Genomic DNA, 114422 nt, shown 5'->3' with positions numbered 1-114422 from the left:
GCCCGCCGTGGTCGGCACCGCGATGATCGGGGCGATGGCGTCGGAATCGGCTCTGGTCCACCAGTCGCCGATATCCTCGAAATCCCACACCGGACGCGTCTGCCCGGCCTGGAAGGCGATCAGCTTGCCGAGGTCGAGCGCCGAGCCGCCGCCGAAGGCGATGACGCCGTCATGCTTGCCCTTCTTGAACACCGCAATGCCGGCGGTGAGGTTGGAATCGACTGGGTTCGGCTTGACCTCGGAGAACACGCCATAAGGGATCTTGGCATCGTCGAGGATCTTCAGCGTCGAGGCGACGACCGGCAGCTTCGCCAGACCCGGATCGGTGACGAAGAGCGGCCGCTTGATGCCGGTGGCGGCCAGCACGTCCGGCAGTTCCTTGATGCGACCGGCGCCGAAGCGGACCGTGGTGGGGTAATTCCATTTGGAGATGAGCTTGGACATTGCTTGTCTTTCGAAGGTCAGATTGCTTCGCGCAGGTGATAGGATTTCGGCCTGGTCAAATTGTCGTAACCGATGGCCGAAAGGGCAGCGCCCTTGCCGGTGTCCTTGACGCCGGTCCAGACCAGCGCCGGGTCGAGATAGTCGCAGCGGTTCATGAACACCGTGCCGGTCTCGACGCGGTCGCCGATTGCCGCCGCCCGCTCGATGTCGCGCGTCCAGATCGAGGCCGTCAGCCCGTAGGGACTGTCGTTCATCAGCGCGATGGCTTCCTCGTCGTTGCGCACCTTCATGATGCCGACGATCGGCCCAAAACTTTCCTCGCGCATGACGCTCATCTGATGGTCGACATCGGTCAGCACCTCGGGCGCCAGATAGGGCGAGCCCGGCCGGTCGTTCTCGACCTTCATGTTGATGTGCGCCATGGCGCCCTTGCGCAGCGCTTCGGCCTTCTGCTCGCGGATCAGGTCGGCGAACCGCGCCTCCGCCATCGGGCCCATTGTCGTCGCCTGCTCCAGCGGATTGCCGACGACGTAGTTCTTGGTCTCGGCAATGAAGCCTTCGACGAACGCGTCGTAGACCTTCTCATGCACATAGACGCGCTCGATGCCGCAGCAGCACTGGCCTGAATTGAAGAAGGCGCCGTCGACCAGATTGGCGACCGCGTGGTCCATCTTGGCGTCGGGCAGCACATAGGCGGGATCCTTGCCGCCGAGTTCGAGCCCGAGCGTCATGAAGGTGCCCGCCGCCGCCTTCTCGATGGCGCGGCCGCCAGCCACCGACCCGGTGAAGTTGACATGGTCGATCTTGCCCGAACCGAGCAGCCGCTCCGTCTGGCCGTGGTTCATGACCAGATTCTGGAACAGGCCCTTGGGCAGGCCCGCCTTGTCGAAAGCCTGCTGGAAACGCTCCCCCACGAGCAGCGTCTGCGCCGCATGCTTGAGGATGACCGCACTTCCAGCCATCAATGCCGGCACGATCGTGTTGACCGCGGTCAGGTAAGGATAATTCCACGGCGCGATCACCAGCACGACGCCGAGCGGCATCTTCTTCACGTAACGGCGGAAGCCGTCCTTCGGGTTGGAGGCCATCACCGGCTTCAGCGCAGCTTCAGCGATCTCGATCATGTAGTTGGCGCGTTCCCTGACGCCGCCGAACTCGCCGCCATAGCGCACCGGCCGCCCCATCTGCCAGGCGATCTCGGGGATGATCTCATCGCTCATGTCGACCAGTGCTTCGAGCATCGCCAGCATGTACTTGCCGCGTTCGACCACCGGCGTCTCGGCCCATTTTTCCTGAGCCGCCCTGGCGCGCTCGACCGCAGCGTTGATCGCCTGGTCGCTCGCCACCGGCCGCTCGGCATAGATCGAGCCGTCGATGGGAGATTTCAGTTTGACCGTTTCGGTCATTTTCTTCCTCGCAGTTTACGACAATCGAAAATCATATGGCTGGCGCCGCCCCTCGTTCGCCTGCCGGCACCTTCTCCCGTGAAGGACCGGGAGAAGGAAGAAGCTTCGGCGTCGGCGCCCCTCTCCTCGTCATCACGAGGAGAGGGTAAGGGTGAGGGGCAGCGCCGCCGCTGCCAATATCCCTAGTACCGCTCGAACCCCCGGTGCAGTTCCCAATCCGTGATGCGGCGATCGTATTCGAACTGCTCCCAGCGCGCGGTGTGCACATAATGCTCGACCACGTCCTCGCCTAAGGCCTGCTTGAGCATGGTGGACTGCGCCAGCGTCTCGGCGGCGTCGCGCAGCGTCTTGGGGATTTCCGGCAGCTGCGAGGCCTGGTAGGCATCGCCGACGAAGGGCTTCTGCAAGTCCAGCTTCTCGTCGATGCCGGCAAGCCCGGACGCGATCAGCGCCGCGAAGGCGAGATAGGGATTGAGGTCGGCGCCGCCGATCCGGCACTCCATGCGGATGCCCTTGGTGCCTTCGCCGCAGAGGCGGAATCCGGCGGTGCGGTTGTCCTCGCTCCACATGATCTTGGTCGGCGCGAAGGTGCCGGCCTGGAAGCGCTTGTAGGAGTTGATGTAAGGCGCCAGGAACCAGGTGAATTCCTTGGCGTATTTGAGCTGGCCCGCGGCCCATTGCTGGCCGAGCGTCGACAGCGTCCATTCAGCGTTCTTGTCGAAGAACAGTGGCGTTTTGCCGTCGGCGCTCCACAGCGAATTGTGGATGTGGCTGGAATTGCCGGCCAGCCCGTAATTGTACTTGGCCATGAAGGAGATCGCCTTGCCTTCGGAATCGGCGATCTCCTTGGCGCCGTTCTTCAGGATGACATGGCGATCCGCCATCTCCAGCGCCTCGGCATAGCGCACATTGATCTCTTCCTGGCCCGGACCCCACTCGCCCTTGGAGTTCTCGATCGGTATGCCGGCTGCCTCCATCTCGTTGCGCAACCGGCGCATGACGCCTTCTTCCTTGGTGGTGATGCCGATCTGGTAGTCGCCGATGTAAGGCGAGGCCGAGTCGAGGGCCTGCCAATGTTTCTTGCGGGCCGAATCGTAGGTCTCGTTGAACAGGTAGAATTCGAGCTCGGAGGCGAAGTAGCCGATATAGCCGCGCTCCTGCAGACGCTTGACCTGCTTCTTCAGGATGGCGCGGGGCGAATGGCCGAGATCGTCATGGGTGTGATGATCGAGCACGTCGCAGATGACCAGCGCCGTCTTTTCCAGCCAGGGAATGCGCCGCAGTGTCGAAAGATCGGGCTTCATGACGAAATCGCCATAGCCCTTCGACCAGCTTGCGGCCTTGTAGCCGGGCACCGGCTCCATATCGATGTCGCAGGCGAGCAGATAGTTGCAGCCATGGGTCTCCCCATGCGCGGAATCGACGAAATACTGGGCCAGGAAACGCTTTCCCGCTAGCCGGCCCTGCATGTCGACGATGCATGCCAGCACCGTGTCGATCTCGCCGTTGGAGACCGCCTTCTTCAACTCATCGAACGAGAAATTCCCGGCCATTCTTGTGGCACTCCAATACGTGTCGATTGAAAGAGAGAAATGAAACCATGGCCGGCGCAATGCCGGCCATGGAAATCACGCGAAGTATCAGTGGCCGGTCTCGCCCACCGCCCGTTCGGCCGCCTTGATCGCTGCCTGCCGCGCCGCGATGATGTCGCCCAACGGCGGACCCTGGAAGCGGTTGCGCTCGAAGGCGAACCAGACGATCGCCGTCAGGATGAAGAAGCCGACGGTGATGTAGAGCGCCCAGTCGTTCGGCGGCTGGATGCCGATGACGAAGATCAGGATCATCGACACGATCGACAGGAACCCGAACAGCATGAAGATGGCGCGGCCCATGTTCCATGGCCCCATTTTGTCCCACTTCGGGGTTCCCCAGGCCATCATGCCGAGCACGATCGGCACGATGAAGGAAAGGAACAGGAAGATGACAGTGCAGGACACCACGATCGTATAGGCCGAGGTGCCGGCGACCGAGACTACCGACGAGCCCCACACGAACAGCACCGACAGGATCGACGCAGTCCAGATCGCCGCCACCGGGGTGCGATGAGTCGGGCTGACCTTGGCGAGCGCTGCCGAGCCCGGCAGGCCGCCGTCACGCGAGAAGGCGAAGATCATGCGCGAGGCGGAGGTGACGGTGGCAAGGCCGCACAGGAGCTGCGCAACGAACACGATGAGGTAGACGAACTCCTTGAGCCCGGTGCCGACACGCTGATCGAAGGCCCAGAAGAAAACGTTCCAGCCCTGCTTGGCGGCCTCGTCCATGTTCGGGATCATCACGATGAAGGAGGCCAGGAAGAGATAGCCGAACAGCGCCGACCAGATGACCGACATCACCATCGCGCGCGGCACCGAAGACGCCGCCTTGATGGTCTCCTCGGAGGTGTGCGCGGAAGCGTCATAGCCGGTGATCGTGTAGATCGGCAGCAGGAGGCCGAGCGCGAAAACCCAGGCATTCGACACCTGCGGCCACACGCCGCCCCCGGCGTCGCCGGAGTAGTTGTGGAAGGTGAAGAGACGGCTGAAGTCCCACGTCTCGGCCGAGAGCAGGCAGACCACCGCGATCAGGATCGAGCCGAAGAAGATCAGGTAGCCCGAGAAGTCGGTGAGCTTGGCCGTCAGCTTGATGCCGAGGTGGTTGATCAGCGCTTGCGCGCCGGTAATGATGACCAGGAAGATCATCTGGTTGGTCAGATTGCCCTCGATGCCGAGCGCCGGCCCGAAAGCGCCGAGGAAGAAGGTCCAGGTGCCGACATTGATGGCGCCGAGCACGGTGATCAGGCCGAGCAGGTTGAGCCAGGCCGTCACCCATCCGGTGCCGCGATTGCCGAGGATCGAGCCCCAGTGATAGAGGCCGCCGGCCGTCGGATAGGCCGAGCTGATCTGTGACATCGCGACCGCAAAGGTGAGCGACACGAAACAGCCGACGAGCCAGCCGATGCCGATGCCGATGCCGCCGGCGCCGGAGGTCGCCTGCGCCAGCGAATTGATGCCGCCGGACAGGATGCAGATGATGGAGAAGGAAACCGCGAAATTCGAGAAGCGGCTGAGGCGCCGCTCCAGTTCCTGGGCGTAGCCCATGTTGTGGAGGACCTTCATGTCCTCCGCTTTGTCGACTTCGGTGTAACCCGGTTCTGCCATGTTGAAGTCCCCTTATTTTCTCAGCTGGCCGATTGTACTGACTTTCCCACTGCGCGTTGTCGGGAGCCCCTGGCCTCCTCGGGCTCCAGATTCGAAAAGATGCCTGTGAGCAGATCCGCCCATTTCCGCTGCCCGGACTCGCCGGAAATCTCGTCGTTGCGGATTTCGATCATCGCGCAGGCAAGGCCGCGCGAGCGCGCATGCCGTTCCAGTGTGAAATAGACGCGGTCGGCCGGCGAATAGGGCTCGTTGATGCCGACGCAGACGCCGGATAGCCGCTGCAGCGCGGCAATCAGCGGCGACGCCAACCTGCGGTCCTCGTCATGGATGATGCCGATATGCCAGGGCCGGTTCTTGCCCTTGTAGACCGGCGTGAACGAATGAACCGACACCAGCCTGGTCTCCTGACCCTTCGCCAGCCGCTCGTCGATTATGCGTGCGATCGTGTCGTGGAATGGGCGCCACGACAGATCGATGCGCGCGGCGCGCTGCTTGTCGGAGAGACCGGAATTGCCGGGGATGACCGTCGCTTCACTGATCGGCGGCACGAGATCTGGCGCATCGAGCGGCCGGTTGCAGTCGATGACGAGGCGCGAGACGCGTGTTTCGACCAGCGTGGCATCGAGCGCCTCTGCCATGCGGCTGGCGACGGGGAGCGCGCCCGGATCCCAGGCGATATGGCGGGAAAGGTCCTCGACGGGCAAGCCGAGCGTGCCGAATTCGGCTGGCAGGAAATTGGAGGCGTGATCGCAGGTCAAGACGAAAGGACTGGACCCGCCGGGGTTCGTCACCCTTACGGTTTCAGACGGTGCAGGGCTGGCTGGCCGTGCTCTCTCCATATTGTCCCCTGGGGAGCGCTGTATCTTATGTTACGTATTTTGCCTCATTGCGTCCCTATGGATGATTTCATACAGTTCGGCAGGCTTTGTCAAACACGAATTCCGAAAACGGCGTTGGGCATAGACCAAGGGTGGGGAAAACCGATGATCTTCAGCATTGCCGAACTGATTTCGGACCGTATCGGGGCCATGCCGCCGGGCGAACGCCGTGCTGCGCAGACGCTGATTGCCAACTATCCGCTGACCGGGCTGAAGACGGTGGCCGAGTTTTCCACCGCGGCGGGCGTCTCCTCGCCGACGATCCTGCGTTTCGTCGCCAGGCTCGGCTTCCAGAACTATCCCGAGTTCCAGTCGGCGCTGCAGGATGAACTGGCGGCGCAGTTGCAGTCACCGGCATCGCGCACGCTCAACCCGGCCTCGTCCGGCAGCGGCAGCACCACCTCGCCGATGTTGGAGGCCACGCTCGAGAACATGCGCGAGACGTTCCGGCACCTGTCCGACAAGCAACTGGCCGACATTGCCGCGCGGCTTGCCGAGCGGCGCGGCAAGACCTTCCTGATCGGCGGCCGCTTTACCGACCCGCTGGCGCGCTACATGGCCGCCCACCTCGCCATCATCCAGCCGGAAGTCTACCATCTCGCCGGCCAGGAGAGCATCTGGCGCGACCGCCTGATCGATATGGGCAAGCGCGACGTGCTGGTGATCTTCGACATCCGGCGCTACCAGGAAAGTCTCGTCCGCTTTGCCGAGAAGGCGCATGAACGCGGCGTTCAGATCGTGCTCTTCACCGATCAGTGGCTGTCGCCGATCGCGCGCTTCGCCCGCCATGTGATCGCCGGCCGCACAGCCGTGCCCTCGGCCTGGGATTCATCCGCCGCCCTTTTTGTCGTCGCCGAGACACTGATCGGCGCCGTCACCAGGCAGCTGGAGGCCGCCGGCGCCAAGCGCATCCGCGATCTGGAAAGCCTGCGCTAGGTAATTCCAGGAAACTGTCAAGCCAATGGCACGCCGATCGGTCACGCGCAGGAATGCGGTGAAACCAAGCGCCCGGACTCGATCCGACTTCACGTTACCGAGATTTAATGTGCACGTTTGCGTGATAATTGCGATAAACCGGTGATATCGGGGACTGGCGCGGCCGGTTTTCGCGCCAGCTCGTTTCGTCGCCACGTGTGCTCCCGGCCGGAGGCGTAGCGACGTGCAACCGGAGTATTGATGTCCGCCTGGAAACAGATCGTTCTTGCGCTTGTGATCGTGGTCACCGCCGCGGCCGCCTGGGCGCGCTTTTATCCCGGCTCGAACGAAATGCTTTCAAGGTGGGGAATGGACTGGGCCGTGGCCGTGACGCCTCCCGACAAGGAAGGCGCGACAGCCAGTGTCGGGCAGCCGGGGCGTAACCGCGCCGGCCAGGCGGTGACCATCGTCGCGTCGCCGGCAGGCACCGCGACCATCAATGACAGGCTGCAAGCCATCGGCACCGGGCGCGCCAACGCGACCGTGACGGTCAATCCGTACTCCTCTGGCCGCCTCGCCGAACTGCCGGTCCAGTCAGGCGCTCATGTCGAGAAGGGCGACGTCATCGCCAGGCTGGATTCCGAGATGGAAGTGATCGCGCGCGACCGCGCGCGGGTTGGGCTCGACGACGCCCAGGCCAAGCTCGACCGGGTGAGATCGCTGCGGGCTTCCAACGCCGCGACGCCGGTTGCCGTCGCCGATGCCGAAGTGACGCTCGCCAACGCCAAGCTTGCATTGCGCGATGCCGAGCTCGCCCTGGAGCGCCGCTCGATCGTGGCGCCGATCGCCGGCACGGTCGGCATCCTGCCGATATCGGCCGGCAACTACGTGACCAGCCAGTCGGCGATCGCCACCCTCGACGACCGTTCGAGCATACTGGTCGACTTCTGGGTGCCTGAGCGCTTCGCCGCCGCGGTCAAGGTCGGCCAGCAACTGTCGGCGACGCCGCTTGCCAATCCGAACCAGGTCTACACCGGCACGGTGTCGGCCATCGACAATCACATCGACGAGAACAGTCGCACCTTGCTGGTCAAGGCGACCATCGCCAACCCTGCCGACTCCTTGCGCGCCGGCATGTCTTTCCAGATCGGCATGCGGTTCCCCGGCGACACCTATCCGGCCGTCAGTCCTTTAGCGATCCAGTGGGGAACGGACGGCGCCTATATCTGGGCCGTTGAGAGCGGCAAGGCCAAGCGTGTTCCGGTGCGCATTGTCCAGCGCAACACCGAGACGGTCTTGATCGAAGCGCCGGTTGAAAGCGGCGACATGGTGGTCACCGAGGGCGCGCAGAGCGTCAGCGAAGGTGGCGATGTCCGCATCGCCGGCGAGGAGCCGCGCGCCGCCAGGGCCGAAGGCTCATGAACGCCGCCGGCGATCCGGCCGCGGGATCGGGCCTCACCGCGCTTTTCATCCGCAGGCCGGTCATGGCCCTGGTGCTGAACACTCTGATCGCGGTCGCCGGCCTCGCCGCCTTCTGGGGCGTCGAGATCCGCGAGTTGCCGGATGTCGATCGTCCGGTCATCACCGTCAACACCACTTTCGAGGGCGCCGCCGCCGAGACGGTCGATCGCGAACTCACCGACACGATCGAAGGCGCGGTGTCCCGAGTCTCCGGCGTCAAGTCGATCTCGTCGACCTCGTCCTTCGGCCAGAGCCGCGTCACCATCGAGTTCAACGACGGCGTCGATCTCGACGTCGCCGCCTCCGATGTGCGCGACGTCGTCAGCCGGGTCGCCAACCAACTGCCCGACACTGCCGACGCTCCGCGCATCGTCAAGGCCGATGCCAATTCCGATCCGGTGATGCGATTGGCAGTCACGTCCGACACCATGACGGTGCAGGACATGACCGTCATCGTGCAGGATCGCATCGAGGACGAACTCGCCGCCGTGCCCGGCGTCGCCGACGTTCAGGTCTCCGGCGACCGCGACAAGATCTTCCGCATCGACGTCGACCAGAACAAGCTCGCCAGCCAAGGCCTCACCGTCGCGGATTTGCGCAAGGCGCTTGCCTCGATCGCCTTCGATTCGCCGGCCGGCTCGATCACCACCACCAATCAGGACCTCATCGTGCGCACGACGGCCGACGTGACCACGCCGGAGGAGTTCGAGAACATAGTTGTCGGCGGGGCGACGCGCATCCGTGACGTGGCCACGGTGACGCTGGGCCCCGACATCGGCCAGACCTCGCTGCGCTCCGACGGCAAGACAGGCATCGGCCTCGGCATCATCCGCCAGGCCGAATCGAACACGCTCGACATTTCGACCGGCGTCCGGGCCGCCGTCGCGAAGCTTCAGGCAAACCTGCCGCAAGACATGTCGATCAAGGTCACCAGCGACGATGCCGTGTTCGTCAACGGCGCCGTGCACGAGGTCGAGATCGCGCTGGCGCTTTCCGTCTCGATCGTGCTGATCGTCATCTACGCCTTCCTGCTCGACTGGCGCGCGACGCTGATCCCCGGCCTGTCGATGCCTGTCGCCATGATCGGCACCATTGCCGCGATCTATCTCGCCGGCTTTTCCATCAACATCCTGACGCTTTTGGCGCTGGTGCTGGCGACCGGTCTTGTCGTCGACGACGCCATCGTCGTGCTCGAAAACATCGTGCGGCGCCGCAACGAAGGCATGGGACCTCGTGCAGCGGCCGTCCTCGGCACCCAGGAAGTGTTCTTCGCCGTCGTCGCCACGACGCTGACCCTGGTCGCGGTCTTCGTGCCGATCTCCTTTCTCCCTGGACAGACCGGTGGCCTCTTCCGCGAATTCGGCTTCGTGCTGGCGATGTCGGTGCTGCTCTCCTGCGTGGTGGCGCTGACGCTTTGTCCGATGCTGGCCTCGCGCATGCTTTCCAGCGCATCACTCCATCACCAAGGCGGCAGCGGTATCGGCGCCCGAATCGGTGGCGCGCTGCATGCGCTTTATCGCCGCTGCCTGCACGCTTGCCTCGGCGCGCCGTGGATCGTGGTGCTGGTCGCGCTGATCTTTGCCGGTACCGCGTTTGCGCTGTTCGGCACCATCCGCCAGGAACTGACCCCGACCGAGGACCGCGCCGTCGTGCTTCTGCGCATCAACGCGCCGCAGGGCGTCAGCCTCGATTACACGAGCGAGCAGATGCGCAAGATCGAACGGCTGATCCAGCCGCTGCGCGATTCCGGCGAGATCCGCAGCACCTTCGCTAATGCCGGCAATAACGGCGCCTACAACAGCGGCTTCATGGTCATGACGCTGGCGCCGTGGGCCGAGCGGACGCGCAGCCAGCAGGAGATCATGGCCGAGATCAGCCGCCTGACGAAGCAGGTGCCGAGCGTCCGCGTCTTCCCGGTTCAGCCCAACAGCCTTCGCATCCGTGGCGCCGGCAGCGGCCTGCAGTTCGCGCTGGTCGGCAACGACCGCAAGGCGCTGAGCGCGGCGGCGGTGAAGATCGTCGAGGAGATGCGGCAGGATCCGCGCTTCCAGGCACCGCGGCTTTCCGTCGACCTGACGCAGCCGCAGCTTGCCGTTGCCATCGACCGCGAGCGCGCCTCCGACCTCGGCATCGACATCACCGGGCTCGCCGATACGCTGCAGGCCATGCTCGACGGCAACGATGTCGTCGACGTCTACATCGCCGACCGCAGCTATGGCGTGAAGCTGGTCTCGACCACCAATCCGATCAACGATCCGACCGATCTGGAAAACATCTTCCTGAAAACCTCGGACGGCCGCTTCGTGCCGATGTCGACCATCGCCACGCTGACCGAGCGCGCCGTGCCGCCGTCCCTGACCCGCGAGCAGCAGCAGCCTTCGGTGGCGATCACCGCCAACCTCGGCGGCAGCTTCGCGCTCGGCGATGCGCTGGCCCGCGCCGAGGAGATCGCAACGCCGCTGCTGCCGTCGGACGCGCGCATCGTGCCGCTGGCCGAGGCGGCGACGCTCGGCGAGACAAACAGCGCCATGGCGACCATCTTCGGCTTCGCGCTGGTCATCATCCTTCTGGTGCTGGCCGCCCAGTTCGAGAGCTTCGTCAGCGCCGTCATCATCATGGCAACAGTGCCACTGGGCCTTGCTTGCGCCATCTTCGCGCTGCTGCTCTCCGGTACGAGCCTCAACGCCTATAGCCAGATCGGCCTGGTGCTGCTGGTCGGCGTCATGGCCAAGAACGGCATCCTGATCGTCGAGTTCGCCAACCAGCTGCGCGACCGCGGGCTTGGCGTACGCGAGGCGATCGAAGAGGCCTCCAGCATCCGGCTCCGTCCGGTGATGATGACCATGATCTGCACCGTGCTCGGCGGCGTGCCGCTGGTGCTCGCCGCCGGCGCCGGTGCGGAAGCGCGCATCGCGCTCGGCTGGGTGATCGTCGGCGGCCTCGGCCTCGCCACGGTCTCGACGCTGTTCCTCACCCCTGTCGCCTATCTGCTGCTCGGCCGCTTCGTCACGCCCAAGACGCATGAGGAAGCGCGCCTGAAGCGCGAGCTGGAGGAAGCCGCCTACACCAATATCGACCCGGCGGAGTGATCAGCTATCCTCGCCCCGCTTGCGGGGAGAGAGTGCCGGCAGGCGGGTGAGGGGAAGCGCCAACCTCGCGATAAGGCGCCGCCCTACGTTCTTCGGGCACCTTCTCGCCGTGAACGGGGCGAAGGAAGAGTCGAGCTACGGCTTGATGAACACCTTGCCGTTCGGCTTTGCCAACGCTGCCGGCAGCCGCGCCATCGCCTCGTCCAGCGGCACCACCGCCGTCACATCTGTCGACCAGCGCCCATCGGAAAAGCGCTTCTGCGCTTCCAGCACCGCCGGTCCCATCCTGTCGCGGAACTGCCGCATCCATTCGGCCAGCCAGAAGCCTTCGATCCGCTTGTGCTGGAAGATCAGTTGGCCAGGCTCGCGGATCACCGTCGGCTCGGCGTCGAGCCTTCCATAGACGATCCAGCGCGAGCGCTTCGGCATGGCGTTGAAAATGGCCGAAGCCAGCGGTCCGGTCACCGCGTCCAGGAAGATGCGCGGCTGCTCGGCCTTCATCACCTGGCGCAGCATTGCCTCGAAATCGGATGCCTTCTCGTTCAGAACATGCGCGGCGCCCAGTTGCTTCAACAAGGGGATCTGCTCGTCGCGGCGCACGGTGACGATCGGCCGGAACCCTTCCTCTTTCGCCAGCCCAATGATCAGCTTGCAGAGCTGGCTCGCGCCGGCGGTCATGATGAAGGCCTTCTCGCCCTCCTGCCTGACGATATCGAACATGGCGAGCGCAGTCAGCGGATTGACGATCATCGCCGCGCCGTCCTCGTCGCGCACCGTATCGAGCAGCGGAATGCAGGACGCCGCCTCGGCGATCGCATATTCCGCCCAGGAGCCCCAGTTTGTCACGCCAGTCGCGAAGGCGACGCGCTTGCCTTGCAGGCTCTTGGCATATGGATCGTCGCCGGTCGCGACGATGGCGCCGACACCTTCGAAGCCGGCCGGCTGGCCCTTCATCCGTGGCTGCCCATACTGGCCCTCGATGAAGGCGATGTCGGAGGGATTTATCGAGCCGAGGCTGACCTTGATCAGCGCCTGCGTCGGCCCGGGCTTCGGCACGCCGATGGTTCCCGGTTGCAAATAAGGCTCCATCGCCTCCAGCGCGCTGGCGGCCGGCGTTCTGGTGTAGCCATCGCCGACAAGCAGCAGAGCCTTCATTTCCGAAGGTAGCGTCATCGCGGTCAGACCTTTTCCTGCGTGCATTTCCTGAGTTCGGTGCGAGCCACCTGCCGCCGGTGCACGGCGTCCGGGCCGTCGGCCAGCCGCAGCGTTCTCAGATTCGTCCACGAGCGTGCCAGCGGCGTGTCCTGGCTGATGCCTTGTGCGCCGAACATCTGCACCGCCTCGTCGGTGACTTTGAGCGCGACACGCGGCGCCACAACCTTGATCTGGCTGATCCAAGGCGCTGCCGCTCGAGCATCGCCCTGGTCGATCATCCAGGCCGCCTTGAGGCACAAGAGCCTCGCCATCTCGATCTCCATGCGGCATTCGGCGATGATGTCGAAATTGGCGCCGAGTTTCGCCAGCGACTGGCCAAAGGCTTCGCGCCGCACCGAGCGCTGGCACAGCATCTCCAGCGCCATCTCGGCCTGGCCGATGGCGCGCATGCAGTGGTGGATGCGTCCCGGTCCCAGCCGCCCCTGTGCGATCTCGAAGCCCCTGCCCTCGCCCTGGATGATGTTGGCCGCCGGGACCCGCACATCGTCGAACCTCAGATGCATATGGCCGTGCGGCGCGTCGTCGTCGCCATAGACCTGCATGGCGCGGACCTTGGTGATGCCCTTGGTGTCCGTAGGGACCAGGATCATCGAATGCCGGCGATGCCGCGGTTCGGCGTCCGATCCGGTCCGGACCATGACGATGTAGATGGCGCAGCGCGGATCCCCGGCCCCCGAAGCCCACCATTTCTCGCCATTCAGCACATAGCGGTCGCCCTGCCGCTCGCATCGCATCGAAATATTGGTGGCGTCGGAGGATGCCACATCCGGCTCGGTCATCAGATAGGCGGAGCGAATCCTGCCCTCGAGCAGCGGCTCGAGCCATTCTCGCTTATGCTCTCCCGAGCCGTAGCGCTCCAGCACCTCCATATTGCCGGTGTCTGGCGCCGAGCAGTTGAAGGTTTCGGCGCCCAGATGCGCCTTGCCCATCTCCTCCGCCAGATAGGCGTATTCGACCGTCGACAGGCCATAGCCGCGCTTGGAGTCGGTGAGCCAGAAATTCCATAACCCGCGCTCGCGCGCCGTCGCCTTCAAGCCTTCCAGGATCTCGGTCTGTCTTGCAGTGTAGGTCCAGCGATCGCCGTTCCTGCCGACCTCGGCCAGAAATTCCTCGCCGAGCGGCGCGATCTCGTCACGCACCATTGCCGTCACGCGCTGGTGGATCGGCTTCAGCCGTTCGGTCATGCCGAGATTCATGTCCGCCATCGGTGTCGGCCCTTTTGAAGTTGCATCTGTGGCAAGGATGACCGTACTTCGGCTAGCCTTGTCAACGCGAGTCCATGGTCCGGCTCGGAGATCAGCGCACGGGAGGAAATGCCATGAGCTATCTTGACGAGCTGTTCTCGGTCGCCGGCAAGACCGCGCTGGTGACGGGCGCAGCGACCGGCATCGGCCGCATGGTGGCGACAGGGCTGGTCCGGGCCGGCGCTACCGTGATGATCGCCTCGCGCAAGGGCGAGGACTGTATCCGGGTCGCCGGCGAATTGAACGCCCTCGGCGGCTCAGGCCGGGCCGAAGGGTTTGCCGGCGATGTTTCCAGCGAAGCCGGCATCGCCGCGCTGGTCGCCGAGGTGAAGGCGCGCACCGAGCGCCTGCACATCCTGGTCAACAATGCAGGCATTTCCTGGGGCGCGCCGCTAGAGGAGTTTCCTTACCACGCCTGGGCCAAGGTGTTCGGCGTCAATGTCACCGCCGTCTTCCATCTGACGCGCGAGTTGCTGCCTCTCCTCGACGCTGCGGCGAGCGACGAAGATCCGGCCCGCGTGATCAATCTAGGCTCTGTGATGGGCACCCAGCCGCTCGCCGACGATGCCTATTCCTACACCGCCTCGAAGGCTGCGGTGCATCACCTGACGCGCACACTGGCGATAGAGTTCGCTGCCCGCCGCATCACCGTCAATGCCTTTGCCCCGGGTCCTTTCCAGAGCCGCATGACGGCCTTTGCGACCGCCACCGAGGAGCAGGCGAGACATGTCGGCAGCCACGTTCCGATCGGCCGCATCGGCACACCGGATGACATTGCCGGCGCAACGCTCTATTTGTGCAGCCGTGCCGGAAGCTATGTCACCGGCGCCATACTGCCGATCGACGGCGGCCAGTCGGTGCAGCATGGATTGACGTTGTTTAAGGAATAATAGCGCTCGTTATCCGGGCGGGGGTGCGGAGGACATCGCGTGGAACCGATCAGTCTTGATACGCTTCTGGCCAATGTCGGCAAGGAGGTCGGCGTGTCGCCATGGCGCACGGTGACGCAGCGCATGATCGACCAGTTCGCCGACGCCACCGACGACCATCAGTTCATCCATTGCGATCCCGAACGCGCCGAGCGTGAGACGCCGTTCGGCGGCACGATCGCGCATGGGTTCCTGTCGCTGTCGCTCCTGTCGGCCATGACCTTCGAGACCATGCCGCCGCTTGAAAACACCAAGATGGGCGTCAATCACGGCTTCGACACACTGCGCTTCCTGGCGCCGGTGAAGACCGGCTCGCGCATCCGCACTCGCTTCGTGCTGGCCGATGTCAAGGTGCGGCCCTCCGGCTGGGTGCAGACGGCGCATGACGTGACCATCGAGATCGAGGGATCGAAGAAGCCGGCACTCACCGCGCGCTGGCTCACCCTGACGCTGATCGAGCGCCAGCCAGAGACCGCATGAGCGGCGACGCCGGCGCGCTCGACAAGTCGGCGCTTGCGCTCGACAAGTCGGTGCTTGCGCCCTACCTGGAAGCGCGCATCCCCGGATTTGCCGGACTTTCCACGATCGAGAAGTTCAAGTCCGGACAGTCGAACCCGACCTATCTCCTCACCGCCGCCAGCGGCCGCTATGTGCTGCGCGCCAAGCCGCCGGGGCAATTGCTGAAATCGGCGCATCAGGTCGACCGCGAATTCCGGGTCATGCAGGCGCTCGCCGGCACTGCCGTGCCGGTGCCGCGCATGCTGCATCTGTCCGGCGAGGTGACGCCGATCGGCCGTATGTTCTATGTCATGGAATTCCTCGACGGCCGCATCTTCTGGGACCCGTCGTTGCCGGACGCATCAGGCAATGGCGAGCGCGCCACAATCTATGACGCCATGAACGCGACGCTCGCCGCCCTCCACGACGTCGACGTCGATGCCGTCGGTCTCGGCGATTTCGGCAAGCCGGGCAGCTATTTCGAGCGTCAGCTCGCCCGTTGGACCAGCCAGTACCGGGCCTCGGAAACCGAAACCATCGCCGACATGGACCGGCTGGTTGCCTGGCTGGAAACGCACATGCCGGCCGATGACGGCCGCGTCTCGCTGGTGCATGGCGACTACCGGCTGGACAACATGATCTTCGCCCAGGACGAGCCGCGCGTGATCGCGGTGCTCGACTGGGAGCTGTCGACGCTTGGCCATCCCTTCGCCGACCTCGCCTACCAATGCATGCAGTGGCGGCTGCCGCATGCGTCCGGCTTTCGCGGCCTCGGCGGCGTAGACCGCGCAGCCATCGGCCTGCCTTCCGAGGAAGCCTATGTCGCCGCCTACTGCCGCCGGCGCGGCCTCGATCATATCGGTGGCTGGACCTTCTTCCTCGCCTTTTCCTTTTTCCGGCTGGCGGCGATCTGCCAGGGTGTCTACCGCCGAGCGCTCGACGGCAACGCTTCCAATCCGGAAAAAGCCAAGACCTATGGTGAGGCGGTCAAGCTGCTCGCTTCGCTCGCGGTCGAACTGATCGATCCGAAGACTTGACGAGGAGAGCTGAGACATGAGCCGTTTCGAAGGGGCGACGGTGCTGATCACCGGGGCGACCGGCGGTCTCGGCAGTGCCGCGGCAAAAGCATTCGCGGCGCAAGGCGCAAGGCTGGTTCTTTCCGATCTCGACGAGGCGGCGCTCGGCGATTTCGCGGCGACGCTCGACGCCGACACCGCGATACTTGCCGGCAATATCGCCGACGAGAAGCTCTCCGAGGATCTCGTGAAGCTCGCCGTGCAGAGATTCGGCCGGCTGGACGTTGCCGTCAACAATGCCGGCATCGTGCACTCCTTCGTGCGCCTGCCGCAGGTAACGTCGGAGGAAGCGCGCCGCGTGCTCGAGGTCGACCTGCTTGGCGTCTTCTACGCCATGAAGCAGCAGATCCCGCAGATGGAACGCCAGTTCAAGCAGCGCGGCAAGGGCGGCGTCATCGTCAACGTCGCCTCTGTTGCCGGCCTCTCCGGCGCGCCGAAGCTCTCGGTCTATGCCGCCGCCAAGCATGGCGTGGTCGGGCTGACGCGTTCGGCGGCAGTCGAATATGCCACCAAGGGCGTGCGCATCAACGCTATCTGCCCGGCACATACGAGGACGGCGATGGTCGACGGTTTCATCCGCTCGACCGGCGCGCCGGAGGACGAAGCGCTGGCCGAACTCACGCGCGGCGTGCCGATGAGGCGGGTCGGAGAAGTCGACGAGATTACTGCCGGCATCCTGTTTCTCGCCGACCCTGCCAATTCCTTCATGACCGGCCATGCGCTGGCGCTCGACGGCGGCATCGGCGCCATCTGACGCATGGCCTGAGGCTGCGGCTACGCTGGGGAACCAGCCTCGTGTCTTGTTCGTTTCCGTACAGCGTATATTATTGCAGGCAACCAACGATACAGGCAGGCCGATATTGCCGCTGAGCGTTCAAAAGCGCCGGGAGAAACAGAAAGCCGAACTTCGTTCCGAACTGGTCGAGGCCGCCCACAAGCTCGTCCAGGAAGAGGGCTACGAAGGCTTGACCATCCGCAAGCTTGCCAAGCGGGTCGGCTACGCGCCGATGTCGGTCTATTCCTACTTCGCCGACAAGCAGGACATCCTGTTCGCGCTCGCTGAAGACGCCTTCGAGACTCTGGCGCGCCGCATCGAGGAGCATACCGCCGACGACCCCATGGAAGCGCTGCGGGCTGTGATGACCGAATATGCCGCCTTCGGCCTCGGCAATCCCAATGAATACCGCACCGTCTTCATGACCGAAAAGACGCGGCTGCCGGAGGGCCGCGGCTACGAAGACATGGAAGAGGGCAACCCCGCCATGAAGGTGCTGATCAGCAGGGTCGAGGCCTGCGTCGCCGCCGGCAAGCTCAGGGGTGACGCGCGTGCCATCGCCACCATGCTATGGACGGTGGGTCACGGCACCATCTCGCTCCTGATCACATTCCCCTTCTATCCCTTCGGCGATCCCGAGGCCTATGTGAAGCGGATGTGCGACTTCACGCTGGCCTCCTTGGCGGCGCAGGACGTCGCGCCGCTCACCGACGCATCCGTCAACTGCTGAGCGGGCTGTTTCAGCCCCTTTCCGCCGCGTCGATCCTCGCGACGGGGCAGCCAATTGCTACGTTCAATAAAATTTGTCGTACATGTACATGATTGCCCTTGAACTTCGCCTTGGCGCGCCGTATTTGTACATTGCATCGTACATGTACGAACCCAACCATCGGAGATGGACAATGAAGAAGGCGATCCTTGCGCTTGCTGCCGTGCTGGCTTTCTCGGGCGCCGCTTTCGCTGGCGCGAACCAGCCGGCAAAGCACGCGCCCGCTTCCTGTGCTCAGACCAGCGTCAAGCTCGATTGCACGGCTACCGGTTCGGTCGAGAAGGCTGACGCCGCCAAGACCCAGCCAACCAGTGGCCCGCGGCTCGGCATCGACGTTGACCCCTGGTTCGTGCCCGGCCTCTAATCTGAGAATCTGAGTGTCGGAAATTGGCAAAGCAACGGGCGGCTCCAGGCCGCCCGTTTTCGTTTGCCTTAGCCAAATCGCCTGCAGCGATGGCGCTATTTCTTCCGCGGTTTCCTGCCTTGCACCGTATTGGCGCTGCCGGGCTTGGCGGGAGCGCCGGGAATGGCCGTGCTGGTGATCGACACCGGATCACTGGCCGGGAACGTATCCTCAAGGCCTTCCTCGAGCTCCTCTTCCTCGAGCTCATGCTGCCGATCTTGCTCTAGCGAACGCACCGCCTGCGTCTTCTTGGGTGACCTCGGCGCGGGTTTGGACGGCATCGGCTTCTCCCTAGAGCGATTCCAGGAACTTGGAGCGGGTCAGCGATTCTGTAAGCTGAACCGCTCTTGCGAGTCGCAGCAACGGGCCGCGCCGCCGATGGTTCCGGCAACGCCCGCAATCTCTTGCGGGCCGCGGCGGCCGAGAAGATCAGTTCGCCGCGTCGCTTGCCGCTTCGGCCAGCAAAGTAAAGACATAGTCCGAGAAGGAACGCCAGCATTCCACCCGGAAGGCATCCGCGGCGGTGCGCAGGAGAACGATCTCGGATTTGCCGAGGATGGTGCGTGAGGCAGCTCCGACCGGAAACGCGTCGAGCGACAGGTCCTGCGGGCAACCGGAGCTGACCGTCACGGCCGCCGCCGGCCCGGTGACCGAGATCGCGACATTGCGATGCGAGATGCCGACGGCTGAATGCAGGGCCGAGACCTTGGCGCAGTCGGCCAGCGGATCGTTGCCGGCCTCGTCGATGATCAGCCATTCGTCCGGCCCGAGCCACAGCGCGGTGCGCCCTTGCTTCGCAGCCGAAGCCTTCGGGCTGGTCGGCAGCGTCAGGCCGAGCGCCTTGGACAGCGCGGCGACCGACAGCTCCGGAGCGCGCAGCGAAATACGCTCGGCCGGCGGCAGCATCTCGACCTTGACGCCGGTTGCCGAGACGGCGCTCCCGGCAAGCGCGGGACGCCGGTCGGCAGAGGCCGCGGCCACGGCCTTGTTCGCGACAGCCTTAGCCATTGAGGCGCTCTCCCTTCTCGTCGATGAACACCATGCCGGTGACCTCCACCTCGATCACGCCGTTCGGCATCGGCACGTAGAGTGTCTGGCCCATGCGGTCGCGGCCGCCGGCGACCAGCGCCAGTGCGATCGAGCGCCCGCAATTTTCCGACCAGTAACTGGAGGTGACGTGGCCGATCATCTTCATCGGGATCGCCTGCTTCGGATCCTCGACGATCTGCGCGCCCTCTTCCAGGACGACCTTCGGGTCCTTGGTCTTGAGCCCGACCAGCTGCTTGCGGCCCTTGGCGACCAGGTCAGACCGGGTCAATCCGCGGATGCCGACGAAGTCGGTCTTCTTCTTGCCGACCGCCCAGTCGAGCCCGGCATCGTTCGGCGTCACCGTGCCGTCCGTGTCCTGTCCGACAATGATGTAGCCCTTTTCGGCACGCAGCACGTGCATCGTCTCGGTGCCGTAGGCGCAAGCGCCATGCTTCTGGCCTTCGGCCCACAGCGCTTCCCAGACCGCCTGGCCATAATCGGCCGGCACGTTGACTTCGAAGCCGCGCTCGCCGGTGAAGGACATGCGGAACAGCCTGGTCGGCACGCCGCAGATCTTGCCCTCGCGCACCGACATATGCGGCAACGCCTCGTCCGACATGTCGATGCCTTCGACCAAGGGTTCGATAATCTTCCGCGCGCTCGGCCCCTGCACCGCAATCACCGCCCATTGTTCGGTGGTCGAGGTCAGCCAGACATTGAGATGCGGGAATTCCGTCTGGAGGTAGTCTTCCATGTGGTGCATGACGCGCGGCGCGCCGCCGGTGGTCGTCGTCACATGGAAGCGGTCCGGCGCCAGCCTGCCGACGACGCCGTCGTCATAGATGAAGCCGTCCTCGCGCAGCATGATGCCGTACCGGCAGCGGCCCGGCTCCAGCTTCTCCCATGGATTGGTGTAGAGCAGTTCCATGAACTTGGCCGCATCGGGCCCGACCACCTCGATCTTGCCGAGCGTCGAGGCATCGAACAGCCCGGCTGCCTTGCGCACCGTGACGCATTCGCGATCCACGGCAGCGTGCATGTCTTCGCCTGCCCTCGGAAAATACCAGGCGCGCTTCCACTGGCCGACATCCTCGAACACCGCGCCCTGTGCAGCCGCCCAGGGATGGATGGCGGTCTTGCGCGTCGGGTCGAACAATGCCCCGCGCGCATGGCCGACGATCGAACCGAAGGTCACCGGCGTGTAAGGCGCGCGGAAGGTGGTCAGGCCGACCTGCGGGATCGGCTTGCCAAGCGTCTCGGCCGCGATCGCCAGACCATGCAGGTTCGAAGTCTTGCCCTGGTCGGTCGCCATGCCGTTGGTGGTGAAGCGTTTGACATGCTCGATCGAGTGCATGCCCTCATGCACCGCCTGACGGATGTCCTTGGCGGTGACGTCGTTCTGGAAATCGACGAAGGCCTTGACCGTCGTGCCCGGCCCGGCGCCGGGCGCTGCACCGACAATGCCGCGCGACCAGCTTTCGCCGGCATCGACCTTCGGCTTGGTGCCCTTGCCCGTCTTGACACTGGAATCCTTGCCGCCGGCGTCCTTCGCAGCCTTGGCGCCGGCCGCATAGGCTTCATCGACCGTAGCCGACAGGCCGTCCGTGCCGTTGCAGGCGCCGACCGAAACGCAATCCTGCGCATAGGTTCCCGGCACGAAGCGCTGCGTCTCCTCGTTGAAGGCCACCTTGCCGCGCGACTGCGAGAACAGATGCACCGACGGCGTCCAGCCGGACGACATCAGGATAGCGTCGACCGCGATGGTTCGCTCGCCGCCGCCGTTCTTCGGCTGCACGGTCATCGAGGACACGCGCAGCTTGCCGCCGGCACTGACCACCGCGCGGCCGAAATTGATCTCGATGCCGAGGTTCCGCGCCTCGTCGATCACCGGTCCACTCGGATTGTCGCGCAGGTCGACGATTGCCGCGATATTGATCCCGGCCTTCTTCAGGTCGATCGCCGCGGCATAGGCGGAGTCGTTGGCCGTATAGACGCCGATATTCTTGCCGACAGCGACGCCGTAATGGTTGAGATAGGTGCGCGCCGCCGAGGCGAGCATGACGCCCGGCCGATCGTTGTTGGCGAACACCATGTGGCGCTCGATAGCGCCCGTCGCCAGTACGACGCGCCTGGCGCGGACCTGCCACAAGCGCTCGCGTGCAAGCTCGCGTCCAGGGTTCTTCATGTGATCGCTGACGCGCTCGACCAGGCCGACGAAGTTCTGCGCGTAGTAGCCGAACGCCGTCGTGCGCGGCAGAACGCGGACATTGTCCATCGCCTTCAGCTTCGCGATCGCGGCCTGCGCCCAGGCAAAGCCGTTCTCGCCGTCGATCTTCGCGCCGCTCTCGAAACGCAGGCTGCCGCCGAATTCGGCCTGCTCGTCGGCAAGGATCACCCGCACGCCGGTTTCGGCCGCGGCAAGCGCTGCGGCAATGCCCGCCGCGCCGCCGCCCAGCACCAGCACCTCGCAATGCGCGTAACGCGCGGCATAGTGGTCGGGGTCCGGCCGGTCCGGCGATATGCCAAGGCCTGCCGCCGCGCGGATCTTTGGTTCGTAGAAGTTCAGCCAGGCCGACTTCGGCCACATGAAGGTCTTGTAGTAGAAGCCGGCCGAGAACATCGGCGAGGCGATGTCGTTGACCGCCCCGATGTCGAAAGCCAGCGACGGCCAGCGGTTCTGCGAATTGGCAACGAGGCCGTCATAAAGCTCCTGCACGGTCGCCCGCACGTTCGGCGTCTTGCGCGCGTCGTCGCGCACGATCTGCACCAGCGCGTTGGGCTCCTCCGCGCCGGCCGACAGGAAGCCGCGCGGCCTGTGGTACTTGAAGGAACGGCCGACCAGGTGCACGCCATTGGCAAGCAGCGCCGACGCCAGCGTGTCGCCCTCGATGCCGACATAGGACTGGCCGTCGAAGCTGAAGGAAGCGGTCCTGGCCTGGCTCAGGCGCCCGCTGCCGGAGATGCGGAACGAGGCTTTCATTTCGTGGCTCCAGGCAGCTTCGCGGGCTTCGGCTCGCCGGCCTTGTAGGTCATGACGAACTTGTCGGTGACGGTGTCGCGCACGGCGTTGAAGAAGCGCGCGCAGCCGTGGATGTGCCGCCAGCGCTCATAGATGACGCCTTTCGGATTCGAGCGGATGAAGAAGAATTTCTCGAAATCGTCGTCGCTCTCGCCGGCGATGTTGGTCGAGCGCACGACATGCGCTTCGCCGGCATTGCGGAACTCGAGTTCCGGACGCTCTTCCTCGCAATAGGGGCAGCGGATGAGAAGCATTTTCGGTCGGTCCTACACTTCGCCATGACCGACGCGAGCGCCGGTGCTTCGGATTTCCTGTTCGTCGGCTGTTTGCGGCATCGCCATGGCCGTCATCAGTGCGCCACCGCCGCCGCCGCCGCCTCGTCGATGAGGCGGCCGGTGCGGAAGCGCTCGAGCGTGAACGGCGCATTGATCCGATGCGGTTCATCCCGGGCGATGGTGTGGGCAAACACATTGCCCGACCCAGGCGTGGCCTTGAAGCCGCCTGTGCCCCAGCCGCAATTGACATAAAGGCCTTGTACCGGGGTCTTCGCCAGGATCGGCGAGCGGTCCGGCGTCACATCGACGATGCCGCCCCAGGAGCGCAGCATCTTCATGCGGGTGAAGATCGGGAACATCTCGCAGATGGCGTCGAGCGTGTGCTGCAATATGTGCAGGCCGCCTGTCTGCGAATAGGAGACATACTGGTCGGTGCCGGCGCCGATCACCAGTTCGCCCTTGTCCGATTGCGAGATATAGGCGTGCACCGTGTTCGACATGATCACGCACGGCACCACTGGCTTGACCGGCTCCGAGACCAGCGCCTGCAGCGGATAGCTTTCGAGCGGCATCCGCACGCCGGCCATGTTCATGATCACCGAGGAGTGGCCGGCTGCGACCACGCCCACCTTCTTGGCGCCGATGAAGCCGCGCGTCGTCTCGACGCCGGCGACCGCGCCATTGGGCGCGCGCTTGATGCCGGTGACCTCGCAGTTCTGGATGATGTGCACGCCGCGCGCCGAGGCGCCGCGCGCATAGCCCCAGGCGACCGCGTCATGGCGCGCCGTGCCGCCGCGCCGCTGCAGGGCGGCTCCCATCACCGGATAGCGCGCCTCCTTGGCGATGTTGAGCGGCGGACAGAATTCCTTCGCCTGCTCCGGCGTCAGCCATTCATTGTCGATGCCGTTGAGCCGGTTTGCATGGATGTGGCGCTTGAACACCTGGACGTCATGCACATTGTGCGCCAGCATCATGACGCCGCGCGCCGAATACATAACGTTGTAGTTGAGTTCCTGGCTCAGCCCGTCCCACAGCTTCAGCGCATGGTCATAGATGCCGGCGCTCTCGTCGTAGAGATAGTTCGAGCGGATGATGGTGGTGTTGCGGCCGGTGTTGCCGCCGCCGAGCCAGCCCTTCTCCAGCACCGCGACATTGGTGATGCCGTGCTCGGTCGCCAGGTAGTAGGCGGTCGCCAGGCCGTGGCCGCCGGCGCCGACGATGACGACGTCATATTCCTTCTTCGGCTCTGGCGACGACCATTGCTGTTCCCAGCCCTTGTGGCCGCGCATCGCCTCTCGGGCAATGGCGAATACCGAATATTTCTTCACGTTCCAGCCTCGCGGATTTGCGGCCGGGCATCCCCCGGCACACGAGCTACATTACTAGCGAAAGCGCGCCGCCGGCCTTGCACTGTTTGCGACGGCGCTTGCCGTTTTGCGCCGCAGCCCTGCGACGCGCCGAACCGAGATCGATGAATGTCTCCGCCGGAAAGGCATCGATCAATCGGACGTGATCCGTGTCGAACGTCAGCTAAAATGTCATGGGCCGGCCTTGCATTCCGATCCGTTTTTGACGATTTCGTTTCCCGTCGAGAACGGACAGGAACGATGCTGCTGATCAGAACCTATGTCGCGTCCAGCCCGATCGAGGGCGTCGGCGTTTTCGCCGCCGAGCCAATCAAGAGGGGCGCCTCGATCTGGCGGCTCGATCCCGATTTCGACCGGCTGATCCCGATCGACAAATACCAAGCGGCACCCCCACATCTCCAGGAACTGCTCGACCGCTACGCCTACCCCAGCCCCGACCGCCCGGGCTTCATGGTCTATGAAGTCGACAACGGCCGTTTCATGAACCATTCCGAGCGGCCGAACACGGATTTTTCGCAATATGGCGGCGCCACCGCCATTCGCGACATTGCAGCCGGCGAGGAGATCACCTGCGACTACGGCGAGTTCTTCGAGGATTTCGCCCGCCTCCATCTCGCGACGGCCTGATGCCTGTCGCAAAAACTGTGCGGCGGCCTTGAGAACGACATGGATCAAGACAACGATCCAAAGCGCGGCGCCTGAATCCGCCCCATCGCGGCGCGCTTGCGGGCGGGCAGACCTCAACGCTTCGGCCTTTGATCGCGGTTTCCTGCAATCAACGGTGGACAGGACGCCCTGATTCTGCTATCAGCCGCCACAATTCGCGGTGCATGCCACTGCGGAGGCATAGCGGCTATGGCCGTTTGCCTGTTGATTTCAAACCCGAAAGACAGGATTGCACGTGCAGGTACTCGTCCGCGACAACAATGTTGATCAGGCGCTTCGCGCGCTGAAGAAGAAGATGCAGCGCGAAGGCATCTTCCGCGAAATGAAGATGCGCGGTCACTACGAGAAGCCGTCCGAGAAGCGCGCCCGCGAGAAGGCTGAAGCCGTTCGCCGCGCCCGCAAGCTGGCCCGCAAGCGCGCGCAGCGCGAAGGCCTGCTGCCGATGACTCCGCGTCCGGCTCCGGCTGGTGCTGCCGGCGCATCGCGTTCGCCGCGCTGATAACGCCAATTTTTCGTCCTTTTCGAAGGATACCGAGGGTGGCGCGATGCGGAATCGCCGCCACCTTTTTGTTTTGATGATTCGACCTCGGTTCGGAGGGGAACGGACCTGACGGCGCCGCGGCAGTGAGGACTGAGATGAACGCAATTTCCGTGGAGCGCAGAACCGCCTTTCGCGGCCTCGCCCTGACGGCGGCCCTGTTTTCGGGCCTGGCGCTTGCAGCATGCCAGACAGCCCCGACCGGCGAGTTCAACAACATCGACAAGGCGCAGGGGTCGACCGAAAACATCTCGTCGCTGACGGCGGTGATCCAGCGCAATCCGCAGGATCCGGAAGGCTACAATGTGCGCGGTTCCGCCTATGGCCGCGGCGGCCAGTACCAGGCGGCGCTCAAGGACTTCGACAGCGCCATCCAGCTCAATCCGAATTTCTATCAGGCCTACTCCAACCGCGCGCTCATCCAGCGCTTCCTCGGCAACCAGGAAGCGGCGCTCGCCGACTACAACCGCGCGATCCAGATCAATGCCAACTACGACGCTGCCTATATCGGCCGCGGTAATCTCTACCGCAAGGCGGGCCGCGTCCAGGACGCCTTCAACGACTTCCAGAAGGCGATCCAGCTCGATACCACCGACGCGCGCGCCTATCACAATCGCGGCCTGATCTATCAAAGCCAGGGCCAGCACAAATTCGCCATCGAGGACTTTTCGACCGCGATTTCGCTGGCGCCGGACGCCGCAGAGCCCTACAACGGCCGCGGTCTTTCCTATCTGGCAACGGGTGACGAGGACAACGCCTTCTCCGACTTCAACATGGCCATCAAGCTCGACCCCAAGAACGCCGAGGCCTGGGCCAACCAGGCGCTGATCTATGAGCGGCGCGGCGACAAGTCGAGGGCGGCGAAGTCCTATCGCGAGGCGGTCCATCTCAATCCGAACTACCAGCCGGCCAAGGACGGTCTTTCCCGCACCTCCGGCGACGCCAGCTGACCATAGGCTGACGCCGCACGGCAAATTCCAGCACCGATGCCAGGCCGATTGCGGCGCCGTTGGGCTGGTCCTGAGTTAGCCCCGGCCGGAAATGGCTTCATCCTTGCCTTGCTGGCGCCAAGTTTCGGCGGAACGCTCCTCGCACCTCGATCGTTTGATCCGGGGCCAATCTGCGAAAGGACCATTCCGATGATCAAGACAATTGTCTGTGCCGCTGCGCTTGCCACCACGGTCCTCGCCTCTCCAGTCAGCGCCGGCACGCTCCGGCTTGGCACGCTGGACTGCACCATCGACGGCGGCATCGGCTATGTCATCACCTCCAACAAGGGTGTGTCCTGCGTCTTCCGCCCCTACCACCACGGGCCGGCCGAGCTTTACACGGGAATGATTTCCAAGCTTGGCGTCGATGTCGGCCAGACTCATCAGGGCCAGCTGGTCTGGGCAGTGCTTGCCGCGACCCGCCACCATGAAGCCGGCGATCTGGCCGGCAGCTATTACGGCGTCAACGCCGAGGCGAGCGTCATCACCGGCGGCGGCGCCAATGTCCTGGTCGGCGGACTGGACGGCGCCTTCATGTTGGAACCGCTGAGCGTCCAGGCGCAGACCGGCGTCAATCTGGCCGTGGCGGTGGCCTCGCTCGACCTCGTCCATTCCTACAAGTGAGGCATTCCGGCCGGTAACGTCTTTCGCCCTATACGAGCGGCCCGGAACAGGACAATGTAGCTGTTCTGGGCCGCATCTTGTTGAGGGGGAATGATGCCGAGGACCATTGCCGCAACCGTGCTTGCACTGGTCGCATTGGCGGGAGAGGCGTGGACACAGAACGGCGGCGTCGAACTCGGCGTCCTCGACTGCGCCATTGGCGGCGGCACCGGCTTCATCTTCGGCTCGAGCAAGGACCTGAGCTGCACCTTCACGCCCGCCGACACGACTTTCGCGCCCGAGGCCTATTTCGGCGCCGTCAACAAATACGGGCTCGACATCGGCACCACCAGCCAGAGCATCATGAGGTGGCTGGTATTGGCGCCGCTGAAGAACGTCTATGCGCCGGGCGCGCTCGCCGGCGACTATGTCGGCGCCAGCGCCGAATTGACGGCAGCGGTGGGAGCCGGTGCCAACCTGCTGGCCGGCGGTTCCGGACAGGCCTTCACGCTGCAGCCGCTGAGCGTGCAGACGCAAACCGGCGTCAACATCGCCATCGGTGTCAGTCAGTTCCAATTGCGCAGCACGGCGAACTGACTCCCGACCGGGATCGATCAGGCCTGTTTGCTCTTTCGGCCTCTGCTGGGCGCATTCGTGAAAAAAGCCTCTTGAGCTCAACTGCGCTTGAGGTTCTACAAACCCTGCCGAACTGGATCTGGCGGCCTTTCCGAAGAGGGACGAGGTTGCGATTGGCAGGCAGGAGATCGACGTGACGGCAACCAACGGCAAGGCGGGCAGCAACAAGGTTGACTGGCGGGCGCTATGGGCAAGCGGCGACCTGGCGCGTTTCTGTTTCATCAGCCTGGGCATCCTGCTGCATGCCACCAATGAGACGATGGTGGCGACCGTGATGCCGGCCATGGTCGGCGAGTTGGCGGGCGTGCAGCTGGTTGGCTGGTCGCTGGCGATCTATGAGCTCGGGGCCATTGTCGCGGGTGCCGCGGCCGGCCGGCTGGTGAGCTATGTCGCGCTGCGCTCCAACATGATGGTCGCTGCCTTGCTCTATGCCGCGGGTGCGCTGATCTGCGCCACAGCCCCTTCCATGCCCCTGTTCCTCGCCGGGCGCCTGGTCGAGGGCCTTGGCGGCGGCGCGCTTGTCTCGCTCGCCTTCGTCTCGGTCGAACGCCTCTTCCCGCGCAACATCTGGCCGCAGCTCTTCGGCATCATGTCGGCGATCTGGGGTGTCGCCGCCTTCAGCGGCCCGAGCTCGGCGCGATCATGACCGAGTTCCTGTCCTGGCGCTGGGCCTTCGGCGTCTTCACTTTCGGCGGCGCGGCAATGGCTCTGGCGAGCTTCATGGTGCTCGACACCCCTGTCGCAACGAAACCACAGGCGGACAGCGGCATGGCGCCGCCCTTCCCCTATGCGACGCTCGCCTGCCTCGCCCTCAGCGTGGTTTTGATTGCGGCGGCCGGCATCGACATCGCCCTGCTTCGTTCCTCGCTGTTGCTGGCGCTGGGCCTTTTCGGCCTGGCGCTGTTCTTCCGCATCGATGCTCTCCGGCCACGTTCGCGCCTCTTCCCGTCACCGCTGTTTTCGTGGCGCTCGCCGCTCGGCTCCGGCATGACCATGGTTGCGGCCTTCTCCGTGGCAACCTGCACCTTCGCGATCTACGGGCCGCTGCTGCTGACCACGCTTCACGCCATTCCGATTCTGACCACCGGCTATATCATCGCTGCGGAGTCGATCGCCTGGTCGATCCTGGCGATCCTGGTCGCCAATGCGCCGCTGGAACGTGAACGGACAATCATCGTCGTCGGCGCGCTGATGATCGCTTCCGGCCTCGCCGGTTTCGCCTACACCATCCGGCGGGCTCGATCCCGCTCATCCTGCTCTGCGCCCTGCTGCAAGGCGGCGGTTTCGGCGTTTGCTGGCCATTCCTCACGCGCGTCATCGTCGCGTCGGCCCGCGACGGCGAGCAGGCAATAGCATCGGCCGCCGTGCCGACCATGCAGCGCATCGGCTACGCGGTGGGCGCTGCCCTTGCCGGCATTGTTGCCAACGCCAGCGGCTTTTCAGAGGGCCTCAACCACGAGGCGGCAGCGAGCGTTGCCGGCTGGCTCTTCCTGGCCTTCGTGCCAGTTGGAATCTTGGGCTGTATTGCTGCCGTGAGGATCGCGCTGCCGGCCATGCGGCCCCAGGAGGCAGCTGGTTAGACAGCGGTTGTCTGCAGCCGATCGGCGATCAGCGCAGCAAGCCGTGCCGCGACTTCGTCCTTGCCCATTTCCGGCCATTCCTCGACGCCGGTCCTGGAGACGATGCGGACCTTGTTGCGGTCACCGCCCATTACGCCGGACGGGCCGATGCCGCTCGCATGCGAGACGTCGTTGGCGACGATGAAATCGGCGCCTTTCTTCTTCAGCTTGGCCTGGGCGTTGCTGATGAGATCCTGCGTCTCGGCGGCAAAGCCGACGACCAGACCGGGCCGCTGGCAGTGATGCCCGATCCCGGCCAGGATGTCCGGATTCTCGACCATCTTGAGCGAAGGCGGGCCCTCGCCCGCCATCTTCTTGATCTTGTCGCCGGCAGCGTTTGCCGTGCGCCAGTCGGCGACCGCAGCGACGAAGACCGCCGCGTCCACCGGCAACAGCTTCTCGACCGCTTCCTTCATTTCGCAGGCGGTTTCGACATGCGTGGTCTTGACCCCGGCCGGATCGGCGATGTTGACCGGACCCGAGACCAGCCGGACATCGGCGCCGAGCCTGGCGAGCGCCGCCGCGATGGCATGGCCCTGCTTGCCGGACGAGCGGTTGGCGATGTAGCGCACCGGGTCGATCGGCTCATGCGTCGGCCCCGAGGTGACGATGATCCTGCGGCCCGCAAGCGGCTTCGACTTCTCATCGAGCATGGCCTCGATCGCGGCGACAATCTCCAACGGCTCGGCCATGCGGCCTTCGCCGGCCTCGTTGCTCTCCGCCATCTCCCCCTTGGCGGGGCCGACGAAAATTATGCCGTCCTTCTGCAGCGTCGCGCGGTTGCGGCGCGTCGCCGGATGCGACCACATTTTCGGGTTCATCGCCGGCGCCATCAGCACCTTCTTGTCGGTGGCCAGGAGCACGGTCGAGGCGAGGTCGTTGGCATGGCCGTTGGCGAGCTTGGCCATCAGGTCGGCGGTGGCCGGCGCCACCACCAGCAGGTCGGCTTCGCGGGACAGCCGGATATGGCCGACATCGTGTTCGTCATTGCGGTCGAACAACTCGGTGAAGACATGGTCGGCCGAAAGCGCGCCGGCAGACAGCGTGGTGATGAACTCCTGAGCGGCCGATGTCATCACCACCCGGACCGACGCGCCACGCTCTCGCAAACGACGGATCAGATCGAGTGCCTTGTAGGCGGCGATGCCGCCGCCGATGATGAGCAGGATGCGCTTGCCGGAAAGAGTCATCATGCCTGATACCAGTCGAGTTTTACGCAAGCTTCAACGCCGGTTGGATGTCGGTATGGTTGAAATCATCGCCCTTGAAAAGCAGAGGCAGATTTCGTGTCTTTGCCAAGGCATAGGCAAAACAATCGCCCATATTCAGAGCAGCGCGATGATGAGATCCCCTGCCGTATCGAGAATAAGCGAGCCGTGCGACTTCAAGCTGTCCCAAGTCGAACGGGATCACCGTCAGTTCGAGGCTGTTCACGAGAACCTGGAGTTCGTCAGCGTTGACCGCACCACCGGATCGACACGCAACGCAATGTGCTTCGAAGAGTGTGGCAGCACTTATCAGCGCAGCGGGCGAAGTGCCGAAAATGTCGACAAGCTCTCCCGCGTCCGGCTCCGCTCCCATAATGGCGATCAGCGCTGACGTATCGACAGCAATTGTCATAGAAGCCCCTCGTCCCACATTTGGTCGGTGAGTGTCTTGAGGTCGAATGGACGTTCAGGTTTTCGGCCAAGCGCCAGGATTTCGTCACGAGACGCCTTCAACCGCCACCCCGCAGTCTGCAGTTTCGCTTGAGGGATTGTCGCCTCGCGCAAAACGTCTCGGGCCTCCTGTTCCATGGAGACGCCGCGCGCCGCCGCCCGCTGGCGCAGGATCTTTTTCACACCGTCATCCAAATTACGGATTGTAAGAGTGCTCATGCCTTTGCTCCCCTGCCCCTTCAATTTAGGGGCGTAGACGGATGATTGCAATGCTAGCACCGCTAGCATTGCAATCAGAGCAATTTCCATGCGATGTAGAGCAGCGTCAGCGCGATCAGCCACAGCGCCACCCGGCCGGAGCGGGTATGGCGCGCCTCCGCCTTGCCGATGGCGTGCGCGGTCGCCTCATCGAAGCGCAGGCCGTTGGCGGCCATCAGGTCGATCTCACGCGACAGCCGCTCGGTGCGCGCGGCGATGTCCGGCGCCTGCCTCGCCAGCGCCACCAGCGCCTTGCCGGCGTCGCGCGCGTCGGACAGCATCCCGCGCGGCCCGAGATTGCTGGCGATCCAGTCGCTGACCACGGGCTCCGACGTCTTCCACATGTTGAAGGCAGGATCGAGCGTGCGGGCCACGCCTTCGACCACCACCATGGTCTTTTGCAGCAGCACCAGTTCGGTCCGCGTCGCCATGTCGAACAGGTCGGTGACCTCGAACAGCAGCGTCAGCAGCTTCGCCATCGAGATCGTCTCGGCCGACTGGCCGTGGATCGGCTCGCCGATGGCCCGGATCGCCTGCGCGAAGGCCGAGACATTGTGCTGGCGCGGCACGTAGCCGGCTTCGAAATGCACCTCGGCGACGCGCTGGTAGTCGCGCACGATGAAGCCGTAGAGGATCTCGGCGAGGAAATGCCGCTCTTTCTTGCCGAGCCGACCGGCGATGCCGAGATCGACGGCGACGATCGTGCCGTCCGCCTCGACGAACAGGTTCCCCGGATGCATGTCGGCATGGAAGAAGCCGTCGCGCAGCGTATGCCTGAGGAACGACTGGATGAGATTGGCGGCGATCGCCTTGAGGTCGTGGCCGGCGGCGGCAAGGCCGGCCAGATCGTTCATCTTGGTGCCCTCGATCCACTCCATGGTGAGCACATCGCGGCCGGTCCGTTCCCAGTCGACGGCGGGCACGCGGAAGCCCGGATCGTCCTTGGTGTTTTCGCCGAGTTCCGACAGGGCGGCGGCCTCGAGCCGCAGGTCCATCTCGATCTTGGTGGTCTGCGCCAGCGTTTGGGTGACCTCGACTGGGCGCAGTCGGCGCGAGGAAGGAACGTATTTCTCCTGCAGACGGGCAGCGAGGAAATAGCTCTCGAGATCATGGAAGAAGCGGCGGCGCACACCCGGCCGGATGACTTTCACGGCCACCCGCGCCCGTCCCCTGTCACGAACGACTTCGGCGCTGTGCACCTGGGCGATCGAGGCGGCCGCTACCGGCTCGCCGAAGCGCGAATAGAGATCGCCGATCCCGCGTCCGAGCGAGGCTTCGACGGCCATGATCGCCGCAGCCGTCGGGAAGGTGTGCATCTTGTCTTGCAGCAGCGCCAGGTCGACCGCCATGTCGTTGCCGACCACATCCGGTCTCGTCGCCAGGAACTGGCCGAGCTTGACGTAGGACGGCCCGAGCCGGACCACCGCCTTCGCCAGCCGGTCGCCACGCTGGTGGGCTCGCGCGCGGCGACGGGTCAGCAGCCGCGCCAGCCGCCAGCCGAGCTTCGGCATGCCGGAGAGCTCTTCGCCCGGCAGCGCCGCGACGACGCCCTCGCGGACCAGCACCCAGCCGGCCCTGGCGAGCCGAAAGGCGGCGCCGACGCTGGTCATCGAACGCTGCTCATGGCCAAAGCTGCCCGCCTCAAAGCTTCCAGCCCGAATGAAGTGCTGCGATGCCGCCCGAATAGTTGCGGAAAGTCACGCGGTCGAAGCCAGCGCGGGTGATCATGGAAGCAAAATTCACCTGGTTGGGGAATTTGCGGATCGATTCGACCAGGTAGGAATAAGGTTCGCCGTCGCCGGTCACCGCCTTGCCGATCACGGGGATCGCATTGAACGACCAGGCTTCGTAGACCTTGTCGAGCAGCGGCATCTCGACCTCTGAGAATTCGAGGCACAGCAGTCGCCCGCCGCGCTTCAGCACGCGAAACGCCTCGCCGAGCGCCACATCGATGCGCGGCACGTTGCGGATGCCGAACGCGATGGTGTAGGCGTCGAACGTGTTGTCCCCGAAGGGCAGCGCCTCGGCATTGGCCTCGACAAAATCGGTGTTGTCGGACAGACCCTTCTTTGCCGCCCGATCGCGGCCGACTTCGAGCATCGAGCCGTTGATGTCGAGCACGGTCGCATGCGCCAGGCGGTCGCTCGCCTCGACGATGCGGAAGGCGATGTCGCCCGTGCCGCCTGCGACATCGAGCACTTTCCAGCCCGACCGTTTCGGCGGATGGAGCCACGCGACCATCGCGTCCTTCCAAAGCCGATGCAACCCGCCGGACATCAGATCGTTCATCAGGTCATATCGATTGGCCACCTTGTGGAACACGTCGTTGACGAGCGACTGCTTGTCGCCCGCGCCCACCTTTCTGAAACCATAGGAGGTTTCCATGCCGCCCGCGGCCGTGGTTCTCTCAACTGACATTGTTGTGATCCGTCATAAAACCGGCGGGACCATAGCCGATCGATGGTTGCAACGCTATTGTCGGAAGCGCGGTTTTCGGCCGCGCCTTCCAGACAGTTTCGGGAAGAGTCTCGCATGATTTTCCAACCAGAATCCGAGCGGGAACGGCATACCGGACGGAACGGTCGCATGGTCTTGAAAGCGGAATTGCACTGCCACATCGAAGGGGCGGCGGCGCCCGAGCTCGTCGTCGCCCAAGCCCGCAAATACGGCAAGGATCCTTCAGCCTACATCCAGAACGGCTCCTTCGTCTGGCACGATTTCACCTCTTTTCTCGAGGCCTACGACTTTGCCTCAGACCTGTTCCGCAGCGAGGAGGACTACGCCCGTCTGACCGACCACTATCTGACCAGCCTCGCCCGCGACGGCGCCATTTATTCCGAGGTCTTCACCTCGCCGGATCATGCCGTCAAGGCCGGCCTGTCGCCCAAGGCCTATACCGACGCGCTTGGCGAAGGCATGGTCCGGGCCAAGGCCAGGACCGGTATAGAAGGCCGCATGATCGTCACCGGCGTGCGCCATGTCGGCGTCGAGGCAATCGAGCAGGCGGCGCGCTTCGCGGCGCGCTGCGGCCATCCGCTGGTCACAGGCTTCGGCGTTGCCGGCGACGAGCGGATCGGCGATTTCGAGGACTATGTCCGCGCCTTCGAGATTGCGCGCGAGGCAGGGCTGGGCATTACCATCCATGCCGGCGAGCTGATGGGCTGGGAAAGTGTGGCCGCCGCGCTCGACCATATCCGCCCCTCCCGTATCGGCCATGGCGTGCGCGCCATCGAAAACCCCGACCTCGTCCGCCGCATCGCCGATCAGGGCGTGGTGCTGGAATGCTGCCCCGGCTCCAACATCGCGCTCAAGGTGTTCGGAAGCTTCGCCGAGCACCCCTTCCCGGCATTGCGCGCGGCCGGCTGCAAGGTGACCCTCAATTCCGACGACCCGCCCTATTTCTGGACCTCGCTGAAACGCGAATACGATCTCGCCGCCGAGCATTTCGCGATGGATGACAAGGCGCTTGCCGCTGTAACCAGAACGGCGATCGAGGCGGCCTTCGTCGACCGCAAGACCAAGGCGGCGCTGCTGAGCCGGCTCGACGCGAAGGGCCGGTGAATGGTGAATGGTGAATGGTGAATGGTGAATGGTGAATGGTGAATGGATGGTTCGCCGGCTTTTCGCCTGTCAACCACGATCGTCGATCCCTCAGGACTCGCAAACCCCCTCACTATTCACTATTCACTATTCACTATTCACCATTCACCATTCACCATTCTGGAGCAGACCATGCAGGGCGTCACCGTCGTCGACCATCCCCTTGTCCAGCACAAGCTCAGCATCATGCGCAAGAAGGAGACGTCGACGGCCGGCTTCCGGCGGCTGTTGCGCGAGATCTCGTTGCTCCTGGGTTATGAGGTGACCCGCAAACTCGAGCTGACCACCACCACGATCGAGACGCCGATCGAGGAGATGGAAGCGCCGGTGCTGGAGGGCAAGAAGCTGGTCTTCGCCTCCGTGCTTCGCGCCGGCAATGGCCTGCTCGAAGGCCTGCTCGACCTGGTTCCCGCGGCGCGCGTCGCCCATATCGGCCTCTACCGCGACCACGAGACGCTCGAAGCGGTCGAATACTTCTTCAAGGCGCCGAGCGACCTGGCCGACCGGCTCGTGATCGTCGTCGACCCGATGCTGGCCACCGCCAATTCTGCGATCGCGGCGATCGACAAGCTGAAGGGCCGCGGCGCGACCAATATCCGTTTCCTCTGCCTGCTTGCAGCACCTGAAGGAATCGAGCGCTTCACCAAGGCGCATCCGGATGTCCCGATCTTCACGGCTTCGATCGACCGCCAATTGAACGAAAAGGGCTACATCATGCCCGGCCTCGGCGACGCTGGCGACCGCATGTACGGGACCAAGTGAGCGCAAGGCGTTAACCAGCCGTTTACGCAAGGGCGCGGTTCCGCCGCGCGTTAAAGCGGCAATCACCATGCCGGCGCTACGAATGGACCTTCACGAGGCCCAGTCATGCTACGCAAGCTTCTCATCCTTGGCGTGTTTACCGGGACTTCGGCATCGATCCCGATCATCTATCAATCGAATCCGCAACTGGTCGACAGCCTGCTCAAGTCGGCGGTCGCTTCCAGGCCGGCGGCGCCGGACGCCCAGCCGGACCTCAGTCTCGCCTCGGCCCCCGACAAGCCGGCAACGCTGTTGCCGCTTGGCCGCAAGGTCGTGGTCAGCGCCGACGCGCGCGGCCATTTCACCTCGCAGTTCAGGTTCAACGGCCGTCAGATCGACGGCATGATCGACACCGGCGCCACACTGGTCGCCATCAACACCTCGACCGCGCGCCGGATCGGCATCTCGCTCAACCAGTCGGATTTTACCCAGCAGGTGAATACGGCGAACGGCCCCATCAAGGCCGCGGTGGTCACCCTCGAACGCCTGCAGATCGGCAAGATATCCGTCGACAACGTCCAGGCTGTGGTGCTCGACGACCGCGCGCTGCAAACCAATCTGATCGGCATGAGCTTCCTGCAGAGGCTGCAGAAATATCAGGTCGAAAACGGCGAACTGCTGCTCGTGCAGTAGGGCGCTCAGCGCAGCAGGATTCGCCTGAGCACGGTCTTTTCAGCCGACGGCTTCGACGTTCCGACCGTGTAGGCTGAACGCACCGCGATCGCCGCATTCTCCGCTTCCGCCTCGGTTCGCGCATGGATCAGCGCCAGCGCCTCGCCCGCCCGCACCTCCGCGCCGACCGGCAAGAGCCTGGTCAGGCCGACGGCGTGATCGATCTTGTCGTCCGGACGCGTGCGTCCGCCGCCCAGCGCCACGACAACAAGCCCAATGTCGCGCGTCGCGATGCCGGTGACGAAGCCGTTCTCGCCCGCCTTTGCCGCCCGTTCGATCGGCGCTTTGGGCAGGTATTTCTCCGAACGCTCGACGAAATCGGCCGGTCCGCCCAGCGCCGCAACCATGCGCGAGAACACGGCCGCCGCGCGGCCGCCCGCAAGCGTCTCGGCGGCCCGCCTGAGCCCGTCCTGGTTGGACGAAACGATACCCGCCGACTGCAGCATCTCGGCGGCCAGGGCCAGCGTGACGTCCTCCAGCCGCCGGTCGCGGAACCGCCCGGTGAGAAAGTCGACCGCGTTCCGGACTTCGACCGCATTACCGGCAGCCGAGGCCAGCGGCTCGTTCATGCCGGTGACCAATGCCGAGGCTTTCAACCCGGCGCCATTGGCGACCTCGACCAGGCTGTTTGCCAATGCCGCCGCATCACGCGACTTCTCCATGAAGGCGCCGTTGCCGACCTTGACGTCGAGCACCAGCGAACCGAGCCCCGCGGCGAGTTTCTTCGACAGGATCGAAGCCGTGATCAGCGGCACCGACTCCACCGTGCCCGTCACATCGCGGATCGCATAGAGCCGGCGGTCGGCCGGCGCCAGATCGGCGGTCTGGCCGATGATGGCGCAGCCGGCCTCCAGCACGGTTTTGTGCAAGCGCGCCAAATCCGGCTGAGTGATGTAACCGGGAATGGCATCCATCTTGTCGAGCGTGCCGCCGGTGTGGCCGAGCCCGCGGCCCGAGATCATCGGCACATAGGCGCCGCAGGCAGCGACGATCGGCGCCAGCATCAGCGAGACATTGTCTCCGACCCCGCCGGTCGAATGCTTGTCGGTGACCGGCCCCGGCAAATCCGACCAGTCGAGCACGTCGCCGGAATCGCGCATGGCGATCGTCAGCGCTATCGCTTCCTCACGGCTCATGCCTTGCAGGAACACGGCCATCGCAAAGGCGCCGATCTGGCCCTCCGAGAGCGTGCCCGCCGCAACTCCCTCGATGAAGGTCGCGATCTCCGTCGCCGAGAGTTTGTGGCCGTCGCGCTTGCGGCGGATGATTTCCTGCGGGAGCATCAGCTTTCGGCCAGGCCGTTTTCGAAGACGCGCCGCAGGATCGTCGCCAGCCGCGCGCCGCCGACCGGCGCCATGTCCTTGGTTTCCTGATGCGAGAGTTCCGCCCCGGTCATGCCTGCCGCCAGGTTGGTGATGACCGAACAGGCGGCGACCTTGAGGCCGAGAAAGCGCGCGAGGATCACTTCCGGCACGGTCGACATGCCGACGGCGTTGGCGCCCATGATGCGCGCCATGCGGATCTCGGCCGGCGTCTCGAAGCAGGGTCCCGAGAACCACATGTAGACGCCTTGATGCAGCGCCGTGCCGGTCGCTTCGGCCGCCGTCTCGACCGCCTTGCGCAGCCCGGCATCGTAAGCCCCGGTGAGGCCGACGAAACGGCGGTCGCTCGGCTCCCCGATCAAGGGGTTGGAGCCGGAGAAATTGATGTGATCGGTGATCAGCATCACCGATCCCGGACCCATCCCCGGATCAAGCGAGCCGGCGGCGTTGGTGAGGATGAGATGCGAGATGCCGAGACCGGCAAGCACCTCCAGCGCCGGGCGCATCGCCGCGGCATTGCCGTGCTCGTAATAATGCGCGCGGCCGGACAGCATCAGCACCGGGGTCCCGGCGAAATGCCCTGCCACCACCTCGCCGGCGTGGCCTGAGACCCCGCTGCGCGGGAAGCCCGGCAGATCGGCATAGGAAATGCGGCGGGCGTCCTCGACCTGGTCGACCAGGCCGCCAAGGCCGGAGCCCAGCACAAGGGCCGTGGCCGGCGCCAGCCCGTCCAGTTTCTCGACCAGATGATCCAGCGCTTCCTTCATATCAATGTGTCGCCCTTGAAGCCGAAAGGCAGCATGTCGCCCATGGTCACTGTCTCGACGACGCCGCCATTGTCGCAGAGATAGAGTTTCGTGTCCGGCCGGCAGAACTCCGCCAGCCTTTGCCGACAGCCGCCGCAGGGCGAGCATTTGGCCATGCGTTTCGCGATGACGGCGATCTCGGTGATCTTGCCGCCGCCGCCCATCACATAATGGGCAAGCGCCGTGGTCTCGGCGCACCAGCCTTCGGGATAGGACGCCACCTCCACATTGGCGCCGGTGAAGACGCGCCCGTCCTCGGTGCGCAGCGCCGCTCCGACCGGAAATTTCGAATAGGGCGCATAGGCCTTCGTCATCGCCGCCTTCGCCGCCTTGAACAGATCATGCGACATTCAGTACTTCTCTCCGACGATCTTGTTCAAAAGCCGGTCGCGTCGGGGCCGCGCCAATTCTGCGCATGTGTCCCAACCTTCCCAGACCCAGTATTTCCAGATGCTCAGCGCTCTCGATCTCAACGTTCCTTGACGTAAGGCACACCGCCGGCGCGCGGCGGGATCGCCTTGCCGATGAACCCGGCGAGCAGGATGACGGTGAGCACATAGGGCAGCGCCTGCATGAACTGCACCGGCACCTTGCCGATGATCGGCAGCGGCGTGCCCTGCAGGCGGATCGACAGCGCGTCGAGGAAGCCGAACAGCAGGCAGGCGAACATGGCGTTGACCGGCTTCCACTTGGCGAAGATCAGCGCCGCCAGCGCGATGTAGCCCTTGCCTGCGGTCATGTCCTTCACGAAGCCGCCGTTCTGCACCATGGAGAGATAGGCGCCGGCAACGCCGGTAAGCACGCCGGTGCAGATCAGCGCGCGGTAGCGCAGCCAGGCGACCGAGATGCCGGCGGTGTCGACGGCGGCCGGGTTCTCGCCGACCGCGCGCATGCGCAGCCCGAAGCGGGTGCGGAACAGCACCCACCAGGTGAACGGCACCATGGCGAAGGCGAAGTAGACCAGGATCGAATGGCCGGAGATCAGCTCGGAATAGATCGGCCCGAGGATCGGCACCCCCCTGACCGCGTCGGCGCCCGGCCAGATGATCGCCTCGAACCGCTCGCCGGGCTGCAGCGCCGGTGTGCGTCCGCCCTGCTCGAACCAGGCCTGGCCGAGGATGATGGTCGAGCCGGCGGCGACGAAGTTGATCGCCACGCCGGACACGATCTGGTTGCCGCGATGGGTGATCGAGGCAAAGCCGTGCACCAGCGCGAAGGCGATTGCGATCAGGATGGCCATGGCAAGGCCGATCCAGGCGGAATGGAAGACCGACGCCGCGGCCGCGCCGGCAAAGGCGCCGACCAGCATCTTGCCTTCGAGGCCGATGTCGAAGATGCCGGCCCGCTCCGAATAGAGGCCGGCGAGGCAGGCGAGCAGCAGCGGCACCGAGAGGCGGATGGTCGAGTCCAGCACCTGGATGATGGCGTTGAAAGTGTCCATCTCAGGCCCCCTTGCCCTTGACCGCCTGCATGCCGACCGATTTCGGGCTGAAGGAGGCGAACAGCGCCTGGATGTATGGCCTGAACATGTGCTCCAGCGCGCCGGCGAACAGGATCACCAAGCCTTGGATGATGACGATCATGTCGCGGCTGATCGCCGGCATCTCGAAGGCGAGCTCGGCGCCGCCCTGGTAGAGCATGCCGAACAGGATCGCCGCCAGCACGATGCCGACCGGATGCGAGCGCCCCATCAGCGCCACCGCGATGCCGACGAAGCCGGCGCCGGAGACGAAGTCGAGCGCGACATTGTGCTGGTCGCCCATCACCGGGTTGAGCGCCATCATGCCGGCCAGCGCGCCGGAGAGCACCATGGCGATGAGGATGATGCGGGTTTCCGAAATGCCGGCATAGCGCGCCGCCTTCGGGCTGTGGCCATAGGTGCGCATCTCGTAGCCGAGCCGGGTGCGCCAGATCAGCAGCCAGACCAGGAAGGCCATCGCCAGCGCCAGCAGGAAGCAGACGTTGAGCGGCGCCGAGCGGATCTTGGCGCCAAACAGCTCGAGGATCCAGTTGAGCTTCGGCAGCTCCGCGCCGGGCAGGAAGTTGCGCGTCTGCGGCGCCATCGAGCCGGCCGGCTTCAGGACGTCGACCAGCGCATAGACCATGACGCTGGCGGCGATGAAGTTGAACATGATGGTGGTGATGACGATATGCGAGCCGCGCTTGGCCTGCAGATAGGCCGGGATCAGCGCCCATAGCGCACCCATGCCGGCCGAGGCGATGATCGCCAGCGGGAAGGTCAGCCACCACGGCAGGATGCTGTCGAAGGCGAGGCAGACGATGCCGATGCCGAGGCCGGCTATGTAGCCCTGCCCCTCGCCGCCGATGTTGAACAGCCCGCAATGGACGGCGACCGCCACCGACAGCCCGCTGAAGATGAAGGTGGTGGCGTAGAACAGCGTGAAGGCGATGCCGGATCCCCTGCCGAAGGCGCCTTCGACCAGGATGACGGCGGCGCGGAACGGGTTCTCGCCGACCAGCATGACGACGAAGCCGGCGACGACGAAGGCGACCGACAGGTTGATCAGCGGGATCAGCCCGTAATCGGCCCAGGCCGGCAGCTTGGCGTAAGGCGTGCTCATTCGGCGGCCTCCTGGTGCTCGACACCGGCCATCAGCAGGCCAAGCTCGCCTTCTGTCGCCTCCGGGCCGCGCTCGCCGACGATGCGGCCGGCAAACATCACCAGGATGCGATCGGAGAGCGAGCGTATCTCGTCGAGCTCGACCGATACCACCAGCACCGCCTTGCCCTGGTCGCGCATGGCGATCAGCCGCTTGTGGATGAACTCGATGGCGCCGACATCGACGCCGCGGGTCGGCTGGCCGACGATCAGCACGCCGGGGTCCTGCTCCATCTCACGCGCCAGCACGATCTTCTGCTGGTTGCCGCCGGAGAAATTGGCGGTCTTCAGCCGCGGATTGCCGGGGCGGATGTCGTATTTCTCGATCTTGTCCTTCGCGTCGGCCAGGATGGCGTCGACGTTGAGGAACGGCCCCTTCAGATAGCGCTCGTCGTCGTGATAGCCGAGGATCGAATTCTCGTTCTCCTCGAAGGCCAGCACCAGCCCGACATGATGGCGGTCCTCCGGCACATGGGCGAGGCCGCGGTCGCGCAATTCGCCCGGATCGGCCTTGCCGGTGAGGTCGACCGGCTTGCCGCCCAGCATGACCTCGCCGGAGACGGCGTGGCGGATGCCGGAGATCGCTTCGAGCAGCTCGGACTGGCCGTTGCCGGCGACGCCGGCGATGCCGACGATCTCGCCGCCGCGCACGTCGAAGGAGACGTCGTCGACCATGGTGACCCCGCGCTGGTCCTTCACCGTCAGGTTCTTGACCGAGAGTTTTATCGCGCCGGCTTCCGACTCACCCTTCTCGACCCGGAGCAGCACGCGCCGCCCGACCATCAGTTCGGCCAGTTCGCCGACCGTGGTCTCCTTGGTGACCCTTGTCGCCACCATCGTGCCCTGCCGCATGACCGAGACGGTGTCGGTGATGGCCATGATCTCGCGCAGCTTGTGGGTGATCAGCACCACCGTCTTTCCCTGCTCCTTCAATTGCTTGAGGATGCGGAAGAGGTGGTCGGCCTCGGCCGGCGTCAGCACCCCTGTCGGCTCGTCGAGGATCAGGATCTCGGCGCCGCGATAGAGCGCCTTCAGGATTTCGACCCGCTGCTGCAGGCCGACCGGCAATTCCTCGATGATGGCGTCCGGATCGACCTCCAGGCCGTATTCGCGCTCGAGACGCTCGAGCTCCGAACGCGCCTTGGCGATGCTGCTCTTCAAGAGCGCATCGTTTTCAGCCCCGAGGATGACATTTTCCAGCACGGTGAAATTGTCGACCAGCATGAAATGCTGGTGCACCATGCCGATGCCAAGCGCGATCGCGTCGTTGGAGGTGGTGATCGACACCGGTTTGCCGCCGACGCGGATTTCGCCGCTGTCGGCCTGGTAGAAGCCATAAAGAATCGACATCAGCGTCGACTTGCCGGCGCCGTTCTCGCCGACAATCCCGTGGATCGTGCCGCGCGCAACTTCCAAATTGATGTCGCGATTGGCGCGCACGGCGCCGAAACTCTTGTTGATGCCTATGAGCTCGATTGCGGCCTGCGCCATGCAGCCTGTCCCACTCTTATTTTTTTATCGCTTGGTCAAAACGCCTAGCATGATGCCCCGCCCGTGCCAATTGGCCGGAACGCCATTCACTCTCGACAAATCCCCCCGCGCTTGTCAATTTCGAAGGTGGCCGAGAGCTTCACATTCACGGAGACCGGGTTTTGAATGACCATGCCTGAGGATCGGCTGACGACGCTGGAAATCCGCGCCGCCGAGCAGGAAAAGACGATCGAGGAACTGTCCGGCCAGCTCGCCGAGCAATGGAAGGTGATCGAGCGCATGGAACGCAAGCTTGCCGCCCTTGCCGACCGGTTCCTCGCCCTGGAGGAGCAGGCGTCTCCCGACGTGCCGGTGACCAAGCCGCCGCACTGGTGAGCCGTAAGAAAACGAGCTTTAAGAAGGACGGTCATGCCAGGTGAAGGAGACCGCATCGCAAGGGCCGGCGACTATGTTTTCGGTCTGATGGATGAACGGGAGCGGGCGCGCGCCGAGCGCGACCTTAAGGTCGACCCCGCCTTTCGCAATGCTGTGCTGAGGCTTGCCGAGCGCATGCGTGGCTTGGGTCCGGCAGAGCCGGCAAACGCGGTTTCCGACGAGCGCTGGCGCCTTGTCCAGCGCGGGCTCGCCGACCTGCCGCAGCTGCGGCTTGCCGGCCTCGCCGACGCCGAAGCGAGGCCGCCGCCCATTGTGATCCACAGGCTCGAGCGCAAGCCTTACGGAGTCGGTCTGCATTCCCTCGGTCGCAGGCTTGGATTTGTGATCGCGCTCGCCCTGCTGGCAGTTTTCGCGCTAGGCTATCTCGCCGGCTCGCTATGAACAGCAGTCCGGGAAGCACGATGAGCCAGCCAGAACCAATCGAGGCTCTGCGATCTGCCTTGCAAAACGCCTGGTCTGTCGAGACTTCCTCGAAGTGGTTGCCGGAAAATCCGGCAAAGGGCCAGTGCAGTGTTTCAGCGCTCGTCGTTCAGGATCTCCTCGGAGGCGATATCGCAAAAACCGATGTCGACGGCGCCTGGCATTTTTACAATCTCGTAGATGGCAGGCGTCTGGATTTCTCTCAAAGTCAATTCCCTGTGCCCCCAACCTACCTCGATCTTCGATCGGATCGCAGCGAAGCCTTTTCTGATACCTCGCTTGAGCAGTATCGTATCTTGAAAGAGCGGATCCAGGCGATGATGTCCAAACGTTGAGCGATTCAGCTTTCCACAGAACGCTGCCTCGCTCCACTTTGGGGGCTGCCGGAAAAGCGAAACCGCCGGGCTTTCGCCCGGCGGTCCAAAAATCCAGCTCCGTCGCTGATCAATATGGGCAGTTGTTGTCCGAGGTGTAGTCATGCACCTCGATCTTGCCGGCGATGATGTCGGCCTTGGCCTTTTCGACAGCGGCCTTCATCTCGTCGGTCACCAGCGCCTTGTTGTTGTCATCCATGGCGTAGTCGACTCCGCCTTCCTTGAGGCCGAGGTTTTCGACGCCGCCCTTGAAGGTGCCGTTCTTGCCGTCCATGAAGGCGTTGTACACGGCAACGTCGACGCGCTTCAGCATCGAGGTCAGCACCTTGCCGGGCTGCAGCCCGTTCTGGTTGGAATCGACGCCGATGCCGAGCTTGCCGGCATCTGCCGCCGCCTGCAGCACGCCGACTCCGGTGCCGCCGGCGGCCGCGTAGACGACGTCGGAGCCCTGGTCGATTTGCGTCTTGGCGATCTCGCCACCCTTGGCCGGGTCATTCCATGCCGCCGGCGTGTCACCGGTCATGTTCTGGATGACCTCGGTTGCGCCCGCGGATTTGGCACCCCCGACATAGCCGCATTCGAACTTGCGGATCAGCGGAATGTCCATGCCGCCGACGAAGCTGACCTTCTTCGACTTCGAGGCCATCGCCGCCATGATGCCGACGAGGTAGGAGCCCTCGTTCTCCTTGAAGACCAGCGAGCGGACATTGGGCAGGTCGACGGCATCGTCGATGATGGCGAAGTTGAGGTCGGTATATTCTGCCGCGACCTTCTTCAGCGCATCTTCCCAGGCAAAGCCGGCCATCACGATCGGGTTGCGGCCGTCCTCGGCGAAGCGGCGCAGCGCCTGCTCGCGCTGCGAGGCGTTGGACACTTCGAATTCGACGTAAGCGACCCCGGTTTCGGCCTTGAACTTCTCGGCGCCATGAAAGGCGGCCTCGTTGAAGGATTTGTCGAACTTGCCGCCCAGATCGTAGAGGATGGCCGGCTGCACATCCGCGGCGAAGGCCGGAAGAACCATTGCGGTTGCGGCCAGGAGGCCGAGAACGATACGTTTCATGTGATCCACACCCTGTCGGTTATTTTCCGTTGCACCGCTGACCTGCCCGGTTCTCCGGCGGGCATGCGGCACCGGCAGGAAGTGCGTGCCCCTCCCGCTCGCGGCCAATCTGGCACGGCCCGAAACAAAATTCACGCGGAATTTTGACCTTTTGGAAAACCGGACGGACGGGCCAGTTCAGCCCATGCGACCGCGGTTCGTGTCAGTTGCTGGGAGCGAATTCATGGCGCCGCCGCCGGTAGCCGACGGCGTAGAGCAGGAACGCCAGCAGCGCGAACACCGCGAAGCCCGGCTGGCCGAGCACCCAGGCGATGGCGGCGTCCCAGACCAGCGGATTGGCCTTGGCGCGCACATAGGTCTCGAAGGCCGCGCGGGTATCGGGCGACACCGCGAGCCAACTGGTGTTGAGCGGCGTCATGACGAGGGCCGATGCCGCGACCGAGCGTGTAGCGTCGATCACCGCCATGATCACGGAAATCGACAGCGCAACCATTGCCGCCAGCCGGAAGATGAAACGCAGCATCCAACGCTCCCCGGGAAAGCTCCCATCTGCCCCGCAACCGACATAGGGCCTGCGCTGCCGGCGCGCAATCGCGACACGCGATTTTGAACCGCGCATTCCCCGCTGAAAAATCCGGCCCCACCCTTTTTTGGAAGGGATCTTTAGGCCGCCGGCGCTGTCTTTCGCCGGTTGACGCGCCAGACGGCGAAGATTGCGCCCGCGATCGCCCCGACCACCAGCCCTGCAAGGCCGACGAAGACGGCGAAAAACCCGCAGGCGCCCTCGAAGCAGCTCATATGGGTTGCGTCCGCGATCAGCGACCCTGCGAAAAATCCGGCGCAGGCGCCGATGGCGCCGCCGACGATGATTCCGAGCAAGGCCGCAAGCAGCGAGACCAGCAGCGACGGGCGCTCGGTCTCAGGATTGGCATAGACCGCTTCGGCTCCGGCACCGCGCCGCAGCAAATAGATGCAGAGCAGGCCGATGGCGATTTCGGCGATCGTGAAGCCCAGCGCTTCGGCCGAGAAGACGAAGTCGGGCACCATGAGCGTGTAGGCCTGCCGCAGGACGAGCCACAGAATGATGGCCCCCTGCCAGATGGTGTAGTGGCGTGGGAAACGCGCCGACCGGTTGAAGGCAAGGCCAAGCAGGTAAAGGCCCCACAGAATGGTGACGACGCCGCCGGCCAGCCCGCTGTAGATCAGGAAGGAGACGCTTTCCGGCAGGTTGAAGTCACCGATCAGCCGCCAGTTCGAGATCAGGCCGTAGGCGGATAGGCCCATGACGATGATCAGCCAGGCTACCGGGACGTAGGAGAGCCCGCTGTCCGGCCTGCCCCTCGGTTGCTGGTCGATCGACGCCATGTCAGGACGATGCCCCCTCGCAAAGCCCAGGCAGTTCCAGGAAAAGCACAGCGGTTGTCGCGTCCGGAATTGCGCAGAAAACAGTGAATTCAGGCACTCGACAGGCCGCCGGGGCCGAAGTCAAGCGCGGCAACCCGGCCGAAACGGCCTGTGCACATCATTCCAACGCCGGCCCCTTTGTGAAAGCCCGGCTTGATGCATGTCGCCCGAAAGTGTGCAGCGGTTCCGGGACAATCAAAGCGCGCCGCCTCATTCCGTTTCAGAGCGACGCGCTTTAAGGCCATCCACGGCAAAAGCCTTTGCGATGCCATTATGGCTTGGCATTCGCTTTAGGATCGACTAGATGAGCCCCGCGCCTTGTTTGCCTGAACGGCTGCAGGCGCTGGGAAAGGGCTGCCCGCCGGTTGAAGGCACCCCCATCTGGTCCCGACTGGGACTTCCCGAAGGAGATGCATCTCCCAACCCGCGCGGCGAAACCGGCCGGCGCGAATGCAAGGACGGAGAGGTGGCCGAGTGGTTGAAGGCGCACGCCTGGAAAGTGTGTTTACGGGAAACCGTAACGCGGGTTCGAATCCCGCTCTCTCCGCCAGCAAACCGTTGAGGTTCGCATCGCTCCGCCTAGTCCAACAGAGCCGCTGCGCTACGCTTTTCGCACTCCCCATTCCCCAAGATCGTTGACCAGCATCAAGGCGACACGGCGGAATGCGACGCGCATCTTGTCGACAGGAGGACCTGAGAGCTGCATGCTGGCGATCGCCTGATCCATAAGCGCCAGCCAGTCCTCGGCGTCGGCTGCCGAGATCGGCACATGCGCATGCATGAGGCGCACGTCCATGTGACCGTGCTTTTCCAGATAATGGCGGGGACCGCCGAGGAAGCCGCACAGGAAGTTGAATTGTTCTTCGCGCGCGTGGTCGACACCATGTCCGCGAAAAAGCAATCGCAACAACGACTTTCCGCGTGGATCCGTCTCGATCAGATCGTAGAAGGCGTTGACCAAGCCGCGCAGCACCGTTTCGCCGCCGATCTGCGAGAGAAGGCTGTCTCTTGCGAGTGGTTCCATATCGTCAGGGCTGTGGACGAGGTTTCTTGGAGCGGTGGTGCGGCAGCGACAAGTGCGTCGCCATAAGTCGCGCCTGACGAAGCTGCGGCGGGCCACAACGTTTCGAAGGATAGAGCGTGTTCGGCATCGGGCACTCCTCCATCGACGAGTTGCACATATGGAAAATATCTTTAATGAGAAGAATAATGTACAGGCATGATCGACGCAAGCTGTATCGATCTGAATCCAAGACAGGAGGTCTTAGCCATGTCCCGGTCTGACGACAGCCGCTATCTCAAGGGTGGCCCGGTCGCAAATCGCATCATCGCTTCCGTGCGCGACGAAGCGGCGATCGCCACCGCCGAAGGCTTTGCGCCGAAGCTGGTGTCGATCACCGTCGGCGACACCGCCGCGGTCGAGGTCTATGTCCGCAACCAGCGCGCCAAGGCCGAGCTTGCCGGCATCGGCTTCGAGGAGCGGCGCTTCGCCGCCGATATCACAGCAGGCGAGCTGGAAGCGGCGATCCACGGGCTCAACGCCGATCCGCGCGTCACCGGCATCATCATCCAGCGGCCGGTCCCGGCGCATATCCCGATCAAGACGCTGCAGGCGGCGGTGCATCCGCTCAAGGACGTCGAGGGCATGCATCCGGCTTCGATCGGCAACATCGTCTACAACCAACTCGATCTCGCCCCGTGCACGGCAGCTGCTTCCGTCCAACTGCTGAAAGAGACGGGTCTCGACCTCAAGGGGCTCGAGGTAGTGGTCGTCGGCCATTCCGAGATCGTCGGCAAGCCGATCGCCTTCCTGCTGATGAGCGAGGGCGCCACCGTGACGGTGTGCCATCACATGACGCGCTCGGTGGCGGCGCATGCGCGGCGCGCCGATGCGCTGTTCGTCGCCGTCGGGAAGCCGCGGCTGATCAAGGCCGACATGGTCAAGCCGGGTGCTGCCGTGATCGACATCGGCATCAATGCGGAGACCGGACCGGACGGCGAAAGCCGCATCGTCGGCGACGTCGACACCGACAGCGTCAGGCACGTCGCCTCATGGATCACGCCGGTGCCGGGCGGCGTCGGCCCGATCACGGTGGCGATCCTGCTGCGCAACACCATGGTCGCGCTCAGCCGCCAGCGCGCGCTCTACCAGGCGACCTATGGCGTGGCGGACAAGCTCGCGGCGGAGTGAAGGCGCGAGCGAGCGCACGATCCATATTGATTGCGGGAGCGTCGGCAGAATGCTTTCAGCGCGACGCGCTTTACTGCGCGTCGCGCAAAAGTGTGCAGCCTGGATCCCCTTCAGCGCGACCCGCTTTAAGAGTTTCGTTGGGAGCCACGGTTTCTCTCGCTCGCAAACAGACCGACCGCCATCGCGCGGTTACGGACATCGAGTTTGTCATACAGGTTCTTCAGATGGTATTTCACCGTATTTTCCGAGATCCCGGTACGTGTGGCGATCTGCAGGTTCGTCCAGCCATCGGCAAGAACGCTGAGAAGCTCCCGCTCGCGCGGCGTGAGCTTCGAAAGCGGCGACTCGTTGATTCTTGAAACATCGACATAGGGGATGCAGATACGGCCGTGCGCGACCGCCAGCAGCGTGTCGAAAAGTATGCAGGGATCCTCGAACTGGTAGCAAAACCCCTGTACGCCAAGGTGCACGCATTGCTTCAGGATCGCCACGTCGTGGTCGTTGGAGAAAATGATGACGCGCGCGGAAAGCTTTCGTCGCTGCAACTCCGACAGCACCATGCCGCCGTCCATGTCGGAGAGCTTCCAGCCCAGCACCGCGATGTCGAACGCCGGTTGGCCTTGGGCGACTGAATCCAGGAACGCTTCACCGGTCTGGACGCTGCCGACCATCTCGAACCGGCTGTCGCGATCGATCATGCCGCCGAGTGCGGTCACCACCAGCGGGTTGCGCTCGCCAACAAGCACCTTGAACGTGCCATTGGCGGACACCGGCGCGGCGTTCATTTCTGAACCCGAAAGCTCCCCGTGCCGCAGCTCATCAACCTCGTTTGCCAATTGTCCTGACACGGTTCTTCAATTGTAGATCGGGAACCGGCGAAGCAGCGCAGCGACCTCTTCGCGCACATTCGCCTCAACTTCACCGTTGCCTTGCTCACCGTTGGCCGACAGGCCGTCGATCACCTTCATCGTCAGTTGCCCGACCAGGCGAAACTCATCGGCGAGGAAGCCGCGCGTGGTGCAGGCTGGCGTGCCCAGGCGAACGCCAGAAGTGACTGCCGGTCCCTGCGGATCGAACGGGATGCCATTCTTGTTGCAGGTGATGTGGGCGCGCCCAAGCGCGGCTTCGACGGCCTTGCCGGTCAAATTCTTGCGCCTGAGGTCGACAAGCATGAGATGTGTGTCGGTACCTCCCGACACGATGTCGACACCACCCGATACCAATATATCTGCGAGTTCCTTTGCGTTGGCCACCACATTGGTCGCGTAGCTCCGGAACTGCGGCGTCAGCGCCTCGCCGAAGGCGACTGCCTTGGCGGCAATGACATGCATCAGCGGGCCGCCCTGCAGGCCCGGAAACACCGAGGAACTGATCTTCTTGCCGATGTCCTCGTCATTGGACAGCACCATGCCCCCGCGCGGACCGCGCAGCGTCTTGTGCGTCGTGGTCGTAACCACATGCGCATGCGGCAACGGACTAGGATGCACGCCGCCGGCGACGAGGCCGGCAAAATGCGCCATATCGACGAACAATTTTGCGTTGACCTCGTCGCATATTTCGCGAAACGCCGCAAAATCGATGACGCGCGGATAGGCCGAACCGCCCGCAAGGATTACTTTCGGCCTGTGCTTGCGCGCCAGATCCCGGACTTCGTCCAGATCGATGCGCTGGTCCTGCTGCCGCACCCCGTACGAGACCACGTTGAACCACTTGCCCGACTGGTTCACTGGCGAGCCGTGGGTAAGATGTCCGCCGGCTGCCAAGTTCAATCCCATGAACGTGTCGCCGGGCTGCATCAGCGCCATGAACACGGACTGGTTTGCCTGGCTGCCCGAATGCGGCTGGACATTGACATAGCGGCAGTCGAACAGGCTCTTCGCCCGCTCCCGCGCCAGATCCTCGACTTCGTCGACATACTGGCATCCGCCATAATAGCGGCGGCCCGGATAGCCTTCGGCATATTTGTTGGTGAGCACGGACCCTTGCGCCTCGAGCACCGCCTTGGAGACGATGTTTTCCGATGCGATCAATTCGATCTCGTCGCGCTGCCGGTGCAGTTCGCGCTGCATTGCGTCACTGACGGCCGCATCGCTTTGAGCCACGCCTGCGCGAAAGAATTGAACCAGGCTGCCGACGCCTGGCCTTGTGGGTATGTTCATGTGTTCCTCCCTCTGCGCGTCGCCCGGCGCTATCCGGTCCAGCCGAGTCCGGCTGAGATGCAATTGATCGAAAGAAGGAGCGCGTTGACGGCCCGCTGCGAGCCGGAAGAGGCCTTGGCGCGCTCGCGCACCTCCTGCAGAAGTGTGACCTGCAAGGCGTGGATGCTGTCCATCTCCGGCCTGATGCGGTCGAAACTGCGCTTGAACGCCGGAAAGCGCAGCGAAAAATCGGTGCCACCGGCGATATCGACGATCATTCGGCTGGTCAGGGCGTATTCGGCGGCAATCTTGCGGTAGATGCGCTCGCCGATCTCGCGGTCGCTGACGAGTTCGGCATATTGGCGACCGATATCCATATCCGCCTGGTAAAGCGTCTTGTCGACCTCATCGATGACAAGACGAAAGAAGCGTGAGCGCTCAAACAGCTGGCGCAGCAGTTCGCGACCGGACTCTCCGCGAACCGTCACGAACGCGTTGATGGCGCTCCCGATACCGTACCAGCCGGTCAGCAGATGGCGATTTTGGCTCCAGGCGAAAACCCAGGGAATCGCCCGCAGATCAGCAATGTCGCGCGCGCCGAAACGCCGGGCCGGACGGGAGCCGATCTTCAGAAGCGCCAACTCTTCGACCGGGCTTGCCTGGTTGAAATAGCCGATGAAACCGGGCTCGCCGATAAGGCCGGCATAGGCCGCCTGCGACATGCCGGTAAGCGCCTCGAGCGCTTCATTGAATTCCGGGTTGTCGCGCAGCTCCGCTTCGTTCGCAGACTTCAGGCTGTGCGCGAACACACTGGCGGCGAGGATCTCCAGCTGATGCAGCCCCGTGCCGCGATTTGCGAATTTCGAAGAGACTACCTCGCCCTGTTCGGTCACCCGCATCGCCCCGGCCACCGTGCCGGCGGGTTGCGCGGCAATGGCCCGGCCCGTCGGCGCTCCGCCGCGGCTGACGGAACCGCCACGTCCATGGAAGAAACGGATGCCGATGCCTCGTTTGGCGCCGAGGGCAGCGAGACGCTTTTGCGCCTTGTTCAGTTCCCAGTTGGCCGCCAGGAAGCCGCCATCCTTGTTGGAATCGGAATAGCCCAGCATGATTTCCTGTCGGTTGCCGAATTCGCGGACAGAGCGGCGAACGATCGACACATCGATAAGTTGCTCGAGAATTGCCGGCGCCGCGCGCAGATCGGCGATCGTTTCGAACAGCGGAACCACCTGAAGATTGATGGTGCCGCTGCCGTCGGCAGCCGTCGCCAATCCGCAAAATTGTGCGAGCGCGTAGACGGAAAGAATATCATCCGCCGAGCGGGTCATGCTCAGAATGAATGCCCCAATGGCGCCACTTCGCTCGGCCGCCGCATCCCGCACCACGGTCATCAGATCGACCAATTCGCGAGCTTCATCGGACACCCGTTCGAGGTCGATTTTCGGTCTTTCGCCGTTACGCAGAATCTCGCGGATACGTTGCGACCATTTGGCCGTGTCAGGCTGCGGTGCTTGCTCGCCGGGCTTGCCGGCGGCAAGGAGTTCGGCCAGCACACGATTCACCACGGTCGAGTTCTGGCGGATGTCGAGCGCTACCGTGCTGAAACCGAAGCTTTCGGCTTGTCGCACGACAGGCCGAACCAGGCGACGAGCAGCGGTGCGGGCGCCGACCTGATCGAGCGCCTTCTCCAGACAGCGAAGATCGGCGATGAAGGCCTCCACGTTCGGGTAGGCTGTACCCTGCCCCTTGCCGACATTCATCTCCAGGCGGGCAAGCAGAGCGGCTGCGAACTGGCGGAACGGCTCGTTGGGGTTCCGCGCCGGTATCTCCGCTGCGGCACCGCTGGCCGCCAGCGCGCGCTCGAGAGCCTGTTGGAAGGAATCCGGAATGTCTACGACGTTGGCGCTGACACTGAGCACCGTCACCATTCGGCGAAGTTGACGGATGTGCCACTCGACAGCGGCCTTGCGGTTTTCCGATAGCGCAAAGGCTGTCGTGCGTGCCGTAACGTTGGGATTGCCGTCGCGATCGCCGCCGATCCAGGAGGCGTAACGCATGAACGACGGAACCTTCAGCTCGTAGTTCGGAAAATGGCGTCGTAGAGCCAGCTCGACGGTTTCGTAGAGTATCGGAGTGGCCTCGAAGATAACCTCGCGGAAGAAATGCAGGCCCCAGGCGATCTCGCGCTCGACCGATGGGCGCTCGATCCTGAGCTCGCCGGTCGCCCATAACAACTCGATCTCGCCACGCAGGTCATCGACGAGCAGGTCGCGCTCACGCGGCGCCCAACGCTGTTGCTCGATTTCGGTCAACTTGCGATAGATTCGGCGATGGATTTGCAGCACGGTGACGCGCTTGGCTTCGGTCGGATGCGCGGTCATGGTCGGGCCGACCCAGAGTCCGTCCATCACCTCCTGCACCATTTCGGCCGAATAGCCACCGGCGGCGGCCTCGGCGGCCACGTTGGCAAACGAACCAACGACGTCGTCGGCACCTCCGGCCTGCTCCAGCTCGCGACGCGAGCGGATCGCCAGCAGCTCGTTTGAAATCGTCAGCAGTTGAAACCAGATGCCGGTCGCCTGCAGGGCAGGAATGCGGTACCGTTCCTCCAGCTCACCGATGCTGACTTGTCCGGTCAGAAGCGCCGCAACCTCGGGCTCCCGTTCTTTCACCACCGACACAAGCAGCCGCAGCAGCAGGCTGCGCACGTCCTCGCGGAAACTGACGGGACGCCCCTCCTCCGGCGCGGCGGCGCGTGCTTGGGCCAGGCTGTCACTGCTTAACATCCGTCCGATGTCCTCAACGAGCATGACTGAACTCCAAAATTCCTACCATGAATTTTTTTTTCATACTAGTGGATACGCGGATATACCAGCAGACACCGTTTCACTCAAGTTTGGAAACGCCCGGATGGGTAGAATCCCCATTCGTTCGGGTGGTGGAATGATTGGCCTTATGGGTGCCGGGAGCAGCGCAGCTATCCGGCCCTCGCGCCGTCTGGGGGTAAGCGCACAAAACAGCTTGACGGAAGTGCCGATTGCAGCCAGACTTTATTATTAGGAAAAAACAAGCCTGACAGGAAACAGGACCCCCGGCAAGGAGAAGCCGGCCCGCTGGGACACTCAAAACTCGAACAATGGGGATTCAAAGCCATGAGCGCTTTAACGGACACCTACACTGAAGGAGCCGCGGGGCAACTGCATAGAACCATTGACTGGCGAGGCGCCTTCTGGGTGGCAAGCGGCGTCCCCGCCCTCGTCCTGTTCTCGATTGGCGGCATTGCCGGGACGACCGGCAAGCTTGCCTTCCTGATCTGGACCGTGTCCATGATCATGGGTTTCATCCAGTCGTTCACCTATGCTGAAATCGCCGGTCTGTTTCCGAACAAATCCGGCGGCGCGTCGGTCTATGGCGCGACGGCGTGGCTGCGTTATTCGAAGTTGATCGCGCCGTTGTCGGTCTGGTGCAACTGGTTCGCGTGGTCGCCGGTGCTGTCGCTCGGCTGCTCCATCGCTGCAGCGTATATCCTCAACTCGCTGGCGCCGGTGCCGATCTTCACCGAGAACTCTCCGGAGGTCCTGGCCTACATCGGCGCCCACGCCGGCACGAGTGCCGCCGACGCCATTACGGCAGTGACGGCCGCCGCAACGCCTGCCGTCCGCAACTGGACGCTCTACAGTCACGTGCTCGGGCCTGTCAGCTTTTCGCTCAACGCTACCTTCTTCATCGGCGCGGTCCTGATGCTGATGATCTTCGCGATCCAGCATCGCGGCATTCTGGGGACCGCCAGCGTGCAGAAATACATTGGTCTGTTGGTGATCGTCCCGATGCTGATCGTCGGTGTCGTCCCGTTCTTCACCGGACAGATCAACTATGACAACTTCTCGCCGCTGGTGCCGCTCGCGGCCGCCTACGCGCCCGAACCCGGCACCTGGAACATCGCGGGATGGACGCTGGCGCTCGGCGGCATGTTTATCGCGGCCTGGTCGACCTACGGCTTCGAGACCGCGGTCTGCTACACGTCCGAATTCAAGAACCCTGGCACCGACACCTTCAAGGCCATCTTCTATTCCGGCCTGCTGTGCATGCTGCTGTTCATCCTGGTGCCCTTCACCTTCCAGGGCGTGCTGGGCCTGAACGGCATGCTGGCGACGCCGATCGTCGATGGCTCGGGCGTCGCAGACGCGCTGGCTGGCATGGTTGGCGGCGGCCAGTTGGTTCACGCCTTGCTGGTGATGCTGATGATCCTGGCACTGGTGCTCTGCATCATGACGGCGATGGCCGGGTCTTCGCGCACCCTCTACCAGGGTTCGGTCGATGGCTGGCTGCCGCGCTATCTCAGCCACGTCAACGAACACGGCGCGCCGACGCGTGCAATGTGGACCGACCTCTGCTTCAACCTGATCGTGCTGGCAATCGCTTCGGCCGACGCGACGAGCTTCTTCTTCATCCTGGCCGTGTCGAACTGCGGCTACATCATCTTCAACTTCCTCAACCTCAACTCCGGCTGGATCCACCGCATCGACAACGGCCATATCGATCGGCCCTGGAAGGCGCCGACCTGGCTGCTGGCGACCGGGGCGGTCTTCGCCTTCGTCAACGCCATGTTCATGGGTGCCGGGGCCAAGGTGTGGAACCCGATGGCATTGTGGGCTGGCCTGATTACCGCAGCGCTGATCATCCCGGTGTTCTGCTTCCGACACTACATCCAGGACGGTGGCAAGTTCCCGGACCACATGCTGGACGATCTCGGCATGAATTCCGCCGATCTCGCGACCAGGAAAGCTGGCATCCTGCCCTACCTGACGCTGGTGGCGGGTGTGGTCGTGGTGCTCATCGCCAACTGGTTCTTTGTTCTCTGAGCAGCACGGATTCAGCCACCGGCTGAACGGACAAAATCGCCTCCCGGACCGCGTTTACCCTGAACCGCGGTTGTTCAGCCACCGCCCTGCCCGCGCAGGCGGTGGCTTCTTTTTTGCACCGGCGACCGGCGTTTCCATCGAACGACCGCAACGCCGTATGCCGAATATCGGTGCGCGGTCGAACTTGCCCTCTGTGCAACTTTATTTCCTTATGGTAAAACCAGGGCGCAACAGAGATGTCTGATGGCGGTCCTCCCGGGAGCCTGCGAATGCGCATCTTCAGGATCGTTTCTGCCAAGGATTGGAGATGATGCCGATGAAACTGCCTGCCCTCCACGATGGACACTCGCCCATAACACTCCAGCAGGCCTTTCATGAGGCCCTTGAGGCGATCGAAACCAGCCCTGACGCCATCCACAGGCACCGCGTCTCGGTGGAAGGCCGGTGCTTTCCCGTCACCGAGGTTGTCTCGGCGATGCGCGATTGCACCGACCTCGTGCCGATGCGCACATCCGACGTTCTTGCCGTCCTGGCGCGCAGGCTGGATGCCCCGGCGCCTACGGGCAGAACCCATACCTATGGTGACTGGGCCGGGCTGGTTCAGCGCTATTGCCAGAACATGGTAGCGCCGGTCGAGTGGCAGGAAGGTCTGGCCTAGGCCGCCCCGCACATTCGAAATGGACAGAGGCGAAATTTCATTTTCTTCATATGAAATATTCTTTCCTTACAGTTGACTTGCCGCGCAAATGGTTGCAAGCTTTTTGCCAACCATATTGCGAGTTCGGCCGGCTGAGGGCATCGCATGATGTGCCGTTGGCATTCATTCCCAGGAGCGGAGAGAGGCAATGGCTGAGGTGATCGACGGCAAGGCGGCTGCCGCCAGCGTGATTGCAAAGGTGACAAGCGCGAGCAGCGACCTGGCTGCCTCCAGGAATGTAACGCCGGGCCTTGCGGTGATCATCGTCGGGGAGGATCCGGCAAGCCAGGTCTATGTAGCAGCGAAGTCGCGTACGGCGAAGGAATGCGGCTTCAATTCCCTGCAGCATACGCTGCCCGCCGATACCAGCGAAGCCTACCTGATCGACCTGATCGAGGTCTTGAACCGTGACCGGACGATCCATGGCATTCTGGTGCAGCTGCCGCTCCCAGGCCACATCGATGCAGGCAAGGTGATCCAGACGATTGCGCCGGAGAAGGACGTCGACGGCTTCCACTTCGTCAATGTCGGCAAGCTCGGCACTGGTGAGCTCGATACGGCTTTCGTTCCCTGCACACCTGCCGGTTCGATGCTGTTGATCGAGCGCGTGCACGGCAAGGATCTTTCGGGTCTAAACGCTGTCGTCGTGGGCCGCTCCAACATTGTTGGCAAGCCGATGGCGAACCTCTTGCTTGCCGCGAACGCCACGGTCACCGTCGCTCACAGCCGGACCAAAAATTTGCCCGAGCTCTGCCGTGGTGCCGACATCCTCGTCGCGGCTGTCGGCCGGCCGGAAATGATCAGGGGTGAATGGGTGAAGCCCGGAACCACGGTTATTGATGTCGGCATCAACCGCATCGCCGCGCCGGAGAAGGGCAACGGCAAGAACCGCCTGGTCGGCGACGTCGCCTATGCCGAGGCGGCGGACCACGCCGGCGCAATAACACCCGTACCCGGCGGCGTGGGCCCAATGACCATCGCATTGTTGATGGCCAACACGCTGACCTCGGCCTATCTCGCCAGCAACCTGCCGAGGCCACAGTTCTAGGTCCGGCAGCATACATTCCCGACAACCCGATCTTCGAGGCAATTCCCATGGCTGAATTCAAGTCCGACATCGAAATCGCGCGCGCCGCCAAGAAGAAGCAGATCCAGGAGATCGGCGCCAAGATCGGCATTCCGCACGAGCATCTTTTGCCCTATGGCCATGATAAGGCGAAGGTCTCGGCCGAGTTCATCAAGTCGGTGAAGGGCAACCGGGACGGCAAGCTGATCCTGGTCACCGCGATCAACCCGACGCCGGCCGGCGAGGGCAAGACCACGACCACGGTCGGCCTCGGCGACGGCCTGAACCGCATCGGCAAGAAGGCGATCGTGTGCATCCGCGAGGCCTCGCTCGGCCCGAACTTCGGCGTCAAGGGCGGCGCTGCCGGCGGCGGCCTGGCGCAGGTGGTGCCGATGGAGGACATGAACCTGCATTTCACCGGCGACTTCCACGCCATCACCACCGCCCACAACCTGCTGTCGGCGCTGATCGACAATCACATCTACTGGGGCAACGAGCTCGGCATCGACACCCGCCGCGTCGCCTGGCGCCGCGTCATGGACATGAACGACCGCGCGCTGCGCGAGATCATCTGCTCGCTCGGCGGCGTCGCCAACGGCTACCCGCGCGAGGCCGGCTTCGACATCACCGTCGCCTCCGAGGTGATGGCGATCCTGTGCCTGGCCACCGACCTCAAGGACCTCGAGAAGCGCCTCGGCGACATCATCGTCGCCTACCGCCGCGACAAGTCGCCGGTCTATGCCCGCGACCTCAAGGCCGACGGCGCCATGGCGGTGCTTTTGAAGGACGCCATGCAGCCCAACCTGGTGCAGACGCTGGAGAACAATCCGGCCTTCGTGCATGGCGGCCCGTTCGCCAACATCGCGCATGGCTGCAACTCGGTGGTCGCCACCACGACGGCGCTCAAGCTTGCCGACTACGTCGTCACCGAAGCCGGCTTCGGCGCCGACCTCGGCGCCGAGAAGTTCTTCGACATCAAGTGTCGCAAGGCGGGGCTGAAGCCGGCGGCGGCCGTCATCGTCGCCACCGTGCGGGCCATGAAGATGAATGGCGGCATCAAGAAGGAGGAGCTCGGCAAGGAGAACATCGAGGCGGTCAGGAAGGGCTGCCTCAACCTCGGCCGCCACATCGAGAACGTCAAGCAGTTCGGCGTGCCGGCGGTGGTGGCGATCAACCACTTCACCACCGACACCGAGGCCGAGGTCCAGGCGATGAAGGACTTCGTCAAGGCGCAGGGCGCCGAGGCGATCCTGTGCAAGCACTGGGCGCAGGGCTCGGCCGGCATTGAGGACCTGGCCAGGAAGGTGGTCGAGATCGCCGAATCCGGCGCTTCGCAGTTCTCGCCGCTCTATCCCGACGAGATGCCGCTGTTCGAGAAGGTCAACACCATCGTCAAGCGCATCTACCGCGGCGACGAGGCGATCGCCGACAAGTCGATCCGCGACCAGCTGCATGCCTGGGAGCAGGCCGGCTACGGCAAGCTGCCGGTGTGCATGGCCAAGACCCAGTATTCCTTCTCGACCGATCCCAACCTGCGCGGCGCGCCGACCGGCCACACCGTGCCGGTGCGCGAGGTCAGGCTGGCCGCCGGCGCCGGCTTCGTCGTCATCATCTGCGGCGAGGTCATGACCATGCCCGGCCTGCCCAAGGCGCCGTCCTCGGAAAAGATCTTCCTCAACGAGACCGGCCAGATCGAAGGCCTGTTCTAATTTAGGATCGGCTGACCTGACTGCCAAAGGGCGCCGCGGCAACGCGGCGCCCTTTTCGCATCCGAGACGCTCTGTCCCTCGTTCCAGACGGAGGCAGAACGATGGATTCGAACCGCTCGATGGTTGTGAGAGATGAACAGCTGCGCCTTGCGTTCGGCATCAAACGCGGGTCAGGAATGGGCGGATGTCGATGGCGCGGACGGATTGAGGCCGATTTGAACTCCCAAGGGAAGCCTCGGACTGGGAATTCCTTGGTGTCACCATGGGCTCTACCGATTGGCGGAAGGCCATCCGGTACCCCACGAGGCGATTGCCGTCAGAGCTGCAGCGGCCCTCAGCTTACCTTATCTCCGACATCCAAAGTGGACTGCAGGCCGAGTTTCCCTCACGCCTGGCGCGGTCCTCGGCCTTTCCAGATATATGGATCCTTCGGTTCGTGGTGGATAACGGCTTGTGCATTTGCTCCGGCTGAATGCCATCTTCGCGTGGGTCCATGCGCGAGAGGCGGTATTCAACGCAAATGCGGCGCCAAACGGCGCCGCATCCTGGAACATGTCTTGAAGGTGGGAGGACTTACACGTCCAGAGTGTTGTCGCGCTCCCATTGGGTGAAGTGCGATACGAAGGAGTTCCATTCCTGTTGCTTGAGCTTCAGATAGGCGGATGAGAACTCTTCACCCATTGCTGCCTTCAACGATTTGTCCTTGTCATAGGCGCGCAGAGCATCCAGCAGATTAAGAGGCAACTTGGCGCCGTGCTTGATGGTGTGACCTTCCTTGTACATGTCGACATCGCTGCGCGGCCCCGGATCGGCCTTGGAGCGGATGCCGTCGAGGCCGGCGGCGATGATCACCGCCTGCAGCAGATAGGGGTTGGCGGCGCCGTCCGGCAGGCGCAGCTCGAAGCGGCCGGGGCCGGGCACGCGCACCATGTGGGTGCGGTTGTTGCCGGTCCAGGTCACCGTGTTCGGCGCCCAGGTCGCGCCCGAGATCGTGCGCGGCGCGTTGATGCGCTTGTAGGAATTGACCGTCGGATTGGTGATCGCGGCAAGCGCCGAAGCGTGCTTCATGATGCCGCCAAGGAAGTGCTTGCCTTGTTCGGACAGCCCAAGGGGCATGCTTTTGTCGGCGAACGCGTTGGACTGACCTGCCAGATCCCAAACAGAAATATGGGCATGGCAGCCATTGCCGGTCAGCCCCTGGAAGGGCTTAGGCATGAAGGTCGCGCGCAGGCCATGTTTCTCGGCGATCGAGCGCACCATGAACTTGAAGAAGGAATGCTTGTCGGCCGTCGCCAGCACGTTGTCGAAGGCCCAGTTCATCTCGAACTGGCCGTTGGCGTCCTCGTGGTCGTTCTGATACGGGCCCCAGCCGAGCGACAGCATGGCATCGCAGATCTCGGCGATGACGTCGTAGCGGCGCATGACCGCCTGCTGGTCGTAGCAGGATTTTGACGCCGTATCGTATTCGTCTGAAATCTGCTTGCCATCCGGGGTGACAAGGAAGAATTCCGGCTCGACGCCGGTCTTGACCGACATCCCAAGTTCCGCAGCCTCGGCGACCAGCCGCTTCAGCGTGTTGCGCGGCGCCTGGGCGACGCTCTTGCCTTCCATGAGGCAGTCGGAAGCCAGCCATGCAACGTCCGGCTTCCACGGTAGCTGAATGACCGAGGACGCATCCGGCACCGCCAGCATGTCGGGATGCGCCGGCGTCAGGTCGAGCCAGGTGGCGAAGCCGGCAAAGCCGGCACCGTCCTTCTGCATGTCGGCGATCGCCTGCGCCGGCACCAGCTTGGCGCGCTGCCCACCGAACAGGTCGGTGTAGGAGATCATGAAATACTTGACGCCCCGTGCCGCAGCGAATTCCCGCAGATCGCTCATCCCGGCGTCTACATTCGTATCGACCATCTTGTTCATTGCGATTCCCCTGTGCGGCGCCAGACGATTTCTTTCTCTGGCGCCTCGTTGACGTTTTCGTTCTCTTGGGACGGCTGGCTGTCCTTAAAGACCTCCCTTCCCCGGGATCCAGCTGGTGCCGGCGAGCGGCACGCCGGCCATGGCGGCGGCTTCGATGGAGAGCGCGACGAGATCCTCGGGCTCGAGATTGTGCAGGCTGTTCTTGCCGCAGGCGCGGGCAATGGTCTGCGCCTCGAGCGTCATCACCTTGAGGTAGTTCGCCAGCCGCCGTCCGGCGGCGATCGGGTCGACCCGCTTCATCAATTCGGGGTCCTGCGTGGTGATGCCGGCCGGGTCGCGGCCCTCGTGCCAGTCGTCATAGGCGCCGGCCGTGCTGCCGAGCGCGTTGTAGTCGGCTTCCCAGCGCGGATCGTTGTCGCCGAGCGCGACCAGCGCCGCGGTGCCGATCGAAACCGCGTCGACGCCGAGCGCCAGCGCCTTGGCGACGTCGGCGCCGTTGCGGATGCCGCCGGAGACGATCAGCTGCACCTTGCGGTGCATGCCGAGGTCCTGCAGCGCCTGCACCGCCGGCCGGATGCAGGCCAGCGTCGGCTGGCCGACATTCTCGATGAACACTTCCTGCGTCGCCGCCGTGCCGCCCTGCATGCCGTCGACGACGACGACGTCGGCGCCGGCCTTCACCGCAAGCGCGGTGTCGTAATAGGGCCGTGCCCCGCCGACCTTGACATAGATCGGCTTTTCCCAGTCGGTGATCTCGCGCAGTTCCAGGATCTTGATCTCGAGATCGTCCGGCCCGGTCCAGTCGGGATGGCGACAGGCCGAGCGCTGGTCGATGCCCTTGGGCAGCGTGCGCATCTCGGCGACGCGGTCGGAGATCTTCTGGCCGAGCAGCATGCCGCCGCCGCCGGGCTTGGCGCCCTGGCCGACGACCACCTCGATGGCGTCGGCGCGGCGCAGGTCGCGCGGGTTCATGCCGTAGCGCGACGGCAGGTACTGGTAGACCAGCTGCTTGGAATGGCCGCGCTCTTCCTCGGTCATGCCGCCGTCGCCGGTGGTGGTCGAGGTGCCGGAGAGCGTGGCGCCGCGGCCGAGCGCCTCCTTGGCCGGGCCCGACAGCGAGCCGAAGCTCATGCCGGCGATGGTGATCGGGATCTTCAATTCGATCGGCTTCCTGGCGTGGCGCGTGCCGAGCACCACCGAGGTGTCGCAGCGCTCGCGATAGCCTTCCAGCGGATAGCGCGAGATCGAGGCGCCGAGGAACAGCAGGTCGTCGAAATGCGGCAGCTTGCGCTTGGCGCCGGCGCCGCGGATGTCATAGATGCCGGTCGCTGCCGCGCGGCGGATCTCGGAAAGCGTGTAGTCGTCGAAGGTCGCGGATTTGCGCGGCGTCGTCGGCGGATTGTGATAGGTCATTTTGATGGGTCCCTCTCAATACGCGTCGGCGTTGTCGATGTTGAAGTTGTAGAGCGTGCGGGCCGAGCCGTAGCGCTTGAATTCCGCCGCCTTGACGCCGGTCACGCCGGCCCTGTCGAGCAGGCCCTGCAACAGTTCGAGGTGCTCCGGCCGCATCTCCTTGGCGATGCAGTCGGCGCCCAGGCTGCCGACCTTGCCGCGCACGAACAGCCGCGCCTCGTAGATGGAATCGCCGAGCGCATCGCCGGCATCGCCCAGCACCACCAGATTGCCCGACTGCGCCATGAACGCCGACATGTGGCCGACATTGCCGTGCACGACGATGTCGATGCCCTTCATCGAGATGCCGCAGCGCGAGGAGGCGTTGCCCTCGATGACCAGCAGCCCGCCGCGGCCGGTGGCGCCGGCATACTGGCTGGCGTCGCCTTTGACCACGATCGAGCCCGACATCATGTTCTCGCCGACGCCGGGCCCGGCCGAGCCATGCACGGTGATCGCGCCGCCGGCATTCATGCCGCCGCAATAATAGCCGACGCTGCCGCGCACATCGACGGCGACCGGCTGGTCGACGCCGACGGCGACGGAATGGCTGCCTTTCGGGTTGAGCACCTCCCACGCGGTCTCGTTCGAGCCGGGGGTCAGTTGATGAAGCGCCTGGTTGAGCTCGCGCAGCGACCTTTTTGCGAGATCAAAGACACGCTCGGGAAAGTCCACCTCACGCGCCGGCGCGGTGGCCACATTCGAAATATTCATGATGCTCAATGCTCCCAGAAATAGACGGTTGCAGGTTCCGGTTCCCAGACTTTGGCGTTCTCGATCCCGGGCAGATTTGCGAGCGCCCGATATTCGGAGCCGAAGGCGACATACTGTTCGGTTTCGGCCATCACCGCCGGCTTGCAGGCGATCGGATCGCGCACCACGCCGAAGCCGTTCTTGGTGCCGACGACGAAGGTGTAGAAACCGTCGAGGTCGGACAGCGTGCCCTCCAGCGCCTCGCCGAGTTTCTTGCCATGCGCCATTCTGTTGGAGAGATAGGCGGCCGCCACCTCAGTGTCGTTCTCGGTCTCGAATTTCATGCCCTCGCGCACCAGCTCGCGGCGGACATTGTTGTGGTTGGACAGCGATCCATTGTGCACCAGGCACTGGTCGGCGCCGGTCGAGAACGGGTGGGCGCCCAGTGTGGTCACCGCCGATTCCGTCGCCATGCGGGTGTGGCCGATGCCGTGCGTGCCGGTCATCGAGCGCACGTCGAAGCGTTCCACCACGGCTTCCGGAAGGCCGACCTCCTTGTAGATCTCGATCGATTGGCCCGCCCCCATGACCCGCAAGCTGGGACGCAGTTCAAGCAGTGCGGCGCGCGCCTCCTCCGCTTTGGCCAGCGGCACGTCCAACACCGCATGCGTGGACTTGATGGTCGCCGATATCTTGGCGCCGATCTTGTTGCCGAGATCGGTAGCCAGTTCCGGAAAGTCGCGGGACGGCGACGGCGATTGGACTGTGATCTTGGCACGGTCCTTCTGGCCGCCTCCGTAGATAGCGATGCCGGCGCTGTCTGGCCCGCGGTCGGTCAGCAGGACCAGCATCTCCGACAGCATCGAGCCAAGCTTGGGCTCAAGTGCCTTGTCCTTCAAGAAAAGTCCGACAATTCCACACATCACATCACCTCGCGACGGTTGCAGCCTGATGCGAAAGACGTAGCAGCTTCACAGCAGGAACTCAACTGGTATGAATTTTTTTTTCCTGAAAAGAAAGGAGCGGCCGATTTCGCGGCGCAATGGCGCGCCAGCCGCCGGCCGCAGGCGCTGCAGCGGTGCTGTCGGGCTTGGAAAAGGGAGGAGTCGGACGGCAGCTCGGCAACGCGATCGGCCGAAATCTGAAGCCGCAACTCGCACTGCATGTCGCGCAAAACTGTGCAGCGGTTTTGCCAAAACGACATGCATAAAGACAAAGACCTAAAAGCGCGTGTCGCCTAGGCGGTCAGTCGGAGCAGGCCGATCCGGATCGGTCGTTCCAAATCACCCTCAGTGAAATGAGTCGGCACCAGAGAATCTGTCTTGTCTAGTCGCCGTTGCTCTGGCGGTAGGAAATGATGGACAGGTAGCGGATCGGCAGCTTTGTCAGTTCCTCCGGACCATGCGGGGCATCCGCGTCGAAGAACAGGCTATCGCCGGGAAGCATCCGATAAAGATTGCTCCCGTGGCGATAAACGACTTCGCCCTCCAGCATGTAGAGAAACTCCATCCCATCGTGCTGGAATGTCGGAAACACATCCGAGTCCTCGGTGAGCGTGATCAGGTACGGCTCGACCAGGACACCGGCGGTATTTGATGCAATATATCCAAGCAGATTGTACTGGTGTCCGGCGCGCGTTCCGCGGCGTTCTACATCCAAACCCTCGCCCGCTTTGACGAAGACGCCCTTGCGATCTTCCTCATAGCGCCGCAGGAATGCGGTCAGCGGCACACCAAGCGCGCGCGACAATGTCTGCAACGTTGTCAGCGACGGCGACGTGATTCCATTCTCGATCTTGGACAGCATACCCAGGGAGAGATTGGTCGTCGCCGCCAGATCAGCCACGGTTATTCCAAGCTTTTTCCGAAACGCACGCACCTCATGGCCGATCGCGACTTCGAGTACCTTTTCGCGCGTATCCTTTACGGCATGCGGATTCTGCTTAAGCGGGGAAACCCTGGCAAGAGAGCGGTCCGCCCTGCGTGTCTCAGCGTTCGCGCTTTCCTGCGCCGGCTTCCTTCTCGACTTCTTCGCCGCCATAGCTCCGCCTATTCGGTTCGCCACTGTTTTTACCCACAGTAAACAGAGGCTGAACCGGATGCAACCGGAAGGGGGCAGATGCGACGAATGTTACCGCATCAAGAATATCTGCGGGTCAGCAACATGAGTGCCGGTCGCGCCCGTGAACGGCAGGTCTCCTGCCGGCGCGAAGCGCAGGGCCATACACGCCGCTTCATTCATGATCTCTCACCATGCGCCATCACACGCAAAACCGCCGGACGGTTCCGGCGATTCGCGATGCTGGCGAGTTCAGGCGCCTTGGGCTGAAGGCGGGCTTAGGCCGCCTTCAGCCTCTGTTCCAGCACATTGGCGACGGTCGGACCGAAATCCGCCGGCGTGGGCACAATTGTGACCCCGGCACCGCGCAGGATCTCGACCTTTTCCTGCGCCGATTCGCCGAAGGCCGAGATGATCGCGCCGGCATGGCCCATGCGGCGGCCCTTCGGCGCGGACAAGCCCGCGATGTAGGCGATCAGCGGCTTGCGCATGTTGTCGCGCGCCCAGAGCGCGGCTTCGGCCTCCTGCGGGCCGCCGATCTCGCCGATCATCACCACGGCGTCGGTGTCCTCGTCCTGCTCGAACAGTTGCAGAATGTCCTTGAAGGAGGAGCCGTTGATCGGGTCGCCGCCGATGCCGACGCTGGTCGACACGCCGATGCCGAGCGCCTTCATCTGCGAGGCGGCCTCGTAGCCGAGCGTGCCGGAGCGGCCGACGATGCCGACGCGGCCGGGCAGGTAGATGCTGCCCGGCATGATGCCCATCAGCGCCTGGCCGGGGGTGATCACCCCGGCGCAGTTCGGCCCGACGAGGCGCATGCGGTCCTCGAAGCGGTAGCGGCGCATGTAGCGCTTGACCTGCATCATGTCCTGCGAGGGGATGCCGTCGGTGATGCACACGCACAGCTTGATGCCGGCGTCGGCCGCCTCCATGATCGAATCGGCGGCGAAGGGCGGCGGCACGAAGACGATGCTGGCCTCGGCGCGGGTCTCGCGCACCGCGCCCTTGACGGTGTTGAAGACGGGGAGGCCGAGATGGCTCTGGCCGCCCTTGCCGGGGGTGACGCCGCCGACCAGCCTGGTGCCGTAGCGCTTCATGTCCTCGGCATGGAAGCTGCCGATCTTGCCGGTGAAGCCCTGCACGATGACGCGGGTGCTGCGGTTGAGCAGAATTGCCATTTCTCGACCTCCCTCAGGCTGCTTTTTTCTTGGCGGCTTCGCGCCAGGCGGCGACCGCCTTCTCGGCGGCTTCGGCCAGCGTGTCGGCGACGATCACCGCCTCGCCGGACTCGGCCAGGATCTTGCGCCCTTCCTCGACCTTGGTGCCGGACAGCCGCACCACCAGCGGCACCTCGACGCCGACCTCGCGGATCGCCTTGATGACGCCCTCGGCGACCCAGTCGCAGCGGTTGATGCCGGCGAAGATGTTGACCAGGATGGTCTCGACATTCTTGTCGCCGAGCACGGCGCGGAACGATTTGGCGACCCGCTCGGGCGAGGCGCCGCCGCCGATGTCGAGGAAGTTGGCCGGCTCGCCGCCGGCGATCTTGATCATGTCCATCGTCGCCATCGCCAGCCCGGCGCCGTTGATGATGCAGCCGATGTTGCCGTCGAGCCCGACATAGGACAGGCCGCGGTCGCTGGCGAAGGTCTCGCGCGGGTCCTCCTGGCTCTTGTCGCGCAGCTCCGAGATCTCCGGGCGGCGGAACAGCGCGTTCTCGTCGAACGACATCTTGGCGTCGAGCGCGACCAGATTGCCGTCGCGGGTCACCACCAGCGGATTGATCTCCAGCATCGAGGCGTCGTAATCGCGGAACACCTGGTAGCAGCCCATGATGGTTTCGGTGGCCTTGCCGATCAGGTTGCTTTCCAGGCCGAGGCCGAAGGCGATCTCGCGCGCCTGGAACTGCTGCATGCCGACGCCGGGATCGACGGTGGCGCGGATGATCGAATCCGGCTGCCGCTCGGCGATCTCCTCGATCTCCATGCCGCCGGCGGCCGAGGCGACGATCATGACCCGCTCGGCCTTGCGGTCGAGCACGAAGCCGAGATAGAGCTCCTGCGCGATGTTGACCGTCTCCTCGACATAGAGCCGCGACACCAGCTTGCCGCGCGGGCCGGTCTGCTGGGTCACCAGCTTGCGCCCGAGCATGGCTTCGGCGGCGTTGGCGATCTCCTCGTCATTGGAACACAGCTTGATGCCGCCGGCCTTGCCGCGCGCGCCGGAATGGACCTGCGCCTTCACCACCCATTTCGAGCCGCCGATCTCGCGCGCCCGGTAGGTCGCCTGCTCGGGGCTGTAGGCGAGCCCGCCGCGCGGCACATGCACGCCGTGGCGGGCGAGCAGTTCCTTGGCCTGGTATTCGTGAATGTCCATCTTGTCCTCCTGGGAATCTCAATGCGCCTGGCCGGGCGCCGCGCCATGGCCTTGGCCGGCGCGCTCGATCGCCTCGCTCACCACCAGCACGTTGCGCGCCATGCGCTCGGAGGCGGCGTCGATCATCTTGCCGTCGAGCGCGGCCGCGCCCTTGCCGAGCGCCTCGGCCTCCTTCAGCACCTCGAGGATGCGGCGGGCGCGCGCGACCTCCTTTTCCGGCGGCGAGAACACCTCGTTGGCCAAAGCGATCTGCGAGGGGTGGATCGCCCATTTGCCTTCGATGCCGAGCGCGGCGGCGCGCCTTGCGGCGGCCGTGTAGCCTTGCGGATCGGAGAAGTCGCCGAACGGTCCGTCGATGGCGCGAAGCCCGTAGGCGCGGCAGGCCACCGTCATGCGCGACAGCGCGAAGTGCCATTGGTCGCCGGGATAGTCGGGATTGAGCCCGCCGATGTTGACGGTGCGCGCCTTGGTGCTGGCGGCATAGTCGGCGACGCCGAAATGCATCGCCTCCAGCCGGCCGGGGGTGGCCGCGATCGCCTCGACATTGGCCATGCCGAGCGCGGTCTCGATCAGCGCCTCGAGGCCGACGCGGGTCTTGTAACCCTTGGCCATCTCGATCTGGTTGACCATCGCCTCGACCATGTAGAGGTCGGCCGGCACGCCGACCTTCGGCACCAGGATGGTGTCCAGCTTGTCGCCGGCCTGTTCCATGATGTCGACGACGTCGCGGTACATGTAATGGGTGTCGAGGCCGTTGATGCGCACCGACACGGTCTTGCCCTTGGCGCGCCAGTCGATGTCGTTGAGCGCCTGGATGATGTTGTTGCGGGCGCGCTCCTTGTCGGGCGGCGCCACCGCGTCCTCGATGTCGAGGAAGATGAAGTCGGCGGCGCTGCTGGCCGCCTTGTCGATCATCTCCGGGTTCGAGCCCGGCACCGCCAGCTCGCTGCGCTGCAGTCTCAGTTTCTTGAGGTGGTTGATGGTGTGGCTCATGGCTCGTCCCTCACGCTGCCCGGGCGACCGGCATTTCGGCCGTGCGCCGGAAATGCTCGATCGCCGCCGCCACGCCCGAGCCCGGCGCCAGGCGCACGCCGCAGTCGAGCAGCGCCATTTCGGCCGCCGACAGCGAGGCGCAGACCATCACCTCGTTCAGCCAGCCGAGATGGCCGATGCGGAAGACCTTGCCGGCCACCTTGTTGAGGCCGCCGCCGAGCGAGGTCTGGTAGGCGCCGTGGGCGCGCTTGACGACGTCGGCGCTGTCGATGCCTTCCGGCACCAGGATGGCGCTGACGGTGTCGGAATGCCATTGCGGCGCCTTGGCGCACAGCTTCAGCCCCCAGGCCTCGACCGCCTTGCGCACGCCCTCGGCCAGGCGATGGTGGCGGGCGAAGATGGTCTCCAGCCCTTCCTCGGCGATCAGGTCGAGCGAGGCGCGCAGGCCGCGCAGCAATTGCGTGGCCGGCGTATAGGGGAAGTAGCCGGCATCGTTGACGCGGATCATGTCCTCGAAGGAGAAGTAGCAGCGCCGGTGGGTGGCGACGCGCGCCGCGGCGAGCGCCTTCGGGCTGACCGACAGGAAGCCGAGGCCGGCGGGCAGCATGAAGCCCTTCTGCGAGCCGCTGACGGCGCAGTCGACGCGCCATTCCTCCTGGCGGAAGTCGATCGAGCCGATCGACGACACGCCGTCGACGAACAAAAGCGCCGGATGGTTTGCCGCATCGAGCGCGGCGCGGCAGCCGGCGACGTCGCTGGTGACGCCGGTCGCGGTCTCGTTTTGGGTGCAGAACACCGCCTTGATGCGATGCGCCTTGTCGGCGCGAAGCCTCTCGGCATAGAGATCGAGCGGAACCCCGGTGCCCCATTCGCAGTCGATGACGTCGACCTCGAAGCCGAGGCGCTCGGCCATGTCGACCCACAGATGCGAGAACTGGCCGAAGCGCGACATCAGCACCCGGTCGCCGGGGCTGAGCACATTGGTCATCGCCGCTTCCCAGGCGCCGGTGCCGGACGAGGGGAAGATGAAGACGCGGCCGGTCTCGTTCTTGAACACGCGTTTGATGTCCTCGAACAGCGGCAAGGTCAGGTTGGGAAACGAGGCGGCGCGCATGTCTTCCATCGGCAGGTTCATCGCCTGCCGCACCTCTTCGGGAATGTTGGTGGGCCCCGGGATGAAAAGATGGGTGTAACCGGCCATGAAATCCTCCTCGACAAGCGGCTGACCCGCGATTGCCATGCGAGCAAGCATCAAGCGATGCCCAACGACCAACAACACCTGTGCGGATAGAAAATGATCCCCGAGCCGGATAGGTTTTCCCCTACCCGGCCGGAGGGTCTGCGCTTCGAGAGTCGAACGAAGCCGTCAGTCGCTTTCTGATGCCATGCTGCGGAACCTGCCCGGCATGTCCGAAATGGAAGGGTGGTCGTCCGAAATCGACGTGGCGGATCGGCCTAGATAGCTGAAAATGCAACGAAATTATAGGAAGAGGAAGCGATGCGCTACTCCGGCTTCAAAGTCATTGCTGAGGCGCTGACGGGTCACCGCGGCTGGAAGCCGGTGTGGCGCGAACCGCAGCCGAAGCCGAGCTACGACATCGTGGTGATCGGCGGAGGCGGGCATGGGCTCGCCACGGCATACTACCTTGCCAAGGAGTTCGGCGAGGCAAATGTGGCGGTCCTCGAGAAGGGTTGGATCGGGGGCGGCAATGTCGGCCGCAACACCACCATCATCCGTTCCAACTACCTTTTGCCCGGCAACGAGCCTTTCTACGAATTCTCCATGAAGCTTTGGGAAGGGCTCGAGCAGGACTTCAACTACAACGCCATGGTCAGCCAGCGTGGCGTGCTGAATCTCTGCCATACGGACGCACAGCGGGATGCTTTTACCCGCCGCGGCAACGCCATGCGGCTGCACGGGGTGGACGCGGTGCTGCTCGACCGGGACGGCGTGCGCAAGATCGCGCCGTTTCTCAACTTCGACAATGCCCGTTTCCCTATCAAAGGCGGGCTGCTGCAACCGCGCGGCGGCACGGTACGCCACGACGCGGTCGCCTGGGGCTATGCGCGCGGCGCCGACCTGCACGGCGTTGACATAATACAGAACTGCGAGGTCACCGGCTTCCGGATCGAAAACGGCAAGTGCCTGGGCGTCGAGACCACGCGCGGTTTCATCGGCGCCAAGAAGGTTGGCTGCGCGGTCGCCGGCGCCTCATCGCAGGTGATGGCAAAAGCTGGGATGCGTCTGCCGATCGAAAGCCACGTTTTGCAGGCTTTTGTCTCGGAGGGACTGAAGCCGCTTCTGCCTGGCGTGATAACCTACGGAGCCGGTCATTTCTATGTCAGCCAATCCGACAAGGGCGGCCTCGTGTTTGGCGGCGACATCGACGGTTATAATTCCTACGCCCAGCGCGGCAATCTTCCCGTGATCGAGGACGTCTGTGAAGGCGGGATGAGCCTGATGCCGATGATCGGGCGAGCCCGGCTGCTTCGCAGCTGGGGCGGCATCATGGACATGTCGATGGACGGTTCGCCCATCATCGACCGGACCGACATACAAGGTCTCTATTTCAACGGCGGCTGGTGCTATGGCGGTTTCAAGGCCACGCCTGCATCCGGCTGGTGCTTCGCGCACCTGCTCGCCACCGACATGCCGCATCTCCACGCCGCAGCCTATCGCCTGGACCGGTTCCGCAAGGGGCTGATGATCGACGAAAAGGGCATGGGCGCCCAACCGAACCTGCATTGAGGGCTGGCAGAGATGATCATCAACCATCCTTTGCTTGGACCGCGCGATGCGCAGGAATTTGTCTATCTGGGCGATGCTGCCCTGATCGACAGACCGGACTGGCAGGCGAGCGGCGCCGTGGATCGCTTCTATGAGTACCTTTACCTGCGCGACAATCCGGCCGGCATGCATCGAGAACTCTGGTTCCATGAGCAGGGCGACCGGAGTTGGTTGGTGGTCACCCGCAATACCGTCACTCACGAGATCACATCGGTAGAACTGGCGCGCGACGTCGCGCGATCGAGAGGACGCGGCAAATGAGCCAGGCTAACCGTCTTGAAGGTGGGTTGATCGACCGCTCCCGCGGCATGAGTTTCAGTTTCGACGCCAAGCGCTACACGGGCTTCGCAGGCGACACGCTGGCCTCGGCGCTGCTGGCCAATGGTGTGCGGCTGATGGGCCGTTCGTTCAAATATCATCGGCCGCGCGGCCCCCTGACAGCCGGTTCAGAGGAGCCGAACGCCTTGGTCGAGTTGCGCGACGGGGCATTCCGCGAACCCAACACACGCGCCACCGTGGCAGAGCTTTTCGAAGGCCTGTCCGCGACCAGCCAGAACCGCTGGCCTTCGCTCGCCTTCGATGCAATGGGTATCAACGATCTCCTGTCTCCCTTCTTCTCGGCCGGCTTCTACTACAAGACCTTCATGTGGCCGAGGGCCTTCTGGGAGAAGGTTTATGAGCCCCTGATCCGTCGCGCCGCTGGCCTGGGCCGGCTTTCGATGGAGCCGGATCCGGACGTCTACGACAAGGGCTTCCTCCATTGCGACCTGCTGGTAATCGGCGCTGGTCCCGCGGGGCTTGCGGCTGCGCTGACGGCCGGACGGGCGGGGGCTCGCGTGATCCTGGCGGACGAGGACTTCGCGATCGGCGGGCGGCTGAACAGCGAAACTTTCGTCGTTGGTGACGCAGCCGGTACCGATTGGGCGCGCGAGGCCCGCGCGGAGCTCGAAAGCATGCCCAACGTGCGGCTGATGACGCGAACCACGATCATAGGAGCGTTCGACCACGGTATTCATGGCGCGCTGGAGCGTGTCTCGGACCACCTGCCCCATCGCGGGCAAGGCAAACCCCGGCAGATTTTCTGGCGGATCTATTGCAAGCGCGCGCTGCTCAGCGCAGGTGCCGCCGAACGGCCCATCGCCTTCGCCAACAACGACCGGCCAGGCATCATGTTGGCCGGGGCCTTGCGCAGCTATGCAAATCGCTGGGCCGCCGCGCCTGCGCGGAAGGTCGCCGTTTTCACCAACAATGACGATGGCTTGCGCACCGCAGCGGACCTGATGGCCAGAGGTGTCGAGGTCGCCGCAGTAATCGATACCCGGGCCGATGGCGCCACAGTGACCGGCACCGAGCATTTCCGGGGCGCGCAGGTGATCGACACGAAGGGCCGCCTCGGGCTTGCCTCAATAACCGTCAGGCTTGCCACCGGCGAGACGAGGAACATTCCGTGCCAGGCGCTTGGCGTCTCGGGTGGGTGGAACCCGAATGTTCATTTGACCTGCCACCAGCGCGGGCGCCCGAACTGGGAGCCGTCGATCGCAGCCTTCGTGCCCGGCAGCTGCCCACCGGGCATGACCGTCGCAGGCTCGGCAAGCGGCCTCTTTTCGACAGCGGCAGCCCTCGCCTCGGGCGTGACGGCGGCATGCGAAGCGCTGGCCGCAACCGGCATCAAGGCTTTGCCTGCGGACATGCCGCAGGCCGAAGACCAACCGATCCGAATAGAGCCGTTCTGGCACGTTGGCAGCGCGAAGGGTCGGGCATGGATCGACCAGCAGAACGACGTCACCGTCAAGGACGTCAAGCTCGCGCACCAGGAAGGGTTCCGCTCGGTTGAGCACCTCAAGCGCTATACGACGCTCGGCATGGCCACAGACCAGGGCAAGACGTCCAATATGCTCGGTCTTGCCGTGATGGCGGAACTGACAGGGCAAAGCATTCCCGCGACCGGAACAACGATCTACCGCCCGCCCTACACGCCAGTGCCGATCGCCGCGCTCGCCGGCCGCTCCTGCGGCCGCGACTTTCGCCCGACCCGGTTGACGCCGAGCCACAAATGGGCGTCCGAGCAGGGCGCGGTATTTGTCGAGGCCGGAATGTGGCTCCGCACGCAATGGCTGCCACGTCCTGGTGAGATTCACTGGCGGCAGTCGGTCGACCGCGAGGTGCTCGCCACGCGCCAATCTGTCGGCATCTGCGACGTCACCACGCTCGGCAAGATCGACGTGCAGGGCCAGGACGCGGCCGAATTCCTCAATCGCATCTATGCCAACCCGTTCGGGAAGCTGGCGGTCGGCAAGGTGCGCTACGGCTTGATGCTGCGCGAGGACGGCATGGCCATGGATGACGGAACGACGGCTCGGCTGGCGCAGGATCACTTCGTCACGACGACCACGACAGCCAACGCGGTCGCCGTCTTCCGGCACATGGAGTTTTGCCGCCAGTGCCTGTGGCCGGATCTCGATGTGCAGATCATCTCGACCACGGAAGCCTGGGCGCAGTTCTCCGTCGCCGGGCCAAATGCACGCCGGCTTCTGCAGAAGATTGTCGATCCTCAACACGACATCTCAAACGAAGCGTTTCCCTATATGGCGTGCGGCGAGATCAGCGTGTGCGGCGGACTGCGGGCGCGATTGTTCCGCATATCGTTCTCGGGTGAGCTGGCTTACGAGATCGCCGTGCCGACACGATATGGCGATGCCCTGATCCGCGCCCTTGTCGACGCCGGCAAGGAGTTCGGCGCGGCCGTCTATGGAACTGAAGCGCTCGGCGTGATGCGCGTCGAAAAGGGCCATGCGGCCGGCAACGAGCTCAACGGAACCACGACCGCGCTCAATCTCGGCATGGCTGGCATGGTGTCCAAGAAGAAGGACGGCATCGGGTCCACCCTCTCCGAGCGCGAAGGGCTGAACCAGCCCGACGCATTGAACTTGGTCGGCTTCCGTCCCCTGGACGTCGCACGGCCACTGACGGCCGGATCGCATTTGATATCGGGTCGCGAGCGTGCGGAGGCCGCCAACGACCAGGGCTACATCACCTCGGTCGCGTATTCACCCAACCTCTGCCATTCGATCGGGCTCGGGTTCCTCAAGAACGGGGCTGCACGCAAAGGCGAGGTGCTGCGTGCCGTGAACCCGCTGAAGAATGAGGAGGTCGAGGTGGAGGTTGTGAGCCCGCACTTCATCGACCCGGAAGGAGAGCGCCTGCGTGCCTGAACATCGTCTGCATTCGACCACGCCGCTTGGAGGAACGACGCCGCGCGTCGATGAGCTGCCAGGATTCCGCATTGCCGAAAACATCGGCGTGGCGCTGGCTTCGATAGCATCCCGGCTGAACCGCCAGGCAGAGTTCGCCACTGCCGCCAAGCGCTTCTTCGGATTCGAAATGCCTGCACCCGGGAAGGTCTCGGGGAAGGCGCCCTACACGGCGGTCTGGACCGGTGTCGACCAGTGGTTCGTCGAAGCACCCTTCACCAGCCACGAGAACATCGCGCAAATCGTCAAGGATGGCTTTGGCGATAATGCTTCCGTCACCGAACAGACCGATGGCTGGGCCTGCTTTGACGTAGGAGGGCCAGCAGCGCCGGCCGTATTCGAGCGGCTGTGCGCGCTTGATGTCCATGCAATGGCCGGCGGCGCGGCGAGCCGCACAACAATCGAACATATCGGTTGCATCGTGATCTGCCGCGAAGCGCGCCTGCAGTTCAGCATCCTTGGCCCCCGCTCATCGGCAGCGTCATTGCACCATGCGCTGATGGCGGCGGCCCGATCCGTTGCTTGAGACTTCTCGAGCAATTCCAGGATAAGTATGAAACGGTTTTCCGTCCGGAATTGCGCCCAAACAAAAAGATAAAGCGGTTTGCCGTTTCCGTGAAACGGCGAACCGCTCTAGACGGCCGGAAGCGGCGTGTTGCCGCGCACGCGGAATCTGTTGATCGCCTTGCGATCCTCCTGCGGCGTCACGCCAAAAGTCTGGACATAGTGGCGGACCAGGGGCGTGGTGCTCGCATAGCCGACGGCCAGCGCGATATCGGTGATCGAATCGTTGGAATAAAGCGCTATCTGGCGCGCTTTCTTCATCCGCAGCAGACGGTAGTATTTGAGGGGGCTCTGTCCGGTGGAGCGCCTGAAGGAGCGATCCAGCTGCCGGGTGGACAGATCCACGGCCTTGGCGACGCGCGCTATCTGGATCGGATCCTCCACATGCTCGGCAAAGAGTCGTATCGCCTTGGCAACGGGCCGGGGCAGCATATCCTCGGTGCGGTCGCTTCGCAGCGCCGGGGTCCTCTGTTCCGCCTCCTCCCCGCGCACGAAAGGATGCTGGAACCAGCACGCGACTTCGGTCATGACCTCAGCGCCCAGCCGATCCTGGATCAGCTGCAGCATGAGGTCGAACACGGCCGTCGCGCCTGCCGCTGTGAGCCGTTGCCGGTCTACGCAGATGACTTTTTCGCTGGCCTGGACGTCTGGAAACTCGGCCTTGAACGCCGCCTCGTAGCACCAATGCACGGCACATTTGTGGTCAGCCATCAGACCGGTGCGCGCAAGTGGAAAAATGCCGCCGCTGAAGGCGCCGAGCCCCGTCCCATGACGGGCGAGCCTGCGTATCGCGGCGTTGCCGGTGCGAGCCGACTGGAAACGCCCGTTCGGCCCTGAGAGGAAATAGAGCTGATCGACGCCAGGCAGGTCCTGCAGCCCGATATCGGGGTCGAACCCGACGGCGGCGCTGGAAACGACGCGGCTTGCCGTCTCACCAACCACGGTCCACGAGAAAACGTCTCGTGCGACGATTTCGTTTGCCGCGCGCAACGGCTCAATGGCCGAGGTCAGGCACGCCATGGGGAAGCCTGGAAAGATCAGGAAGCCGAGATGCCTTTGCTCGTCACGCGGCCTTCGTTGCAGCAAGGCAGCCACTCCCACGTCTGTCCCCTGCCCTGTGTGCAGGGCTTGCTCAGTCGGCCCAGATACCTGGCGACGTCGGCGCACCGTCGTCATATTTCGACAGCCATTCCACGATCTTGGGCCGGTTGGTGACAAAGCCCTTGTAGGTCGCAAGCTCGGCCGGCAGGTCGCGGATGACGCGATGGAAACGCCTCGCCCATTTCGGCACCGTCACCAGTTCGTCGAGCTTGATGAGGTAGCAGCGGATCGGAAACACGAGGGCGTTCGAGCGAGGGAGACGGAAGAAGGTCTGAAGCTCGACGCGCAAATGCATCATTTGCCCCATATTCTCGAGCGTCAGGTCTTTCTTCATCACGCCCCATTTGTGGTAGTTTTCGGGGCTTGTATCGAGCAGGGGATTGACGGTCATCGTCCAGTTCAGACGGCGCGCCGGCGAGCCTTGCTGCACGTTCAGGAGAAACTTCAAGGCGCGCTGGAAGATGCCCATCTCGTGCGCTTTCGGCACTGGGGCGTGCCACTCGAAGAAGTTCATGCCGATGTCGAAATCCAGGCTCCAATCGGCCTGTGTCGTCACCATGCCGGCGTCCATCCACAGGTTCTCGTCGCGTTGGTCGAGCACCGCAAAATCGCCCTGGGTCTGCCGTGTGATGTACTCCATCGGGCCATACGGCAAAGTGGTCTCGTCGAGGAAGGTGAACTTCTGCTCGATGCCGAGCGGACGGTTGATCCAGTGCCATTTGGCGCCGTCGCGGTGCAGCTCGAAAAGCTCCGGATACTCTTCTGCCTTCGAGGTCATGATCAGCTCGAGCAGATCCCAGCCGGCCAGGGTCATGTGCGGCAGCGACTGGCAGCGCAACGGGTCTTCGGCAAGGACGCGAGCGCGGTCGCGCATCTCGGACACGTAATGCTCGTCGACGTCGAACGTCCGCTCGTAGACGCTGCCCGGGCGGTAGGACTTATGCGGCTCCAGGTTCACCGAGTACATGTAGCTGTCCTCGGGAAACGGGAAAGGGAAGCGCTTGACCGCCTCCGGCGAGTTGCGGAAGGTGAAGTCGTCGTGGAAGGTTTCTTCCTTGAAGATAACAGTCATCGCAGCGTCCTCCTCGCTATCGATCCAACACCAGCGTCCTGCCTTCGAAGCGCGACACGCAAGGCATGATCTTGGTGCCGCTGGCACATTGCGTCGGCGTCAGCCAATGGTCCTTGTGCAGGAACGTTCCCTCATGCTCGAGGACATCCGTCTCGCACTGGCCGCACGCTCCGCCGCGGCATAGATACGGTGCCTCGACGCCGGCTGCCTCGATCGCCTCCAGCAGGCTTTGATGCTCGCCAACCCGGATCAGCTTGTTCGACCGTGCCAGCATGACTTCGAACGGCTTGCCTGAGGCAGGCGCAAGGAATTCTTCGTGATGCACCGCCTCGCGCGGCCATCCGAGCGCCGTCGCGGTGTTGCGCACCCAGGCGATCATGCCTTTGGGTCCGCAGACATAGACGTGGGTGCCGAGCGGCTGGCCGTCGAGCAATGCCGGCAGGTCGATCTGCTCGCCCCGCTCGTCATGGTAAAGATGAACGCGGGATCGATGGTTGGCCACCAGCTCGTCCGCATAGGACGCGAGCGACGCGCTGCGCACGGAATAGTGGAGTTCGAAGTTGCCGTTCATGGCGCTGAGTTGTTTGATCTGGGCCAGGAACGGGGTGATGCCGATGCCTCCGGCGAGCAACAGGTGCTTTCGCGCCCGCAAATCCAGCGCGAACAGATTGACCGGGTTGGAGATGACCATCTCCATTCCCGGCCTCACCTGCCGGTGCATGAACAACGAACCGCCTCTCCCATTGTCGTCGCGGCGAATCGAGATCGAATAGGCCCCCCGGTCGCCCGGGTCGCTCATGATCGAATAGGGGTTGCGGCGCACGCGATCGCGGTCGTTCATTTCCACGACCGTATGGGCGCCGCCCGAGAAGGTAGGCATCGGGCCGCCATCACGGCGCACGAACTTGAATCGGGTGACAAGTTCGTTGACCGGTGTCACCTCGGCGACTGTCACGGGTATTTTTGCGGCACCTGCACTCATCTGAACCGCTCCACCGATTCGGGAATGTTGCCGGGATCTTCCGCATCGACGCGCACGCCCTGGAAGGCCGCAATGCGGCGTGAGTAGTGATCCCGCACGAACAGATGCAGCCCGCAATGGGCGCATTGGAAAGGATCGTGCGTCACCTCTTCGGTGATACCCTTGCAATGCACGCACTGCACGCGGCGCACGGTCGAGCCGCGGTGCTCCGTCTGGATCGCGGAATGTGGGACGCCCGCCTGCGTGACCTCCAACATCGCCTGCCCCATCAGTCCTTCGGTTCCCGCCAGGTAGACCTGCAGGCCCATATGCGCGCCCGCCAGGACCCGCCTCAGCCGCGGAAGCGCGGCATCGTAGCTCGGCCCGACATAGAGTTGGGCAGGGACAAGTTGCTGTAACCTGGCGACGAACCGGTCGCCGGATTTCTTGGGCAGATAAATGATGTGAGCCGCGGCGAAGAAATCCGCCGGCGCGGAGGCGGCCAAATCGAGGATCGCCTCGGCGCCTTCGGCGTCGGCGACCATCAGATGCAGCCGCCCCGGCCGTATCTCCAGCACGCCATAGACGGGGCGGCTTGGAATCGAGCCTTCTAACACTGACTTTGACCCTCGGCTCCGTTTTGGTTGGCTCTCACCGCAACTCATCCCTTCGCGGTGCGACGCTTCTTGTCCGCATCGAAGAATGGCATCGAATGAGCGACGCAGGGAATTTCGCCGGTCGAATTCTGAACCGTCATCTTCACGCCGTCGACCGCGCATTCCACGGGCATGCGGGCAATGCCGATGTTGTGCTCGTTGAGGCGGGAATACATGCCGATCGTCACCACGCCGACCTTTTTGCCGTCCTTGAGCAACGGCGCACCCTCCTCGGCCGGCGTCTTGCCTTCGAGCTTGACGCCATAGATCTTGAAGCGCTCCTTGCCCTTCAGGCGGTAATGTTCCTCGGCGCCGCGGAAGCCCACCTTGCCGGGCGAGACGGTGAAGTCGAGCCCGAGTTCCCACAGCGTGTCGCCGGGACCTTCGTTCTCGAAGGGATACTTCTCCGAATTGTCGTACGGGAAGAACAGCAGATAGCTTTCGGCCCTCAGCAGATCGAGCGTCGTGAACCGGCAAGGGATGATGCCCATGCCCGCTCCCTCCTCCAGGATCCGGTCCCAGATCGCAGGAGCGTCCTGGCCGCGGCAGAAAATCTCATAGCCGCGCTCGCCGGTGTAGCCAGTACGCGAGATCGTCACGGGCAGACCGAAAAGCGAGGTGTGCATATGGCTGAAGTAGTTCAGGTTCCGGATGCCTTCCACATGCTTCTGCAGGTAGTCGACGGCGAGCGGCCCTTGCAGCGACAGATCGTGCAGATTGTCGTCGAAACGGATGGCAACGTCGCGGCCCGTGGCCGCCATGGTCAGCTGTTCATGGGCTCCGCCCGAGCCGTGCACCACCATCCAGCTGTTCGGCCCCATGCGGTAGATCACGCAGTCGTCGATGAACTTGCCGGCGTCGTTCAGCATGGTCGCATAGACCGAACGGCCGGGCATGATCTTCTCGGCGTTGCGGGTAGTGGCGCGGTCGATGATGTGGGTGGCCGCAGGGCCGTTCAAATGCACCTTCTTCAAGCCGGAAACGTCCATGAGGCCGGCCTTGGTGCGGATCGCCAGGTACTCGCGCTCCGGATCGCCCGAATATTGCCAGGCGGTGCCCATGCCGCTCCAGTCTTCAAGCTTCGAACCAAGCGCGCGATGGCGGTCGCCGAGCGTGGAAAATCTCCAGGAATTGGTCATCTCGTTATCCCCATTTTGTCTCTGTTGTTGGCAACCAGTTTGGGAGAAACGATCGCGAAAATCAATAATGCTGTTAAAAATTTTTTCCTGTCAGCAAAATGTGGAACGGAAAGCGGCTGCAGCGGGGCCGGCTGTCGAACTGAACCACCGAAGGCGACCGCAAAGCGTGGAAAACGCGCCGCCAGACCCGGAGGTTCATCATCCCAACGAGCGAAATCTCCACAGGCATGGGCAGGAGTCGGCGCTTGCATGGATGCCGCAAAATACGGCAAAAGCGCGTCCTCGCGAAGATCGGGGGCCATCACGGTATTGTCGTCATGGCGCAGTTCTGATGAATTCCCGGCGGTCGCCAGGAAAGGAAGGTTGGGATGCCACCAAACCATGATGCGGCATTGGCTCTGATTGCGGATCACTCGATCGGCGCGACGGTGCGGGTGGTGGTGGATACGCTGTTGGCGCGCATACGCTCCCAGCAATACGCGGCCGACGAACGACTGCCTTCGGAGCGAACGCTGGCCAGCGAACTTGGCGTCGCCCGAAACACGGTTCGCGAAGCGCTCGACATACTCGAAACGCACGGCTTTATCCGCCGCCGGGCCGGAAGCGGCAGCTACGTCACGGGGCAGACAGGTCCGGACGATGCCGCGGGAGGCGTCGCTGCGGAGAGCAGTCCGCTCGACCTCCTCGTCATGCGCGGAATCATAGAACCCGAGATGATGCGGCTGGCCATCATCAACATGTCGCCGCGAGCCATCGAAGGCCTCGGCGAGATTCTGTCTGCGATGGAACTGGTTCAGACCGACGCGGCCCAGTTTGCCCGGCTCGAGGAAGAGTTTCACCGCCAGGTAGCCCGCGGAGCGGGCAACCCGTTGCTTGCGTCCTGCTATGACCTGTTGATCCAGGCGCGTCGCCAAGGCTTTCGCGCCGCGCTCAACCGGCGGCATCTGACACCTCGCCGGATCCAGGACTATCAACGACGCTACAATACGTTGCTCAACGCCATCATTGCGCGCGACATCGAGAGCGCGGTCGAATTTGCCAAGCTGCTTTTGATCGAAGAACAAAAGCTCCTCCTTCAGGAAGATTGAGCGTCGGCCATCGCGAGCCCCGCGGAAATCCGCAACTCGCTCGGCATGGAATGACGCTGATCCCACATCAGTCCAAGCGCGCGCAGTTCGTGCCGCAATCGGACCCCGTGACGCCGCAGCCAGTCCGGGATCGACCCGAAAGCCACAATTCGAGCCTGGCCGCCGGTGATACGCACCACCGGCCAATCACCGATAAGGGCATTGTCATTGCCGAACAGGTCCGAACCCGACCATTTGGCTATTCCAAAAGCGTGCTCGCCGAGACCGCCATGCTTCATTGCCGCGAGAACCGAGACCGGCGCTGCCGTTCCAGCCTTTTCGACCGCCGCATGCCAAAGGTCGAGCGTGGCCACATATTCCCATGAAACGGCTGTCCAGCTGTCTGGAAAGCGGCGGTTGTACTCATCGAAGAATTCGGCCGGCCGATTGAAGAAAAAGGCTTTGTCGCGGAGCTCTGGATCGTCGAAGTCCGGAAACTGGAACAGGAAACCCTCGACGAACTCGACGGATGTCCTCTCGGCCAGCCGACGATAGTTGTCCGCGGTGCAGGAAATGATCTGCCCCCGGAATCCCGCTCGGAAAGCAGCCACCGTCAATGCGTGAACCATCGGCTCGTAGCTCGTGCACCAACACAGGATGTCTGGTTCGCGGGTCAGCATCGCGCCGACTATTTCCTCGGCATTTGTCGCTTCCGGCGCATAGCGGACCTCCCCCACGGCCTCGATGCCCTCCGCGGCAAAGGCCGCCCGATAGGTCGCAAGCGAGGGCAACCCCAACGCATCCGTCTGGCTGCACATCGCCACGCGCCGCAGATCCGGGCGATTGCGTGCAAGCCACTCGACCGCCGTGACGTTGTAGAGTGGATGGATTTCGCTTGGGGCGATCAGATACGGCGTGTCCGGCGAAAGATCGCTTGGCAGCAGCGTCGAGGTCAGAACTTTCCGGGACATCAGATAATCCTGGATTGGACGGAACGTGTCGCCACCCAGCATCATCAGCAGCCCCACGCCCTGGTCCTGCACCAGGCGTCTGGCGCCTTCTGCCGCCCGTTCAGGGTCATAGCCACAATCCTCGGCAAGCAGCTGGACATTGTGGCGGGCTCCCCCGATCAGCATTCCTCCGGTGCGGTTGATCCAGTCCACCCAGATGCGACAGCCATTCAGTCCTGGTAGCCCCCATGAGCGAATTGGCCCCGTGAGCGGCCCGAGAAAACCTACCTTGACGGTCTGATGCGCCCCGACGCTCAGCCGTTTGGTTTGTGCGTTCACGGCAAGCCGTTGCGAGAAACTGGCCGGGCTCATTGGGCGCTTCTCCGGGCGCAGGCCCCACCCGGATCCCGGTTGCGGCAACCGATGCGAACGTGCAAATCGACTTTCCCTAAATGAATATTTGTTGACAAAGGCCGAAATTCGATCCTAACTGGTCTGAACCAAAAGAACCAATATCACAAACTGGTTTAAACCAATGGGAGAATTTAGCATGAGAAAGCGAATTGCAATCATTGGTGCCGGTCCGTCCGGCTTGGCTCAGTTGCGCGCCTTCGCGTCCGCAGCGCCGCAAACGGAGATTCCGGAGATTGTCTGCTTCGAAAAGCAGAAGAATTGGGGAGGGCTGTGGAACTACACCTGGCGCACAGGCCTGGACGAATTTGGCGAGCCGGTGCATGGCTCGATGTATCGCTATCTCTGGTCCAACGGCCCAAAGGAGGGGCTGGAATTCGCGGACTATACCTTCGAGGAGCACTTCGGCAAACAGATTGCTTCCTATCCGCCCCGGGCCGTGTTGTTCGATTATATCGAAGGGCGCGTGAAGAAGGCGGGCGTGCGTCCGTGGATACGCTTCTCCAGCGTCGTCAGGTATGTGAGCTGGGATGCGCGGACCCGCAAGTTCACCGTGCTTGTGCAAGATCTTCCCAATGACCGGTCCTACTCGGAAGAATTCGACCACGTGATCGTCGCGTCGGGCCACTTTTCAACGCCCAACGTGCCCGAATTCCCCGGGTTCGACACATTCAATGGTCGCATCCTGCATGCACACGACTTCCGCGACGCACGAGAATTTGTCGGCCAGGACATACTGATCGTCGGGACCAGCTACTCGGCCGAGGATATCGGTTCCCAGTGCTGGAAGTATGGTTGCAAGTCGGTCACCGTCAGCCATCGCACGCAGGCCATGGGCTTCAAGTGGCCGGCCAACTGGAAGGAGGTGCCTCTGCTGACCAAGGTCGAGGGCAATGTCGCAACCTTCAAGGACGGCTCGACCGCGACCGTCAATGCGATCATCCTCTGCACCGGATACAAGCACCATTTCCCGTTCATGGCGGACGAGTTGCGGCTGCGCACCGCCAACAGGTTGGCCACGGCCGATCTCTATAAGGGCGTCGTCTACGTCCACAACCCGGCGCTGTTTTATCTCGGCATGCAGGATCAGTGGTACACCTTCAACATGTTCGATGCGCAGGCCTGGTGGGTGCGCGACGTCGTCCTCGGCAGGATTAGCCTGCCTGCGTCCAAGAACGATCTGATCGCCGATGTCGAGAAGCGGGTCGCGGCCGAGGATGCCGGGAAGGACAGCTATGACGCGATCCGCTACCAAGGCAACTATATCAAGGAACTGATCGCCGAGACCGACTATCCAAGTTTCGATGTCGACGGCGCCGACGAGGCTTTCTTCCAGTGGAAGAAGCACAAGATCAAGGACATCATGGCGTTCCGCGACAACAGCTACCGATCGGTCATGACCGGTACCATGGCCCCGAAGCATCATACGCCGTGGAAAGATGCGCTCGATGATACGATGCAGAGTTATCTGCGCAACTGACGTGCATCGCGCTGCGACCCGTCCCGGAACTCCTCGAATCGTCACGCCATGACGTGCTCGCGCATAGTTCCGGGGAGAGGAGAAACGAGAACCACTCCCACGGTTCGGCGGTAGAGGGTGGCAAAGATGAGGAGGAAGCCTGGATGCTGACTGCACACACGGCGCACAGATCGTTTAGTTTCTATCTTTTGCCTGGCTTTTCGCTTCAAGCTTTCTCCTGCGCGATAGAAGTACTGCGGTTGGCCAATGACGCGGTCGGCAGGAACGTCTACGGCTGGCAGGTCGTATCGGAGGATGGTCAACCGGTCATGTCGAACTGCGGGCTGACTGTCAGCATCGACTCCAGCCTGAGAAATGAGCGGGAGAGAACCCAGAAATCGAACTTGACCTCGGCCGCCGTGATCTGCGGCGGCAGCTCGATCCCGCGCCCGGACAGGCAACTCGATGCGTGGCTAAGGGAATGCCGCATGCGCCGCATTCCCCTGATTTGCATCGGCAGCGGCACTGTCGTTGCTGCGCGGGCCGGACTGGCGGACGGGCGCCGTTGTGCAGTCCACTGGGAACAGCTTCCGCTGTTTTGCGAGCAGTTTCCGGGCGTAGAATCCACTCAAACGGCGTTTGAACACGACGGGGACCTGCATAGCTGCTCGGGTGGGGATGCGCCGTTCGACATGTTCTTGCACTTGGTCGAGCGCGACCATGGTTCGATCGTGGTCAATCGCATCTGTGAAAAGGCTATCGCCTTCCGCATGCGCTCGGCCGGAGACCGGCAACGCCTGCCGCTTCATTCGCGTGTCAAGCTCAACCACAAGGCGGTGATGAAGGTCATCGGCCTGATGGAGGCAAGCCTGGATGATCCGATGCCGGTCGACGAACTCGTGGCGTTGAGCGGAATATCGCGCCGGCAGATCGAAAGACTTTTCGAGAGGGAGCTGGGACGCTCGCCCAACCGATATTACCTGGAGCTTCGTCTGGAGCGCGGGCACCTGCTTCTTGTGAGCACAAATCTGCCGGTCGTGGAAGTTGCGGTGGCATGTGGGTTTATCTCGCCATCGCACTTCTCCAAGGTCTATCGCGAAGCCTACGGATGCGCTCCGCATCAAACACGATTGGCAGCCCGCGCGAGCGGGCGCAGCCATCGTATGAATCCGGCGCTGGGAGTGGATCACGGCGGGACGTCCCAACGAAGATTTTCAATGGCCGGATGAGGTTCGTTGCGGCTGCTTCAGGGATGCAATCAGGGGTGCTCGTCGATCGTGCACCTGGCCATGGGAGGCGGTAATGACGCTTGCGGACTATCCTGCCGTGACGATGGGCCCGCCGAAAGCCAGCCTGATCCTCCAGCCTGGGCTGCTCGCGCCCGGCCTGGAGCGTTATCAAGTCCCCGGCTCGGGCGCCGCACTGATCGAAATCGACGCAGGGGACCGCGTCACGATCCGCAATCTCGAAGGCGGCCAGGCGTGCGAGCTGGTGAGCTTTGACGCCCAGGGGCGGACCGATCCCGGCATCCTCGGTGCGCCCACCAACAGCGATGCCTCCGGCTTGAAGGCACTGCTTGCCCAGGGTGACGAGAGCCTGCAGAAGTTCCGGCTTGGCCTTGCGCAGCGCAACATCGATCTTGGCCGCGCCGAGGCGGTGCGGTTTTTCGACAGCGGTACTCCTGCCGGAGCGGAACAGAGCTTCATCGTCGGGCGCGAGGGCATGCTGGCGGTGGCTGCGCCAGGGGCGCCCATGGCGGTCGATGGCCAGGACACCACGACCCCGCTGGAAGTCCTGGTCCGGCGCTCTACCATACGTTCGGTCCGCAGATTTGAACTGCCTGATCCGCTCGCCGAGCCAGTGCTTGATCTCAGGGTAAGGTCGAGCACGGCCAAAGCCTATTTCGTGAAAGCCGGCGACTATATTCAGATCATCGACGTCGACGGTCGCCAGTGTACCGACTTCCAGTGTTTCTCGGCACGCAAGCTCGACAAAGGCCGAGATCTCGCCCTCGACGTCACCGCCACCCGCTCGCTGATGGGCCATGCCTACCCGATGCCGGGCCTGCACGCGAAATATTTCGATCAAGACTTCGAGCCGCTGGTCGAGGTGGTCCAGGACACCTGTGGCCGGCACGACGCTTTTGCGCTGGCCTGCTATGCGAAATACTATGACGATATCGGCTACCCGGGTCACATCAACTGCTCCGAGAACTTCAACGACGCGCTCGCTCCCCACGGCGTGACGTCCCGTGCAGGCTGGATGGCGGTCAACTTCTTCTTCAATACCGGCATCGATGCCCATGGCGTCATGTATTCCGACGAGCCTTGGTCACGCCCGGGCGATTACGTGCTGCTGCGGGCGTTGACCGATATCGTCTGTGTGTCCTCCGCCTGCCCAGACGACACCACTCCGGCCAATGGCTGGAATCCGACTGACATCCATGTCCGGACCTATTCCGGGCTGAACAAATTTCAGCGTGCGGTAGCACGACGCACCACCCCGGAGGCCGAGCCTAAAATGACCCGTGAGACAGCCTTCCATTCCAGCTTCTCGAAGCACACGCGCAATTTCGTCGACTACAAGGGTTTTTGGCTGCCCCAGGAATTTTCCAGCGAAGGCGCCATCGAGGAGTATTGGGCCTGCCGTGAAAAGGCGGTCGTGATGGACCTCTCGGCGCTCCGCAAATTCGAGGTGACTGGTCCGGACTCTGAAACCCTGATGCAGTACACGCTCACCCGCGACGTCAGGAAGCTGGGAGTCGGGCAAGTGGTCTACACCGCCATGTGCTACGAGCATGGCGGCATGATCGACGACGGCACGCTGCTGCGGCTTGGCAAGGACAATTTCCGCTGGATCTGCGGTGACGATTATTCCGGCGTCTGGCTGCGCGAGCAGGCTGAGAAGCTCGGCCTAAGAGTATTGATCCGCTCTTCGACCGACCAGTTGCACAACATCGCCGTCCAGGGGCCTCGGAGCCGCGATGTCCTCAAGGATATCGTCCGGACACCACCTCACCAGCCGGCGCTGACCGAGCTCGAATGGTTCCGCTTCACGATCGGCCGCATCGGCGACGCGGAGGGCGTTCCGATCTTGGTGTCGCGCACCGGATACACCGGCGAACTCGGCTATGAGGTCTGGTGCCACCCGCGCGATGCAGAAAAGGTTTTCGACGCCGTGTGGGAGGCCGGCCAGCCGCACGGACTGAAGTCCATGGGGCTGGCCGCACTGGACATGGTGCGCATCGAAGCGGGGCTTATCTTTGCGAACTACGAATTCTCCGATCAGACCGATCCGTTCGAAGCCGGGATCGGATTTACCGTTCCGCTCAAGACCAAGACGGACGACTTCATCGGTCGTGACGCGCTTATTCGGCGCAAGGAGCATCCCCGGCACAAGCTCGTCGGCCTCGATATCGATTCGAACGTCGCCGTCGGACACGGGGACTGCATCCATATTGGCCGCGCCCAGATCGGCGTCGTCACGTCGTCGACGCGCTCGCCTGTGCTGAAGAAGAACATCGCGCTAGCCCGTATCGACGCGACCCACGCCGAAGTCGGCACCGAGGTCGAGATTGGAAAGCTCGACGGCCACCAGAAGCGCCTGCCGGCCCGCATCGTGCCCTTCGCCCATTATGATCCCAAGAAGGAAAGACCAAGATCGTAAGGTGTCTGGCGTGACGACCCGCAGCAGGCAAGGTCACCCGATATCCGCGACATAGCCGACTTCGGCCAGTCGGGACGCCGGACTATTCATCCAAGCGTTTGGCTGGCAAGCGCATAGGCGCTCGTTGGTGGGCTGTCGCCGGCGGCATAGTCGGCCAGGCGTTTGCCCCGTGACATGGTCAGCACGGTGTCGAAGACCGGCATGCCGCTGTTCGACAGGAATGCGGCGAACTTGCCGCTCTCCATATGAGTGTCCACTCTGAGAAAGCTGCCCGAATGTTCGACCACATGCGGCCGGACCACGGCGATGGCATCGTCGTCCGTGTTGGCCATCACCGGGCCGATGACGTGGCCGCGGCCGAACGGCCGGCAAAGGGCGAAGGCCCTTAGCTCTCCCTCATCAAGGAGTCCGTAGCCCACCGACTGGCCGAACAGCTTTTCGATAAGATTTGTCCTGCGCACGCCGAAACCTGCGGCGTCGAGCGCGATGATCGCCGGCAGATCCTCCACCCGTAGCGGACGTATCTCACCGCGCGCGCCGTCCACCCCAGCCGACCTGGTCGCGTCGGCGGTCCCCTGATGTTGATAGACGGTCTTCTCCGCATGGAAATGGAGCGAAAGGTAAAGCCGTCTTGCCGCCCGCGTCGCGTTGAGGCGCAGGTTGCGCTTCCCAACTTGATCGAGGATCCGCTTCATCAGCCATTGCGCCGCCCCCTGCGTCTGAAGCCGCGGCGAGGTGATGACCATGCCGACGGTCGCGAAATCGGCGCCATGCGCGAACCACATGGCGGAACCAAGGACCCGGCCGATCTCGTCGAGCACCACGAAACCCTGTCCCGCTTCGCGCAGGAATTGCCAGTCTTCGGCCCGATGCGGCCATCCGACGGCGAGGGAGAGCGCATGCAGCCGGTCGAGTTCGACGGCTTCCACGTCGCCGATCCGCATCGAGAACGCATCGATTTTCAAGCTTTCGGACGGCTTCACTTTCATGCCTCTGAAAGATCGCTGGATTGAGAGCGACGCGCCGAAGATCGCCCTCTGCCCTGCCAACGCTAAACAACAAGACCGATACGATTTGCTCGAAAGCCGCGCGCCAACGCAAGATTCGACTGAAACACTTCCGCTTTCGGCACGCAATCGCGAATGGACACGCACATCCTTTCCGGCACTGTGCAAGCGTGTGGTCGGCGGCAGCGACCGCGCCAATCCGAAATGCCTTGAGGACCGGAATGGACGTCTTCGATATCCTCGACCGTCTCGTCGCCTTTCCATCGGTCGCCGGCAAACCGAACGGTGACATCGTCGGCTGGATCGAGACCCACCTCGCAGAGCGCGGGGCGCGGGTCACTGTGCTCCCCGGGCCGGAAGGCGACCGTTCCAACCTTTTCGCCACGATCGGCCCTGCCGATGTCCCGGGCTATATCCTCTCCGGCCATATGGACGTGGTTCCCGCCGGGGAGCCGCAATGGAGTTCGCCCCCTTTCGCGCTGCGCCGGGACGGCGAACGGCTCCACGGACGCGGCGCCACGGACATGAAGGGGTTCCTTGCCTCTGCGCTGGCGGCTTTGCCTGCGCTGGCGCGACTTCGTCTTGCCAGACCGATCCATCTCGCCTTCTCCTACGACGAGGAGGTGGGATGCCGCGGCGTGCCGCACCTGATCGCCCGACTTCCCGAGCTTTGCGCAAAGCCGCTCGGCGTCGTGGTGGGCGAGCCGAGCGGGATGCGCGCCGTGCGCGGCCACAAGGGCAAGGCTGCCGCCCGCGCGACGATCCGTGGGCGCACCGGCCACTCCTCGCGGCCCGATCTCGGGCTCAATGCAATCCACGCCATGGCCGATGCGTTGAGCGCGGCCGTGAGCGAAGCCGAGCGCATGACGCATGGTCCGTTCGATCCGGCCTTCGAGCCACCCTATTCCACGCTGCAGGCGGGCGTGGTCGCGGGCGGTCAATCGGTCAACATCATTCCCGCCACCTGCACGCTGGAGTTGGAAGCGCGGGCCATCCCCGGCATCGACCCGGCCAGCCTGCTCTCGCCGGTCAAGGCAAGGGCCGAAGCCTGCGCAGAGGACGGCTTTCAGGTCGAGTGGACGGCGATGAGCGCCTATCCGGCGCTGTCACTGCCGCAGGACGCGCCATTGGCGGCGTTGCTGCACGAGCTGACTGGCCAAGCGCCGCTCGCCGCCGTCAGCTATGGCACTGAGGCCGGGCTCTACCAGGCTGCCGGTTTCGATGCCATCATCTGCGGGCCCGGCGATATCGATCGCGCCCACAAGCCGGACGAATACATTCTCGCCAGCGAACTCGCCGCCTGCCAGCGGATGATCGAGGCGCTCGCCGCGCGTTGCGCGGCTTGAAGGAGCAACCGAATGACATTTCTGTTCAACTCCGATGCGCGCCGTGGCGCGGTCTTCGCCGAGGCCTTGGCCAGGGAACTGCCGGACCTGCCCTTCGCGATGGACGCCGCGACGGTCGATCCCGAGGCCGTGCGTTACCTGATCACCTGGACCGCGCCGGCTGATCTCGCCCGCTACAGGAATCTCGACATCCTGTTTTCCATCGGCGCCGGCGTCGACCAGTTCCGTTTCGACGAAGTGCCTGCGAATGTGAAGGTCGTGCGCATGATCGAGGAAGGTATCATCCGCATGATGCAGGAATACGCCACGCTTGCCGTGCTTGCCCTGCACCGCAACCTGCCGGCCTATCTTGCCCAGCAGCGCGCCGGCGAATGGCGTGATATCCCGCAGCTCCAGGCCGGGTCGCGCCGGATCGGAGTGCTTGGCCTCGGGCAGCTCGGCCAGGCCGTGCTCGATCGGCTGAAGCCGTTCGGCTTTCCGCTCGCCGGCTGGAGCCGCTCGCCGCGGCAGATCGATGGCGTGGCCTGCCATGACGGCGTGTCGGGGCTGGAGACAATGCTGCCGGCCAGCGACATACTGGTCTGCCTGTTGCCGCTGACCGGTGAGACGCGCGGCTTCCTCAATGCCGAGCTGCTGGCGAAACTGCCCAAGGGGGCGTCGCTCGTCCAGACGGGACGGGGCCCGCAGCTCGACCACGAAGCGCTCGTCGCCGCCCTCGACAGCGATCACCTCTCGGCGGCGATGATCGACGTGACCGATCCGGAACCGCTCCCGGCGGGGCATCCATTCTGGTCGCATCCGAAGATCATGCTGACCCCGCATGTCGCCAGCGTTGCCCAGCCGACGACCGCCGCGCGCGCCGTCATCGACAACATCAGGCGCCATCGCGCCGGCCTCGACCCCATCGGGCTCGTCGACCGGACGCGAGGCTATTAATGCATCTCGCCCAGAAGGGTGCAGCGGTTCTGGGACAACGACATGCATCAAAACAAAGACTGTAAGATCCACCATGAAAGGTTTTTCCTTGTCCTTGCTCAAGACCGTCGACACCAACCCAGCTTTTCCGCCGCGCGAATCCAAGGCGTTGCCCGAGCGGCTGATTGCCGGCAACCCTGCTTTCAAGACCTGGGCGCAGGACGTCGCCAAGGATGACCTCGTCCATACCGGCGTCTGGGAGGCGACGCCGGGCGAGACGCGCTCGATCAAGGGGGAGACTTTCGAGTTCTGCCACATCCTCTCCGGCGTGGTCGAAATCACGCCCGATGGCGGCGAGACGGTGACCTATCGCGCCGGCGACAGCTTCGTCATGAAGCCCGGTTTCACCGGCATTTGGAAAACCGTCGAAACCGTGCGCAAGATCTACGTGACGGTAGGGTGATAAGGTCCGCGCGAGGGCCGGCCTGCGCGGAAGATTTTGCCGTCCCCTGCTCCCGGCACGCAACATTCGTCGGTGGCGGAGCACCGAACGGTGCATGCTGCGCGCCGGCACGCGCTAGGCTCGGGACGATGCTGCAGAGTGATCGCCAATGAGCCTGAGCTTCGATCCCGACACGATCTCCCTTCCTCTCGGCCACTTCATCGGCGGGGAACTGCTCTCCGTTGCGGGCGCAATCGAGATGCGGCGGCCTTCGGATGGCAAGGCATATGCGGCCTGCCCGGTGGCCGGCGTGGACGTGGTCGACCGTGCCGTGGAAAGCGCCAAGTCGGCGCTGAAGGCCAGCAACTGGGGCGGCGTTCGGCCGCGCGAGCGCACCAGGGCGCTCCAGGCCTGGGCTGACCTCATCGAATTGGAAGCCGAAAGCCTCGCCAAAATCGAGGCCCTGTGCTCCACCCGGCCCGTTGGTCAGATCGTCGCCGGCGACATTGCCGTGACCGCGGAGCAGATCCGTTTCTTTGCCGAATTCGCCGACAAGGAAGGCAGCGAACTCGTGCCGACCGACGACGCCAGTCTCGGCATGATCGTCAGCGAGCCCTATGGCGTGGTCGGCGCGATCACGCCCTGGAATTTCCCCATCTCGATGGCCGGCTGGAAGCTCGGCCCGGCGCTGGCCGCGGGCAATGCGGTCGTGCTGAAACCCTCCGAGATGACGCCGTTCTCGGCCGTCTACATGGCGCAGCTCGCCGTCAGGGCTGGCCTGCCGGCAGGGCTCGTCAACGTGGTGCTCGGCGACGGGCCAACCACCGGCACGGCACTGACCGGCCACTCCGACATCGCCAAGGTCAGTTTCACCGGCTCGACCCGCGCCGGCTCGGCGATCATGGAGAACGTCGCCCGCACCGGCGTCAAGCCGATGACGCTGGAGCTAGGCGGCAAGAGTCCTCAGCTCGTCTTTGCCGATGCCGATCTCGACAAGGCGGCGACTGCGATCGCCGGCAGCGTGACCTTCAACGCCGGCCAGGCCTGCGTGGCCGGGACGCGCCTGATCGTCGAGAACAGCGTCGCCGAAAGGCTGACCGTGGCCATCGTGGAGCGGATGAAGGCGATGCGGCCCGCTCCCACCTGGAACGAGGCGACGCAGTACTCGCCGATCATCTCGGACCGGCAGCGCACGCGTGTCGACGCCCTCGTGCGGGCCGCGATCGAAGCCGGCGGCGAATGCCTGACCGGCGGCGGCGCCATGGAGAGCCCCGGCTATTTCTACGAGCCGACACTGATTGCGAATGCCGATCAGGCCAATCCGGCGATCGTCGAGGAGATCTTCGGCCCGGTCCTGACCGTCCAGACCTTCGAGACCGAGGAAGAGGCGCTGGCGCTGTCCAGCCATCCGACCTATGGGCTGGCCTCCGGCCTGTTCACCGCCGACCTGTCCCGCACGATCCGTCTCGCGCGCAAGCTGGAGGCGGGCACCGTCTGGATCAACCGCTACTCGCGCTCGCGCGACCACATCCTGCCGACCGGCGGCTACAAGCGATCCGGCATCGGCAAGGACCTTGGCCGCGAGGCCTACCTCGCCAATCGCAGGACCAAGAGCGTCCTGATCAGCCTGTGAAGAGATGCCGATGAAATCCTACTCGATAGCTCTGATCCCCGGTGATGGCATTGGCTCCGACGTGACCACCGCCGCCTGGACGGTGCTGGAAACGGTGGCCAAGCACTCCGGCTTTGCCCTGACCGGAACCGAATTCCCCTGGTCGTGCCGCTTCTTCAAGGAGACCGGCCGCATGATGCCGGAGGACAGCATCGAGACCTTGCGCGGCTTCGACGCTATCCTTCTCGGTGCGGTCGGCTGGCCGGCGGTGGTGCCGGATTCCGTCTCGCTCCATGGCCTGCTGCTGCCGATCCGCAAAGCCTTCGTGCAATATGCCAATATCCGGCCGCACCGCCTGCTGCCGGGCGTGACGGGTCCGCTGCGGGCCGAAAATTTCGACATATTGTGCATCCGCGAGAACACCGAGGGCGAATATTCTGGCGCCGGCGGGCGGGTGCATCAGGGCACGCTGGACGAGGTCGCCGTGGAGACCTCGATCTTCACCCGCACCGGCGTCGAGCGCATCCTGCGCTTCGGCTTCGAGCAGGCGCGGGCGCGGCGAGGCAGGCTGGCCTCCGTGACCAAGTCCAACGCTCAGAAATACTCGATGGTCTTCTGGGACGAGATCACGCGCAGGCTGGCCGCGGAGTATCCGGACGTCGAAGTGACGAGCTATCACGTCGACGCGCTCGCCGCGCGCATGATCATGGCGCCGGAGAGCCTCGACGTGCTCGTCGCCTCCAATCTGTTCGGCGATATCCTGACCGACATCGGCGCTGCGATCCAGGGCGGTCTCGGCTACGCTGCCTCCGCCAACATCAATCCCGACCGCTCCGCACCCTCCATGTTCGAGCCGGTGCACGGCTCCGCGCCCGACATCGCCCATCTCGGCATCGCCAATCCGATCGCAGCCATCTGGTCCGGCGCGATGATGCTCGATCACCTCGGTGAAAAAGATTCGGCCGTCCGCGTCATCAAGGCGATCGAGGCGACGACCGCGCGCGGCATAGGCACCACTCCCGGCAAGGACCGCACGGATGCCATCACGGCCGCCGTCGTCGCGGCCCTCACCTGATAGCAAGGTCGTTTCCGATGCAGAGCTTGAAAGACAAAAGTCTGTTCCGCGAGGCCGGCCTGATCGGCGGCGAATGGGTCGCTGCCGGCTCCGGCAGGACGGTCGATGTCATCGATCCGGCGACGCAAGTCGCGATCGGCACTGTGCCCGACATGGACGGTCCGGAGACCCGTGCGGCCATAGAGGCCGCGGCCTCCGCCTATCGAGGCTGGAGGAAGAGGACCAATGCCGAACGCGCCGCCCTCTTGGAGGCTTGGCATGCCCTGATGCTTCAGCATCTGGACGATCTGGCGCTGATCCTGACGACGGAACAGGGCAAGCCGCTGGACGAGGCCAAGGGCGAGATCCGCTACGGCGCCTCCTTCGTCAAATGGTTCGCCGAGGAAGCCCGCCGGATCAACGGCCATACCATCCCCGCGCCCACGCCCGATCGGCGCATCATCGTGCTGAAGGAACCCGTCGGCGTCTGCGGCATCATCACGCCGTGGAATTTCCCCAACGCGATGATCACCCGCAAGGTGGCGCCGGCACTGGCCGCCGGCTGCACGGTGGTCATCAAGCCGTCCGAGTTCACGCCCTATTCGGCGCTGGCGCTCGGCGTGCTCGCCGAACGGGCGGGCATCCCCCCCGGCGTCATCAACATCGTCACCGGCATGCCGGCCGGGATCGGCAACGAGATTATGGCCAACCAGACCGTGCGCAAGATCTCCTTCACCGGATCGACCCGGGTCGGCTCGCTGTTGATGCGCGGCGCGGCCGACAGCGTGAAGCGGCTCAGCCTCGAGCTCGGCGGCAACGCGCCCTTCATCGTCTTCGACGACGCCGATCTCGATCTCGCCGTCGAGGGCGCGCTCGCTTCGAAGTTCCGCAATGGCGGCCAGACCTGCGTCTGCGCCAACCGCATTCTCGTCCAGGCCGGGGTCTATGAGGCCTTCGCCGCCAAGCTCAGCGCCCGCGTCAACGCCATGACGGTTGGGCCGGGCACTCAAGCCGGCGTCGCCATCGGACCGATGATCAACACGGCGGCGGTCGAGAAGATCAACCGCCATGTGGAGGATGCGCTCGCCAAGGGTGCGGAGATCGTCACGAAGAGCCCGCCTCTGCCCGAGGGTCCGCAGTATGTCGCGCCGCTGGTGCTGACCGGCGCCACGAACGAAATGCAGCTCGCCGCCGAGGAAACATTCGGCCCCGTCGCGCCGCTGTTCCGGTTCGAGACGGAAGAGGAGGCGATCGCGCTGGCCAACGGCACGCCCTACGGGCTGGCCTCCTACTTCTACACCGAAAACCTCAAACGCGCCTGGCGCGTCGGCGAGGCGCTGGAATTCGGCATGGTGGGGCTCAACACCGGCTCGGTCTCGATGGAGATAGCCCCCTTCGGCGGCGTCAAGCAGTCCGGCCTCGGGCGCGAAGGTGCGCAGGCCGGCATCGAGGAATATCTGGAGATGAAAAGCTTCCATATGGGAATAGGCGAGTAAGGGAATAGGCAGCAGGCAATAGGGAATAGGAAAACACCATCCTACTGCCTACTGCCTACTGCCTACTGCCTACTGCCTACTCCCTACTGCACCCAGTCAAGCGCCTTGTAGTAGAGGCCGACCATCGGCAGGAACCAGGGCTTGCCCGAATAGCCGGGGATGGACGGCCACTCGACTCCCTTCATCGGATTGCGGTCCTCCCGGCCGAGCATGGCATCGGCCAGGATCATTCCGAGATGGGTCGAAAGCTGCGCACCGTGGCCGGAATAGCCCATCGCGTACCAGACCCCGTCATGGTAGCCGGCGCGCGGGAAACGGTCCTTGGTCATGTCGACCAGCCCGCCCCAGCAATAGTCGATCTCGACCTTGGCGAGCTGCGGGAAGATAGCGGCAAGGCTGGCCCGCAATATTTGTCCGCTCCTGGCGTCGGAGCGCTGGTCCGACGTCGCCGAGAAGCGTGCGCGGCCGCCGAAGATCAGCCGGTTGTCGGGCGAAAGCCGGAAGTAGTTGCCGATGTTCATCGAGGTCACGCATGTCCGGTTGCCCGGCATGGTGGCGGCGATCTCGGCATCGCTGAGCGGCCGCGTGGCGATGATGAAGCTGCCCACCGAGATGATCCTGCGGCGGAAATAGCCGAAATTCGGCGTCGTGTAGGCGCCGGTCGCCACCAGCACATTGTCGGCGCTGATCCGGCCTCGGGAGGTGGTCAGCTCATGCCTGCCGCCGGCCTGCCTGTGGTCCGTCACCGCCGCGTTCTCGTGAATGACGGCGCCGTGGCGGGCGGCGGCCGTGGCCAGGCCCGCCACATAGCGGCCCATATGCATCATGGCGCTCTTCCTCGACAGCATCGCGCCATGGAAGGGCGAGCCGATCTCGGTCTTGAGGTCGGCCGCAGACAGCAGCGCCGTATCCGGATCCACTTCGGCATGGACGGCTTCGAAGTTGCGGGCGATCGCTTCGAAATGCTGCGGCTTGGAGGCAAGCTTCAACTTGCCGGCGCGGCGGAAGTCGCAATCGATGCCTTCCTCCGCGACCAGCGCCTCGATCGTGTCGACGGAGTCGTCCAGCGCCCGGTAGAGCGCAATTGCGCGCTCCTTGCCGAGCTCCGCCTTAGCCGAAAGGTAGCTGTGGGCGAGGCCGTTGTTGAGGTGCCCGCCGTTGCGTCCGGATGCGCCCCAGCCCACCCGCTCCGCCTCCAGCACCACCACCTTCGCGCCAGCCTTTGCCAGCTGGCGCGCCGCGGCGAGACCCGTGAAGCCGCCGCCGATGATCGCGGCATCGTAGTGCCCCTCCACCGGGCCTTGCGCCCCACCGGAAAAGACAGGAGCCGTGTCGTGCCAGTAGGAGACCAGCTTCATCGGCAAATCGCCTGTCTCAAAGTCCGACCACGCCGGGGAGACCGGAAATGTCGGCGATCTCCACATAGCCGTAATAGGGGTTGGCCGGTTCGTGGCCGCGATTGACCCAGACCTTGTTCTTGATGCCGAGGTCGTGTGCCGACATCAGGTCGTAGCGGAATGAGGACGAACAGTGAAGGATGTCTTCCGGGCCGCAGCCCAGCTTGTCGAACATGTATTCGAAAGCCTTAAAGCGCGGCTTGTAGGCCTGTGCCTGCTCGGCCGTGTAGACGGCATGGAACGGCGCGCCGAGCTTCTCGACGTTGGACATGATCTGCGCGTTCATGGCGTTGGACAGGATGACAAGCGGGATTTCCTTGGCGACCTTCGCCAGGCCGGCCGGAACGTCGGCGTGAGGTCCCCAGCTCGGGACGCGCTCATATACTATCCTGGCCTCGTCGGAACTGAAGGCGACGCCGTTGCGCTTGCAGGTGCGCTCGAGCGCATTGTGGATGACATCGGCATATGGCTTCCAGTCGCCCAGGATCTCGTCCAGCCGATACGCCGCGAAATTCTTGATGAACTCCTGCATGCGCGGCTCGTCGAGCCGGCTGCCGTAGAGGTCGCGCGCCGCTTCTGCCATCTGGAAATTGGTCAACGTGCCGTAGCAGTCGAAGGTGATGTATTTGGGCCTGAAAGAAGCCATGTCCTCGATCTCCGGTGGAAGCACATCCGCGTTTGGATGCCTTTCATCATAGGCCGGCAGGCGGTGGCCGACCTGACCGAAATCTGCCTCCCGAAAGCAGAAAGTTCCGTATGCGCGGCTCCGTTTGGCACGCTGTAGCATCTTGCCCGTCGATCGGAGCGCCGGCCCGCAGCCTGAAAAAGCACCGCCAGATCGGCGTCAGCAGAAGATGCGGCGCATCCCTCTCGCTACGGCGAAAGATACTGCCGAAACCAAGGCCTTCAGTCGATCTGCGGCGCGCCGATGTCGGAGACTTGGGTTCAGACCCGAGAGTATCCTCATGCAGCAGAGCGAGACCGAACTCCAGGCATTCGAGCCGCACCATATAGAGGGCGCTGTGGCGCTGTCTCGCCAGGAGAATTGGCCGCATCGCCCGCAGGATTGGCAGATGGCGCTGCAGCTCTCCAGCGGCGCGGTCGCCCTCGACGACCGGGGGCGCGTCACCGGAACCATCCTGGTCACTCCCTACGGTGCGGATTGCGCCATGATCAACATGGTGATCGTCGACAGCAATGAGCGAGGCAAGGGGCTGGGCCGCCGGCTGATGCAACAGGCCTTCGCCCTTGCGGGCGAGCGCCCGCTGCGGCTCGTCGCAACGGCCGACGGCATGCCGCTCTATCAGAAGCTGGGCTTCGTGCCGTCCGGCACGATCCAGCAGCACCAGGGCAAGGTTGCGGCGCTTGGCGCGCCCGCCGGCGTCGAGACGGCAGGCGCCGACGATCTTGCGGAAATCAAGGCGCTCGACCGCGACGCCTATGGCGCGGACCGTGAGGCGCTGATCGACGCGATTGCCGAACGCGGAGGCTTCGCGGTCATCCGCCGCAATGGCGTCATCGAGGCTTACGCCGCGATCCGCCCGTTCGGGCGTGGCGAAGTGGTCGGTCCGGTGATCGCCGCAAGTGCCGTGGATGCCAAGGCGCTGATCGGCTACTTCGCCGCTGCGCGCCCCGGCGCCTTCTTGCGCGTGGATACCGACAGCAGGACCGGCATCGCCGGTTGGCTGACCGAAATAGGCCTCGCCCATGTCGGCGGCGGCGTCGCCATGGACCGCCCGCCCAGGACGGCCGCGGAACAGGCCCGACCTAAAGTCTACGCCCTCGCCAACCAGGCGCTCGGCTAGAACCGGATGATTTCATATCGGGTCGATCCGAGATCGGAATCCGGCTCTAAATCAAGGAGACAGAGCATGATGTCGTCCGAAAGCCGCTTCCCACCTTTCGGCATCATGCTCTAGCGGAGGACAACAATGCTCGCCAATTCCCTGGTCGAACTCGACCGCGCCCATCTCATCCATCCGGTCGCCTCATATCGCGGCCATGAGGCGCTCGGCGTGCGGGTGCTGAAATCGGCAAAGGGCGCCACCGTGACCGATGCGTCCGGCCGGCAACTTCTCGATGGCTTCGCCGGGCTTTGGTGCGTCAATGCCGGCTATGGCCATGACAGCATCGTCGAAGCCGCCGCCCGGCAGATGCGCGAGCTTCCCTACGCCACCGCCTATTTCGACCTTGGCTCGGAGCCGGCCATCCGGCTAGCCTCGGAACTGGCCGAGCGGGCCCCTGGAGACCTGAACCACGTCTATTTCACGCTCGGCGGGTCGGACGCGATCGACAGCACGATCCGTTTCGTCCGCTACTACTGGCATGCCAAGGGCGAGCCGCAGCGCGACCAGTTCATCTCCATCGAGCAGGGTTACCACGGCTCGTCGGTGGTCGGTGCCGGCCTGACCGCCTTGCCTGCCTTCCACGCCGGTTTCGGCATTCCCTTCGAGTGGCAGCACAAGATCCCCTCCCCCTACCCCTATCGCAACCCCGTAGGCGAGGATGGCAGCGCGATCATTTCGGCGTCGCTTGCCGCGCTGAAGGCGAAGATCGAGGAGATCGGGCCGGAGCGGGTCGCCGCCTTCTATGCCGAGCCGATCCAGGGCTCGGGCGGTGTTATCGTTCCGCCGAAAGGCTGGATCAAGGCGATGCGCGAACTCTGCCGGGAGCACGGCATCCTGTTCATCGCCGACGAGGTGATCACCGGATTCGGCCGCACGGGGCCGCTGTTCGCCTGCACCGAGGAGGACATCGTTCCGGATTTCATGACGACCGCGAAGGGGCTGACATCGGGCTATGTTCCGATGGGCGCCGTCTTCATGGCCGACCATGTCTACAATGTCATCGCCGATGCCGCGGGCGGCTCTGCGGTCGGCCATGGCTACACCTATTCAGCCCATCCGGTCAGCGCAGCCGTCGCGCTCGAGGTGCTGAAGCTCTATGAAGACGGCCTTCTGGAAAACGGCATCAGGGCCGGCGCCCGCCTGATGGCAGGGTTGGAGGAGCTGAAGGACCATCCGCTCGTCGGCGATGTACGCGGCCGCGGCATGCTTGCCGCGATCGAACTGGTGGTGGACAAGCAGAAGAAGACGCCGCTTCCCGCGTCGGCCATGCCGGCGCGGCGCGTCTTCGACAGGGCGTGGGACAACGGCCTCATCATCCGCGCCTTCGCGCAGGGCGTTCTTGGCTATGCGCCTCCGCTGTGCTGCACGGATAGCGACATCGATGCAATCATCGAGCGTACGCAACGCACGCTTGACCAGACTCTGGACGATCCTGATGTCCGCAAGGCTCTGGCGTGACGGGCGGCGAATACCTCGTGTTTCGAAATGTCGCCGGGGCAGACGATTTCGCAATTTTGTGCCGCAGCCCTGCGCCATTTCGGCGTATCCAGCGCGGGGGAAGTGCCAGACTGCTTTCAAGACAAGGCCAGAAAGCTCGGATTTCCGGGCTTGTGAAGAAAGCCGACGCTCCGGACAGTACGGAATTTTGTTCTGTTCAGCACGATGCAATTCGGCCGCCCGCAGAGGAGAGCTAGTTCTTGGCCAGGGCCTTCAGCGAGTTCAAATACGTCACCTTCGATGTCGTCGGCACGCTGATCGACTTCGAAGGCGGCATCACGGCCTGCCTGGCCGGGATCGCCGCCGAGGCTGGCGTTTCCGTCGACGGTGAGGAAGCGCTGACCCTCTACCGCCAAGCCCGCTACATGCCCGAGGCTGGCCTGTTTCCCGACGACCTTGCACGTGTCTACATGGTCATTGCGCCGCAGCTCGGCCTGCCAGCCGAGGAGAAGTTCGGCGCTCGCCTGCGGGATTCCGCCGGCGCCTGGAAAGGCTTCCCCGACAGCGCAGCCGCCTTGGCCGACCTTGCGAAATCCCACAAGCTGATCGCCATGACCAATGCGCGGCGCTGGGCGCTCGATCACTTCGAGCTCCAGCTTGGATCGCCATTCTTCGCCACCTTCACAGCCGACGACACCGGCACCGAAAAGCCGGACCCGGCGTTTTTCCAGAAGGTGTTCGACTTCGTGGCCTCCCGGGGCGACAGCAAGAACGACATTCTGCATGTCGCGCAAAGCCAGCATCACGACATCGGCATATCCCGCGCGCTTGGCCTGACCAACTGCTGGATCGAGCGCCGGCATGCCCAGAAGGGTTATGGTGGCACGATCGAGCCCGAGCGCTTTACCGTGCCGGATTACCACTTCACGTCGATGGCCGCCTTTGCCATGGCCGTGCGGGAAAGCCTGAAGGAACGAACCTGAGCCCAAGCCCGGAAAGCGCGCAGAAAGACAAGCATCCCGGGCGAAATCAACCGAAAGGGGAATGACATGACCGACAAGATCACGAACTGGACCAGGGCAGACGATGCCATGGTCGAAAATGCCATCCGCCGCGGCGCGAGCCGCCGCGAACTCCTCAAGATGCTGTTGGCCGGCGGCGCCGCGATCGCGGCTGGCGGCACCGTCCTCGGCCGTGCCACCCAGGCCGTTGCCGCAACGCCGGTTTCTGGCGGCAATTTCAAGGCGGCCGGCTGGTCGTCCTCGACCGCCGATACGCTCGATCCGGCAAAGGCGTCGCTCTCGACCGACTATGTCCGCTGCTGCTCGCTCTACAACCGCCTGACGTTCCTCGACAAGGACGGCAAGACGCAGATGGAGCTCGCTGAGAGCTTCGACAGCAAGGACGCCAAGACCTGGACCGTGAAGCTGCGCAAGGGCGTCACCTTCCATGACGGCAAGGATCTCACCGCCGACGACGTCGTGTTCTCGCTGAAGCGCCATCTCGACAAGGCCGTCGGCTCCAAGGTCGCCAAGATCGCCGCGCAGATGACCGGCTTCAAGGCAGTGGACAAGTCGACCGTCGAAATCACGCTTGCCGATCCGAATGCCGATCTCCCGACCATCCTGGCGCTGCACCATTTCATGATCGTCGCGGATGGCACCACCGACTTTTCCAAGGGCAATGGCACCGGCGCCTTCGTGCTGCAGACGTTCGAACCCGGCGTGCGCTCTGTGGTCACCAAGAACAAGAACTACTGGAAGTCGGGCAAGCCCTACCTCGACTCCTTCGAGTTCATCGCCATCACCGACGACAGCGCGCGCGTCAACGCCCTGATTTCCGGCGACATCAATTTCGCCGCCTCGATCAATCCGCGCTCGATGAAGCTGCTGGAGAGCCAGCAGGGCTTCGAACTGTCGAAGACGACCTCGGGCAACTACACGGATCTCAACATCCGGCTCGACATGGAGCCGGGCAGCAAGGCCGACTTCGTGGCCGGCATGAAGTATCTCGTCAATCGCGAGCAGATCGTCAAATCGGCGCTGCGCGGCCTCGGCGAAGTCGGCAACGACCAGCCGGTCTCGCCGGCGAATATCTTCCACAATGCCGACCTCAAGCCGAAGGCTTTCGACCCCGACAAGGCGAAGTTCCACTTCAACAAGGCGGGGCTGCTCGGCCAGTCTATCCCTGTGATCGCCTCGGACGCCGCGACCTCGTCGATCGACATGGCGGTGATCATCCAGGCCGCCGGCGCCGATATCGGCATGAAGCTCGACGTCCAGCGCGTCCCCTCCGACGGCTATTGGGACAATTACTGGCTCAAGGCGCCGGTCCATTTCGGCAACATCAATCCGCGCCCGACGCCGGACATCCTGTTCTCGCTCCTCTACGCCTCCAACGCACCCTGGAACGAGAGCCAGTACAAGTCGGAGAAGTTCGACAAGCTGCTCGTCGAGGCCCGCGGACTGCTCGACCAGGCCAAGCGCAAGGAAATCTACGGTCAGATGCAGACCATGATCGCGGAGGAAGCCGGCACCATCATCCCGGCTTACATTTCCAACGTCGATGCGCTTTCCAGCAAGGTGAAGGGTTTGGAAGCGAACCCGCTCGGTGGCATGATGGGCTACGCAATGGCGGAATACCTCTGGCTCGAAGCCTAGGGGAAGCCTGCCGGGGGCCGGCCAGCCGGCCCCCGGTATCGCATTGCGCAAGATTGTTTTAGGCCGAACGCCAACCGCAGGGAGCGCTTCCATGAAGTCTGAGGTTCTCAACCTCATCCTGAAGCGGCTGGCGACTGCGGTCGTCACCCTCTTGATTGTCCTGTTCGCGGTGTTTTTCGCCACCAGCATGCTGCCCGGCGACACCGCCTCGATCCTCCTCGGCCAGGCCGCCACACCGGAGGCGGTCGCCGGCCTGCGTGAAGCCATGCATCTCAACGATCCGGCCATCCTGCGTTTCCTGCGCTGGCTCGTGGGCCTGCTCCATGGCGACCTCGGCACCTCCTATGCCAATGAAATGCCCGTCGCGGCGCTGATCGGCGGCCGCTTCGTCAACACCATGAAGCTCGCCGGCATTACCACGCTGATCTCGGTGCCGCTGGCGCTGACGCTCGGCATCACCGCCGCGATGCTGCGCGGCTCCCTCTACGACCGCACCGTCACCGTGCTTTCGATCGGGGTCATCTCGGTGCCAGAGTTCATGGTGGCGACGCTGGCGGTCCTGCTCTTTGCCGTCTATCTCAAATGGCTGCCAGCCCTGTCCTCGGTCAACGAGGCGCATTCGCTGACCGATCTCGTGCGCATCTATTCGATGCCGGTGATCACCCTCACCTTCGTCATCTCCGCGCAGATGATCCGCATGACCCGCGCCGCGGTGATCGAAACGCTGTCCACGCCTTATGTCGAGATGGCGCTTTTGAAGGGCGCATCGCGCAGCCGCATGGTGCTCCGGCACGCGCTTCCCAACGCGCTGGGGCCGATCGTCAATGCGGTCGCACTCTCGCTATCCTATCTGGTCGGAGGCGTCATCATCGTGGAGACGATCTTCAACTATCCCGGCATTGCCAAGCTGATGGTCGATGCGGTCGCGACCCGTGACCTGCCGCTGATCCAGAGCTGCGCGATGATCTTCTGCCTCGGCTATCTCTTGCTCATCACGACCGCCGACATCATCGCCATCATGTCCAATCCGAGGCTCAGGTGACGATGGCGCGCGCGGCAATTTCCCGGCGGTCCTTCCTGGGCCACAGCTACAACCTGGTGGGCGTCCTGGCTTCGCTGGTCATCCTGGCGTGGACGCTCGTCGCCATCTTCGCGCCCTACATCATTCCTCATTCGATCGGCGATATTGTCGACGACGACTACTTCGGCCCGATGCGTCAGGGACTGTGGCTCGGCTCGGATTATCTGGGCCGCGACATGCTCTCGCGGGTGCTGATGGGCGCGCGCTACACCGTCGGCATATCGCTGGCCGCCGTCTCCATCGCCTGCTTTTCGGGCGTGGTGCTGGGGATGATCGCGGCCGTCACCGGCGGCTGGCTCGACACCTGCCTCAGCCGCTTCCTCGACGCCATGAACTCCATCCCCAGCAAGCTGTTCGGGCTTGTGGTCGTCGCCGCGGTCGGCTCGTCGATCCCGGTGCTGATCCTGACGCTAGCCGTCATCTACATCCCCGGCGCCTACCGCTTCGCGCGGGCGCTCGCCGTCAACATCAACACCATGGACTTCATGACCGTCGCCCGCGTCCGCGGGGAAAGCACCATCTATCTCATCGGGTCGGAGATCCTGCCCAACATCATCCGACCGGTGCTGGCCGACTTCGGCCTGCGCTTCGTCTTCATCGTGCTTTTGCTTTCCGGCCTGTCCTTCCTGGGCCTCGGCCTGCAGCCGCCTTTGGCCGACTGGGGCGCGCTGGTGCGCGAAAACATCGGCGGCCTGCCATTCGCGGCCCCGGCCGTCATCGTGCCTTCGCTGGCGATCGCCAGCCTCACCATCAGCGTCAACCTGCTGATCGACAACTTGCCGCAGAAGATCAGGGACCGCGACGCATGACCGATCAGCGACGCATGACCAATCTCGTCGAGGTCAGGAACCTGAGGATCGAGGCGACGACCGACGCCGGACGTCTGGTCGAGATCATCAAGGGCGTCAGCCTGGACATAGCCGACGGCGAGATCGTTGCGCTGATCGGCGAGAGCGGCTCCGGCAAGACCACGGTGGCGCTGTCGCTGATGGGCTACGCGCGGCCGGGTTGCCGGATCACCCAGGGCGAGATCAATGTCAACGGCCGGAACATGGCTGCGCTCTCCGAAAAGGACTGCGCCAAGTTCCGCGGCACCGATATCGCCTATGTTCCGCAAAGTGCCGCAGCCTCCTTCAACCCCTCGGCCACGATCATGGAGCAGGTGATCGAGGTGACGCGCATCCACGGCCTGATGCCGCCCGAGCAGGCGCGACGGCGCGCGGTCGAGCTGTTCAGGGCCTTGTCGCTGCCAGATCCGGAAGGGATCGGCGCCCGCTATCCGCACCAGGTCTCGGGCGGGCAATTGCAGCGCCTGTCGGCGGCAATGGCGCTCATTGGCGATCCCAAGCTGGTCATCTTCGATGAGCCGACGACGGCGCTCGACGTGACGACGCAGATCGACGTGCTCAAGGCATTCAAGTCGGTCATGCGCGCGGGCGGAATAGCGGGCGTCTACGTCTCCCACGACCTCGCGGTCGTCGCGCAGATCGCCGATCGCATCGTGGTGCTGAAGGGCGGCGAAGTGCAGGAGACCGGCACCACGGCCGAAATTCTCTCTGCTGCCCGGCACCCCTACACCCGCGAACTGCTGGCCGCCTTCGAACCGAAGCCCCGGCAGGCGCAAGCGGATGCCGGAACGAAGCCGCTGCTGAGCATCGACAATCTGACGGCGGGCTATGGACCGCTGCGCGAGGACGGACTGCCGCGCATCCGCGCCGTCGACTCGGTCAGTCTGGTCGTGCAGACGAGCCGCAACCTTGGCATCATCGGCGAATCCGGCTGCGGAAAATCGACCCTGGCGCGAGTGATCGCCGGCATTCATCCGGCGGCAGCCGGCGACATCGTTTTCGACGGCAAGCAACTGGAACGCGCCGCCAAGAAACGCAGCCAGGATCAGCTGCGCGAGATGCAGATCGTTTTCCAGTATGCCGATACCGCGCTCAATCCAGCCAAGCCGGTCGAGGACATCATTTCCCGTCCGCTCGCCTTCTATCACGGGCTCGACAGGCAGGCGCGCTCGAAGCGTGTCGATGAACTGCTCGACATGGTGCGCCTGCCGAGGGCATTGCGCTATCGTCATCCATCGGAGCTGTCGGGCGGCCAGAAGCAGCGCGTGAACTTTGCGCGCGCGCTGGCGGCAAATCCCAAGCTCATCATTTGCGACGAGATCACATCGGCGCTCGACACGGTGGTGGCATCCGCCGTGATCGAGCTGCTCAAGGAGCTGCAGCGGGAGCTCGGGCTTTCCTACATTTTCATCAGCCACGACCTTTCGGTCGTCGAGGCGATCTGCGACGAGATCATGGTCATGTACAATGGCGAGCGGGTGGAGCAGATCACGCCCGACAAGGTGAAGGCGCCCGCCCACCCCTATTCCAAGCTTCTGTTCTCCTCCGTGCCCAAGCTCGACCCGACCTGGCTCGACGGCCTCGTCCGCGACCCGGAGCTCGTCAGCCAGTACGGCCACCGCTAAAGCAATTCCAGGAAAAGCGTGTAACGGTCTTCCTGGAATTCTTCTGCCTACATCGGGAACAGGCTGGGCAGCGGCATGTGCGCCTTGACGATGGGCGACTTCAGCACCACGAAGCTGAAATACTTGTCGATGCCGATGTCCATGTCGGTCAGCCGCTCCATGATCGTCTGGTATTCGCCGATGCCGGAGGTCACGAACTTCATCAGGTAGTCGTAGCCGCCCGAGACGAGGTGGCACTCGATGACCTGGTCGATCTTCTCCACCACGGCAAGGAAGCGGGCGAAGTCCACCTGGCGGTGGTTCTTCAAGGTGATTTCGGTGAACACGGTCAGCGTCTGGCCGAGCTTGCCGATATTGACCTGCGCGGAATAGCCCTCGATGTAGCCCTCCGACTGGAGCTTCTTGACCCGCATCAGGCAGGGGCTCGGCGACAGATGCACCAGTTCCGCCAATTCCACATTGGTGATACGGCCGTTCTTCTGCAGCTCGTGCAGAATCTTGATGTCGATCCGATCCAGTTTCACGGGGCTGTCTCCGGGAAAGGGTACCGCAGCACAAAATGCTGTCTTTCCAACAACGGCCGAGACTACCACAGCCCGCCGGCCTGTCCATCCGGATGGGTACGGCTTGAAAGGCAGGGACTCTCGATTTCGCCAGGTTCGCCGGAATAAAATTCTGCCCCGGCCATAACTGCAGCAGCGGCTGCCTGCGCAACGCGATAGACTGGCGCTTCAAGACAGGGAGAACCATGCGCGCGCCGCTGCAGCAAATCGAGACGTCCAGCGAACTGCCGCGATCCGCGGATGCGGTGGTGATCGGCGGCGGCATCGTCGGCGTCTTCGCGGCCTACTACCTGGCGCGGCGCGGCGTGAAGGTCGCGCTCGTCGAAAAGGGCCATATCGGCGCCGAGCAGTCCTGCAGGAATTGGGGGTGGTGCCGGCAGCAGAACCGCGACGCCCGCGAGCTGCCGATGGCGACCCGCAGCCTCGATCTGTGGGACAGCTTTGCGGCGGAAACCGGCGAGGACACCGGCTTCCGCCGCTGCGGCCTGCTCTATCTCAGCAATGACGAGGCGGAGCTGGCCGGCTGGGCGCGCTGGCGCGACTTCGCCAGGACCGCCGGCGTCACCACGCATATGCTGGACGGCGCCGAAGCCAGCGAGCGTGGCCGCGCCACGGGCCGGAGCTGGAAAGGCGGCGTCTTCTCGCCGAGCGACGGCACGGCCGATCCGTCGCAGGCTGCGCCCGCCGTCGCCCGCGCCATCCTCAAGCTCGGCGGCAGCGTCAACCAGAATTGCGCCGCGCGCGGCCTCGAAACCGAGGGCGGACGCCTGAGCGGCGTGGTCACGGAAAACGGCACGATCCGCACCAAGGCGGCGATCCTGGCCGGCGGTGCCTGGGCGTCCTCCTTTTGCCATCAAGTCGGCTTCCGCTTTCCCCAAGCCTCGATCCGCTCCTCCATCATGTCGGTCTCGCCCGGTGCCGAGGGCCTGCCGGACGCGCTGCACACAGCGAAGATCTCGTCCACGCGGCGCGGCGACGGCGGCTACACACTCGCCATAAGCGGACGCGGACGCGTCGACGTGACGCCGCAGCAGCTGCGCTTCTCCCCCCAGTTCCTACCGATGTTCCTGAAGCGCTGGCGCAGCCTCGCGCCCGGCGGGCTGGAGGGTATGCGCTCGGGCCACGAAACGCTCCAACGCTGGCGGCTCGACCAACCGACTCCGATGGAACGGATGCGCATTCTCGACCCGGCCGTGGACCAGGGAACCATTCGCCTGATCCACGCTCGCGCGCTCGACCTCTTGCCGGCACTGCGCAAGACCAGGATCAGCGCGGCGTGGGCCGGCTACGTCGACAGCACCCCGGACGGCGTGCCCGCCATCGGCGAAATCCAAACCGTGCCGGGTTTCATCCTGGCTGCCGGATTTTCGGGACACGGCTTCGGCATCGGTCCCGGCGCCGGGCACCTGCTTGCCGATCTCCTGACCGGGTCGGAACCGATCGTCGATCCGAAATCCTACGATCCGCAGCGCTTCGACGCTTCGGCCTGGGGCAAGGTTGCCGACTTCTGAGGCAATTCCGGGAAAAATGCGTAGCGGTTTTCCGTCCGGAATTGCGGCAAAAGTCCCCGTGAAACGGTGAACTGCTCTAAGGTCCGTTGCCTCCGAAATCGCATCAGTCTTCCCGCAGAAATGCGCCGATGGGCACGGGCCGGACAGGAGCCTGCCCACGGAACCGGCCGACGGCGTCGGGCGTGCAGCCGGCTCTCGCTGCGACGAGTTCGGCAGCCGCCAGTTGGCAATAGCGCCCCTGACAACGCCCCATGCCGACCCGTGATATTGATTTGACCCTGTTGGCCTCGCCGCCGAGATCCGCGCCGTCGCGGACGGCTCCGGCGGTCACGTTCTCGCAGCGGCAGGCGATCGCGTCGTCGGGGAGTGCCCGCACCATCGCGGCCGGCCACGGGAAGGCGCGGGCCAGCCCGCGGGCAAAGCGTTCCAGCCGCGCCAGCTTGCGCAGATCGGGGCTGGCCGAGGGGGTTCGATGCCCGAGATCGGAAAGGCACGCCACCGCAGCCAGTCGTCCCGCGATCTCCGCTCCGTCCGCCCCAAGAAGACGGACACCGTCGCCTGCAAGGTAAACTCCATTGCCGGCCCGGCCCAACTCGTCGGTCTTCGGCAGCCACTGTTGCCACTGTTCGTCATAGGCGAAGGCGCATCCCGCAAGGTCGGCCAGATGCGTCTCCGCCCGCAGGTGCCAGCCCAGGCCTATCATGTCGCAAGGTGTGAAACGCTGGTGTCCGCCGGCATCGCGCCAGCGCAAGGCGGTGACACCCTGCCCCTCGCCCTCGACCCGCTCGGGCGTCACGCCGGCATGATAGCGGCGGCCGAGCCTCATCCGCAGGGCCAGGCCGCGCAACGCCACCACTGGCCGGGCGGCCAGCCCCAAGAGGCCCCGCATCTGCTGGCGCCAGGAGGAGGTATCGAGCACCGCCGCCACATTGGCCCCAGCCTTGACAAGCTGCGCGCCGACCAGCGTCAGCAAGGGCCCCGATCCGATCAGCACGATCCGCCGCCCAAGGGCCACGCCCTGCGCCTTGAGCGCAATCTGCGCAGCGCCAAGGCTGTAGACGCCGGCGTGCTGCCAGCCAGGGACCGGAGCGACTCGGTCGGACGCGCCGGTGGCGAGGATCAGGCGGTCATAATCGATGACCTGAACGCCACCCTCTCCCAGCAGGTGCAGTTGCCTTCCATCCGCGGCGATGACCGAGCTGCCGGCGCAAAAAGTGAGCCGCCCCTCTTCGGCCAACCGGTCGAAGAGGGCATGCAGCGCCCGCGCCTTCGCCGCTTCGGACCCATATAGCTGCTCTGGCGTGCGGACGAATCCGGCAGGCGGGCGGCGATAGATCTGCCCGCCCGCGCGATGCCCCTCGTCGATGACCACCGGGTGAAGCCCGGCCTCGACCAGCGTCGCGGCCGCCCTTATGCCGGCCGGACCGGCGCCCACGACGACGATCCGCGGCGCCTCGCTCACGGCCAGTTCTCCGGCGGCGTCGTGCGCAACCGCATGCCTGCAGCGACAAGGGTTGTGCAGGCGCGCAGGCGCGATCCCGCTTCCTGCCACACCCAGCAATCCTGGCAGGCCCCCATCAGGCAGAAGCCGGCGCGTGGCTCGGGGCCGAACTCGGAGTGCCGCAGCGCGTGCCCTGACGCCAGCATGGCGGTCAGCACGCTGTCGCCGGCCAGCGCACCACGCATCTGCCCGTCAAGAAAGAACTGCACCTCTGCCCGGTCGCGCTCGGCCAGCCGGACGATGCGGCCGGCCGTGGTCATTCCGCGGCCTCTCGCACAGCGTGCGGCCGCGGCAGCTCGGGAAAGCGCTCGCAAACCGCGTCGAAGGCTGCCTGCACGCCCTCCGGCCCGGAGCGGCCTTTCATGCGGCGGAAGATTTCCGTCTTGGCAAAGAACCGCCAGTGGATCGGCAGCGCATCCAGCAAAGCGTGAAGCCGGTCATAGGCAGCGGACGTCCACTGCGCTTCGTAGCCGTCGCGCTCCGGACCGAAATGGAAATGTCCGTCGGACGGCTTTTGCCGCGCGCGCAATTGCTCCGTCGCCTTCTCGTCGATCTCGCCGTCGCGGATGGCGACGCCGTAGTCGCTCTCGGCCGCTTGCGGCGAGACATAGCCGCGCCGTACGTCCTGCGCGACCCGCCAAGGCTCGCGCTGATGCGGATTCCCGCGCCCGCCGCCGCCGGCCGAGCGGATCTCGAGCACGTCACCGGGCTGCAGAACCGCCGTGTCGATATTGCCCAGCCGCCGCTCGTGGCCGCTGCCCGGATTGACGACCATGTCCGACAGGCCGGCCGCCTTGCCGCCCAGCACGCCCCAAGGTCGGAAGAAGCTGCGGTCACGATTGCGCGCCGTGATCCTTGAGTCAGGGGCAAAGACCCGGAAGGCCATCTCCGTCGCCAGCCCGCCGCGCCAGCGGCCCGCGCCGCCGCTATCCTTGGCCAGCCCGTATTTCACGAATTCGACCGGGGTCTCGGTCTCGGTGATCTCGATCGGCGTGTTCTTGAGATAGGCGGCATCGGCGCCCGACCCGTTGGTGCCGTCGCGATGCGGCATCGCGCCGCCGCCACCCACCACCGGGTTAACCGCCGCGATGACGGACCGGCTGGTGCGCTCATCGATAGTCATCACGTTGACGATGCAGTTGTTGCCGGCCGGGGCCGCCGGCAGCCGTTCCGGCACCGCTTGCGAGAAGGCGCCGAAAATGACCGAACGCAACCGGGCGCAGGTGAGCGAGCGCATGCCCACAGCGGCAGGGTGTACCGGATTGAGCACCGAACCTTGCGGGGTGATGCAGGTGAACGGCCGGGTCAGGCCGGTATTGAGCAGGATCTTCGGGTTGAGCGTGTAGAGCACGTAATAGACGCCGACCAGCAGCATGGTGTGGCGCGGATCGCCTCCCGAAGGCACGTTGAGCGAGGAGCCGAGCTGCGGATCGGAGCCGGTGAAGTCGAGCACCGCCTCATCGCCTTTGATCGTCAGTCTCAGCTTCAGCCGGCAGGGATTGGCCTCGACCGAATCCTCGTCGGCATAGTCGGCGAACTCCCAGGTGCCGTCGGGCATGGCGCGCAGCACGTCGCGGGCCTGCGCCTCGGCATGATCGAGCAGAGCGGCGACGCCTTCGACGAAGCCGGCCTTGCCGAACTTCCGCACCATCGCCTGGATCTTGCGCTCACCGGTGTTGAGCGCCCCGACCAGCGCCTTGATGTCGCCGATGTTGAGGTCGGGCTTGCGCACATTGGTGCTCATGATGCGGAGGATCGTCTCATCGAAAACGCCCTCCCGCACCAGCTTCATGGGCGGGAAACGGATGCCTTCCTGATGGATTTCCGTCAGCGCCCGGCTGAGCGAGGCCGGCACCGCACCGCCCATGTCGGTGTTGTGGATATGCCCCCCGGTCCAGGCGACGATCTCGCCGTCGACGAAGACCGGCTTCCACAGATGCGTGTCGGGCGCGTGCGTGGCGACATGACCGGAATAGGGATCGTTGGTGAAGGCGACGTCTCCGGGCCGGTAGTCGTCGACCATCGCGATCGCGCGGTGATAGGAAAGCCCCGGATACCAGGTGGCGCCGAGCTCCATCGGCACGGCGAAAGTTGCCCCTGAACGGTCCATCAGCATCACCGTGAAGTCCTGCGTCTCCTTGACGAAGGCGGAGTGCGCGGTGCGGTGCAGCGTGTGGGCCATGTTCTCGGCGGCCGCGCGGGCATGGTTGGCCAGAACCCGAAGGTTTGTGCGGTCGAACATGTCGTCACTCCGCGAAGGTCAGCAGAAGGTTGAGATGGCGGTCGACGCGCGCCTGCGTCCCCGCAGGAATGACGAAGGTGGTGTCTTCCTGCACCACCACGGCAGGTCCGTGGAAGGTGCTGCCGGGTACGAGCGTCTGCCGGTCGTGGAGGTCGACGGTCTCGACGCTCAGGCCGGTATAGACAGGCAGCCGGCGCGCCGGAACGGTCGCAGTGTCGATCTCGTCGATCTCCGGGAAGGAGAGCGCCGGACCTGCGCCTATTGCCGACAGTCGGACGTTCACAAGCTCGATCGCGCCCTCCGGGTCATGGAAATCGTAAAGCTGCTCATGTGTGCGGTGGAAGGCTTGCTCGATGCCGGCGGCGTCATCGTCGGCCAGCCATTCTTGCGAAAGGACGACCTCGATCTCATAGCTCTGCCCGACATAGCGCATGTCGCAGGAGAGATTGAGTTGCGCGGTCGCATCGTGCCCCTGCGCCGCGAGCCAGTCGCGGCCCTCTTGCGCCAGCACCTCGAAGGCTTGGCGGATCGCGGGCAGCGACGCGGCCGATAGCGGGCTGAAAATGGTGCGGATGAAGTCCCCGCGCAGATCCGCCACCAGCCCGCCCAGTGCCGACACCACGCCGGGGCGGCGTGGCGCCATGACACGCTTCATGCCGAGCTCGCGCGCGAGGAAGGCGCCGAGCATGGGGCCGCCGCCGCCGAAGGGCATCAGCGTGAAATCGCGCAGGTCGACGCCGGCGCGCGAGGCGAGCTTCTCGACCCCGACGAACATTTCCGACACCGCGATGTCGAGGATCGCCTGCGCGGTCTGCTCGAGCGGGCGGCCAAGCCGGGCGGCAAGCGTGCCGACCGCACGATGCGCCAGCCCGGTGTCGATCCTGAGTTGGCCATAGGCCATCTCGCTGTGGCCAAGCCATCCGCACACCACCATGGCGTCCGTCACCGTCGGCTGCGTGCCGCCGCGACCGTAGCAGGCTGGCCCCGGCGTCGAGCCCGCCGACTCCGGCCCGACCCGCAGCACGCCCTGCGCATCGACGCTGGCGATCGAGCCACCGCCGACGCCGATCGAGCTTACCGACACCGACGGGATATGGAGCGGAAATTCGCCGATCAGCTCGCCGGTCCCGAACTGCGCCTCGCCGCCGATGATGAGCGCGAAGTCGGCCGAGGTCCCGCCGATGTCGAGGGTGAGCACCTTGTCTTCGCCGGCCTGACGCGCGAGCCAGGAGGCGCCGATGACACCCGAGGCGGTTCCCGACAGCAGCATGTTCACGCAGGCACGCTTGCCCTCGGCAGCGTTCATCAGCCCGCCGTTCGACTTCGTCAGCATCGGGCGGGCCGGCACGCCGCGGCCGTTCAGCCGCTCTTCCAGCGCCGTCAGGTAGCCGGAGACGCGCGGATGGACATAGCCGTTGAGAATGGCGGTCGAACTGCGCTCATATTCGCGGATGACCGGCCAGACCTCGGCCGAAGTGAAGACGAAGAAGTCGGGCGCAAGGCCTGCGATCGCCGCCTTGACCGAGGCTTCCTGGGCTGCGTTGCGCCAGGCATGCAGGAAGGCGACGATAATCCCTTGCGCCCCGTTCGCTTTCGCGGCAGCGACCGCGCTTTTCACAGCCGCCATGTCAGGCGCCTGGGATTCGCTTCCGTCGGCACGCATGCGCGCCGGAATGCCGAAGATCATGTCGCGCGAGATCAGCGAGTCCGGCCGCGAGCAGAACAGCGAATACATATCGGGCATGCGAAGCCGCGCGAGTTCGATCACGTCCTCGAAGCCGGCATTGGTGAACAGCGCGAGCGGCGCGCCCTTGCGCTGGATGATGGTGTTGATGCCGACGGTCGTGCCGTGCACGAAGCGCGTCGTATGGGTGGGATCGAACCCTTCGCGTTCGGCCAGAAGGGTGAGACCCGTCATCAGCTCGGCGCCCGGATCTTCCGGCGTCGTCAGCACCTTCAGCGAAGCCACTCGCCCGGAATTTGCTTCGAGCGCACAGAAATCGATGAACGTCCCGCCGATATCGACGCCGACTTTCCAGTCGGCTCCGTTCCGCGCTGCATCCGTCGCGATGCCACCATCCATGATGCGTCCCTTCCTGTCTGCCAACCCGAAGCTGACACAACTGGATGGTTCGGGTCCAAGACGTTTGATGGGCAAGGATATAAGCCTTGCTTATGCTCCTGGGTGCTGTCGATCCAGGATGGCGGCACAGGCCGCGCGAATTTCATCCCGCATCATCTCATCGGCCCGCGAAAGCGCCCGGGCGCGCGAGGTGAGCAGCGCGATCGGGAACTCCGGTCCGGCCGCCAGCGGCCTCACGGCAAGCCCGGCAAACTGGTGCCATGGCAGCAGCGCGTCGACGAGGGCGATGCCCAGGCCGGCCTGAACGAAGCCTACCGCGGAGATGGAGACGTCGATCTCCAGCGACGGCGAAAGCGCCGCGCCCTCAGCGCGGGCCGCGTGGGCCAGTTCGTCGGCCGGCCGGGTGTTGCCGCGATAGGAGATCAGCTCCTGCCCGACCAGATCGGCGAGCGTCAGCTCGGTTTTCCTCTGCAGCTCATGCCCGGCGGGCAGCAGGCACGCGAAGCCGACGCTGCCGATCACCTCCGCCTCGATGTCGGGAGGCAAGCGGTCGTCCATGG

Annotated in this window: 102 protein-coding genes, 1 tRNA gene and 1 pseudogene (2 of these 104 cut by a window edge); 49 read left to right on the top strand and 55 right to left on the bottom strand. The window is 64.1% G+C overall.

Annotation, left to right across the window (positions count from 1 at the left end; translation table 11 throughout):
- The 5 genes from EJ074_RS22835 to EJ074_RS22815 form a co-directional block, all read right to left on the bottom strand.
- Window positions 1–444 carry the 5' end (the start) of an iron-containing alcohol dehydrogenase gene (locus EJ074_RS22835; RefSeq protein WP_095806319.1) on the bottom strand. Its footprint begins 729 nt before the window's first position, so only the first 444 of its 1173 coding nucleotides appear in the window; the start codon lies at window positions 442–444; its stop codon lies beyond the left edge, outside the window.
- Between the two features lie 17 nt (window positions 445–461).
- A complete protein-coding gene (locus EJ074_RS22830; RefSeq protein ID WP_095806320.1) occupies window positions 462–1850 on the bottom strand; it encodes an aldehyde dehydrogenase family protein in 1389 nt (462 codons plus the stop codon).
- 182 nt (window positions 1851–2032) lie between these two features.
- Complete coding sequence (locus EJ074_RS22825; protein ID WP_095806321.1) at window positions 2033–3403, bottom strand: glutamine synthetase family protein; 1371 nt, start codon at window positions 3401–3403, stop codon at window positions 2033–2035.
- Between the two features lie 87 nt (window positions 3404–3490).
- Window positions 3491–5047 (bottom strand): amino acid permease, encoded by a 1557-nt coding sequence (locus EJ074_RS22820; protein ID WP_095806322.1) that lies wholly within the window; start codon window positions 5045–5047, stop codon window positions 3491–3493.
- Between the two features lie 20 nt (window positions 5048–5067).
- On the bottom strand, window positions 5068–5886 hold the full coding sequence (locus EJ074_RS22815; protein WP_095806323.1) for an N-formylglutamate amidohydrolase: 819 nt from the start codon (window positions 5884–5886) through the stop codon (window positions 5068–5070).
- A 144-nt stretch (window positions 5887–6030) separates the two neighbouring features.
- Between EJ074_RS22815 and EJ074_RS22810 the strand changes: the two genes are divergently transcribed.
- From EJ074_RS22810 to EJ074_RS22800, 3 genes are all read left to right on the top strand, one after another.
- A complete protein-coding gene (locus EJ074_RS22810; RefSeq protein WP_095806324.1) occupies window positions 6031–6861 on the top strand; it encodes a MurR/RpiR family transcriptional regulator in 831 nt (276 codons plus the stop codon).
- 240 nt (window positions 6862–7101) lie between these two features.
- Window positions 7102–8262 (top strand): efflux RND transporter periplasmic adaptor subunit, encoded by a 1161-nt coding sequence (locus EJ074_RS22805; RefSeq protein WP_095806485.1) that lies wholly within the window; start codon window positions 7102–7104, stop codon window positions 8260–8262.
- Entirely contained in the window at window positions 8259–11390 is a 3132-nt protein-coding gene (locus EJ074_RS22800) for an efflux RND transporter permease subunit (protein WP_095806325.1), read from the top strand. The genes EJ074_RS22805 and EJ074_RS22800 overlap by 4 nt, the downstream gene beginning before the upstream one ends.
- Before the next feature lie 135 nt (window positions 11391–11525).
- Here the strand turns inward: EJ074_RS22800 and EJ074_RS22795 are convergent, their stop codons facing one another.
- Together EJ074_RS22795 and EJ074_RS22790 are read right to left on the bottom strand one after the other, a co-directional pair.
- A complete protein-coding gene (locus tag EJ074_RS22795; protein WP_095806486.1) occupies window positions 11526–12563 on the bottom strand; it encodes a zinc-binding dehydrogenase in 1038 nt (345 codons plus the stop codon).
- Between the two features lie 5 nt (window positions 12564–12568).
- The gene (locus EJ074_RS22790) at window positions 12569–13810 is read right to left on the bottom strand and encodes an acyl-CoA dehydrogenase family protein (protein WP_095806326.1); all 1242 of its coding nucleotides are present in this window, start codon (window positions 13808–13810) and stop codon (window positions 12569–12571) included.
- A 113-nt stretch (window positions 13811–13923) separates the two neighbouring features.
- Here EJ074_RS22790 and EJ074_RS22785 point away from each other — a divergent pair, with 113 nt between their 5' ends.
- The 6 genes from EJ074_RS22785 (at window position 13924) to EJ074_RS22760 (ending at window position 18260) form a co-directional block, all read left to right on the top strand.
- Window positions 13924–14739, top strand: coding sequence for an SDR family oxidoreductase (locus tag EJ074_RS22785; protein WP_095806327.1), 816 nt, complete (start codon window positions 13924–13926; stop codon window positions 14737–14739).
- A 39-nt stretch (window positions 14740–14778) separates the two neighbouring features.
- Complete coding sequence (locus tag EJ074_RS22780; RefSeq protein WP_095806328.1) at window positions 14779–15258, top strand: MaoC family dehydratase; 480 nt, start codon at window positions 14779–14781, stop codon at window positions 15256–15258.
- On the top strand, window positions 15255–16313 hold the full coding sequence (locus tag EJ074_RS22775; protein ID WP_095806329.1) for a phosphotransferase family protein: 1059 nt from the start codon (window positions 15255–15257) through the stop codon (window positions 16311–16313). The genes EJ074_RS22780 and EJ074_RS22775 overlap by 4 nt, the downstream gene beginning before the upstream one ends.
- Before the next feature lie 16 nt (window positions 16314–16329).
- Window positions 16330–17106, top strand: a complete 777-nt coding sequence (locus EJ074_RS22770) for a glucose 1-dehydrogenase (RefSeq protein ID WP_095806330.1) — start codon at window positions 16330–16332, stop codon at window positions 17104–17106.
- Between the two features lie 106 nt (window positions 17107–17212).
- Window positions 17213–17857: a TetR/AcrR family transcriptional regulator gene (locus EJ074_RS22765; protein ID WP_095806331.1), complete on the top strand. Its 645-nt coding sequence runs from the start codon at window positions 17213–17215 to the stop codon at window positions 17855–17857.
- A 172-nt stretch (window positions 17858–18029) separates the two neighbouring features.
- Window positions 18030–18260, top strand: a complete 231-nt coding sequence (locus EJ074_RS22760) for a DUF680 domain-containing protein (protein WP_095806332.1) — start codon at window positions 18030–18032, stop codon at window positions 18258–18260.
- 95 nt (window positions 18261–18355) lie between these two features.
- Here the strand turns inward: EJ074_RS22760 and EJ074_RS22755 are convergent, their stop codons facing one another.
- The 5 genes from EJ074_RS22755 to EJ074_RS22735 form a co-directional block, all read right to left on the bottom strand.
- Window positions 18356–18580 carry a hypothetical protein gene (locus EJ074_RS22755; RefSeq protein ID WP_095806333.1) on the bottom strand — a complete coding sequence of 75 codons (225 nt, stop codon included), beginning with the start codon at window positions 18578–18580 and terminating at the stop codon, window positions 18356–18358.
- 148 nt (window positions 18581–18728) lie between these two features.
- Window positions 18729–19307, bottom strand: a complete 579-nt coding sequence (locus tag EJ074_RS22750) for a sarcosine oxidase subunit gamma (RefSeq protein WP_095806334.1) — start codon at window positions 19305–19307, stop codon at window positions 18729–18731.
- Window positions 19300–22308, bottom strand: a complete 3009-nt coding sequence (locus EJ074_RS22745; protein ID WP_095806335.1) for a sarcosine oxidase subunit alpha — start codon at window positions 22306–22308, stop codon at window positions 19300–19302. Before EJ074_RS22745 ends, EJ074_RS22750 begins: the two co-directional genes overlap by 8 nt.
- The gene (locus EJ074_RS22740; protein WP_095806336.1) at window positions 22305–22601 is read right to left on the bottom strand and encodes a sarcosine oxidase subunit delta; all 297 of its coding nucleotides are present in this window, start codon (window positions 22599–22601) and stop codon (window positions 22305–22307) included. Before EJ074_RS22740 ends, EJ074_RS22745 begins: the two co-directional genes overlap by 4 nt.
- Window positions 22602–22696: 95 nt before the next feature.
- Window positions 22697–23950: a sarcosine oxidase subunit beta gene (locus tag EJ074_RS22735; protein ID WP_095806337.1), complete on the bottom strand. Its 1254-nt coding sequence runs from the start codon at window positions 23948–23950 to the stop codon at window positions 22697–22699.
- Between the two features lie 279 nt (window positions 23951–24229).
- On the opposite strand from EJ074_RS22735, the gene EJ074_RS22730 reads away from it, so the two are divergent.
- The 6 genes and pseudogenes from EJ074_RS22730 (at window position 24230) to EJ074_RS22705 (ending at window position 29001) form a co-directional block, all read left to right on the top strand.
- A complete protein-coding gene (locus EJ074_RS22730) occupies window positions 24230–24616 on the top strand; it encodes an SET domain-containing protein-lysine N-methyltransferase (RefSeq protein WP_129553808.1) in 387 nt (128 codons plus the stop codon).
- A 274-nt stretch (window positions 24617–24890) separates the two neighbouring features.
- A complete protein-coding gene (rpsU, locus tag EJ074_RS22725) occupies window positions 24891–25154 on the top strand; it encodes a 30S ribosomal protein S21 (RefSeq protein WP_040969057.1) in 264 nt (87 codons plus the stop codon).
- 137 nt (window positions 25155–25291) lie between these two features.
- Entirely contained in the window at window positions 25292–26143 is an 852-nt protein-coding gene (locus tag EJ074_RS22720; protein ID WP_095806339.1) for a tetratricopeptide repeat protein, read from the top strand.
- Between the two features lie 189 nt (window positions 26144–26332).
- Window positions 26333–26806 carry a DUF992 domain-containing protein gene (locus tag EJ074_RS22715; protein ID WP_095806340.1) on the top strand — a complete coding sequence of 158 codons (474 nt, stop codon included), beginning with the start codon at window positions 26333–26335 and terminating at the stop codon, window positions 26804–26806.
- Between the two features lie 93 nt (window positions 26807–26899).
- Window positions 26900–27382, top strand: a complete 483-nt coding sequence (locus EJ074_RS22710) for a DUF992 domain-containing protein (RefSeq protein ID WP_165350108.1) — start codon at window positions 26900–26902, stop codon at window positions 27380–27382.
- 172 nt (window positions 27383–27554) lie between these two features.
- Window positions 27555–29001: pseudogene (locus EJ074_RS22705) on the top strand (MFS transporter).
- Here the strand turns inward: EJ074_RS22705 and coaBC are convergent.
- From coaBC to ubiE, 5 genes are all read right to left on the bottom strand, one after another.
- The gene (gene coaBC, locus EJ074_RS22700) at window positions 28998–30230 is read right to left on the bottom strand and encodes a bifunctional phosphopantothenoylcysteine decarboxylase/phosphopantothenate--cysteine ligase CoaBC (protein WP_095806487.1); all 1233 of its coding nucleotides are present in this window, start codon (window positions 30228–30230) and stop codon (window positions 28998–29000) included. The pseudogene EJ074_RS22705 and the gene coaBC sit on opposite strands and share 4 nt — an antisense overlap.
- 22 nt (window positions 30231–30252) lie before the next feature.
- Window positions 30253–30660 carry a type II toxin-antitoxin system VapC family toxin gene (locus EJ074_RS22695; RefSeq protein ID WP_095806342.1) on the bottom strand — a complete coding sequence of 136 codons (408 nt, stop codon included), beginning with the start codon at window positions 30658–30660 and terminating at the stop codon, window positions 30253–30255.
- Window positions 30657–30917, bottom strand: a complete 261-nt coding sequence (locus EJ074_RS22690) for a hypothetical protein (RefSeq protein WP_095806488.1) — start codon at window positions 30915–30917, stop codon at window positions 30657–30659. The genes EJ074_RS22695 and EJ074_RS22690 overlap by 4 nt, the downstream gene beginning before the upstream one ends.
- Before the next feature lie 74 nt (window positions 30918–30991).
- A complete protein-coding gene (ubiB, locus tag EJ074_RS22685) occupies window positions 30992–32566 on the bottom strand; it encodes a 2-polyprenylphenol 6-hydroxylase (RefSeq protein ID WP_095806343.1) in 1575 nt (524 codons plus the stop codon).
- Between the two features lie 31 nt (window positions 32567–32597).
- Complete coding sequence (ubiE, locus tag EJ074_RS22680) at window positions 32598–33374, bottom strand: bifunctional demethylmenaquinone methyltransferase/2-methoxy-6-polyprenyl-1,4-benzoquinol methylase UbiE (protein ID WP_095806344.1); 777 nt, start codon at window positions 33372–33374, stop codon at window positions 32598–32600.
- Between the two features lie 168 nt (window positions 33375–33542).
- Here ubiE and EJ074_RS22675 point away from each other — a divergent pair, with 168 nt between their 5' ends.
- The 3 genes from EJ074_RS22675 (at window position 33543) to EJ074_RS22665 (ending at window position 35990) form a co-directional block, all read left to right on the top strand.
- Window positions 33543–34517: an adenosine deaminase gene (locus EJ074_RS22675; protein WP_095806345.1), complete on the top strand. Its 975-nt coding sequence runs from the start codon at window positions 33543–33545 to the stop codon at window positions 34515–34517.
- Window positions 34518–34688: 171 nt separating this feature from the next.
- Complete coding sequence (gene upp, locus EJ074_RS22670) at window positions 34689–35318, top strand: uracil phosphoribosyltransferase (RefSeq protein WP_095806346.1); 630 nt, start codon at window positions 34689–34691, stop codon at window positions 35316–35318.
- A gap of 105 nt (window positions 35319–35423) precedes the next feature.
- Window positions 35424–35990, top strand: coding sequence for a TIGR02281 family clan AA aspartic protease (locus tag EJ074_RS22665; protein WP_095806347.1), 567 nt, complete (start codon window positions 35424–35426; stop codon window positions 35988–35990).
- Window positions 35991–35995: 5 nt separating this feature from the next.
- Here the strand turns inward: EJ074_RS22665 and deoA are convergent, their stop codons facing one another.
- From deoA to EJ074_RS22635, 6 genes are all read right to left on the bottom strand, one after another.
- Window positions 35996–37312: a thymidine phosphorylase gene (gene deoA, locus EJ074_RS22660; RefSeq protein ID WP_095806348.1), complete on the bottom strand. Its 1317-nt coding sequence runs from the start codon at window positions 37310–37312 to the stop codon at window positions 35996–35998.
- Window positions 37312–38118, bottom strand: a complete 807-nt coding sequence (locus EJ074_RS22655; protein ID WP_095806349.1) for a purine-nucleoside phosphorylase — start codon at window positions 38116–38118, stop codon at window positions 37312–37314. Before EJ074_RS22655 ends, deoA begins: the two co-directional genes overlap by 1 nt.
- On the bottom strand, window positions 38115–38507 hold the full coding sequence (gene cdd / locus EJ074_RS22650; protein ID WP_095806350.1) for a cytidine deaminase: 393 nt from the start codon (window positions 38505–38507) through the stop codon (window positions 38115–38117). The genes EJ074_RS22655 and cdd overlap by 4 nt, the downstream gene beginning before the upstream one ends.
- Window positions 38508–38626: 119 nt before the next feature.
- Complete coding sequence (locus tag EJ074_RS22645; protein WP_095806351.1) at window positions 38627–39598, bottom strand: ABC transporter permease; 972 nt, start codon at window positions 39596–39598, stop codon at window positions 38627–38629.
- A gap of 1 nt (window position 39599) precedes the next feature.
- Window positions 39600–40739 (bottom strand): ABC transporter permease, encoded by a 1140-nt coding sequence (locus tag EJ074_RS22640; RefSeq protein ID WP_095806352.1) that lies wholly within the window; start codon window positions 40737–40739, stop codon window positions 39600–39602.
- On the bottom strand, window positions 40736–42268 hold the full coding sequence (locus EJ074_RS22635) for an ABC transporter ATP-binding protein (protein WP_095806353.1): 1533 nt from the start codon (window positions 42266–42268) through the stop codon (window positions 40736–40738). Before EJ074_RS22635 ends, EJ074_RS22640 begins: the two co-directional genes overlap by 4 nt.
- A 165-nt stretch (window positions 42269–42433) precedes the next feature.
- Between EJ074_RS22635 and EJ074_RS22630 the strand changes: the two genes are divergently transcribed.
- From EJ074_RS22630 to EJ074_RS22620, 3 genes are read left to right on the top strand one after another with little or no spacing between them, the layout of a single operon-like run.
- Complete coding sequence (locus EJ074_RS22630; protein ID WP_095806354.1) at window positions 42434–42643, top strand: SlyX family protein; 210 nt, start codon at window positions 42434–42436, stop codon at window positions 42641–42643.
- A gap of 33 nt (window positions 42644–42676) precedes the next feature.
- Entirely contained in the window at window positions 42677–43084 is a 408-nt protein-coding gene (locus tag EJ074_RS22625; protein WP_095806355.1) for a hypothetical protein, read from the top strand.
- 20 nt (window positions 43085–43104) lie between these two features.
- Window positions 43105–43458 carry a hypothetical protein gene (locus tag EJ074_RS22620; protein WP_095806489.1) on the top strand — a complete coding sequence of 118 codons (354 nt, stop codon included), beginning with the start codon at window positions 43105–43107 and terminating at the stop codon, window positions 43456–43458.
- 109 nt (window positions 43459–43567) lie between these two features.
- Here the strand turns inward: EJ074_RS22620 and EJ074_RS22615 are convergent, their stop codons facing one another.
- The 3 genes from EJ074_RS22615 to EJ074_RS22605 all read right to left on the bottom strand — a co-directional run bounded on the left by EJ074_RS22615 (window position 43568) and on the right by EJ074_RS22605 (window position 45922).
- Window positions 43568–44557 carry a BMP family ABC transporter substrate-binding protein gene (locus EJ074_RS22615; protein WP_095806356.1) on the bottom strand — a complete coding sequence of 330 codons (990 nt, stop codon included), beginning with the start codon at window positions 44555–44557 and terminating at the stop codon, window positions 43568–43570.
- A gap of 202 nt (window positions 44558–44759) precedes the next feature.
- Window positions 44760–45080 (bottom strand): hypothetical protein, encoded by a 321-nt coding sequence (locus EJ074_RS22610; protein WP_095806357.1) that lies wholly within the window; start codon window positions 45078–45080, stop codon window positions 44760–44762.
- A gap of 140 nt (window positions 45081–45220) precedes the next feature.
- Window positions 45221–45922: a hypothetical protein gene (locus EJ074_RS22605; RefSeq protein WP_095806358.1), complete on the bottom strand. Its 702-nt coding sequence runs from the start codon at window positions 45920–45922 to the stop codon at window positions 45221–45223.
- Between the two features lie 499 nt (window positions 45923–46421).
- On the opposite strand from EJ074_RS22605, the gene EJ074_RS22600 reads away from it, so the two are divergent.
- Window positions 46422–46511: transfer RNA gene (locus EJ074_RS22600), tRNA-Ser, on the top strand.
- A gap of 51 nt (window positions 46512–46562) precedes the next feature.
- Here EJ074_RS22600 and EJ074_RS22595 read toward each other — a convergent pair.
- Window positions 46563–46985 carry a group II truncated hemoglobin gene (locus tag EJ074_RS22595; protein ID WP_095809531.1) on the bottom strand — a complete coding sequence of 141 codons (423 nt, stop codon included), beginning with the start codon at window positions 46983–46985 and terminating at the stop codon, window positions 46563–46565.
- A 246-nt stretch (window positions 46986–47231) separates the two neighbouring features.
- Between EJ074_RS22595 and EJ074_RS22590 the strand changes: the two genes are divergently transcribed.
- On the top strand, window positions 47232–48152 hold the full coding sequence (locus tag EJ074_RS22590) for a bifunctional 5,10-methylenetetrahydrofolate dehydrogenase/5,10-methenyltetrahydrofolate cyclohydrolase (RefSeq protein WP_095809532.1): 921 nt from the start codon (window positions 47232–47234) through the stop codon (window positions 48150–48152).
- Between the two features lie 125 nt (window positions 48153–48277).
- On the opposite strand, the gene EJ074_RS22585 is transcribed toward EJ074_RS22590, so the two are convergent.
- The 3 genes from EJ074_RS22585 to EJ074_RS22575 all read right to left on the bottom strand — a co-directional run bounded on the left by EJ074_RS22585 (window position 48278) and on the right by EJ074_RS22575 (window position 53100).
- Window positions 48278–48937, bottom strand: coding sequence for a response regulator transcription factor (locus EJ074_RS22585; protein ID WP_095809533.1), 660 nt, complete (start codon window positions 48935–48937; stop codon window positions 48278–48280).
- 69 nt (window positions 48938–49006) lie between these two features.
- Entirely contained in the window at window positions 49007–50311 is a 1305-nt protein-coding gene (gene glyA / locus EJ074_RS22580; protein ID WP_095809534.1) for a serine hydroxymethyltransferase, read from the bottom strand.
- A 29-nt stretch (window positions 50312–50340) separates the two neighbouring features.
- A complete protein-coding gene (locus tag EJ074_RS22575; RefSeq protein WP_245420758.1) occupies window positions 50341–53100 on the bottom strand; it encodes a phosphoenolpyruvate carboxylase in 2760 nt (919 codons plus the stop codon).
- Between the two features lie 342 nt (window positions 53101–53442).
- Between EJ074_RS22575 and EJ074_RS22570 the strand changes: the two genes are divergently transcribed.
- The 4 genes from EJ074_RS22570 (at window position 53443) to EJ074_RS22555 (ending at window position 58624) form a co-directional block, all read left to right on the top strand.
- A complete protein-coding gene (locus EJ074_RS22570; protein WP_095809535.1) occupies window positions 53443–55152 on the top strand; it encodes an APC family permease in 1710 nt (569 codons plus the stop codon).
- A 316-nt stretch (window positions 55153–55468) separates the two neighbouring features.
- Window positions 55469–55810 carry a hypothetical protein gene (locus tag EJ074_RS22565; RefSeq protein WP_129553807.1) on the top strand — a complete coding sequence of 114 codons (342 nt, stop codon included), beginning with the start codon at window positions 55469–55471 and terminating at the stop codon, window positions 55808–55810.
- A gap of 187 nt (window positions 55811–55997) precedes the next feature.
- Window positions 55998–56897, top strand: coding sequence for a bifunctional methylenetetrahydrofolate dehydrogenase/methenyltetrahydrofolate cyclohydrolase (locus EJ074_RS22560; RefSeq protein WP_095809537.1), 900 nt, complete (start codon window positions 55998–56000; stop codon window positions 56895–56897).
- A 47-nt stretch (window positions 56898–56944) separates the two neighbouring features.
- Window positions 56945–58624, top strand: a complete 1680-nt coding sequence (locus EJ074_RS22555; protein ID WP_129553806.1) for a formate--tetrahydrofolate ligase — start codon at window positions 56945–56947, stop codon at window positions 58622–58624.
- Between the two features lie 573 nt (window positions 58625–59197).
- Here EJ074_RS22555 and glnT read toward each other — a convergent pair.
- The 9 genes from glnT to EJ074_RS22510 form a co-directional block, all read right to left on the bottom strand.
- Window positions 59198–60502 carry a type III glutamate--ammonia ligase gene (gene glnT / locus EJ074_RS22550; RefSeq protein ID WP_095809614.1) on the bottom strand — a complete coding sequence of 435 codons (1305 nt, stop codon included), beginning with the start codon at window positions 60500–60502 and terminating at the stop codon, window positions 59198–59200.
- A 120-nt stretch (window positions 60503–60622) separates the two neighbouring features.
- Window positions 60623–61951, bottom strand: coding sequence for an FMN-binding glutamate synthase family protein (locus EJ074_RS22545; RefSeq protein WP_129553134.1), 1329 nt, complete (start codon window positions 61949–61951; stop codon window positions 60623–60625).
- A 15-nt stretch (window positions 61952–61966) separates the two neighbouring features.
- On the bottom strand, window positions 61967–62704 hold the full coding sequence (locus EJ074_RS22540; RefSeq protein WP_095809610.1) for a GXGXG domain-containing protein: 738 nt from the start codon (window positions 62702–62704) through the stop codon (window positions 61967–61969).
- Between the two features lie 5 nt (window positions 62705–62709).
- Window positions 62710–63606, bottom strand: a complete 897-nt coding sequence (locus EJ074_RS22535; RefSeq protein ID WP_129553805.1) for a glutamine amidotransferase family protein — start codon at window positions 63604–63606, stop codon at window positions 62710–62712.
- A gap of 403 nt (window positions 63607–64009) precedes the next feature.
- On the bottom strand, window positions 64010–64723 hold the full coding sequence (locus tag EJ074_RS22530; protein WP_095809615.1) for an XRE family transcriptional regulator: 714 nt from the start codon (window positions 64721–64723) through the stop codon (window positions 64010–64012).
- A 296-nt stretch (window positions 64724–65019) separates the two neighbouring features.
- Window positions 65020–65919, bottom strand: coding sequence for a succinate--CoA ligase subunit alpha (gene sucD / locus EJ074_RS22525; RefSeq protein ID WP_129553804.1), 900 nt, complete (start codon window positions 65917–65919; stop codon window positions 65020–65022).
- 13 nt (window positions 65920–65932) lie between these two features.
- Entirely contained in the window at window positions 65933–67117 is a 1185-nt protein-coding gene (locus tag EJ074_RS22520) for a malate--CoA ligase subunit beta (protein WP_095809605.1), read from the bottom strand.
- An 18-nt stretch (window positions 67118–67135) separates the two neighbouring features.
- Window positions 67136–68110: a CoA ester lyase gene (locus tag EJ074_RS22515; protein WP_095809604.1), complete on the bottom strand. Its 975-nt coding sequence runs from the start codon at window positions 68108–68110 to the stop codon at window positions 67136–67138.
- A gap of 10 nt (window positions 68111–68120) precedes the next feature.
- Window positions 68121–69311 (bottom strand): aminotransferase class V-fold PLP-dependent enzyme, encoded by a 1191-nt coding sequence (locus tag EJ074_RS22510; protein WP_129553803.1) that lies wholly within the window; start codon window positions 69309–69311, stop codon window positions 68121–68123.
- Window positions 69312–69608: 297 nt separating this feature from the next.
- Here EJ074_RS22510 and EJ074_RS22505 point away from each other — a divergent pair, with 297 nt between their 5' ends.
- The 4 genes from EJ074_RS22505 to EJ074_RS22490 are packed head-to-tail and all read left to right on the top strand — an operon-like array spanning window position 69609 to window position 74675.
- Window positions 69609–70859: a sarcosine oxidase subunit beta family protein gene (locus tag EJ074_RS22505; protein WP_095804261.1), complete on the top strand. Its 1251-nt coding sequence runs from the start codon at window positions 69609–69611 to the stop codon at window positions 70857–70859.
- A gap of 12 nt (window positions 70860–70871) precedes the next feature.
- A complete protein-coding gene (locus EJ074_RS22500; protein ID WP_095804262.1) occupies window positions 70872–71159 on the top strand; it encodes a sarcosine oxidase subunit delta in 288 nt (95 codons plus the stop codon).
- A complete protein-coding gene (locus EJ074_RS22495) occupies window positions 71156–74110 on the top strand; it encodes a sarcosine oxidase subunit alpha family protein (protein ID WP_095804263.1) in 2955 nt (984 codons plus the stop codon). The genes EJ074_RS22500 and EJ074_RS22495 overlap by 4 nt, the downstream gene beginning before the upstream one ends.
- Window positions 74103–74675: a sarcosine oxidase subunit gamma gene (locus EJ074_RS22490; RefSeq protein WP_095804264.1), complete on the top strand. Its 573-nt coding sequence runs from the start codon at window positions 74103–74105 to the stop codon at window positions 74673–74675. Before EJ074_RS22495 ends, EJ074_RS22490 begins: the two co-directional genes overlap by 8 nt.
- A gap of 107 nt (window positions 74676–74782) precedes the next feature.
- Here the strand turns inward: EJ074_RS22490 and EJ074_RS22485 are convergent, their stop codons facing one another.
- From EJ074_RS22485 to EJ074_RS22460, 6 genes are read right to left on the bottom strand one after another with little or no spacing between them, the layout of a single operon-like run.
- Window positions 74783–75889 (bottom strand): GlxA family transcriptional regulator, encoded by a 1107-nt coding sequence (locus EJ074_RS22485; protein WP_095804265.1) that lies wholly within the window; start codon window positions 75887–75889, stop codon window positions 74783–74785.
- The gene (locus EJ074_RS22480) at window positions 75846–76886 is read right to left on the bottom strand and encodes a DUF3445 domain-containing protein (protein ID WP_095804266.1); all 1041 of its coding nucleotides are present in this window, start codon (window positions 76884–76886) and stop codon (window positions 75846–75848) included. The genes EJ074_RS22485 and EJ074_RS22480 overlap by 44 nt, the downstream gene beginning before the upstream one ends.
- Window positions 76887–76902: 16 nt before the next feature.
- Window positions 76903–77868 carry a PDR/VanB family oxidoreductase gene (locus EJ074_RS22475; protein WP_095804267.1) on the bottom strand — a complete coding sequence of 322 codons (966 nt, stop codon included), beginning with the start codon at window positions 77866–77868 and terminating at the stop codon, window positions 76903–76905.
- On the bottom strand, window positions 77865–78512 hold the full coding sequence (locus EJ074_RS22470; protein WP_095804268.1) for a dimethylamine monooxygenase subunit DmmA family protein: 648 nt from the start codon (window positions 78510–78512) through the stop codon (window positions 77865–77867). Before EJ074_RS22470 ends, EJ074_RS22475 begins: the two co-directional genes overlap by 4 nt.
- A complete protein-coding gene (locus tag EJ074_RS22465) occupies window positions 78509–79642 on the bottom strand; it encodes an aminomethyltransferase family protein (RefSeq protein ID WP_129553802.1) in 1134 nt (377 codons plus the stop codon). Before EJ074_RS22465 ends, EJ074_RS22470 begins: the two co-directional genes overlap by 4 nt.
- On the bottom strand, window positions 79639–80055 hold the full coding sequence (locus EJ074_RS22460) for a hypothetical protein (RefSeq protein ID WP_165349791.1): 417 nt from the start codon (window positions 80053–80055) through the stop codon (window positions 79639–79641). The genes EJ074_RS22465 and EJ074_RS22460 overlap by 4 nt, the downstream gene beginning before the upstream one ends.
- Window positions 80056–80079: 24 nt before the next feature.
- Between EJ074_RS22460 and EJ074_RS22455 the strand changes: the two genes are divergently transcribed.
- Window positions 80080–80730: an FCD domain-containing protein gene (locus EJ074_RS22455; RefSeq protein WP_207210049.1), complete on the top strand. Its 651-nt coding sequence runs from the start codon at window positions 80080–80082 to the stop codon at window positions 80728–80730.
- Here EJ074_RS22455 and EJ074_RS22450 read toward each other — a convergent pair.
- Window positions 80718–82031 carry an ABC transporter substrate-binding protein gene (locus tag EJ074_RS22450; protein WP_095804271.1) on the bottom strand — a complete coding sequence of 438 codons (1314 nt, stop codon included), beginning with the start codon at window positions 82029–82031 and terminating at the stop codon, window positions 80718–80720. The genes EJ074_RS22455 and EJ074_RS22450 overlap by 13 nt on opposite strands.
- 178 nt (window positions 82032–82209) lie before the next feature.
- Between EJ074_RS22450 and EJ074_RS22445 the strand changes: the two genes are divergently transcribed.
- The 3 genes from EJ074_RS22445 to EJ074_RS22435 all read left to right on the top strand — a co-directional run bounded on the left by EJ074_RS22445 (window position 82210) and on the right by EJ074_RS22435 (window position 87195).
- Window positions 82210–83550, top strand: coding sequence for an NAD(P)/FAD-dependent oxidoreductase (locus EJ074_RS22445; protein WP_095804272.1), 1341 nt, complete (start codon window positions 82210–82212; stop codon window positions 83548–83550).
- 143 nt (window positions 83551–83693) lie between these two features.
- Window positions 83694–84758 carry a GlxA family transcriptional regulator gene (locus EJ074_RS22440; protein WP_095804894.1) on the top strand — a complete coding sequence of 355 codons (1065 nt, stop codon included), beginning with the start codon at window positions 83694–83696 and terminating at the stop codon, window positions 84756–84758.
- Between the two features lie 73 nt (window positions 84759–84831).
- Complete coding sequence (locus EJ074_RS22435; RefSeq protein WP_129553800.1) at window positions 84832–87195, top strand: aminomethyltransferase family protein; 2364 nt, start codon at window positions 84832–84834, stop codon at window positions 87193–87195.
- Between the two features lie 86 nt (window positions 87196–87281).
- Here EJ074_RS22435 and EJ074_RS22430 read toward each other — a convergent pair whose 3' ends face one another.
- On the bottom strand, window positions 87282–88184 hold the full coding sequence (locus tag EJ074_RS22430) for a GNAT family N-acetyltransferase (protein ID WP_129554084.1): 903 nt from the start codon (window positions 88182–88184) through the stop codon (window positions 87282–87284).
- Window positions 88185–88423: 239 nt separating this feature from the next.
- Between EJ074_RS22430 and argE the strand changes: the two genes are divergently transcribed.
- The 6 genes from argE (at window position 88424) to EJ074_RS22395 (ending at window position 95067) form a co-directional block, all read left to right on the top strand.
- Complete coding sequence (argE, locus tag EJ074_RS22425) at window positions 88424–89548, top strand: acetylornithine deacetylase (protein WP_095804275.1); 1125 nt, start codon at window positions 88424–88426, stop codon at window positions 89546–89548.
- A gap of 12 nt (window positions 89549–89560) precedes the next feature.
- Entirely contained in the window at window positions 89561–90484 is a 924-nt protein-coding gene (locus EJ074_RS22420) for a glyoxylate/hydroxypyruvate reductase A (RefSeq protein WP_095804276.1), read from the top strand.
- A gap of 88 nt (window positions 90485–90572) precedes the next feature.
- On the top strand, window positions 90573–90926 hold the full coding sequence (locus EJ074_RS22410) for a cupin domain-containing protein (RefSeq protein WP_129554083.1): 354 nt from the start codon (window positions 90573–90575) through the stop codon (window positions 90924–90926).
- Window positions 90927–91074: 148 nt separating this feature from the next.
- Window positions 91075–92538: an aldehyde dehydrogenase family protein gene (locus EJ074_RS22405; protein ID WP_095804277.1), complete on the top strand. Its 1464-nt coding sequence runs from the start codon at window positions 91075–91077 to the stop codon at window positions 92536–92538.
- Between the two features lie 10 nt (window positions 92539–92548).
- Complete coding sequence (locus EJ074_RS22400; RefSeq protein WP_095804896.1) at window positions 92549–93592, top strand: tartrate dehydrogenase; 1044 nt, start codon at window positions 92549–92551, stop codon at window positions 93590–93592.
- Between the two features lie 17 nt (window positions 93593–93609).
- Complete coding sequence (locus tag EJ074_RS22395; protein ID WP_095804278.1) at window positions 93610–95067, top strand: NAD-dependent succinate-semialdehyde dehydrogenase; 1458 nt, start codon at window positions 93610–93612, stop codon at window positions 95065–95067.
- Window positions 95068–95150: 83 nt separating this feature from the next.
- On the opposite strand, the gene EJ074_RS22390 is transcribed toward EJ074_RS22395, so the two are convergent.
- Window positions 95151–96425, bottom strand: coding sequence for an FAD-binding oxidoreductase (locus EJ074_RS22390; RefSeq protein ID WP_129553799.1), 1275 nt, complete (start codon window positions 96423–96425; stop codon window positions 95151–95153).
- A gap of 16 nt (window positions 96426–96441) precedes the next feature.
- The gene (locus EJ074_RS22385; protein ID WP_095804280.1) at window positions 96442–97110 is read right to left on the bottom strand and encodes a haloacid dehalogenase type II; all 669 of its coding nucleotides are present in this window, start codon (window positions 97108–97110) and stop codon (window positions 96442–96444) included.
- A 319-nt stretch (window positions 97111–97429) separates the two neighbouring features.
- Between EJ074_RS22385 and EJ074_RS22380 the strand changes: the two genes are divergently transcribed.
- From EJ074_RS22380 to EJ074_RS22350, 7 genes are all read left to right on the top strand, one after another.
- A complete protein-coding gene (locus EJ074_RS22380) occupies window positions 97430–98269 on the top strand; it encodes a GNAT family N-acetyltransferase (protein ID WP_095804281.1) in 840 nt (279 codons plus the stop codon).
- Window positions 98270–98395: 126 nt separating this feature from the next.
- On the top strand, window positions 98396–99769 hold the full coding sequence (locus EJ074_RS22375; protein ID WP_095804282.1) for an aspartate aminotransferase family protein: 1374 nt from the start codon (window positions 98396–98398) through the stop codon (window positions 99767–99769).
- Between the two features lie 239 nt (window positions 99770–100008).
- Window positions 100009–100731 (top strand): HAD-IA family hydrolase, encoded by a 723-nt coding sequence (locus EJ074_RS22370; protein WP_095804283.1) that lies wholly within the window; start codon window positions 100009–100011, stop codon window positions 100729–100731.
- A gap of 66 nt (window positions 100732–100797) precedes the next feature.
- Window positions 100798–102408 carry an ABC transporter substrate-binding protein gene (locus EJ074_RS22365; RefSeq protein ID WP_095804284.1) on the top strand — a complete coding sequence of 537 codons (1611 nt, stop codon included), beginning with the start codon at window positions 100798–100800 and terminating at the stop codon, window positions 102406–102408.
- Window positions 102409–102499: 91 nt separating this feature from the next.
- Window positions 102500–103450 (top strand): ABC transporter permease, encoded by a 951-nt coding sequence (locus tag EJ074_RS22360; protein WP_095804285.1) that lies wholly within the window; start codon window positions 102500–102502, stop codon window positions 103448–103450.
- A gap of 2 nt (window positions 103451–103452) precedes the next feature.
- Complete coding sequence (locus EJ074_RS22355; RefSeq protein WP_095804286.1) at window positions 103453–104298, top strand: ABC transporter permease; 846 nt, start codon at window positions 103453–103455, stop codon at window positions 104296–104298.
- Between the two features lie 14 nt (window positions 104299–104312).
- On the top strand, window positions 104313–105962 hold the full coding sequence (locus EJ074_RS22350) for an ABC transporter ATP-binding protein (protein ID WP_095804897.1): 1650 nt from the start codon (window positions 104313–104315) through the stop codon (window positions 105960–105962).
- A 47-nt stretch (window positions 105963–106009) separates the two neighbouring features.
- Here EJ074_RS22350 and EJ074_RS22345 read toward each other — a convergent pair whose 3' ends face one another.
- Window positions 106010–106486, bottom strand: a complete 477-nt coding sequence (locus EJ074_RS22345) for an Lrp/AsnC family transcriptional regulator (RefSeq protein ID WP_095804287.1) — start codon at window positions 106484–106486, stop codon at window positions 106010–106012.
- A gap of 224 nt (window positions 106487–106710) precedes the next feature.
- On the opposite strand from EJ074_RS22345, the gene EJ074_RS22340 reads away from it, so the two are divergent.
- Window positions 106711–108036 (top strand): FAD-binding oxidoreductase, encoded by a 1326-nt coding sequence (locus EJ074_RS22340; protein WP_095804288.1) that lies wholly within the window; start codon window positions 106711–106713, stop codon window positions 108034–108036.
- 103 nt (window positions 108037–108139) lie between these two features.
- On the opposite strand, the gene EJ074_RS22335 is transcribed toward EJ074_RS22340, so the two are convergent.
- The 5 genes from EJ074_RS22335 to EJ074_RS22315 all read right to left on the bottom strand — a co-directional run.
- Complete coding sequence (locus EJ074_RS22335; protein WP_095804898.1) at window positions 108140–109504, bottom strand: NAD(P)/FAD-dependent oxidoreductase; 1365 nt, start codon at window positions 109502–109504, stop codon at window positions 108140–108142.
- A complete protein-coding gene (locus EJ074_RS22330; protein WP_095804289.1) occupies window positions 109495–109797 on the bottom strand; it encodes a (2Fe-2S)-binding protein in 303 nt (100 codons plus the stop codon). The genes EJ074_RS22335 and EJ074_RS22330 overlap by 10 nt, the downstream gene beginning before the upstream one ends.
- Window positions 109794–111779, bottom strand: a complete 1986-nt coding sequence (locus EJ074_RS22325) for a hydantoinase B/oxoprolinase family protein (protein WP_095804290.1) — start codon at window positions 111777–111779, stop codon at window positions 109794–109796. The genes EJ074_RS22330 and EJ074_RS22325 overlap by 4 nt, the downstream gene beginning before the upstream one ends.
- Before the next feature lie 4 nt (window positions 111780–111783).
- Complete coding sequence (locus EJ074_RS22320; protein WP_129553798.1) at window positions 111784–113862, bottom strand: hydantoinase/oxoprolinase family protein; 2079 nt, start codon at window positions 113860–113862, stop codon at window positions 111784–111786.
- Between the two features lie 90 nt (window positions 113863–113952).
- Window positions 113953–114422 carry the 3' portion of a LysR family transcriptional regulator gene (locus tag EJ074_RS22315; RefSeq protein WP_095804292.1) on the bottom strand. 436 nt of this gene lie beyond the right edge of the window, so the window shows 470 of its 906 coding nt (coding positions 437–906); its start codon lies off the right edge, out of view — the gene reads right to left on this strand; its stop codon occupies window positions 113953–113955.

The sequence above is a fragment of the Mesorhizobium sp. M3A.F.Ca.ET.080.04.2.1 genome, from assembly GCF_003952525.1.
Taxonomy (GTDB): Bacteria; Pseudomonadota; Alphaproteobacteria; order Rhizobiales; family Rhizobiaceae; genus Mesorhizobium.
Note: the sequence above shows the minus strand (reverse complement) of the source record. Positions and strands in the feature narration are given on the sequence as shown.

Bases quoted from the DNA above. Each gene is read 5' to 3' on its own strand.
- EJ074_RS22830 (WP_095806320.1), bottom strand. From the start codon at position 1,850: ATGACCGAAACGGTCAAACTGAAATCTCCCATCGACGGCTCGATCTAT.
- EJ074_RS22825 (WP_095806321.1), bottom strand. From the start codon at position 3,403: ATGGCCGGGAATTTCTCGTTCGATGAGTTGAAGAAGGCGGTCTCCAAC.
- EJ074_RS22820 (WP_095806322.1), bottom strand. From the start codon at position 5,047: ATGGCAGAACCGGGTTACACCGAAGTCGACAAAGCGGAGGACATGAAG.
- EJ074_RS22815 (WP_095806323.1), bottom strand. From the start codon at position 5,886: ATGGAGAGAGCACGGCCAGCCAGCCCTGCACCGTCTGAAACCGTAAGG.
- EJ074_RS22810 (WP_095806324.1), top strand. From the start codon at position 6,031: ATGATCTTCAGCATTGCCGAACTGATTTCGGACCGTATCGGGGCCATG.
- EJ074_RS22805 (WP_095806485.1), top strand. From the start codon at position 7,102: ATGTCCGCCTGGAAACAGATCGTTCTTGCGCTTGTGATCGTGGTCACC.
- EJ074_RS22800 (WP_095806325.1), top strand. From the start codon at position 8,259: ATGAACGCCGCCGGCGATCCGGCCGCGGGATCGGGCCTCACCGCGCTT.
- EJ074_RS22795 (WP_095806486.1), bottom strand. From the start codon at position 12,563: ATGACGCTACCTTCGGAAATGAAGGCTCTGCTGCTTGTCGGCGATGGC.
- EJ074_RS22790 (WP_095806326.1), bottom strand. From the start codon at position 13,810: ATGGCGGACATGAATCTCGGCATGACCGAACGGCTGAAGCCGATCCAC.
- EJ074_RS22785 (WP_095806327.1), top strand. From the start codon at position 13,924: ATGAGCTATCTTGACGAGCTGTTCTCGGTCGCCGGCAAGACCGCGCTG.
- EJ074_RS22775 (WP_095806329.1), top strand. From the start codon at position 15,255: ATGAGCGGCGACGCCGGCGCGCTCGACAAGTCGGCGCTTGCGCTCGAC.
- EJ074_RS22770 (WP_095806330.1), top strand. From the start codon at position 16,330: ATGAGCCGTTTCGAAGGGGCGACGGTGCTGATCACCGGGGCGACCGGC.
- EJ074_RS22760 (WP_095806332.1), top strand. From the start codon at position 18,030: ATGAAGAAGGCGATCCTTGCGCTTGCTGCCGTGCTGGCTTTCTCGGGC.
- EJ074_RS22755 (WP_095806333.1), bottom strand. From the start codon at position 18,580: ATGCCGTCCAAACCCGCGCCGAGGTCACCCAAGAAGACGCAGGCGGTG.
- EJ074_RS22750 (WP_095806334.1), bottom strand. From the start codon at position 19,307: ATGGCTAAGGCTGTCGCGAACAAGGCCGTGGCCGCGGCCTCTGCCGAC.
- EJ074_RS22745 (WP_095806335.1), bottom strand. From the start codon at position 22,308: ATGAAAGCCTCGTTCCGCATCTCCGGCAGCGGGCGCCTGAGCCAGGCC.
- EJ074_RS22740 (WP_095806336.1), bottom strand. From the start codon at position 22,601: ATGCTTCTCATCCGCTGCCCCTATTGCGAGGAAGAGCGTCCGGAACTC.
- EJ074_RS22730 (WP_129553808.1), top strand. From the start codon at position 24,230: ATGCTGCTGATCAGAACCTATGTCGCGTCCAGCCCGATCGAGGGCGTC.
- EJ074_RS22720 (WP_095806339.1), top strand. From the start codon at position 25,292: ATGAACGCAATTTCCGTGGAGCGCAGAACCGCCTTTCGCGGCCTCGCC.
- EJ074_RS22715 (WP_095806340.1), top strand. From the start codon at position 26,333: ATGATCAAGACAATTGTCTGTGCCGCTGCGCTTGCCACCACGGTCCTC.
- EJ074_RS22710 (WP_165350108.1), top strand. From the start codon at position 26,900: ATGCCGAGGACCATTGCCGCAACCGTGCTTGCACTGGTCGCATTGGCG.
- coaBC (WP_095806487.1), bottom strand. From the start codon at position 30,230: ATGACTCTTTCCGGCAAGCGCATCCTGCTCATCATCGGCGGCGGCATC.
- EJ074_RS22695 (WP_095806342.1), bottom strand. From the start codon at position 30,660: ATGACAATTGCTGTCGATACGTCAGCGCTGATCGCCATTATGGGAGCG.
- EJ074_RS22690 (WP_095806488.1), bottom strand. From the start codon at position 30,917: ATGAGCACTCTTACAATCCGTAATTTGGATGACGGTGTGAAAAAGATC.
- ubiB (WP_095806343.1), bottom strand. From the start codon at position 32,566: ATGACCAGCGTCGGCGCCGCCTTTCGGCTCGCCAGGGCCGGCTGGGTG.
- ubiE (WP_095806344.1), bottom strand. From the start codon at position 33,374: ATGTCAGTTGAGAGAACCACGGCCGCGGGCGGCATGGAAACCTCCTAT.
- EJ074_RS22675 (WP_095806345.1), top strand. From the start codon at position 33,543: ATGGTCTTGAAAGCGGAATTGCACTGCCACATCGAAGGGGCGGCGGCG.
- upp (WP_095806346.1), top strand. From the start codon at position 34,689: ATGCAGGGCGTCACCGTCGTCGACCATCCCCTTGTCCAGCACAAGCTC.
- EJ074_RS22665 (WP_095806347.1), top strand. From the start codon at position 35,424: ATGCTACGCAAGCTTCTCATCCTTGGCGTGTTTACCGGGACTTCGGCA.
- deoA (WP_095806348.1), bottom strand. From the start codon at position 37,312: ATGCTCCCGCAGGAAATCATCCGCCGCAAGCGCGACGGCCACAAACTC.
- EJ074_RS22655 (WP_095806349.1), bottom strand. From the start codon at position 38,118: ATGAAGGAAGCGCTGGATCATCTGGTCGAGAAACTGGACGGGCTGGCG.
- cdd (WP_095806350.1), bottom strand. From the start codon at position 38,507: ATGTCGCATGATCTGTTCAAGGCGGCGAAGGCGGCGATGACGAAGGCC.
- EJ074_RS22645 (WP_095806351.1), bottom strand. From the start codon at position 39,598: ATGGACACTTTCAACGCCATCATCCAGGTGCTGGACTCGACCATCCGC.
- EJ074_RS22640 (WP_095806352.1), bottom strand. From the start codon at position 40,739: ATGAGCACGCCTTACGCCAAGCTGCCGGCCTGGGCCGATTACGGGCTG.
- EJ074_RS22635 (WP_095806353.1), bottom strand. From the start codon at position 42,268: ATGGCGCAGGCCGCAATCGAGCTCATAGGCATCAACAAGAGTTTCGGC.
- EJ074_RS22630 (WP_095806354.1), top strand. From the start codon at position 42,434: ATGACCATGCCTGAGGATCGGCTGACGACGCTGGAAATCCGCGCCGCC.
- EJ074_RS22625 (WP_095806355.1), top strand. From the start codon at position 42,677: ATGCCAGGTGAAGGAGACCGCATCGCAAGGGCCGGCGACTATGTTTTC.
- EJ074_RS22620 (WP_095806489.1), top strand. From the start codon at position 43,105: ATGAGCCAGCCAGAACCAATCGAGGCTCTGCGATCTGCCTTGCAAAAC.
- EJ074_RS22615 (WP_095806356.1), bottom strand. From the start codon at position 44,557: ATGAAACGTATCGTTCTCGGCCTCCTGGCCGCAACCGCAATGGTTCTT.
- EJ074_RS22610 (WP_095806357.1), bottom strand. From the start codon at position 45,080: ATGCTGCGTTTCATCTTCCGGCTGGCGGCAATGGTTGCGCTGTCGATT.
- EJ074_RS22605 (WP_095806358.1), bottom strand. From the start codon at position 45,922: ATGGCGTCGATCGACCAGCAACCGAGGGGCAGGCCGGACAGCGGGCTC.
- EJ074_RS22595 (WP_095809531.1), bottom strand. From the start codon at position 46,985: ATGGAACCACTCGCAAGAGACAGCCTTCTCTCGCAGATCGGCGGCGAA.
- EJ074_RS22590 (WP_095809532.1), top strand. From the start codon at position 47,232: ATGTCCCGGTCTGACGACAGCCGCTATCTCAAGGGTGGCCCGGTCGCA.
- EJ074_RS22585 (WP_095809533.1), bottom strand. From the start codon at position 48,937: ATGAACGCCGCGCCGGTGTCCGCCAATGGCACGTTCAAGGTGCTTGTT.
- glyA (WP_095809534.1), bottom strand. From the start codon at position 50,311: ATGAACATACCCACAAGGCCAGGCGTCGGCAGCCTGGTTCAATTCTTT.
- EJ074_RS22575 (WP_245420758.1), bottom strand. From the start codon at position 53,100: ATGCTCGTTGAGGACATCGGACGGATGTTAAGCAGTGACAGCCTGGCC.
- EJ074_RS22570 (WP_095809535.1), top strand. From the start codon at position 53,443: ATGAGCGCTTTAACGGACACCTACACTGAAGGAGCCGCGGGGCAACTG.
- EJ074_RS22565 (WP_129553807.1), top strand. From the start codon at position 55,469: ATGAAACTGCCTGCCCTCCACGATGGACACTCGCCCATAACACTCCAG.
- EJ074_RS22560 (WP_095809537.1), top strand. From the start codon at position 55,998: ATGGCTGAGGTGATCGACGGCAAGGCGGCTGCCGCCAGCGTGATTGCA.
- EJ074_RS22555 (WP_129553806.1), top strand. From the start codon at position 56,945: ATGGCTGAATTCAAGTCCGACATCGAAATCGCGCGCGCCGCCAAGAAG.
- glnT (WP_095809614.1), bottom strand. From the start codon at position 60,502: ATGAGCGATCTGCGGGAATTCGCTGCGGCACGGGGCGTCAAGTATTTC.
- EJ074_RS22545 (WP_129553134.1), bottom strand. From the start codon at position 61,951: ATGACCTATCACAATCCGCCGACGACGCCGCGCAAATCCGCGACCTTC.
- EJ074_RS22540 (WP_095809610.1), bottom strand. From the start codon at position 62,704: ATGAATATTTCGAATGTGGCCACCGCGCCGGCGCGTGAGGTGGACTTT.
- EJ074_RS22535 (WP_129553805.1), bottom strand. From the start codon at position 63,606: ATGTGTGGAATTGTCGGACTTTTCTTGAAGGACAAGGCACTTGAGCCC.
- EJ074_RS22530 (WP_095809615.1), bottom strand. From the start codon at position 64,723: ATGGCGGCGAAGAAGTCGAGAAGGAAGCCGGCGCAGGAAAGCGCGAAC.
- sucD (WP_129553804.1), bottom strand. From the start codon at position 65,919: ATGGCAATTCTGCTCAACCGCAGCACCCGCGTCATCGTGCAGGGCTTC.
- EJ074_RS22520 (WP_095809605.1), bottom strand. From the start codon at position 67,117: ATGGACATTCACGAATACCAGGCCAAGGAACTGCTCGCCCGCCACGGC.
- EJ074_RS22515 (WP_095809604.1), bottom strand. From the start codon at position 68,110: ATGAGCCACACCATCAACCACCTCAAGAAACTGAGACTGCAGCGCAGC.
- EJ074_RS22510 (WP_129553803.1), bottom strand. From the start codon at position 69,311: ATGGCCGGTTACACCCATCTTTTCATCCCGGGGCCCACCAACATTCCC.
- EJ074_RS22505 (WP_095804261.1), top strand. From the start codon at position 69,609: ATGCGCTACTCCGGCTTCAAAGTCATTGCTGAGGCGCTGACGGGTCAC.
- EJ074_RS22500 (WP_095804262.1), top strand. From the start codon at position 70,872: ATGATCATCAACCATCCTTTGCTTGGACCGCGCGATGCGCAGGAATTT.
- EJ074_RS22495 (WP_095804263.1), top strand. From the start codon at position 71,156: ATGAGCCAGGCTAACCGTCTTGAAGGTGGGTTGATCGACCGCTCCCGC.
- EJ074_RS22485 (WP_095804265.1), bottom strand. From the start codon at position 75,889: ATGACGACGGTGCGCCGACGTCGCCAGGTATCTGGGCCGACTGAGCAA.
- EJ074_RS22480 (WP_095804266.1), bottom strand. From the start codon at position 76,886: ATGACTGTTATCTTCAAGGAAGAAACCTTCCACGACGACTTCACCTTC.
- EJ074_RS22475 (WP_095804267.1), bottom strand. From the start codon at position 77,868: ATGAGTGCAGGTGCCGCAAAAATACCCGTGACAGTCGCCGAGGTGACA.
- EJ074_RS22470 (WP_095804268.1), bottom strand. From the start codon at position 78,512: ATGAGTTGCGGTGAGAGCCAACCAAAACGGAGCCGAGGGTCAAAGTCA.
- EJ074_RS22465 (WP_129553802.1), bottom strand. From the start codon at position 79,642: ATGACCAATTCCTGGAGATTTTCCACGCTCGGCGACCGCCATCGCGCG.
- EJ074_RS22450 (WP_095804271.1), bottom strand. From the start codon at position 82,031: ATGAGCCCGGCCAGTTTCTCGCAACGGCTTGCCGTGAACGCACAAACC.
- EJ074_RS22445 (WP_095804272.1), top strand. From the start codon at position 82,210: ATGAGAAAGCGAATTGCAATCATTGGTGCCGGTCCGTCCGGCTTGGCT.
- EJ074_RS22440 (WP_095804894.1), top strand. From the start codon at position 83,694: ATGCTGACTGCACACACGGCGCACAGATCGTTTAGTTTCTATCTTTTG.
- EJ074_RS22435 (WP_129553800.1), top strand. From the start codon at position 84,832: ATGACGCTTGCGGACTATCCTGCCGTGACGATGGGCCCGCCGAAAGCC.
- EJ074_RS22430 (WP_129554084.1), bottom strand. From the start codon at position 88,184: ATGAAAGTGAAGCCGTCCGAAAGCTTGAAAATCGATGCGTTCTCGATG.
- argE (WP_095804275.1), top strand. From the start codon at position 88,424: ATGGACGTCTTCGATATCCTCGACCGTCTCGTCGCCTTTCCATCGGTC.
- EJ074_RS22420 (WP_095804276.1), top strand. From the start codon at position 89,561: ATGACATTTCTGTTCAACTCCGATGCGCGCCGTGGCGCGGTCTTCGCC.
- EJ074_RS22405 (WP_095804277.1), top strand. From the start codon at position 91,075: ATGAGCCTGAGCTTCGATCCCGACACGATCTCCCTTCCTCTCGGCCAC.
- EJ074_RS22400 (WP_095804896.1), top strand. From the start codon at position 92,549: ATGAAATCCTACTCGATAGCTCTGATCCCCGGTGATGGCATTGGCTCC.
- EJ074_RS22395 (WP_095804278.1), top strand. From the start codon at position 93,610: ATGCAGAGCTTGAAAGACAAAAGTCTGTTCCGCGAGGCCGGCCTGATC.
- EJ074_RS22390 (WP_129553799.1), bottom strand. From the start codon at position 96,425: ATGAAGCTGGTCTCCTACTGGCACGACACGGCTCCTGTCTTTTCCGGT.
- EJ074_RS22385 (WP_095804280.1), bottom strand. From the start codon at position 97,110: ATGGCTTCTTTCAGGCCCAAATACATCACCTTCGACTGCTACGGCACG.
- EJ074_RS22380 (WP_095804281.1), top strand. From the start codon at position 97,430: ATGCAGCAGAGCGAGACCGAACTCCAGGCATTCGAGCCGCACCATATA.
- EJ074_RS22375 (WP_095804282.1), top strand. From the start codon at position 98,396: ATGCTCGCCAATTCCCTGGTCGAACTCGACCGCGCCCATCTCATCCAT.
- EJ074_RS22365 (WP_095804284.1), top strand. From the start codon at position 100,798: ATGACCGACAAGATCACGAACTGGACCAGGGCAGACGATGCCATGGTC.
- EJ074_RS22360 (WP_095804285.1), top strand. From the start codon at position 102,500: ATGAAGTCTGAGGTTCTCAACCTCATCCTGAAGCGGCTGGCGACTGCG.
- EJ074_RS22355 (WP_095804286.1), top strand. From the start codon at position 103,453: ATGGCGCGCGCGGCAATTTCCCGGCGGTCCTTCCTGGGCCACAGCTAC.
- EJ074_RS22350 (WP_095804897.1), top strand. From the start codon at position 104,313: ATGACCAATCTCGTCGAGGTCAGGAACCTGAGGATCGAGGCGACGACC.
- EJ074_RS22340 (WP_095804288.1), top strand. From the start codon at position 106,711: ATGCGCGCGCCGCTGCAGCAAATCGAGACGTCCAGCGAACTGCCGCGA.
- EJ074_RS22330 (WP_095804289.1), bottom strand. From the start codon at position 109,797: ATGACCACGGCCGGCCGCATCGTCCGGCTGGCCGAGCGCGACCGGGCA.
- EJ074_RS22325 (WP_095804290.1), bottom strand. From the start codon at position 111,779: ATGTTCGACCGCACAAACCTTCGGGTTCTGGCCAACCATGCCCGCGCG.
- EJ074_RS22320 (WP_129553798.1), bottom strand. From the start codon at position 113,862: ATGGATGGTGGCATCGCGACGGATGCAGCGCGGAACGGAGCCGACTGG.